Genomic DNA, 115343 nt, shown 5'->3' on the forward strand with positions numbered 1-115343 from the left:
CCCCCCAAACCACCCACCCCCTCAGAGGCGGCCCCGGCGCCGGATGTAGAGGCCCTACGGCGTGCCAGCCGTCTGCATTCACGCCCCCCTCTGGGGCTCATCCTGGCTCTGCTGGTGGGGGTTGGACTGGTGGCTTTCTGGTTCTGGCCGGGGAGCCCCCTGCCCGGCTGGGTGGCCGTGCTTTACCCCGCCGCCACGCCAACCCCGGAAGAACCCCCGGCACCTGAAACTGCCCTGCCCATCGCCACCACCGAGGTCGTGCTGACCGAGGAGGTTTTCCCAACCGAGACCCTCCCCGAGATCACCATTCCGGAGGAGGAGACGCCCACTCCACTGCCCGAAACGCCCATCCCCGAACCCACAGCCGGGCCGCCTCAGATTGCGCTGGGCATGCCAATTCTGGCCATGGATTGGTCCCAACGGGCTAATCTGATTGCGCTGGCCACACAAACCGGGGTCGGGCTGTACGATGCCACCGCGCTTGAGCGGGTACGCTACCTGGAAAACCCGGCCAGCCCACCCCGTCTGGCTTTCTCACCCGATGGGCGCTGGCTGGTTACCAACGGCGCCGCCACGCGCCTGTGGGAAGTCGCCAGTGGTGAGGTGGTGCGGACCTTGAGCAATGCACCGGTGACTGCACTGGCTTTTTCGCCCGATGGGCAGCAAATTGCCCTGGCCGAAGCCGGCGGCCAGGTGCGGGTGTTGGGGCGCGTGGAAGGCAGCCTACCCCCCATCCTCCTCTCCGCGGGCAGTGGCGTTTTTGACCTGGCCTTCTCGCCGGATGGCAACCGTCTGGCGGCAGGGTTGGAAGATGGCCGCACCCTGGTGTGGAACCTGAGCACCCGCACCGTGGTGCTGAGCCGCATCCCGGAAACCGGGCGCACCCTGCGCCTGGCGTTCTCACCTGGCGGCGACCTCCTGGCGGGCGGCAATGAGGACGGCGGTATCTGGCTATGGGATGGCGAGGGTAAAACCGTCCACATCCTACGGGGCCCCAGCGGCATGCTCTTCGCCCTGACTTTCGCCCCCGATGGCAAGCGCATTGCCGCCAGCGGCGAAGATCCGGCGCTCTACGTGTGGACGATTGGGGATGGGCAATTGCACCAGCGCCTGGAAGGGCCAACCCGCCCCGTGCACGGCCTGCGTTTCAGCCCCGACGGCAATCAACTGCTCAGCGCCGATGAAGAAGGCGTAGCGCGCTTCTGGACGCTCACCCCCTGATCAACCGATGGCCTGGCGCAATTGCCGGGCCAGATGGATGAATTCCATCGTGTAGCGTAGTTCCTCACTGCGCGGACGAGGTAACGGCACCGGCATATCCAGGCTGACCTGCCCCGGGCGCGGGGTGAAAACCAGCACCCGATCCGCCAGGAGCAGGGCCTCGGAAATGGAGTGGGTGACCATGAGCACGGTCTTGCGCTGAGCCTGCCACAGCGCGAGCAGTTCGGCCCCCATGCGCTCTCGCGTCAGGGCATCCAGAGCGCCAAAAGGCTCATCCAGGAGCAGAAGATCGGGGTCATGGATCAGCGCCCGTGCGATGGCAACGCGCTGTGCCATGCCCCCCGAAAGGTCGCGCGGCCATGCCGACTCAAACCCGTTCAGCCCCACCCGTTCCACCCAGGCCTGGGCTTGACGGCGCGCTTCATCCGGTGGCACACCCTGCAATTCCAACGGAAGCATGATGTTTTCAAGCACCGTCCGCCAGGGCATCAGATTGGCCTGCTGAAACACATAACCAATGCGCGGAGTCCGCCCGCCAGCAAAGCGAATTTCCCCCTGGGTAGGCGGCACCAGCCCCGCCAGGACGCGCAACAAGGTGCTTTTGCCACTCCCCGAAGGCCCCAACAGGCACACAAATTCCTGCGGCCAGACCCGAAACGTCACGTCCTCCAGGGCCTGCAATTCACCGCTGCCGTTTTCAAAATTTACGCTCAGGTGAATGACATCCAGCGCCGGCGTCGTTTCCACACTCATGGCTGTTCCCGCGGCAGGTAAGCATTGGTGTAGGCCTGGGTGACCTCCAAAGGCTGGTTGATCAGGCCCATCTCGCGCAGAACGCGCACCATGTTCTCCCAGGCTTGCGGATCACTATATCCCCAGGGATTTTGCTGCCAAAGCCCGATCGAAGTTTTAAGCACTTCCATTTGCACCGCACGATCGGCCTGATTCAAATTTTCAACATACTTTTCGCTAATGGCATACGCCGCCGCAGGGTCATTGACCACATCTTGCAAGCCGCGCAGCGTAGCGCGGATCATCCGCCGTACCAGGTCGGGGCTCTCACGCAGGGTGCGCTCATTGGTGATCAGGCCGTTCGACACCAGAGCCATGTAATCGGCCACGCGCAGCACATCCACGGCATACCCGCGGGCCTGCAACTGAATCGGCTCGTTCGTGATGTACACCACGGCTGCCTCCACCTGCCCGCTGATCAGCGCTTCTACCTGATTAAAGCCGATGGACTCCAAATGCACGGCCTCCTCGGGCACCCCGCCCGCCGAAAGCAAAGCCCGCAAGCCAATGTAACTGGCACCATACAGACCAGGAATGCCAATGCGCCGCCCACGCAAATCCGCCGGCGTGCGCAGTCCCAGACCGCTCGGCGCCGCTACTCCCACCGGGTAATCCCGGTACCAGGCCATCACGTAAACTACCGGCAGGCCCTGCGCCCGCCCTAACAGCACCTGCTCACCGGAGACAATTGCAAAGGGCAAGGTATTAGCCCCAACCAGGGCTACGTTGTCCGTCTCCATGCTGTAATCCAAGGTGATTTCCAGACCCTCATCTCGGTGGTAGCCCTTTTCAATCGCCACATACAGCGGGGCAAACTGAATATTAGGAATGTACCCCACCGGCAGGCGAATGGGAGTGAGCGTAGGGGTGGGCGAGACCGTCAGGGAAGAGCCACACCCGCCTGAGAGCATCCCTACCAGCGCGAGCGCCAGAACCCCACAGAACCAGGTGCGCAATCTTTTGGGCTTCCATGAAAAAACCATCGCCATTGCTCCATTGAAAGGAATTTTAGTGAAAATCGCGTGGACTGCCCTGCCAGCGCAGAAAGCGCCGTTCGGCCAGCATGACCAGTCCGTACAAAGCCAGTGCCAGGGTCATCAGGGTGAAGGTGGCCACAAAGACCAGCGCCGTATCGTACTGACCGCGTCCCACGTTGATCAGAAAACCCAGCCCGCGGTTAGAGCCAACCAGTTCGCCCACCACCGCCCCAATTACCGAAAGCGTCGCCCCAATACGTAGGCCGCCCAGAAAGAGCGGCAGGGCCGCCGGGATCTCCAGGTAGCGCAGGGTTTGCCAGCGGGTAGCATGCAACGTGTGCATGAGCGCGCGCAGATCGCGCGGCACTGCCCTTACCCCCACAACCGTGTTAACCAGCACCGGGAAGAACACGATGAGGGCGCAGATGAGCACCTTAGAGAGCATGCCCGGGCCAAACCAGATCACCAGCAGGGGTGCGATGGCCACCGTAGGGATGGCCTGGCTGGCAACCAGGTAAGGTCCGATCAGGCGCTCCAGTACCGGAGAGCGTGCCAGCAGGTACCCCAGAAACGTGGCCAATACCACTCCGAGCAGCAATCCGATGCCCACTTCCTGGAGGGTTGCCAGGGTGTGACGGGCAAGCGACCCATCGGCAATGGCCAGCCCCAGGCGCCGTCCGACCTGCCCTGGCGAGGGCAGAATGAACGGCGGCAAGTGCGTCAGACGCACAATGCCCTCCCACACCCCCACCGCCAGCAGTAGCGAGAATAACGTCCACACCCCCTGCGCCAGCCAGCGCGGGCGGAACATTTTCATCCAGGGGAAAGGTTTCGCCAGTGTTGCCATGGTCAAAGACTCCCGAAATCGGATAACGAAAAAGCCCCGAAGGCACAAACGTCTTCGGGGCATCTAAACACAACCCGGCTCAGGGGTTACCTTTACGCCTTCTCCCATCCGGACTATACCGTCGACTCCGGAATTCCACCGGATCCTGCGTCCTGAGACGCTCGTGGGTTGTCACCACCGATCGGGAATTGGGAGGCAAACCTCCCTCACCCTGCCCCGAAGGCGTGTTATGCACTTGTAACGCCCTTAGTTTACCCCGGCGAGGGGAGATTGTCAATCTTTTGTTCGACTTTGCACAAAGCGGCGCCGCCTCAGCCGCCGATTTCACTCATCACCCGGTTGGTGGCAACCTCGCCTTCTGCCAGGCCATGCCCCCAGGGCTTCTCCCAGATGCTCGTCACAATCAACTGACGCATCTCTTCCCAGGTGGCGCCGTTGCGCAGTGGGGTGAGCAAATCCACTTCCTTTTCCCGCAAGAGGCACAGCCGCAACCGCCCATCTGCGGTCAGGCGGGCACGGGTGCACGAAGCACAGAAGGGCAAGGTGACCGAGGCAATGAAACCCAGCGTGCCCCGCGCGCCCGGCAGGCGATACAGACGGGCCTCGCCATCCAGTTCGCCACCGTTGAGCGGCTCCACCGCCCCATAAACGGCCTCCAGGCGTGCCAGCATCTCAGCGGTGGAAACCACCTGAGAACGCTGAAAATCGGTGATCCCGCCCAGGGGCATCATCTCAATAAAGCGCACCTGCCAGTCATGCTCATAGGTCAGGCGGGCCAGGTCCACAATATCCACCTCGTTGTAACCTCGCACCACCACCGCATTGATCTTAATGGGGGTCAGGCCAGCTTCTTCCGCCGCCAGAATGCCTTCCCACACCTGCTGCAAATTGCCCCAGCGGGTGAGCTTGTGATAGCGTACCGGGTCCAGCGTATCCAGGCTGACGTTGACCCGCTGCAATCCGGCGGCCTTGAGCGGACGCGCCAGTTTATGCAACAACACACCGTTGGTGGTCATGCTCAGCGATTTCACCCCCGGTGTGGCGGCAATTTCCCGCACCAGGTCCACCACATGCGCGCGCACGGTTGGCTCCCCACCGGTGAGGCGTATCTTATCAAACCCCAGGCTGGCGAAGAGGCGCACCAGAAAGAGGATTTCGTCATCCTGCAGCATCTCCGCTGGTGGGCGGAAGGTCATATCTTCGGGCATGCAGTACACGCAGCGCAGGTTGCAGTGATCGGTCAGGCTGATCCGCAAATAGTGAATACGACGACCAAAACGGTCCAGAGCCATTTTGGGGTTCCCTCAACTCTACTATCTTGTTCTCATTATACAAAAAAGCCGCCTTGCAAACCACACTTTAGAGGGGTGATTCTTGCCCCTAATCCAGGATTTTTGCCCACCGCACCCTATACCCGACTAATTTAGTGGCAAATATCAGGATACTTGTAGTCTTTTCGGGTGACGCTTGACACTACCCAAAGCCCAGATAGGCGTTCCATAATCAAGATAGAACGCATCCCAGCCAGCCTTGTTGTATTTAACTTCCACACAAACCAGGAGGAACGGATGCCCCCCAAGGGACGAATTGTCGTTAATGATCTATACTGTAAGGGTTGTGAGTTGTGTGTCGCAGCTTGCCCGCAAGAGGTCATGGGGTTGGATATGAGCCGCATCACCACCAAAGGTTATCATCCAGCCACGTTGATCAAAGAGGGATGCACCGGGTGTGGGGTGTGTGCCGTGGTGTGTCCGGAAGCCGCCATCACGGTTTACCGCGAAGTCGTTCGTCCGCGCGTAGCGGCAGCGGCCTAGGAGGTGATCCATGGCACGTGAGTTGTGGAAGGGCAATATTGCCATTGCCGAGGCGGCGGTTCGGGCCGGGTTGGAGGCATACTTCGGCTACCCCATCACCCCTCAAACGGAATTACTGGAGTACCTTTCCATGCGCATGCCCGAACTGGGACGCGTCTTCGTGCAGGCAGAGAGCGAACTGGGGGCCATCAACATGGTTTACGGCGCTGCCTGCACCGGCGTGCGGGTGATGACTTCCTCCTCCAGCCCGGGTATCAGCCTGATGATGGAAGGGCTCTCCTACATTGCCGGCACGGAAGTCCCCGTGGTGCTGGTAGATGTGATGCGCGGCGGCCCCGGCCTGGGCAACATCGCTCCGGCCCAGGGCGATTACAATCAAATCGTCCACGGTGGTGGGCACGGCGATTACCGCCCCATCGTCCTGGCGCCTTCGAACATCCAGGAAGCCATTGACCTGACCATGCTGGCTTTCGATCTGGCCGAGGCGTATCGCGCCATCGCGGTAGTGCTCCTGGATGGCAGTTTGGGGCAAATGATGGAACCGGCAGAGATGCCTCCTCTGCGCCCCCTCAAAAGCACCTACCCCGACTGGGCCGTGCGCGGTGCCATTGGGCGCGAGCGGCGCGTGCTTTCTTCGATCTACCTCGACCCACCCCTGGAAGAAGAAGCCAACCTGCGCATCCTGCGCCGCTGGCAGCAGGTTGAAGCCAATGAGGTGCGCTACAAGGGCTACTACCTGGAAGATGCGCGCTTCGTGGTCGTGGGGTTCGGCACGGCCGGGCGAGTGGCGCTCTCCGCAGTGCGGGCCGCGCGCGCTGAGGGCATTCGAGTGGGCTTGCTTCGCCCCATCACCGTCAGCCCCTTCCCCAGCCGGGTGCTTCGCGAATTGGCCGACCAGGTCGAGGGCTTCCTGGTCGTTGAGATGAACACCGGCCAGATGCTTGAGGACGTCTTGCGGGCGGTGGAAGGACGCGCGCCGGTTGAATTTTTCGCCCGCCTCGGCGGGGTTATGCCCCTGCCCGAAGAAGTCCTGGACGAAATAAAGCGCATGGCCTCCACGCCGCTCAGCGTTGACGGCCATCCACGTGAACGCTGGTTACAACGCATGCTTCAGCCTGCTTAGGAGGAACCACGCATGACCCTAGCGGATATGGAAACGCTGGTTTACGCACGCCCGGCTTCACTGACCGAGATGCCCACCCACTACTGCCCCGGCTGCACCCATGGGGTGGCTCATCGCCTCATTGCCGAGGTCATTGACGAGATGAACCTGCGGGAGCGCACCATCGGTGTGGCTTCGGTGGGATGCTCGGTATTTGCCTACAACTACTTTGATTTCGACTGGGTGCAGGCGCCGCACGGGCGCGCCCCGGCCATGGCCACCGGGATCAAACGCGTCCTGCCGGACCGCCTGGTGATCACTTACCAGGGGGATGGCGACATGGCCTCCATCGGCATGGGGGAAGTCGTTCATGCGGCAGCGCGGGGCGAGAATATCACGGTCTTTTTCATCAACAACGCCAATTACGGCATGACCGGCGGACAAATGGCCCCCACCACCCTTCCCGGCCAGAAAACCACCACCTCCCCACACGGGCGGGATGTGGAAACCCAGGGCTACCCGGTCCGCGCCGCCGAACTGATTTCCACCCTGGAGGGCGCCAGTTACGTCGTGCGCCGCAGTTTGCACGACCCCAAAAACATCCGCCTGGCCAAGAAAGCCATCCGCCTGGCATTGGAAACCCAGGTGCGCGGACTGGGCTTTTCCATGGTCGAGTTGCTCTCCATCTGCCCGACTAACTGGGGCATGACGCCGGTGCAGTCGCTGAAATGGTTGGAAGAGCACATGATCCCCTACTTCCCACTCGGGGATTACAAGGTCCACCCCGCAGTGGCTGAGATTAAGGTCTAGGGAGGCAAGCCATGCAAACCGAAATCGTCATTGCCGGTTTTGGCGGTCAGGGGGTACTCTTTGCCGGTCAACTGTTGGCCTACGCCGCCATGGATAACGGTCTGGAAGTGACCTGGATTCCTTCTTACGGCCCAGAAATGCGCGGCGGCACGGCCAATTGTACCGTGATCATTTCCGACGAAGAAATCGGCTCCCCCATCGTGCGCAACCCCCAGGTGGCCTTGGTACTCAATCGCCCCTCCCTGGATAAGTACGAGCCACTGGTCAAGGTGGGAGGCTTGCTGGTAGTCAATGCCTCGCTGGTGGATCGCAGTGTGGGCCGCCGCGACATTCAGGTGGTGATGGTGCCTGCCAACGAAATTGCCGAGCAATTGGGAGATCGCCGCGTGGCCAACATGGTCATGTTGGGTGCAATGCTGGCCAACCATCCCGTCCTCAGCGTGGAAGCGGTTGTCAAAGCCATGGAAGCCCACATGCTCTCACGCCACCGCAACCTCTTACCGCTGAACGTGGCGGCGCTCCAAGAGGGTGCCAAGTTCCTGGCCGGGCAACTTCAATCGGCATGAGCACAAGGCGCGGGGGCTACCCGCGCCTTTTCATTTGAGATGCGCCAGGCTCAGGGACCGCCCATCGCTGGTGAGAATGAGGGTCCCGTGCAGGCCGGTTGCCGACCAGCCCGCCGGCAGGGTCTGAACGGGTGACCCCAACAGGATGCCCACCCCCGGCGCATTCAGAGCGGAAAACTCGGCCGCTGGGCCACGCAAGATCACCCCATCCAGCCCCTCCCCGCGCCGGGCCAGCGCGGCCAGCGTGGCTTGCGGCCAGGTTTCGCCAGCGATGAGCACGCGCAGATCCCCGTATCTCACCAGCAGTGGCGTCTGCCCCGCCTCCGAAGGCAAGATTTCCAGGCTCAAATCCGGCGCAAGGAGGATCACCTGCCCGGCAAGAAGGCGCGGTTGAGCCATACCCCGTCCGCGCGCCTGATCCGCCAGGCGTGTGTGGGTGCGGGTTGCGTCAGGAGCCACTCCCCAGAGGATCTGCTCCACCTCATAGCGCTGCAGCGTGAGGATTAATCCCTCTACCGGCGCGGCGCGCGGGCTGGTAATAAGAAGGGCATCCAGCCGCCGTGCCAGCGCCGGCTGGTAGCGCCCCAACGCAGCATCCAGAGCGTTGGCGGAAGGTGCCCCATCCACCAACAATGTTTGCCCGCCCGGCGCGCGAATGAGGATCGCCTGGCTCTGGGGCAGGTCGAAGAGCACCAGATGCAACTGCCCATCCGGCCGGAAAAGCGCCAGATTCCAGACCAACCCGGTCATCAACCCCAGCCCACCCAAAAGGACGCCCCCGCGCACATACGGGCGCAGGTTCATCCGCCGCCAGGCCAACGTCAGCCCCAGGAGCAGAGCATAGTAAAGCCCCACACTGCCCATCTCAAACGGCGGCACAGGCAATGAAGCCAGTCCACCCCGGCTAAGGGCCAGCACCAGGCGATTGGAGTAAGCCGCTAGCGGCCACGCCAGGCCGGCCAGCCCCTGCCCGAGCGCCGGCGCCAGCAAGCCCACCAGCACGCTCAGCCCTCCCAGCACCATCAATGCCGGTTGCGCCGGCAGGATGAGCGGATTGGCGATCAGCAGGCTGAGGGAAAGGCGTCGAAAGTGCGCCAGCAGCACCGGCAGGGTGGTCAGTTGGGCAGCCAAAGTGACCAGCAGGTACTCTCCCACCCAACCGGCCAGACGCTGGGCCAGCGGGGAGCGCCAGCGGCGGATCAGGGCACGGGTAAATCCAGCCTGCAGTGGCTCGGCGTAGAGAATCAAACCCAGGGTTGCCATGACCGAAAGTTGGAAGGAGACCTCCCAGGGCAAGGTGGGGTTAAACAAGCACAACCCGGCAGCACTGAGGGCCAGCGCATTCAAACCGGCAGAAGCACGTCCGACCATGCGCCCGCTTAGCGCCAGGCCGCTCATCAGAGCCGCCCGCAACACCGCCGGGTCGCCGCCCACGAGCAACGCATACAACCCCATCCCCAGTAGTGAGAGACCGCCAGCAATCTCCAACGGGAAAATTCGCCCCAGCAGGGCCAGCAAACTGCCGCTGAGCAGGGTCATGTTAAAGCCCGAGATCGCAATGATGTGCGCCGTACCGGTGGTCTGATAAGCCCGTTCCAGATCCGGCGGGAAATCCTCATCCAGGCCCAGCAGAATGCCGGCTACCAGAGCAGCCTCCGGTTGGGGGTAGCAGCGGTTGACCAGGTCGTAAGCGCGCTGACGCAGGGCTTCCAGCCCGGCCCGCACCGGGTTACCGCGCCAGCCGGGTAGGGCGCGTGCCAGCGGGTAAGCCATCTGGCTCAGAATGCCGCGTCGCTCCAGGTAGGCACGGTATGAGAACGCCTCACCCTCATCCGGCGCCTGCAGGGTTCCGTAGAGCCTCAGGCGCTGACCGTATTCCCAGGTCTGAAACGGCAGGAGCGTGACCAGCACCCGACCCCGCACCGTCTGCACCGTACCCGGTGGCGCCTCAACCTGCTCGGCGCACACCGTCAGCAGGGTCACCCGCTCACGCCGATCCGGGGGTGCGCACACCCACCCCTGCAAAGCCACCTTGCCCTGTTCGTGCCAGGCGGTCAGCGCAGCCGACCGTTCCAGAGCCGCGGTGTGAAGAGCGTAACGCGCTCCCCCCAGCCCCAGCGCCACCACCAGCGCCAGAGGCGGCAGGGGCAGCCAGCCGGGTCGAGGCCACCGGCGGGCTGGGCGCCAGAAAAGCACCACCGCTCCAACCCCTGCAATCATCACCCAGGCAGGCAGCGGCAGGAGCAGGCATGCCGCCAAACCGATCCCGCTCAGAAAAGCCAGCGCAAGCCAAAACAGCGGCACAGCGCCCTCACCAGCGCACCGAGGCGGGGGATGAACCCGGGCGTCTGACGGGCGTAAGCCGCATAGGCCGCGCCGAACTCGGCGTGGAGTTTGGCTTCTTCCAGCCGGGCGCCAAGGAGAAAGTAGAGCGTGGCAGCCATATTAAATGCCAGGAGATTGCAGGTCATCTGTGGCATCAGCCACAGTACGAGTAGGGAGCCGGTATAGAGCGGGTGGCGCATCCAGGCGTAGATGTCGTCGGTCACCAGGCGCGGCGGTGAAGTGGGATTCTGACCCAGAGCCTGGGGGATGCCCAGAAATGCCATGGCCCCAGTCGCTCGCAAGCCGCGCCAGACCACCCATACTCCCAGTCCCTGCCCGAGTAGCGCAAGGCCCAGCCAGGGCCAGGTCAGGCGATAAAGGACGTGATCGGGGAGCAGGACCACCAGCGCCAACACCGGAAGCAAAGTGAGCCCACCCACGACCGAATAAAGCAGGCGGTAGTAGCGCTGCACCCAGGCGGTGCCTAAAAAGCGCGCCAGAAAGCGCTTAAAAGCGTGAGTAGCGAGAGCGGAATGCAACCCACCGTAGAGCCCCATTGCCAAGAGAACCCAACCGAAACCGCTCTCGCCCATGGTTTCCTCGTTCAGGCCGGGAGGGGCAGGGCTTCCAGTTGCGCCACCAGGTCACTGAGCACGTCAAACCCACCCTGCCAGAACGCCGCCTGCGAGACATCCACCCCGGCTTCGTTCAGTATCTGAATGGGCGCTTTAGCACCACCCGCCTCAAGGATGCGCAGGTAGCGTGGGCGGAAGGCCGCCCCTTCACGGCGGTACTGCTGGTAAAGCGAGAGCACCAGCAACTGCCCAAACGCATAAGCATAGACGTAGAAGGGAGCTTCGTAGAAGTGCGGAATTGAAACCCACTCCCACTGGAATTCCTCGCTCAGGTCCACCGCATCGCCGAACTGCTCGCGCAGATTATCCATGTAAGCCGCGGCAATCGCTTCCAGCGAAGCATCCTGGCGAATCATCTCGTGGGCCTGACGCTCAAAGAGGGCAAAGAAGGCCTGCCGCTGAATGGTGCCGTAGGCATCGTCCATCTGGCGGAAGAGCAGGTCAGCACGCACGGCTTCGTCCTGCTCCTCATTGAGCAGGCGGTCCACCAGCAGCATCTCGCCAAAGGTCGAAGCCGTCTCGGCCAGGGGTAGGGTGGCATGGAAGGTGAGGACGCTGTGATGCTCGGCCAGCATGGAGTGGATGGCGTGTCCTAATTCATGCGCCAGGGTTGCCACATCGTGGGCCCGTCCGTTGTAGTTGGTCAGCACCCAGGGGGTCAGACCGGGGACGGCGCTCCAGCAAAACGCCCCCGCACGCTTACCGTGACGGATCTCGGAATCGAGGTGGCGCTGCTCGAAAACGCGTTGGGCCAGGCGGGCAATGCGGGGTTCAAAAGCCTCGAACGAATCCAATACCAGCCAGGCCGCCTGCTCAAAGGGGTAGATTTTATCCGCCTGCGTCACCGGCGCGTAGATATCATAACGACGCAGGTGCTCCACTCCCAACCAGCGCGCCTTGAGGCGGAAGAAACGGCGAAAGACCTCAGTGTTGGCCCGGCACACCTCGAGCAGTGTCTCCACCACCTCATCCGGCAAATCGTTCATGCGATTGCGGGCAGAAATGGGGCTGGAGTGTTTGCGTAAGGTGACCTGCTCGTTGTACCAATCGCGCACCAGTGCCTGGTAAATTTGCGCCAGGAGGGGCGCCTCCTCGCCGTAAACGCGGTAGAGTTCCTGGTAGGCGGCGGCGCGCAGGTCGGGATTGGCACCGCGCGCGTAGGCCATCAGAGCATCGCGGGTCAGTTCCTTCTCCTCCCCGTCCACGGTCAGCCTGAACACATAGCGGCTTGTGATGGATTCATAGAGACGCTGCAAGGCACTCTGGCCCGTCACGTTTTTAAGATTGATAATTTTCTCCTCTGGTTCACTAAGGGTGTGGGGGCGAAAACGACGCAGGGTCTCCAACCAGTAACGCCGATCCCCCGAAACCGCAAGCAGGCGCTCTGCGGCTGGATCGGGAAGCCCCTTCCACCACAGTTCAAAGAAGAGAGTGCGGTTGGCCAATTCGGCCAGGAATTGCTCCACCCGTGCCACCAGGGTTTGGGCCACCGGGTTGCGGGTGTCTTCGCTAAAAAGCAGGTTGGCATACCCGTACAGGCGGGAGGCCAGATCGTGCAATTGCTCAATCCGGGCCAGGATATCTTGGAAGGCGGACTCGGGCATATCCTCCCGCAGGGTTGGACGCAGTGCCTCCAGCGCAGCCGTTTGCGCCTCCAGTTGTTGGAAAGCGGCTTCCAGTTCAGGGCTCTGCGGGCCGGGGAACAGGTCCTCCAGCGACCAGCGAGTTTGAGTAAAGAGCGATTCCGTCATAGAAAAACAACCTCAGCCGAAGAGATCAATAACCACTGCCCTTGAAAGCAGTAGTCTTATTTTACTCCGGGAATGCGGAGAGGGCGAGAAAGGAAGTCTCTCCAAGATTATTCACCCTTGTCACCTCTCCAACCATTTGACTTTTCCCCCCATCGTGGCTATACTAGGCATAGACAACGGGGAGCCCGGTGAGGCCGGGCTGAGAGGAGGGCCGTCCAGCCCTCGACCCGCAGAACCTGATCCGGGTAATGCCGGCGGAGGGACGATAACCTCAGGTTAACCGCACCTCATCCCGCCCTCCGCCCTTGCTGGAGGGCGGTTGTGTTTATGGAGCCAATGCCATGTCTCGCGCCGTGATCTTTGCCAACGGTCAACTGGAACGCCCCACCGCCATCGCGGCCTGGCTGCAGCCAGAGGATTTTCTGGTCGCTGCCGATGGCGGCCTGGCCCATCTGTTGCGCCTTGGGCAACTCCCTCACCTCCTCATCGGTGACCTGGACTCGGTCTCTGCGGAGCAACTGGCGCAGATGCAGGCCCGGGGTGTGCGCATTGAGCGTTACCCCACCGCAAAGAATGAAACCGACCTCGAACTGGCCTTACAGTGGGTGGTGCGTGCAGGTTATACGGTGATCCGTGTGGTGGCTGCACTGGGTGGGCGCCTTGATCAGACCCTGGGCAACATCTTCCTGCTCATGCAGCCCGAACTGGCTACCTGCGATGTGCGCCTGGAAGACGGCGTCCAGGAGGTCTTCCTCATTCGCTCACAGGCCACGCTCGAAGGTCAACCCGGCGAAACGGTTTCGCTTCTGCCACTGGGTGGGCCGGCGCGAGGCATCCACACCCAGGGACTGCGCTACCCCCTGCACGGGGAAACGCTCTACCCGGAGCACACCCGCGGCATCAGCAACGAACTGGTGACCCCTCAGGCCCACATCCGGCTGGAAAGCGGCCTCCTTCTCTGCATCCACACCCACCGCCCCCCGCAAATCCTTACTGGAGGTGTGTAAGATGAAAAACCCCATGTTGCGTTTACTCGCCTTCTTTCTGGCACTCCTGGTGCTGGTGGCCTGCGCCCCTGCAACCACCTCCACACCCACCGCTTCACCCACCCCCGCCGCTCCCACAGAACTGCGCCTGATGACCCACGACTCTTTTGCCGCCAGCGAGGAGGTGATTGCCGAGTTCGAGCGCCAGCACAACGTTAAGTTGGTCATTCTGCCCAGCGGGGATACCGGCGCCATGCTCAGCCAGGCCATTCTAACCAAGAGCGCCCCCCTGGCGGATGTCCTTTACGGCGTGGATAATACCTTCCTATCCCGCGCGCTGCAAGAAGATCTCTTTGAGCCTTACACATCCCCACTGCTGGCCAACATCCCCGAGGAATTTGTCCTCGATCCGCAACACCGCGTCCTGCCGGTAGATTACGGGGATGTGTGCATCAACTACGATAAGCGCTACTTTGCCGAACACAATCTGCCCGTTCCTCAATCGCTGGAAGATCTGACCCGACCCGAGTACAAGGGCCTGCTGGTGGTCGAAAATCCAGCCACCTCTTCTCCGGGACTGGCCTTCCTGATGGCCACCGTGGCCCATTTTGGCGATCCGGGCTACCTGGATTTCTGGAAGCAATTGCGCGAAAACGGGGTGGTCGTGGTCAACGATTGGGAAACCGCCTACTACACCAACTTCAGCGGTTCCTCTGGCAAGGGGCCACAACCGATGGTGGTTTCCTACGGCTCCAGCCCCCCGGCCGAGGTGATCTTCGCCGAGCAGCCGCTGGAAGATGCCCCCACTGCCTCCATCGTCGCTCCCGACACCTGCTTCCGTCAGATCGAGTTTGTGGGCATCCTCAAAGGGACGCAGAAGCGAGCCCTGGCCGAAAAGTGGATTGACTACATGCTGGATCGGCGCTTCCAGGAAGACATGCCCCTGCAGATGTTCGTCTTCCCGGTCAACCCCCAGGCTCAATTGCCCGAGGCGTTTGTGAAATACGCCCAAATCCCCACAAAACCGGCCACGCTTGACCCGGCGCTGATCGCCGAGAAACGCGAAGCCTGGATCCAGGCCTGGACGGAAACGGTGCTGCGGTGAGCACAGGTGCGGCTGTCTTACCTGCACGACCCGCCCGAGGTTGGGCCGCCCTCGGGCTTTGGCTGCTGCCTTTGCTCTTCCTGCTCATCTTTTACTTCACCCCTCTCTTCAGCATTTTACGCCTGGCCGGAGAGGCCCTGCTCCGCGAGGGTCCCTCCCCCAGGCTGTGGGGGCACCTGGAACGCCCCCTGGTTTTCACCCTCTGGCAGGCCGGCCTTTCCACACTACTTACATTGCTGGTCGGCCTGCCGGGGGCCTATCTCTTCGGGCGTTTCACTTTCCCCGGTAAGGGCCTCTTGCGCGTGTTGACCACCCTACCTTTCATCCTGCCCACCGTGGTTGTCGCCGCCGGCTTCAATGCGCTCATCGGACCGCGCGGCTGGCTCAATATCTTGCTGATGCAAGGGCTGGGGCTGAGTGAGCCGCCCATCCGTCTGATGCATTCTCTGGGCGCCATTCTCCTGGCGCATGTTTTCTACAACACCACCATTGTCCTGCGCGTGGTCGGCAGTGCCTGGGCACAACTGGACCCGCGCTTGGAACAGGCGGCACGCGTGCTGGGCGCTTCGCCCTGGCGGGCGCTGTGGGAAATCACCCTGCCCCTGCTGCGCCCGTCCATCCTGGCTGCCGCTTTGCTGGTGTTTCTCTTCGATTTCACCAGTTTCGGCGTCATCCTGCTCCTGGGCGGCCCTCGCTTCGCCACCCTGGAAGTGGAGATCTACCTTCAGGCTTTGCAGATGCTCAATCTGCCCCTGGCAGGCCTGCTCTCAATACTGCAATTGGGCTGTACCTTGGTCTTCCTGGGGCTTTATCAGCGGATCGCCGCCCAGGTAAATGTGCCGATCTCCCCCCGCGTCCAGGGCGAGGGCCTTCACCCGCCCCGCACCCCGGCGGAACGCGCCTTTGTTGGGGTCATGCTCACCATGTTAATCGTGCTCCTGCTCCTGCCCATGGCCGCACTGCCTCTGCGCTCGGTCGTGCGCCTGGAGGCTGCCCGCGGCGAGCGCGGTGCGGTTACGCCGGGGCTTACCCTGGATTACTATCGCGAACTTTTCATTAACCGCCGCGGTTCCTACTTCTACGTACCCCCGATCCAGGCGGCGCGTAACTCCTTGCTCTACGCCGGCGCCACCATGAGCCTGGCGCTCAGCCTGGGCGGCTTAACCACCGCCGCCATGACACGCCTGCGCCGCCCGCCGCGCTGGTTGGACCTTTTGCTCATGCTCCCTCTGGGCACTTCTGCGGTAACGCTGGGGCTGGGCTTCATTGTGGTCTTCAACCGCCCGCCGCTCATCGCACGCGATTTTCCGCTCATGATCCCGATTGCCCACACGTTGGTGGCCCTGCCCTTTGTTGTGCGCACCCTGCAGCCGGCGCTGGCCACCATTCCCGCCAACCTGCGCCAGGCCGCTGCCGTCCTGGGAGCATCTCCCTGGCGCGTGTGGTGGGAAGTAGATTTTCCCATTGTCCTGCGCGCCGTCATTGTGGCAGCAGTCTTCGCCTTTACCACCTCGCTGGGGGAATTCGGCGCCACAATGTTCCTGGTGCGCCCAGAGTATCCCACCGTGCCGGTTGCCATCTACCGCTTCATCTCGCAACCCGGCGCGCTCAATTACGGCCAGGCGCTGGCCATGTCCACGATTCTCATGGGGTTGTGCGGGCTGGGGGTGGCTGTAATCGAACGCCTGCGCCTGCCGGGGCTGCCCCAAACCTGGTGAGGTTCATCCCTCTCGCACCAGCAGGCTGATGCTCTCAATGTGGTAAACCGTGATAAACCATAGACACAGAGGATTGAACCGGCACTACTCTGCCCCATTCCTTAGAAGGCTATAATAAAACAAACCTCATTGACCCCAAGGGACATGAAATTTACTAGGCTTTCAACCCCATCCATCTCCACTCTGACGAAAGCGCAAGCGACCCTACTGGTGATGCTAGCAACGCTGGTACTGACAGTATTATTTGCTAGCATCCCCTTGCCCGGTGGGGATGACTGGGAGGTCTTCCGGGCCGCAGTTCAGCGGACAATTCACAGACAGACCATTTACGGCGTTAAACTGGGGACTTTACAGACGAATTATTACTATCCACCCTGGGTTTTAGTACTTCTTCTTATCCCCGGGTTATTACCCTTCAACTGGGGCCTTGCCCTGACCCGTGCGCTGAGTTTAATCCTGGCCGTCGTGATCGCGTGGCGCTTTCGGACTAGCCTGATTAAACAAATTCTTGCCCTGCTCTCTCCACCCATGTTGTATATCATGCTGCATGGGCAGGTAGATGTCCTAATTTTAGCCATCATGATCTTTTTGCCCCCCTCCTGGTGGTTGATCGGTAGTATCACCAAACCCCAGGTCACACTGGCTTTTCTATTCGGCATCCCGCGAAAAGATTGGCTGCGCGCTGTGTTGATTGCTGCAATGGTTGGTCTTGTATCCTTTCTCATTTTCGGTCCCTGGCCATTGGCGTTGTTAAACCAACCGAGAGGGATCATTTACTTGGGTCATAACATCTGGGGAGGATTATGGCCTTACAACGTGCCCATTGGACTGGCATTGGTATTCTTCGCCACGCAAAAACAGGATCTCCGTTTCATTGTGGCGGCCTCACCCTTCTTCATGCCTTACGCTGCCATGTCAAGTCTGATTGGTCCATGGATCACCCTCAGTAACCTGTTGGAAGATTGGCAAGCCGCCGTGGTGCTGATAGCCTGGTGGGCAGCCAGTTTCTACCGTTTTCTCTTCTAAACCTGCCTCCTCTAAGGCAATATCTGCCTTATCCTCTACCTCACTGCCAACACTCTAGCCCACATCCACATGCAACTACAGCGTAGACAAGGTTAGAGCATTAGATGATCCGATAGCCTTGTACCCTGACCAGCCCTTAACCTTCTCTCCGGGCAAATCCACACACCGCGTCTTACGGCCTTGGAAAGAGGTTTTTATCGCACCAGCAGGCTGATGCTCTCAATGTGGTACGTCTGGGGAAACAGGTCAAACGGCGTCACGTGGCGCAAAGTATAACCCGCCTCCATCAGTCGGCGCAGATCGCGCGCCAGGGTCGCCGGATCGCAGGACACGTAAGCAATGCAGGTGGGCTCCAGGCGGATGAGTGCCTCCAGTGCTGCCGGCGCCATGCCGGCACGGGGCGGATCCACCACAACGACCTCCGGCCGCACATCCAACCAGGGCAGGACTTCTTCGGCCGCCCCCTGGTAGAGCGCCACATGGTCAAACTCATCCAGATTAACCGCAAAATCCTCGCAGGCACTGGGAGAAACCTCCACCCCCAGACAGCGCCCCACCCGTGGCGCCAGGAAAGCCGTGAACAACCCCACTCCGCAGTACACATCTAACAACGTCGTCTGTGGGGTCAGAGGCAGGTGCTCCAATAAATTCTGCACCATGGCGGCTGCCTGAGCGGTATTCACCTGAAAGAAGGAGGGCGCCGAAACCTTGAAGGGACGCCCCAACACCTCCATCACCAGGTAGTCCTCCCCCGCCAGCACAATTGTTCCCGCCGGGCTGAGGTGCACAGCCGAGAGGGGAAAATCCACGCTGAATTCCGGCGCTTGGGGATCCCGGCTCTCCAGGATCAGCAGCACCTCTTCCCCGCTGCCCACGCGCAGTTCCACCCGCTCCAGGCCGGGAATGGGCTCCAGATCCAGCTGTGGCCAGACCTGATTCAGCACCGGCTCCGGCAGGTGGCACTCGCGAATGGCCACCACCTCGTGCGAATCGGGGCGATGATAACCCAAACGGCCCTGCCCGTCTAAATGGAACTGCACCGTATTGCGGTAATTCCAGGCGTTGGGAGAAGGTACCAGGGGGCGCAGCGGCGGCTCGGGGATGCCCGCCAGGCGCTGGAGTTGCTCACGTAAAATTGCCTCCTTGAGAGCGCACTGCGTGGCGTAATCCATGTGCTGGTAATGGCAGCCTCCGCACTCGCCAAAATGCGGGCAACGCGGCGAAATGCGCTGAGCAGAGGGGCGCAGCACCTCCAACAACTCAGCACGGGCAAAAGTGCGCCTGGCTTCCACCAGGCGCACACGCACTCGCTCACCCGGCAGACCCAACGGTACAAAGACTGCCCGCCCATCCGGCAGACGCCCCAAGCAAGTGCCGCCATAGGCAGGCGAGAGCAGGTCAATCTCGTAAACCGCGTGCCTTAAATCATGTTGACCCAAATGTAATCTTCCAGGCTCTTGATTTCGGCGTCCTTCTCCACCAGTAAACGCTTGACCACATCCCCTATGGAGATAATCCCGATCAGTTGATCGTTTTCCAGCACCGGCAAATGGCGGAAACGGTGCTGGGTCATCAGCACCATGCAGTCTTCCACGGTTTGGTCGGGGGTGACGTAATAGACCGGCGAGACCATGATCTCGCGCACCGGGGTTTGCATGGTGATCTGCCCACCGATGGCCTTGCGGGCAAAATCGCGCTCGGAAAAGATGCCCACAATCTTGCCCCCCTCCACAACCACCACTGCCCCAATGCGCTTCTCGGCCATCAATTTCAGCGCTTCCAAGACGCTCGATGAGGGCGTCACATACCACACCTGACACGATTTGTCTTCAAGTAACTGACGGACAATGCCCATGACCTTTATCCCTAAATGGTGTGCGTTCGTCCGCGAATGTAATTCTCCAGGCTCTGGATGGTGATTTCTTTCTCTTCCAGCAACTGCTTGACCACATCGCCAATCGAGATGACTCCCACCAGTTGGTCCCCTTCCAGCACCGGCAGATGACGAATGTGCTTGGCGGTCATCAGCGCCATGCACTCCTCCACCGTCTGCTGAGGGCTGACGTAATAGACCGAACGGGTCATGAAATTTTTGACCGGCTCATCCAGCAAGAGGGACTCACGGCTGGCGGCATAGCGAGCGTAATCCCGCTCCGAAAAGATGCCGACGATCTTGCCCTCTTCCAGCACCAGCACGGCGCCGATGTTCTTCTCAGCCATGAGTTTCAGGGTGTTGCGTAGCGGCGTGTCGGGGGTCACCGACCAGACCTCTCGACCTTTCATATCAAGCAGATTCTTGACAATGGCCATCGCTGGGCTCCTCACGCAGACATTGGAGTGGGAGAAAGTGCTTTACATTGATTATCAACAAAAGCGAGGCTTTGTCAAGTTTTATGGCGAACCAACTCAAATTTGTCTTCTTTCTCTTATTCGAGCCCATCCAGCGCTTGCCGCAGGTCGGCGATCAGGTCATCCGCATCTTCCAGGCCCAACGAGAGACGCACCAGGTTATCGCGGATACCGAGGCGGCGGCGCTCTTCAGGCGGCACATCGTAGTACGACATCAGTGCGGGCTGAATGACCAAACTTTCGGTGCCCCCAAGCGAAGGGGAAATATAGGGGATTTGCAGACGATCAATAAAGCGGGCCGTGCGCCAGAGATCCCCCCGCACAGTGAACGAGACCACCCCACCGAAACCGCGCATCTGGGCCTGTGCGACGGCGTAGTCGGGGTGCGATGGCAGACCCGGATACCACACCTGCTCCACCTCCGGATGCTCGGCCAGGAACTCGGCCACGCGCTGGCCGTTCTGGTTGTGGCGCTCCACCCGCAGACTAAGCGTCTTCAGACCGCGCAGCAGCAGGTAGGCATTGTGCGGGTCGGGTGTGGCCCCGAGAATATTGTGCAGCTCCCGCACCGGAGTCACCCACTCAGCCCGACCAGCCACAAACCCCGCCAGCAGGTCATTGTGCCCTCCCAGGTACTTGGTGGCTGAGTGAATGACCAGGTCCACGCCCCATTCCAGCGGGCGCAGGTTAAAGGGGGTGGCAAAGGTGCTATCCACCACACTGATCAGGTGATGGCGGCGGGCAATCGTGGCAAAGCGCTCGACATCCAGGACGCGCAGATAAGGGTTGGTGGGCGTTTCAGAGAGCAGCAGGCGGGTAGTTGGGCGAATGGCGGTTTCCAGCGCCTCATAATCCCCCAGCGGTACCACTGTGGTCTCAATCCCAAAGCGGGGCAAGACCTCCAGGCAGAACTGGCGCGTGCGGCGATAACAATCATCCGTCATGATCACATGATCGCCTTGACGTAGCAGCGCCAGCAGCGTCGTCGTGACCGCTGCCATGCCCGAGGCAAACTGAATTGCCGCTTCGGCGCCCTCCAGAGCCGCCAGACGGGCCTCGCAGGCGGCCACCGTGGGATTGCCGTAGCGCCCGTATTCCAAGCGGTCGGTGGGCAGGCCGCGGGTGTGGGCTTCCTGATAGGCAACCACCTCCTCACTGTTGCGGAAGGTGTAGGTGGCCGTTTGCACCAGCGGCTCAATCAACGCGTGGTAGGGCTTACAGCGTTCGCTCCCGGCGTGGATGGCGCGGGTGGAGTCGCCCCATTCGGCAGCTTGGGCCGCCAGAGCCGGCAGGGTCGTGGTGGGAGTAGGGGTTTGGGTCATGGGATCACCTCCAGGGGTAGAGTAAGGATAAACAAAACGGGCTGCCCACTTTGGCAGGCAGCCCGCTGGTTGACTCCACTTGCGTTTCAGGGATAAGGATTCAGATCACTTTTCCCTCCGCAAGCGCTGCCTGCCGGGAAAAGCGGCGCATGACCATCGCCATCATCATGCCCATGGCGATAAGAAGAACGGCAGATGCAGCACTTGCGAATTGGATACTCATAGTCGTAATCGCGACCTCTTGCGCCTGATTATAGGCAGAATGTGGAAAAAGTCAATACTTTTGTGCCTAAAATCGGACACAATTTCAGATAAGAAGTCAAAAGCCGTCAGAGATCCCTGGGAAAAAGCAGATTGTTGTCTAAGCGCCCCTTCGAACCTCCGACGTCTTTTCTCAAATCTCAGTGTAGTTTCTCGACTCGGTTCAAAAGCGTCCCTTTCAGGTAAGCCTGCACGGCTTCATCAATACTGGCAATCTCTGTGATGATCGGCTGGATACCCTTTGAACGCAAATATTCATACGCACCCATACCCATTCCACGCGCCAGCAAGACCTGGCAGTCGGAGATAGCCTCGACCATGCGGGCATGTCGCGACTGCGCGGCGGGATCAAAACCATGGCCACGTGGGTCCTCACCTTCTGTGTGAGTTTCCCCACTAAATTGGGTGTGACCCATTTTGTCACGCTTTTCACGGGCAATTATGGCATCATTTTCAACCGTCACCACAACATAAAAAGGCGCCCGGCCAAAATGCTGACTGATGGTAACCCCATCTTCCGAAACCGCTGCAATTTTCATGGGTTGACCTCCTGACTCGGTTTGCTTTCGGCTACCGTTCGATTTTGACAACTTTTTCATATCCGGAACAGGGAATGCACACCGGCTGACCCTCCTTAATGCGCACGTAACGGTCGAACACGTACTCGCCACACACACTGCACTTGGTCTTGTTGAACGAGCCTTTGACCGGGGTATAAGTGAAATCGGGCTTTGATTCAACCTTGAAAATGGCCTCATCGGGCTGGTCATAGACCCACTGAAGCACTTCCCGGCGCACGTCCAACGGAATCTGAGAAGGCTCAATGCCCTTCTTGCGATAGACAAAGAATTCAAACCTGCCCATGGCATCAATAAACTCAGGTAGTAGCGAGTAACGAACAGCCCCCTTATTTGGATGATAGAATGTTGCTGCCAATTTGCCGTAGAAAGTCTTGGCCATCAACAACTTACCGTAGGTAGCCCCAGTAGCAATTTGCATCCCATCCATCATACACGTCTGAGGATGGCCTTCGCCTAGTTCAGGGAAGACAAAAAATCCATGATCGCGTTCCTTTTCAATCCCCAGGTATACAAGCGCAAGTTTACCCATGCGGTAGCCAATAGGCATAAATGGACACTCGTGGCCATGAAATTCAAAAGCCCATTCGGGGGGAATAAAAGGTGTTGTCATTATCTCTCCTTTTCGTGGTTAGAATATCAGCCAATCAAATCCAAAAACATCTTGATCGCAATACCCCATAAAAGCACTCCGATAATCTTCTTAAGATAGGCACTGGAAACCTTTGTTTTCATCAACTGAGAACCCAACACAGAACCAGCAACCGACATGATGGCCATGCCCCCCACAAACCACGGATCCAGACCGGTTATGGTAGCATGACCGAGGAATCCAGATAACGAGGAGAACACCACCACCAGAGATGTCGTCCCCGCAGCCACCTTGGCATCCAATCCCAGCCAGTTGAGCACCGGCAGAATGAAGTTACCTCCCCCCACACCCAGTAAGCCGCCGAGAAAGCCAGCCAAACCACCCACACCCGCTCCATAGGCCACCTCCAGTGGACGGCCCAAGGGCTTTTCCTGCTGCTTGGTTTTATAAAAAAGCATCATGAATCCCGCAAAAAACAGAAAAGCGGCAAACAATCCTAACAACAATGTTTTGTTGACCGTTGCAGACAATCTGGCTCCCAGGGGCGACAGGATGACCGCCGTGAGCAGCACCGGCAATCCCAGTCGCCAGTTAATCAGCCTGCCACGCCAATAGTTCATGGCTGCAAACAGTAAACTAACCACATTAAGCAGCAAGGCCGTGGAGGTGGCTTTAGCCAGGGGCACTCCCAAGTAATAAAAAAGAGGGACAAACAGAAAGGCAGCCCCCAAACCAGCCATACTCAACAGGCCCGAAAACGCAAAAACCAGGAGGGCACTAAGCAAATAGGTGGTAGCGGGCATCAAGGGTCCGTCCTTATTAGATATCCCAAGAAAATTCTCCTTAACCACATTTGAATTATTGAATGTTATTCTATTTCCTCGATAAATAGCCGTCAATAGTGACAATCGTCACCCATTTACCTGCTCATATTTGAAAGTTTAGACGGCAATGAGCCCACCTGAAATGCACCTCTTGAGCGGCAACCCGCCCATAACCCTGACGAGCAAGAGTCATGACCGGTCCTCTATGATCCAACGGTCGGTTTTCCGGGTGGAATTGGGTGATACATGACATTCTTTCCTTTCACATTATGACATATCTCACTTACAAATTGGGTGACTTCGATAAAAAATAATATTCAATAATTTGAATATAAAAACGAGATTTGCCTTTGTTTTCATGAATGATATACCCACCCGGCTTAACCCTTTACCCTCTTGTTGGTCAGCATAAAAACGAGGACTGACATGCGAAAATGTTGTCATCAGTGGAGATCACCACTTTGCCAGTGTATAAAAGGGCGTGGTTCCGGGGTTAAACGCCCGCCTCCAACATGTCGAACTCCGATTTCGTAATCGTGTCCTCAGTTTAACCAAAGAGTGAAGTTTCGGAGTTCACAAATCATCGGAGGTGCGAAATGGTAGTCAAGACAATATCTCGAGAGCGCAAACAAATCACTCGCGAACAAATCCCCATCCTCATCTTCTTACTCATTATCGCCGCGCTGGCAGTATGGGCAATCACAACAGGCACTGGTGCGGCACCAGGGGTGGCACCGATGGACCTGGCGGAAGGCACGATCCTCATTGTGGTCGGCTTTCTCGCAGGTTTACTGGGCGGCTTGATTGGAACGGGCGGTTGCAGTGTAATGCTGCCTATCATCCACTTTTGGATGGGCTATCCCGCCACAATCGCCGTCGGTACGACACTCTTTGCCGTGATCTTCACGGCGTTATCAGGCGGTTATGGACATCTTCTCCGTCGGAATGTGGACGTGCGCGCTTTTCTGCGGCTTGGTGGCGGCGGCATTGCTGGCGTGTTGCTCGGCTCGTGGCTGTTCACATTGCTCTCAAGTCAGGCAAAACTTCTGGGCCTGATCCTGGGACTGATCTTCCTTTGGCCGGCTTTTCGGATGATTTACGAAGGCGTGGTACAGCGCACGATGCCCAAACGTGAAGGCTCGGTGATCCAAGGATCGGGTTGGAGAATGGCTGTGTTCGGCTGCATCGTCGGCATAGCAACCGGTATTGCAGGCGTCGGCGGCGGCTATGCGCTGGTACCCGGGCTGATCTATCTGTTTGGCGCACCGGTGTACATCACCATGGGCACATCACTGGCAACAATGATCCCACTCGCGGCAGTGGGCGGCGTGATCAAGCTGATACAAGGGTTCGTTGACCTTCCGACAGGCCTGCTCCTCGCCGCGGGTACCATTGTCGGCGCACAGGTTGGCGCGGCAATCATCAAGAGGTTCAAGCCTGCGACATTGAAACTGATCTTTGGAGTGTATTTCCTCTACGTCTCGATCAAGTTTGTCACCGCGTTCTTTGGCATCCAAATCTGGTGATGAGAACGGCTCATCCGCGTCTCAGGCGCAGATGAGCCAATTCGTATTTTGATGGGTTCAGATATTATGCAACACAGAACCCCGTCCTCCCAACGGGGTTCTGTGTTGGCGTGCGAATTAGATAACACCCAGGCCATTTAACAGCACGATCAGGATGAGTACTGGGGCGATGTAGCGCACAATAAAGAGAAACAGACGCACAATACCTTCATTTTTCAATTTGCCTTCATTGGAAAGCGCCGCTTTCACCTGCTTACCGCCCCAGACCCAACCGACGAAGATGCAGATGAACAGCCCGCCTACCGGCAGCAAAATGTTAGAGGAAATGAAATCAAAAAGATCGAACATGGTCTTACCGAATAGTGTGAAGTTTGCCAGGGTGCTGTTGGAAAGCGCGGCGGTTGAACCGACAAGCGCCAGCAATCCCACGGTGAGTAGGGTGGCCTGGATGCGCGTCATGTTGAACTGCCCCTGTAGATATGCCACTGGCACTTCTAACAGCGAGAGCATGGCGCCGGTGGCGGCGATGCTGGTCAAGATGAAAAACAGCACCAGCATCAGGTGGCCCAGCGGCATGGATGCAAACACAGTAGGAATGGTAATGAACAACAGAGAGGGTCCTGCGTCGGGCTGGAAACCGTAGGCAAATACCGCCGGGAAGATAGCAATGCCCGCCAGGATGGAAACGCTGAGATCCGCCAGCATGACCCGCGTAGCGGTCATGGGAATATCTTGATCATCGCGGAAGTAACTGCCGTAAGTGATCATGGTGCCCATACCAATGGAGAGTTTGAAGAACGCCAGCCCCATGGCAATCAACAGGGCATCTTTGGTCAGTTTGGTGAAATCGGGTTTGAATAGAAATTCCAGGCCTTGCACGGCACCCGGCAGGGTTAAACTGCGAACGCAAACAATGATGAGCAGACCAAACAGAATCGGCATCAGGCGTTTGGTCGTGGCTTCAATGCCTTTTGAAACGCCGCGCACGATGATAAAGGCGACCCAGGCTAAAACAATCCACTGCCAAACCAGGGACCACAGTGGGCTGGTAATGAGTGAGGTGAATGCAGCCGTGGTCAGGGCAGAATTAGTGGTCAGGATGTTGCCACTAATGGCTTTGAGAATATAGGCAAACACCCAGCCGGCCACTTCGGTGTAGAACGCCATGATCAAGAACGATGCCAGGGCACCCGCCGCCCCGACCAGCCACCAGGGCCGTCCTTGGGGGGCCAATTTACGCAAAGTGGTGATGGCATCAGCCCGGGCTTTTCGCCCCAACATTTGCTCAGAGATCATTACCGGCAACCCCACCAGTACAGTGCTCAACAGGTACACAATCAAGAACGCTGCGCCACCGTTGGCGCCAGTTAGATAGGGGAACTTCCAAATGTTTCCCAACCCCACGGCGGAACCCAGGGTTGCAAACAGCACCCCCAGGCTGGTGGTGAATGCGTCGCGTTTGGCATTGCTTTCACCAGGCATAATAAGGCAATTCCCTCCCAAGAAGAATTTGTCCACTGTGCAACGGGTGACGGCGGCATAAAGAAACGCCAGGCAGAAAATCCCCGGCGTTTGAAAAGGCTGAACAACCTGCTTCTACAGCAAAACCGCCTTCAAACCCGCCGAATTATACCGCTGTGCCCGTCATGTTTCCAGGGCGCAGGCACCATGCAGAACAGGTTTTTTTAATTTTTTTTATGCTTGAGCCGTCCTGCGGCGCTGTATGGCTTTGTAAACCTCCACCACCCACAGCACAATCGAAGCCAGCACCCCCATGACCAGCCACTGCGTGAGGGGAATGGAAGATAACCGCAGCAGCGACTGCAACAAAGGCACCTCGGTTGCCACAACGTGCAGTCCCAGTGCCACCACCATGCCGATTGCCAGAACCGGGTTGCGTCGCCACGGCACCCGAAAAGCCGATTCCTCCTCGGAACGGCAATTGAGCACATGGTAAAACTGCATCAGCACCAGCAGAGTCAGCAACAGGGCGCGCTTGGTTTCAATATCCACATCCTGCCGGATGAGCCAGATCCAAGCAACAAAACATCCCAGGGCCATGGTCAGCCCACTGATCAATACCAATTCGATCATCTTGCGGTTGAAAATTCCCTCTTTGGGATCGCGCGGCTTCTGCTTCATCACCCCAGGCTCGCCCCCCTCAAAAGCCAGGGCCACATCCTGAATGCCGTTGGTTACCATGTTCAACCACAAAATCTGCACCGCCACCAGCGGCAGTGGCAGATTGAGCACAATCGCGGTCCCCAGAAGGACCAACTCTGCCAGGCCAGTGGAAATGAGCAGGAGCGTCACCTTCCGCACGTTGGCGTAGGCATAACGGCCCTCCTCGATGCCAGCCACAATGGAAGCGAAGTTATCGTCCGTGATGATAAGAGTGGCCGTGTCTTTGGCAATGTCTGTGCCCGAGCCCATGGCCACTCCAATATTGGCTTTTTTGAGCGCCGGTGCATCGTTCACTCCATCCCCGGTGACCGCCACAAATTCACCCAGGCGGATGAAGCCATCCACGATTTGTAATTTTTGCTCAGGCGTCACACGGGCAAATACCGTCTTATGACGAATCGTCTCATAAAATTCCGGTACTTCAGGCGTGCCGATCTCCGCTAACTCCTGGCCGGTAATGACCTCTTCCTGGGTTTCTGCAATGCCCAATTCCCGGGCAATGGCCAGCGCCGTTGCCGGGTGATCGCCGGTAATCATTACCACCTTGACACCTGCCCGATGCGCAGTCTCTACGGCCTCTTTGGCCTCGGGGCGAAGCGGATCAATGAAGCAAAGCAAAGCCTCGAATACCATGCCTTGTAAATCGGCTTCGCTCAGCGCGTGCGCATCGCCGGGGCCCAGATCCTTACCCGCCAAGGCCAGCACCCGGTAGCCCTCTCTGGCTTTACGCATGGCCATTTCTGCCAGAGCCTCTGCTGCCAGCGGTTGCTCACCCTCCAACGAACGGGCGCGCTCACAAAATCCCAACACCGTTTCTACCGCTCCTTTTACCACCAGGCGCCGCCCAGAGGGGGTGGCGTAAAGCACAGCCGAGTAGCGCTTTTCGGATTCAAAGGGAATTTCAGCCAGTTTGGGATGCTCTCGGCGCACATCCTGATTGGAAAGCCCCAGTTTTGCCGCCAGGGCCAGCAACGCCACATCCATGGAATCCCCTGAATATTTCCAATGCCCATCCTCACGCACAAAGGTGGCCTCATTGCACAAGATGGCGTCCACCGCCATGGCACGCAAACGCACCGCGTAAGCCTCGCTCAAAGGCTCACCCGTCCTCAGCCTTGCTTCACCTTCATCGTTGTACCCCTGACCACTGATGAGGATTTCGCTTCCCTCGGGAAGCACAATCTCCTTGACCGTTTGCTGATTCACGGTGAGCGTCCCCGTCTTGTCGCTGGCGATCAGCGTACAACTTCCCAGGCTTTCCACCGCCGCCAGTTTGCGCACAATGACATGACGCTTGGCCATCCGCCGCGTGGCCAGCGAGAGCGCCACCGTCATGGCAACCGGCAACCCCTCTGGAATGGCCGAGACCGCCATCGCCACCACCAGGATGAACACCTCATTCAGGGGTTCACCGCGAGAAAATGAGATTACCCCCAGCAAGCCGGCAAACCCCAGCACGATGAGGCTGATCTGACGCGCAAAGCGTTCCATGCGGATGACCAGTGGGGCTTTGGCGCCTTCTTCCTCCTTGATCACCCGCGCAATCTTACCTACTTCCGTGTACGCTCCGGTGGCCACCACCACCCCCAGTCCCCGCCCGGTGAGCACGGTGGAACCTGCATACGCCATGTTCACCCGCTCGCTAAGCGGCGTCTCTGCGGGGATGGGCTCAGCGCGCTTCACCACCCCCTGAGACTCGCCGGTCAGAAAGGCCTCATCCAGGGTCAGGTTATTGACCTGGAGCAGGCGCATATCCGCGGGCACACGATCGCCCGATTCGAGCACCAGTACATCTCCGGGCACCACCTCTTCACTATCTATCCACAACTGATGCCCGGCACGCCGCGCCCGCGCTCTGACTTTGATCATCGTTTGCAGGGCGTGTGCGCTCTGCTCAGCCTGCCACTCCTGCACCGTGCCGATTACGGCGTTAATCAAGACCACCGCGAAAATGAAAACCGCATCTTTGTAGTCCTGCATTAAGAGCGCAATCACCCCCGCGACAAGCAGAATGTAAATAAGAGGGCTGGCAAATTGATGCAGAAAGACCTGCAACAAAGTGGGGGGCTTGCGCTCGGGCAGTTCGTTGCGTCCAAACTCGCGCAGGCGCTCGGCCGCCTCCCCGGGGGTTAACCCATCCAGGCGGGTTTGCAACTTGCGTAAGAGCGTTTTTTCATCCAGCGCATGCCAGGGAATCACACGTCCGGAGGGTTCACGGAACTGTATGCCCGAAGTGACTGTGTCCTTGCTCATTTCATCCTCCTTTCCACAACCCTGCCCCCTGAGAGATATTATACAAAATACTCAAGGCCCTGGAAAAACCCCAGGGCCCTTCGTGTCCAATCATTCCGCAAACGACCTCGCTTATGTCAGGATTCCCGCCCGCTCCCCCACTGAGAACCCCGGCCACCGGGTTTATCACCCATTGAGCATGGCCAGTACGTCATCTGGCGTTTCAGCCGCAAGCAGGCGCGCAACTACCTCAGGTTGCCCCAGAAATTCGGCCAGGTGGCGCAGGGTTTCCAGGTGAGTACCCGCATCGGGCGCACAAAAAGCGATCACCACATGAACGGGGTCATTATCCGGGTTGCCAAATGCCACCGGCTGGGCCAGGGTGACCAGGGAAAAGCCCTCGCGCAGCGCGCCCTCTTCCGGTCGGGCATGGGGAATGGCCACTCCCGGCATGATGACGATATAGGGTCCCAATTCGCGCACCATGCGCAGCATACCCTCAATGTAACGCGGTTCGGCCGCCCCGGCTGCAACCAGTAATTGACCCGCCGCGCGCACGGCCTCTTCCCAATCCGCCGCCGGGACGCGCAGGGCAATTGTTTCACGGGTCAGCATAACCCACCCCCCTAGAAGGGTTTGCGCCGGCTGGGGAACTTTGCCAGCCACTGCTGATTGTAGCGATCCCCCTCAGGCAAGTTGGCCGACATCCACACTGGCGGGGGAGTGCCCTGCGTATGGTACCAGCGGGCTGCCACCTCAGCCACCAGCGCCTGTAAAATGGCCGCCCCCACCACGGTAGAAAGCGGAGCCACGCGAGGCAGCCCCGGTGCAATCTCCACCGCCGCATCGCCGGGGGGAATGTGGGTATCAATCACCAGATCGGCAATCTCAAACACCCGCTTGCCGCTGGAGTGGCGGCTGGCCTGGTTGCGCGATTGCGTCAGGGAGGTGATGGCAACCACGGTCAGCCCCTTCTCCTTACCGTACAGCGCCACCTCGACCGGCCCCGGGTTGATCCCAGATTGGGAAAACACAATCAGCACCTCACCCGGGCGCAGGTCATAACCTTCCATCAAGGTGCGGGCATAGCCCTCCAGGCGTTCCAGCGCCGTGGTGCGCGAAGGCGGATTGGCCATCAATGTATAACCAATATCCAGGATGGGGTTGACCGGCACCAGCCCGCCCGCGCGGTAACTGATCTCTTCGGCCAGCAAATGTGCATGACCAGCGCCAAAAATATGGAGCACCCCCCCCTGAGCCAGTGAGGTCGTGATCCGTTCAGCCACCTGGCTCATCGTGGTGGCCTCCGCCCGGCGCACAGTTTCCAGCGTTTGGAAGACGACCTCGAAATAGCGCTCCATTCCCGATGCTGCGTCCATGAGCAAGAACCCTCCTTGTGTGAACAGGATAGGCGGTCGGGGGGTTTCGCCCGACCGCCCATAAATGGACCTACCTGCTAGCCGCCGAAGAGCGGCAGGATCAGCGAGAGCAGTGGCTTGAAGACCCAGATGATGATGTACCAGTCGGGGTCGGCCAGCTGAGCCAGTTGCGGCGCGGTGGTGCTCAACATGGGCATGGTAATGGCCTGACCAATGGCCAGGAACAGACCATTGATCGCGCCACCCAGGATGGCCCCGCGCACACCACCGGTAGAATTACCAAACACACCGCAGGTACCGCCGGGGAAGAAGAGCATGATCATCGGCGGGACGATCACGGCCCACCCCAGTGCGCCGAAGATCACCATGAGGACGATGAAGACCACAAAGGCGGAGAGGAAGCCAAAGAGCACTGCCGTGGGAGCATAGTCGAACACAATGGGGCAGTCCAACGCCGGCTTGGCATTGGGAACAATACGCAGGGCAATACCGCGGAAAGCGGGGATGATCTCACCCAGCACCATGCGCACACCCACCAGCAGGACGGTGATACCCACCGCAAAGATCAACCCCTGCAGGATGGCGTAAACAATGTAGTTCAACGAACCTGCCTTGTCGGCCACCGCCGCCGGGCCGGCTACCAGTGCCGCAATGATCACCACCACGGCAATCACCACCCCGGTAGCCACCGTCACATCGCGGAAGAAGGTCAGCCACTTGGGCAGGCTCAACTTCTCGGTGCTGTCTTCCGGCCTGCCCACGTACTTGCCCAACACTGCAGAGAGGAAGGCACCACTGGACGAGGTGTGACCCAGCGCCAGATCATCGGTGCCGGTCACCTTGCGCATCCAGGGTTGGATATAAGCCGGCTGGAAGGTCCAGTACAGCGCAATGATGACTGAGCCAACCGCCACCATGGTGAACATGGAGATGTTGGGGTTGATCTCCAGCATAACCGCCACCAGCACCAACGCAATCCAGAACATCAAGTGGCCGGTCAGGTAGATGTATTTGAACTTGGTGAACCGCGCCAGCAAAACATGAATGATGAACCCGAACGCCATGATCAGGCTGGCCGCGCCACCGTAGGTGGCGATCAGGTTGTCCAGGCCCATGCCACCCAATTCCACCTGCGGTAAACCGAAGGCGCTTTGAAGAATGGGGGTGAAATTATTCAGCGCTTCAACCACAATGCCCGCCCCGCGCGACATGATCAGGAACCCCACTGCCGTCTTGATTGTCCCGGTGACCACATCGCTGAAGGGCTTCTTTTGCACCAGCAAGCCAACCATGGCGATCAAACCCACCAGGATAGCGGGCTGGCTAAAAATGTTATCGGCAATGAATTGAGCAATTTTGATCAGAGTATCCATAGGAAATCTTCCTCCCGAAGGGCATACGTATGAGATGATCGAATCTGCAAAGGCCGATTACTTTTATAAACCGACGAGCAAGCCGCAAGATGGGTCTCTCACCTTATGACAATAAAACCACCTCCTTTCTGTTCTTTGCGGGCTCCCCCCGTTCAGATCAGCCCCTTCTCCTTCAGGAACTCGGTCAGCACGGTGCGGATTTCCTCTTTATTGACGAACGACTTAATCGCCCGCACTGGTGCGTGCCCCCCCGAGCAAACCGGCACCAGCGCTGGCGAGGTGAGGATAAGATCCACCCGTGCCCCGCGTGCCTGCGTGGCATCCGAGGCCTGGACCTGGGCTTCAACGCCCAGTTCTTTGAGCACATCCTCGGTGTACATGCGTAAGAGCAGACTGCTTCCCATGCCGACGCCGCAGACGGTCAGAATTGTGAGCATGATAGGCCTCCTTAAGATCAGGGTTTATGCCCGAAGATGGGCGTAGAACTTATAGCGATCCCCACGATACACCGATTCCACATATTCAAGCACAACATCCTGAACATTGCGGGTGACCCGCTCCATACGCAGCACCGCCGCCGGGGGATGCAATTCCAGCAGACGAGCCTCTTCCACGTTGGCCAATGCCGCCTCCACCACCTGAAGGGCCGAGGTGGGAACCAGGCCGTACTCCTCCCGTAATACCGCATAAAGCGAGACCTGGGAGAAATCATGCTTCAGTAAATCGGGGCACAGATTTTGGGAGAGATAGGCTGTTTCAATGGCAATCGGCTTTTCGTTCGCCAGGCGCAGGCGCTTAAGTAAAATCACGCCGCTGTGAGGTGGAACTTCCAGTTTGCCCGCCACATAGGGTGCCGCCGGGATAACGGTGGCCTCCAACACACGGCTGGAAGCCCGCAGATTGGCGCGCTGCATCTGCTCGGAAAACCCGGTCAAGGCATGGTCCTGCTCAAAGAGCACCTCGCTCACGTAAGTGCCTTTACCGGCCGCGGTGTACAGCACCCCTTCCTTGACCAGCAGTTGCAGGGCCTGGCGAACCGTCATGCGGCTGATCCCGTACTGCTCGCTCAGTTCGCGCTCTGAAGGCAAGCGATCATGCGGGTGCAACTCCCCACGGCGGATCTGCCGCACGAGCAACTCTTTCAACTGAATATAGAGGGGGATGGGACTGTTGGCGTTAAGTTCCATACTGGTCAAGTCTGGTCTATACCACTATAGACTATACAAAAATTTTATTTCCGTGTCAAATTTTTTTAAGGTTAAGAAAGTTTCGGGGGCATTCACCCCAAAATCCCCCTTAGCCCCGGTTGCATTTGCCCCTTGGCTTGGGGTAACATTTATATATCAATCAAATACAGTCGCTTATCCAAACCGCGCTTTATTCTGGAGGTGTGCCATGAGTGTTACCCTCACCTGGTATGGACATGCTACATTGGGGCTAAAGATCGGAGACTACGACGTCCTGGTTGATCCGTTCTTCAGCGGGAACCCTGCCGCCAGCACCAGCGCCAACAAAGTACCGGCTCAGTTCATCCTGATCAGCCACGGCCATGGCGACCACATCGGCGATACAGTGAGCATCGCCAAACGCACCGGTGCGTTGGTCATCAGCAACTTCGAGATTTGCAACTGGTTGGCGACAAAGGGCGTCAAGACCCACGCCCAACACATCGGGGGCGGGCATCGTCATCCCTTCGGCTATGTGAAACTCACCCAGGCGCTCCACGGCTCTGCCCTGCCCGATGGCTCCTACGGTGGCAACCCAGCCGGCTTTCTGATCACCACCAACGAGGGCAAGAAGATCTACATCGCGGGCGACACCGGTCTATTCGGCGACATGCGCCTGATTGGCGAGGAGGGCATTGACCTGGCGGTCCTGCCTATTGGCGATAACTACACCATGGGGCCTGAGGACGCGCTACGCGCGGTTAAGTTGCTCCAGCCCAGGCATGTCATCCCCATTCACTATGACACCTTCAACCTGATCGCGCAGGATGCCCGCGCCTGGGCCGCACGGGTAGAGCAGGAAACCCCCGCCAAAGTCCATCTGCTGCGCCCCGGTGAGTCGTTCACCCTACCCTAGTGCCCGGTAAGATTGTAGAAGTTGTACACGGCCTGGCTCAGATTGGCGATGAGCAGGTTGGCCGGGTCAAACAGCAACTGGACCGGGTGATATAGAAAGATCACCAGCACGTAGTTGCCACCCGGCGTGTACACAATCCCGGCATCGCTAATGGTGTGAATCAGCCCATCGCGCGGGTCGGTCACCCACCCGTGCTTGTGGGCAATTTGCGTTCCTTCCGGCAGGCCAGCTTCGATAAGCACGGCAATGCGGTTGCGTGCCAGGTAGTTGATCATCAGACGGCATTCGCTTTGCGTGATGGCGCCCGGAAAGGCCACGGCAAAGGTGCCCCCGCCGGTCTGGGCGCATTGGTAGATATCGCCCAGCAGGGTGCCGGCATCCATGGCCGTGGTCTGGTTATAAGGATCCGGATCGGTAGAGACATCTGTGCGCTGGTTGGCGGGGGTTTGGAAGCGACGCAGCAAAGGCGCGCCGGGGTAGAAGAAACCGGCCAGGAAGGTGTTCTCCAGGCCCAACGTCCGGATATCTTCGGTGACCATGAGCGGCCCCAGGTTTTTATCCATCACCTGCTCCATCAGGCGATCGGCCGGGTCATTTTCCGAGAATTCAATCATGGCTTCCATCAGACTGGTGATCTCGGCCGGCAGGGGCTCTTCGAGGCGCCGGAACACCGAAACCATGATCGGAATTTTCATCGTGCTGGCGGCCGTGAATGCAATCCCCGGCGGTACTCTCTGCCCATACGCATAAGCCAGGTCCAGTTCTTGCCCGTTCTGCAGATCAAGCAGATAAATTTCGGCCACGCCGTCAAAATTGTTGGTGCTTAAGACCTGGCGCAGCATCACCTCCAGGTTCTGCAGGGAGGGGCGCGGCGGCGCGGTTTGGGCAAACACCACATTGACGGTGCGGCGAGTGGGACTGCGCAAGGCCGCATCCACCAGGGTTAACGTACGTTCCACGTCCATGACCGTCCCCGGCTTCCCCGGATTAAAGGTGGTGGTGCCGGGGATGGGTTCTGCCGGCGTAGGGGGCTGATCATAGCGCAGCGCCACCTCGCTTTCCAGGAAAGCGCGCAGACGTGCCTGTGAATAGGTGGCGCGTAACGGCACCTCCACCGCCCCGGGACGGCGATTCCACAAAAAGTCCCAGAACGCTTGCCAGAAGGACTGCTGCGTCAGGCGCTGTTGTTCGGCCGCCGCCAGCATCCCCTCCAGATCCAGGCGAAAATCTACCTGAGAGGGACGCAACTGAATGATGGCATCCCCGTAGCGCAGTTCAACCGGCAGGCCGTAGACCTGAGTGAGGCGCTGAGCGGCCTGCTGACGGTCTAACCCGCCCACCGGCACGCCGGCAATGCGCGTTCCCGCCGGGAACGTCTCCCGTAAGCGGCTAAAGCGCACCAGTTGAATGACCGTCAGGAGCACGGCCAGCAGGATCAGGATGACCGAAACCCAACGCAGGATGATGGGACTATTGCTTCTTCGCAATGCAGGCGCCTCCTAAATTACAGCCGCGGGTATTTTACCACCGGAGATTTCACGGCGTGATCCCGCGCTGATACAACAGCCACAGCCCGGCCAGATACACCACCCCAATCAGCAGCGCATCGGCCTCCAGCATTCCCCAACGACGCTCCAGCCGGATCAGATTACCCACCAGCGCCAATGTCGTCAGGATCAACCCCAGCAACCCAACCAGGACAAAGGCCGGGTCAATAACCACCAGAAAGCGCCCCGGCGTGTAGAAGAAATCCGCCAGCCCTAGCGCAAACATGTTAAACAGGTTACTACCAAAAAGATTGCCAATGGCCATGTCATCAGCACCTAATTGAGCCGCAGAGACGGTGGTCACCAATTCGGGCAGGGAGGTGACCAGGGCCACCAGTGTGGTCCCGATAAACGTAGTCCCCAACCCGGTAATTTCAGCGATTTCGGCACTGCTGCGCACCAGCCAGGGCGTCACATACATCAGCGCCGCGGTGGCCAATCCAAAGCCGAACAAGGCCACTCCCAGGCTGGGTGTGCCGGGAGGAATGATCTCCTCCTCCATGCTCACCCCGGCCATGTGCTGGTGGCGTTGCAGCAGGCGCACGGCCAGCAGGTAGGCTAGGATGATGAGCAGGCTATCGCCACCTACCCAGCCAATCTGCCAGGGAATGTCCGCCATGATGAAAAGGACCGCCATACCGATCATCAGCACGGCCAGACTGCCCGAAAGAGCATGTTTGAGCGCTGCCGTGCGCAGGATGCGCCGCCGGCGGAAGACCAGGTCCAGCACAGCCAGCAGGGCCATGTTAAACATATTGCTGCCCAGAAGATTGCCCGCCGCCAGGTTGGCCTGCCCCTGGGCAATGGCATTGACGGTGGTCAACACCTCAGGCAGGGAGGTGGCCGCCGCGATCAGGATGGCCCCCACAAAAAGCCGCCCCAATCCAGTGCGTAAGGCAATCACATCCCCATATTCGGCCAGGCGCACCGCTGCCAAAACGATCACGCCCGAACTGACCAGGAAAATCAGCCAGACCATGGCTAACCCTCATCCGCCAACCGTAAAGGGACCCCCTTAGCCAGAGCCAGAGGCCAGGCCGCGAAAACGCCGGTATCGGGCTGATCCAGGTCGCCAATCAGGGCCTCAGCCTCTTCGAGGCAGCGCCGGGCCATCACTTCATCCGGCACAATGGCCAGCAGAGTGTAATTGCCTAAAACCTCACGGCCCCCGCTCTGCCCATACAGGTAACGCAGGGCCAAAGGGCGCTTGCGACTACGGCGCGCCCAGCCCGTGCTTTCCACAATGGTGACCCCACTGACCCCGGCTTGCTCCCAGCGCGTCAACAAGGGATCTACAAAACGTTCGTCATCCACCACCATCAGCACCAGGTACATGCCTGCGCATCCTTTCGTAACAAAAAATATCGCATAGAACATCGCTCCCTGATTTTACCATTGCTGCATCCCCACACAGGTCTCTATGCTGAGCCCATTGGATAGAATGAAACAAGTGTTGCATATTTCCATGCCGGGTGTTATAATTCATGCAACATTTGTTTCAACGAGGGTATTCCGGTGCAGTGGTTGCTTTTCTTGCCCCAACTTCCGGCCACCCCTTCCAGCCTGCGGGTCATGGTCTGGCGTAAGATGCGCCAAATTGGCGCCCTGGGTTTGCAGAACGGCGTGTGGGTGCTGCCCGAGCGCGAGGATCTCTGGCAACAGCTGAATGATCTGCAGGGCTCCATTCGCCAGCAAGGCGGCGAGGCTTTTGTGTTCCGCGCCCAGGCCCATCCCCCTGAAGCGGAAGCACTCATCCGCGAGCGTTTTTGCGCCGACCGCGACGAGGAGTACCAAGAATTTTTGGGGCGCTGCCAGGATTTTCTGGCCGAAATCGCCAAAGAGACCCGGCAAGAAAAATTCACCTTTGCCGAGATGGAAGAAATCGAAGAAGACCTGCAAAAAATGGAGCATTGGCTGAACAAGATACGCGCGCGTGATTTCTTCGGCGCCACCCAAGCAGAGCCTGCCAGCCGCGCCCTGGAAGCCTGTCAACAGGCCTTTGCCACCTTTGTCAGTCAGGTTTATCGCCGCCAGGGGCTGGAACCCCCGGCGGTTTCCTCATCCCAATCCTTTGATACTGGAGATGCTGCCCCATGAAACCCACTTCATCTTCACCGATTGCTCAAAGTGAATCGCAACGCCAACGCCTCGCCTGGCAATTGATCCTCATTCTGGGCATTGTCAGCGCCTTAGGAGATGTGACCTATGAAACTGCGCGCGGTGTTGCCGGCCCTTATTTGCTCTTCCTGGGGGCCAGCGCCGCGGCAGTGGGCATGGTTTCCGGGCTGGGTGAATTCCTCGGTTATGCCCTGCGCCTGGTCAGCGGCTACCTGGCCGATCGTACCCGGGCCTATTGGGCCGCCACCTTCATCGGCTACGGCCTGATTTTGTGTATCCCTCTGCTGGCCTTTGTAAACCGCTGGGAATTGGCCGCGGCACTGCTCATTTTGGAGCGCATCGGCAAGGCCATTCGCTCCCCGGCGCGCGATACCATCCTTTCCCACGCTACTGCCCAAACCGGGCGCGGACGGGGCTTTGCCCTGCATGAGTTTATAGACCAGATTGGCGGCGTAGCCGGGCCACTGCTCTTCGGGTTGGTCTTTGCCGTGCGTCAATCCTACCGCGATGGGTTCAACCTGCTATGGATCCCGGCCATCTTGATGCTGATCACCCTGGCGCTGGCCCGCCTGCGGGTGCCCACCCCTGAACTCCTTGAAAAGGAAGGCCGCGCTGCCGATTTAACCAGCACGCGCCTGCCCCGTGCATTTACCTTCTACGCCCTGTTTACTCTGTTTAGTGTGGCAGGATTTGCCACTTTCGCCGTGCTGGCTTACCACTGGAATGCCATTGGCCTGTTTCCCCCCGACCGAATTGCCTTCCTTTACGCTCTGACCATGGGCGTAGATGCCGTTGCAGCGCTGGGAATCGGCCGCATCTACGACCGCATTGGCCTGAAGGGAATGCTGCTGATTCCACTGCTGACCCTGCCGATCCCCTTCCTGGGTTTTTCACACAGCATCTCGCTGGCGCTGATCAGTGTGGTGCTGTGGGGGGTGGTGATGTCGGCGCATGAGACGGTCATGCGGGCAGCCATCGCCGATATGATCGGTAAAGCCCGGCGTGCCTCGGCTTATGGCATTTTCAACACGCTTTACGGGGCCGCCTGGTTCATCAGCGGGACGGCCATGGGCCTGCTCTATGAACGGTCGTTGTCGGGACTCTTCATCTTTGTAGTCGGGGTCGAAGTCCTGGCTCTGGTGGCGTTCGGGGCGCTACAACGCTCCTACCCCTCGGCAGTTTCAACCGCCTGAGCGCAGGCGGCCAGCTCAACCCCCTCGGCCGAATCGCGCTGCGCAGGAATTTGAACCCCCGGCGCACCTTAAGGGCAGGGCAAGTCATGACTTGTCCTGCCCTTACCTAGCAGGATTGCCACTCAACGCCAAGCGCGCCGCGGGCAGGGAGGCTCCTTATTGTGCCACAGCAGGGACCTCCAACGTTTGCCCCTGCGTCTGCACCACATACACGGGGACCCATGCCAGCCCGCTAATCTCAAGGAAGATGTCCTTGCGCTGTGGGTTCAGCGTGATTTCAGTGATCTCCGCCGCCGCGCGCGCCCAGCGCTCCCGTGCCTCGCGAATCGCGGCTTCTTTCTGCCGGTTGAGGTCATCGTACTCATCCTTCAGAGCATCCAGCGCCTTCTCGGCGGCTTCCAGCTCGGCTTTGGCTTTTGCGGTCATGCGCCCTTTGGAGAGGGCGCTGGAGATGCTGCGCTTGCGCCCGCCGAACAGCCCCATCAGCAATTCTGCCCCCGTACCCAGTTCTTCCAGGCGGCGGCGCCCCACTTCATCCTCATATTTTTTGACAATGACTTGCTGGCGCTCCACCCGGCGTGCAAGTGCATCCAGTTTGGTTTCAAACTGGCGCTCAATTTTCGCCACTTCGTCTTTCAGCGCCTGCTGGGCTGCCTCCTCGCAGCGGGCACGGAAGGTGGTTTCCGTGTCTTCCGGTTTGCCGTACAGATTTAACGCCTTATTGACCAGCAAGCGCAGGCCGCTCCGCCGGTAGACCCAATCCAGGAAATCCTTCTGCGCCGCGGTAATGGTCCGGGCATTGGTAAATGCCGCCGGGAGGGGATAAAAGCGGGCCTCAGGCAACGGCTGGGGATCCAGTTTGCGAGGATCGAAGGGCTCGCGCTGGCACTCTTCCCAGGCAATGCGTGCGCTGTGCGGCTCATCCACCAGGCAGGTCACCCGCTGGGCAACATCAACGCCAGCGCGCCGATCCAGGTAGCGCACCTCGGCCTGAAAGAGTAGCGCCGGGCGGTAGATCAACCCTTCCGGTTTTTCCGATCCGCTCAAGGTCGCCCCCAGGCTGGCAAGCGCCTGACTCAGGCTTAACTCGGGAGGCAGGAAAAATGCCGCCACCCCCGCAGGTGGGGCCGGAGGCGTGCGCGTCAGCGGTGGCGGCGCGGTGGGACTGGCCGAAGGGGCTGCCGGTGCCACAGTGGAGACCGCAGCCCCCGCTCCAACCGGGACACGCGATGCTTCCGGCGGAGCGGTGGTCGTGATCGGCAGCGCGGGTCCTTCGGGCGCCGCGCCCAGCGCTTTCAACCCGCTCAGTTGGGCCCGGGTAAGCGGGCCCGCCAGGTAGTTCAAACACCAGCGGGTGGAGAAGATTTGGACCCCTCCGCGCTGGTGCACATTGTGGAGCAAGAAAGTACGCGGCTTGAGGGCCGAGATCATGCGCCCGTACTCCGCGCGATTCACCCCGCCCTCAATGGATTGCAAACCGTCTAGCAGGCGTTCTTTGTCCTGCTCGGTTTGCAGTCGTCCGATGAACCACGTCCCGGCATTGGACAGGCCCTTGTAATCCACATCTACCGGGTTCTGCGTGGCCAGCAGAAGCCCCAGGCCAAAAGCGCGTGCCTGCTTGAGCAGCCGTAAAAGCACCGGGCGTGAGGGCGGGTTGGCGACGGGCGGTAAATACCCGTAAATTTCGTCGAACGCCAGCAGGGCACGCAAGCCACTGCTTCCCCGCTGGGTACGCATCCACGATTCGACGTTCGCCAACAGCAGGGTGACGAAGAACATGCGCTCGGCTTCGCTGAGGTGTGCCAGGTAGAAAATGCTCATCCGCGGACGCCCTTCGGGGGTGTAGAGAAAGGCCTGCGGGTCCATGGATTGCCCGCGCACCCATGCCTGGAAGGAGGGCGAAGCCAAAAAGTTGTTTAGCAAAACCGCCAGTTCAAAGCGATCTTTCGGCGGGAAGAAGCGATCTACCGGGAACGCCCCCAACCGCTCAAAAGGCGGGGTCTGCACTTGGAAGATCAGTTCACTCAGGTCCAGCGCAGCCCCCTTGCTCCAGGCCGTTTCGATCAGGTTGGCAAGCAAAATATGCTCGCGCGAGCGCAGCGGATCGAGATCCTTCAAGCCCACCAGCCCCAACAGGGCGGTCACCGTTGCCGAAATGCGCTCGCGCAGTATTTCCCCGTGCTCTTCCCAATTCAAACCGGCCGGCGGGGCGAAGGACGAGAGCAGGTTGACCGGTTCGGCGGCGGTTGAGCCGGGTGAATAGAGCACGTAATCCACAGCCTGCTGAAGCGCCAGCAAATGATCGCGCCCCAGCCCCCAACTGCTCAGGCCGTTCCGCCATTTTTCCGCTGTTTTGGCGGCCATGTCGGCCGCGCTCATGTTCTCGCGGCGCGCGCTTTCGGGGTCAATCCACGGCTCAAAATCCTCCGGCTTGAGGTCGGGAAAGTGCAGAAACAAATTGGTTAAATCGCCCTTGGGGTCAATCACGATGGAAGGAATGCCGTGCAGGGCTGCCTCTTCCAGAATACCGATCAGCAAGCCGGTCTTGCCCGAGCCGGTCATGCCGACAATCACCCCGTGGGTGGTCAAATCATCAGGATCATACAGCACTGGCTGGGCCTGGGCGGGGTCCTCCACCACCGTGCGCCCGAGGAAAAACGGAGATGATTTCATGGGCTCTCCTAACCAAACAGGTTCTGGAATGATGATAAAGCATCTCCGGCTTTCACGCAATCGCTTGCCAACAGGAAATATGGAGATGGTCCCCCAAAATGCCCTCCGACCGCAGACATCTACCAGGGTGAGGACAATCTACTCCACACCGACCCGCCCCACTTTTCGACCTGCTACGCCCCCCAGAGCCCCCAGCGGCACGATACCCCCTCGCGATAAGGGGGCAGCCCCTGAAGGCCCCCTCACAAACGGACCACGGCAACAGGCCCTTTACCCCGCCAGTTGGCGGGTTGCTCAGAAAGGCCAGCGCCGTGCGCCGCGGCTGTGCTCCTCAATGCGCGGGCGCGCGCCGGCGAACCCAGGCACGTCCACCGAGCCGGCAACCTAGAGTCCGCCCTGGCCGCCCTCTTTGAGGCGGTCTTCCAGCGTGCTGATGATCCGGCGCTGGCGGCTGATGATATCTTTGACCACATCTCCGATGGAGATGATGCCCAGCAGGCGCTCTCCCTCCATGACCGGCAGATAGCGCGTGCGTTTATAGGTCATCAATTCCATGCATTCTTCCACCGTCTGATCGGGATGCACCGGGTAGAGCTCGGTGGTCATGATCTCACGCACCAGCGTGTCTTTGGAGGCTTTGCCATGCAGAATCACCTTGCGCGCGTAATCACGCTCAGAAATGATGCCGACCAGGCGATCACCCTCCATGACGGCCAGAGCGCCCACATCCTTGTTTGCCATCATGCGCAGGGCCTCATAGACGGTTGCATCCGGGCCGATGGACCACACGTAATCCCCTTTGACTTGAAGAATATGCCGCACTGTGTTCATCAAGGTAGCCTCCTGGAATTGAGTGGGATGGTGAGAGACGAACGCACAAGAGGATATTTTTGAACCCAATACCCGCCGCTTTGGGCCGATTAACTCTGCGGCGGACCCGAACGCCATTAGGGTGTTGGCGCAGATTCCTGCGCTACTCTCATCATATCACAAAGCCGCCGTGACCGCATTGGCGATGGGTCCTGGGTTGCACCGCTTTGCAGGTTATTTCTTTTGTAGATAAATCCTATCAAATTTACCCGTTCAAGTCAACCCCCAGACCCCAGGCAGCCCCTGCCGCTTGCGGCCCTGGAAGCAAAGAGCCCCCACCAGCGGCAGGGGCTCAAAAGGGCGTTATCCCAGAGGGGTTAGCGCCGGACTTCCACGCGCCGCGCCGCGCTCTGAGTGAGCAGACCCAGACCCAGCAGGGCCATTCCGAGGAAGGTCAGGAAAGACGCAATCGGCGGTGTGGATTGGGTTTGGTCGGCGCCGGTCACCGGGATGAGCAGGCCGGGTTGCCCGCTCGAAGGCGCAGGAGGCGGCGGTAAGGTGGGAGCGACGGAGGGTTGTGGAGTAGCCGTGGGATCCTGGCCCGTGGGCGGGACGATGGCCGTCTCGGTGCTTACAGGGGGTTCCTCGGTGATCACCGGCGTCTCAGTGGTAGGCACCACCGTCTCTGAAGGGGCGGGGGTGGAGGTATCTCCCGGTGGCAACACAGTGGCTTCGGTGGGGGTCGTCGGAACAGGTGTCTCGGTTGTCGGCTCGGGCGCCTCGGTCGTGGGTGAGGGCGTCACCGTCGTCGGCTCGGGCGTCTCGGTCGTGGGTGGGGGCGTCACCGTCGTCGGCTCGGGCGTCACCGTTGTGGGTGAGGGCGATGCCTGGGTCGGAGGGGTGCAGTAGGTGCCGGCATAACTCCCCGGATTGTGCAGAGTCACGGTCTGGCCGTTGACGCTGACCGAGGCCGCTGTCACATTGTAATAACCGGGCGCCCGATAACTGTAATAATGCCACACATTACCGTTTCGAGACCCCGGCGACACGGTGACCGTATGAGTGGACGTGCCATCGTTGTACGTAAAGGTCAAATTGCCAGGAGTTACCCCCTTCGGAACGTTTAACAACACAAAGTGGATCTCCACCCGTCCGTCCACGCATTTGATGTGGGAAAGGTTGAGTTGAAGATCCTGATCTTTTTGTGGCCCCTGGGCACCGACGGGGGTTGCCAGCAGGCTGAGCCCCAGCCCGGCCAACAGGGCCACCACTCCGAAGAAATAAAGGATACGGGAGAGGAGACGATAAGGTAAAACTGGTTGTTGGTTCATAGCGAAACCCTTTCTAAGGCAGTAGATAAAGCCGTTGCCGTGGAACTCCCCACACCCGGCACAACATGCTCCACGCCGCTTGGCGCAGAGGCCCCGCCGGGGTAACAACTGGCCGGTTTCGCTATTGGCTCGGCGCAGGCCCTCTCGGCAACAAACCGATAAGCGACCAAAAAACAGACCTGCGCGTCATCGCCGCCAATTGAAGATCATCTCCTTGCACGGCGGAAAAAACACAAACCGGCCTTGGATGGTAAGGCCGGTTTCGTCACTGGCTCCCCGGGGGGGTGGCCCAGACCTTTCGGGGTCTGGGCGGGCGACCATCACGCACCGCACCCGGCTCAACGCCGCCTGCAAGGAAGAACATCCACAACAGTGATTAGACTTTTGTAATTTCATTATAACGGCAAGCCACGAAAAGTCAAGAGGGCCGGTTAGATTCTTGGTATTTTATAAGTTTTTTAGAAAAAGGAGTAACTCACGGCCCCCCTACATTAACGACGCCTAAAGACTGCTTCTTCCCCTCTTGCACGTTTATTATCAAAGGAGGCGAATTAACTTCCGGAGATTGCAGCGCCACCAGCCAATCATAATAAGCCTCTACTACCAGAATGTAATTTCCTGGGGGCAAATTATTGATGGAAAACCGTCCTTCTTCATCAGAACGCGAGACGATATCTCCCTTTTCTGGTTCAGGTCCGACGAATATGCGGGGAAAATCCCCACCAGTAATAGGTTTTAAATAAAAGAGGGTGTCCTTTAATACCATGTGGCTGGTAAAAGAAACCAGAACCCCGCTAATTGACCCTTTTCCGGGAAGTGGGTCTGGCGCAGTACCCGATAGAGCCGGGCTAACCGTCTCGGTGGTTATTGAGGCGTTGCCCGGAACCGGATAGGTTGTTAAATTACCCAATTTTTCTGGTACAGGATAGTCCCCCAAGACCTCTGTAGGAACGCTGGTGGTAACCGGAGAAGATACCGAATTGCATGAATTGAAAAACAAAAGAATCAGCAATGCAAGCAAAACCCGAAACTCTTTTTTCATAACAGCCCACTTTCTTTTTTACAACCCTCTCAACCCAATGCCTTATTTAAGGTATCTGGGTTGATATTACTCAACCCAGATACTCTATCCCACAAAGAGCTCTAAGGAAAACGCGTCATTTAGGGTAACGTAAAGGCATCATGAGCCATAAGTTTATCTCCAATAGGTGGATCTTGATAGTTGGTTAGCTGGACAAAACCAACAATTGGGCGGCCAGGTTGCCCATCATCTGGCTCAACCACCAAAGTACCATACCACCCATCTGGGATCTCCGACACTTCGCTAAAACGAAGGTTTTGTATCAAATTTCCCCCTGCAGGAATCGTTCTACGGAGCACAATGGGCGTTTGGCTGCCCGGGTAGGTAGGTGAGGGAGTATAGGTCAACTTCACCCTTGCCTCATTGAGGGGATCAAGATTCTGAATGGTGGCCACCGTGGAGAATCCATTAGGCTGACGCTTGGACATAAGGGGAATGACCACCTTGGTATCCCTGCTGTCCGTTCGGAACGCCTCATAAGCTGCTACCCCTTCGGTGATATTAGGGCGACGCATCTGGGCAATAACCACTACATTCTTGGGAGAAATTACCCGACAAGCCCCCGACCAATTACCCGGAATATTCAGGTCTTGAACCGGATTGAAGTAATAAGCAGCTCCATCGGTAACCTGTTCTGAATTTGAAATCGAAAAACTTGCTGGGGTTGAAATCGAAGATTTGCAATCCATTCTAATCTCCCCCACCCCTATAGTTGAGCCGCTCACGTTTTGAATAGATACCGTCACACTAAGCCCATTAGCGAGGCGGGAGGCGAACAATGGAACAGCCCACTCCGTGTAGGCCAACTCCTGAGGGAAGGCGCTGAAAGTTAAAAGCCCATTCGCTCCAGCAAACCGATTAGAAACCGCTACTGCTTTTTTACCATCACGCACATTAATAACGGCGGTACCAGTCCATCCATTGGGAAGTCCACTCTCTTCTGTGGCATCCCAGTAATAACTGCTACCCTGCTTAATAATAATCCCTGACTTAGTGTAGTCCGAGTAGCCACTCTGAGCAACAAACTGAATATCAACCATGATATCCCCAGTTTGCTCTATGTTCTGTATCACAATTTGAGAATTAACCGTCCCGCTGGCAGTGGCCCGGTTTTTAGACACTAACGGGACAAAAAGCCTAGAGCTCCCGCTCACAAAGCCACTATATGCTCCTGAAGTTGCGGTTTGATTTCGTGCTAATATCTGCACCACAGCCCCTAAAGGTTGGCTCGATTGAATAACGGCTGCCCCCCTTCCAGGGCTCATTGTAGTATCGAAGTATTGGGCAACAATTCTCTGGCCAAAGTTACCCGGAATAGTAAAACTGGTGCTATCGGGACTGGCCTGCCAGGTAGTACCGTCATCCTTGTAGTATTGTACATTCACAACAGCATTGTCTTTCCCCATATTTACCAAGGTATAGTTTGTAGAAAGGCTCTTAGGAGTAGCGGCGGATCGGGGAGCAGCAAGGACAACCACTGAACTTATTAGCACTAAAATTAAAGCAACTGTCACGGCTCGTGCAAATAGACGTTTCATTCTGTTTTCCTCCAAATCGAAAGATCTATTCATAAGTCTATATTTGTTCCCGAGTAAAATCAATAATACTTTCGGATTACCGGGTACAGGTAAAATAGATCTTCAAGAATCTTCGTAAGAAAAAACATTTAGCCTCCCGAAACCTACAGGAATATGCTAAATGCGGCTCTTAAAAGCATCCTCTTAGGTGAATCTTGACGCACTTTTTTTCTAAGGAGTATACTATCTTGCGCTTGCATCTTAAACCAACCTTTTTAGGAGACCATAATATGTACGTAGATCCGGGGACGGGAAGCGTTCTTTTGCAAATCATCCTGGGCGCCATTTTGGGCGGTGGGGTGGCTATTAAGTTGCTGTGGAAGAGAATCTCGGCTCTGTTTGGTAAAAAAGAACCTCATGACCCTCAGCCCTGAGCCTGGATCCGGCCAGGTACAACACACGGCTTCTTTTCGTGACCCGAGCGGATATATTTTTCGTCGCAGGGGGCAATTGTTTCGCCAGATCAATGCCGTTTATCGCCGCGACTACGATCTCTTGATGGCTTCCGGGTTATATCAGCGGTTAGTAGAAAGAGGTTGGCTAATCCCCCATCAAGAAGTGCAAGAGGATCCTTTAGAGCCCTCTAGTTGTTATCGGGTGATTCAGCCGGAAGAAATTCCTTTCATTTCCTATCCTTATGAATGGTGTTTCTCACAACTTAAAGATGCTGCCCTGCTTACCCTCTCCATTCAACGGGAGGCCTTGCAGGCAGGTATGATGCTCAAGGATGCCAGCGCCTATAATATTCAGTTCCACAAAGGCAAGCCCATTCTTATCGACACGTTGAGTTTCACCGCTTATGAAGAGGGTATGCCGTGGGTAGCATATCGGCAATTCTGCCAGCACTTTCTTGCCCCTCTGGCGTTGATGAGTCGGGTGGATTTGCGTTTGGGACGGCTTCTGATGGTCCATATGGATGGTCTTCCCCTCGATCTGGCGAGTCGGCTTTTGCCAGGCTCCACCCGTTTCAATTTTGGTCTGCTAACCCACGTTCACCTGCACGCCCGCGCTCAGCAGGTGGCGTTTACCGCGACTCCGGCTCCCAACAACCCCCGTTATCCTGGCAAGCGTTTAAGCAAGGCAGGGTTAATAGGGTTGATCGAGAGCCTGGGGGCAACGGTGCGTGGCTTGAACGCACCCATTCGAAAAACAGGCTGGGTGGAGTATTATCACCATACCAATTACACGAACACGACCTTTGAAAGCAAAAAGCGTTACGTTCAGGAAACAGTACAACGCCTGGCTCCCCGCCTCGTATGGGATCTGGGGGCCAATACGGGGGTCTTTAGCCGGGTGGCAGCGGGTTCCAGCAATGCATTGGTGATTTCAGCAGATTATGATCCCGAAGCGGTCGAAGTGAATTATCAGCAGGTCAAGCGAGAACACGATTCCTCTTTGCTTCCGTTAGTGATTGACCTCACCAATCCCTCACCTGCTATCGGATGGGACAATACCGAGCGCGAATCTTTTTACCAACGCGGCCCCGCTGATTTGGTGTTGGCTCTAGCCCTGGTGCACCATCTTGCGATTGGGAACAATGTACCATTGGAGCGCCTTGCGGCCACTTTTGCCCGATTAGGCAGGTATTTGCTGGTGGAATTCGTTCCCAAAGAGGATTCGCAAGTTCAGAAATTGCTTCAGTCTCGGGAAGATATTTTCCCCGATTACCATCTAGAGGGGTTTAAAAGAGCGTTTGCCCGTCATTTTCAGTTAGAAAAAGAGATGCCCATTGAAGGTAGCGCCCGTACGTTATTGCTTTATCGCAAGGTGTGAGAATCTATGCTCAGAAAACTCTCCCCATTTTCATCTGAAGAGCCAGCATGGTCTGGCTTATTCCTGCTCACATTTACCGCTTCAATTGTGTACACCTTTTCGGAGTGGTTGTTTATCATCACGAAACCCTCTTCGATCGCCATTTTGCCGCTTTTGCAAAAAGTGCGCATTTTTTTGTTGAGTCTTGGGGTCGTTAGTACGATTGGGTTTGCACTTCTGGCATTCATAGGGCTGCTCTGGCTTATTCTTAAGTGGAGATGGTTAAAACCCATCGCTACGCTTCTCCCCGCAGGAATTCTAAGTGGCACCACACTCCTGTTGGTGGATAACTTCACTTACACCCTCTTTCATTGGGGAATTGCCACCTCAAGCGGCTGGACCCGTGCGATGTATATGTTGGCTTTTCTGGGGATGCTGTACGGGTGGACGCGTAAGGTAAATGCCTGGTTGATTTCGGAAGAAAAACGCCGGCATAATCATTACTTCCGATTCGCACCCATTGCGCTGACGGGTTTGGTGATTCTTTTGCTGGCGCTGACATATGTGCCGCCCCATGCGGTACGTCCTCTCAACGCCAACCCGGATGCGCCGACAACCAAAAAGTTGCCCCATATTCTCCTCATCACAGCGGACGGTTTGAACGCCAATCATCTCTCAGTATACGGCTACCAGCGCGATACCACCCCAAATCTGCGTCAACTGGCCGAGCGATCTCTGGTAGCCGAGAATGCTTACTCAAACTGTGCTTATACGGCGGGGAGTGTTGTCTCCATATTGACCGGCAAGTATCCGACGACAACGCGGGTGATTTACCGTCCCGATAAACTTAGGGATAAAGATGCTTTCGAACACCTGCCGTATATCCTGAAGAGTTATGGTTATTTCGGTGTTCAATACTCCTGGCCACACCACGTCGATGCATATGCGCTCAATTTCCAATCCGGATTTGACATTGCCAATGGAGTGATCTTTGCGCAAAGCCCTGTGTTAACCAATCTTCAGAAATACTTGGATGAAGATAGCGCAGACTATATGTATGAGATCCTCAACCGCATCGTTGATCGCCTGCGCCATATTTTCTTTCTCAAGGATATGACGGATTATCGCCTTCTTGTACCTACCAACCCAGAAGTTTTTAGTCTGGAAGATCGAGACAAGCTAGAAAAGGCGATCGAAATATTGATTACCTCCGATAAACCAGTCTTTGCCCATATTCATTGGATGGGTACGCATGGGCCTAAATTTCATCCTGGGACCCAGATCTTTTCACAAGGGAAAAACATAAACGATCAAGAGGCATGGGATCCCGATTTCTACGATGACGCAATTCTGGAATTCGACCAAGCGATGGGACGCCTACTTGATACTCTCGAAACCCATGGTTTGGCAGATCAAACTGTTTTGATAGTTGCTAGCGATCACGGTCAGCAATGGAAAGCCACAACACGCCTACCGTGGATCATCCATTTTCCTCAAGACGCTTACCGGCGACGCATCCAGGACGAGGTACAAAGTCTGGACATTGCTCCTACTTTACTGGATTACCTGGGTATTCCTCAACCCATGTGGATGGAGGGTGCCTCCGTCTTGCGTGTCGATCCCGGTCCTCGGCCTATTTTTAGCACTGGCATAGGTGATGAAGTGAAGGTGGACAGCAAGACTCGTCAACTGATACCCGAAACCATCAAGCCACCATTTTACAATATTGATTATATCTCAGTCGTCTCCTGCAATTGGTGGTACCGACTGAAGTTGAATTCTCGCGTTTGGGAGAGCGGTCAAATCGAGGACAGCACAGCAACCTGTACCCCCCTACCTCCTGAACAGGTATTTACTCTTATTGTTGAACACTTAAAAGAACGGGGTTTTGATACCTCTGGTCTTGGAAGTTTTGACGATATTCAACACCCCTGAGTAGGGCATGCCTTCGAGGACTCTGAAGAATTGGGTGATATAACTGATTGACTGTCGGTCCGGGGTAGGTAAGACGGATTAGAAAGAGACCCCTTCCAAGAACCTTCGCCCTACAAACACTGGACTTAAAACCCTCGGAATTTCACTGTTATGAAAAGAGAGAAAAAATGAAAATCTCCCAGCGGAATTTCTATGAACGGCTCTACAATCAAAAGGAACCACCTAACCCTGCGCGCGATATATACAACCAGCTTCGTATTCAAACTATCAAAGATCTTCTCAGTAATTCCCAGGGGCCTTTTTTGATTGTGGGTTGCGGAAGCGGAAAAGATCTAGAAGTCGTTGCACCTGACCAAAAAGTTTTCGCCTTTGATCTTGCATATAATGCGATAAAACAAATCGAAGCAGAGCGAGGAAATTTATTTGTTGCAGATCTTCTCCACATTCCTTTCCCAAGCGATTTCTTCCCGACCGTGGTATGCTCAGAAGTCTTAGAACACGTTCCGAACGTACGCCTTGCAGTTCGCGAAATTTACCGTGTAATGAAAAAGAATGGCGTGCTCATAGTAAGCTCTCCCAACTGGTTGAGTTGGTTTGGCCTAGCTCGATGGATTGGAGAGAGGTTACTCAATCGTCCCTTCCACTCTTCGGGCCAACCATATGATGACTGGAAAACCACATGGAAATACAAGAAAGAGTTATCTCCGGAGTTCAAGGCCGAGATGGTAAGGGGAGTTTGGTTTTTACCACCGATGCATTATCGGGGAAAAGGACTCCCAGCGCATCTTACTCGTTATCTTTACAAATTAGTTTCCCCAATTGAGAAAATACTGAGCCGAGTGCTACCCCATTTCGCCCATCTTATAATACTGAAAGCGCGCCCTCAGAAGTGAACTATTCTGTTATTCGCAAGCCACCGGTAATCATCCCTCCAATAGCCCACACCAATTCAGAAAACATCATCGTTAGCCGGATTATAACAGCCATTAAGTTTGCTTGTGCTTGAGTTACGCTAAAGATTGTGCTAATACCTTTGGACAACAATAAATCTCTTGGACCAAGACCTGCAGGAAAGATCCATACCATAAACCCCCCCAACCAAGAAAGACTAAAAATTGTAGAGGTTTCCAGGATTGAGCGCATACCAAGAGGATACGAACCATAAAAATTCAAATATAAAATTGTGATCATTCCGTAAATAAGCCAATTACTCCATAATGCAGTTGTGGCCATTAACCATCCTTTCATACTAATAGTGAGTCCATAAAAAGGGTTTTTAAATACACCCATGAAAGGAATCCGAGATATTTTCTTAAGAATAAACCAGGACCCTAGTAGCACAAATAGCAAGATACTTGCAGGTGTCCACCACAATCTAAGCGGAAGAAGTGAGAATAAGTAAACTGAAAGCATAACCATACATGACTCTATCCCGATAACGACTTCAATTATCGAACCCCAGTGAGTTAATTGATATTCGACACCAAAACTCTTGTTAAGCCAAGTAGCCCGGCTTAGGTACCCCCAAACAGTACCGGGTATGTATCGAGGCAGAAAGTTTAATACATACCCTTTTATTGCGTCCTTCAGGGTAATGTTGACCCCTATTCCTCTCATAATGATTAACCATGCAAATATTTGACAAAAAATAGCCCACGTACTTAATCCTACAGAAGCAATCAACAATTTAGGCTGCAGAAGAATGTCCATGCCAGACACAGTGTTAATGCCATCATACATCTGGTAGAGAAGCACACTTAGCCCTATAAACAGCCCTAAGATTCTTAAGCGGTCTCGTAGTCTGCCCATGGGTTTGTAAAGCTTTCCTTATCAGCGAAAATGGCTTGCGCGGTAAACATGGAGTATCTTCATGGCCACTTTATTCCAATCATAGTGCTCCAGCGCCTTTCTTCTTGCGTTCTCTCCAATTTTCTTTAAGTCTTGTTCTAACAACTGGCAAATCGCTCTCACTAATCCGTCAACATCCCCCGGTTCAAATAATAGGCCTACATCAGGTGTAATAACTTCAGGTATTCCTCCCTCCCTTGAAGCCACACATGGCGTGCCTGAAGCCAATGCTTCGAGTAAAACTACACCCAAACCCTCAGATCGCGAAGGTAAAACAAAGATTTTGGCTCTTCTCATCCGTTTTGCAACTTCCTCACGGCTCAATGGGCCAAGAAACTCAACCTTTCTCTCCAATCCAAGGGTATGTACGAGAGTCTCTAACTCATGCCGGTAAGTTCCCTCTCCTGCAATTACAAGTCTATAATCCCATTTTGCCTCTAAATTGGCAAAAGCACGTATTAAGATGTCCACGCCCTTTAGGTAGGTAAGAGATCCCACATACAGAATCTCATTTTCCCTAAAATCACTTTCAGGGGGATGAAAGAACGAAACATCCACCCCATCGGGGATAACATAAATTTTCTCGCCGGGCAGATTCATCCTTTTCATATGATTTGCTAAGGCATCGCTAACCGCAATGATGTTCCTTGTTTTCGGACTAGAGAGAACAATTCTGGTCATTTCTCGGATTAATTTCGATTTTGTGGCCTGAAAAACATCACTACCATGAACGGTTACAACAAAAGGTTTACGATGCCACCAATAAGTGAGCCATGTTATCATGCCCGAGAGTGTCCAGTTAGCATGAACAATATCGGCATCGGCAGCATATCGCATAACAGCTAAAGCATGGGTAACCAAGAAGGGAATAATGGCTAATCTAGTCCATGGGTTTGTTCGCCACGCCTGAGGCAATCCGGCACTTTCTCTAGCCAAGATCTCCCATGGCTCAGGCAAGTAGCGAGGGCGAATTACCTCAATACCATCCATCCACTCATGTGTACTTGCTCCAGGGGTGTGCATGGCGATTACTCTCACATCCCACCCTTGCCCCTTGATTGCCTTGGCGGCTTCAAACACAAAATTCCCTCTGCCATCTCCAAGCCATCGAGGAAAGGCTGTTGTAACAATCAGAACCTTCACAACAACTCTCCTTAAGACATTCCCCTCACTTCTCGGCCAGGAGGCCGAAGGCGCGGGGGGCAGGGGTAAGGCGCTGGAAGCCGGCCTGGCGCAGGCGTTCGCGCACCCGCGCCGTGACCGCACGGCCGCTCTTGCTCTCCGGATCACCGATGTAGTGAAACATCCGCCCGCGCGGACGCAGCACCCGCATCACCTCGCGGTAAAACTCCAGCGTGTAAAGTTCGCCCGCCAGCGCAAAGGTGGGCGGGTCGTGAATCACGCACGAGAACACTCCACTCGCCAGCGCCGGCAGTAACTCAGCGCCATCGCCGATCAGCACCTGAATGCGCGGGTCGGTAAACAGCGGCTGCGACCAGGGGTTTTGACGCGCCAGCGCCACCACCGCCGGGTCCAGTTCAATCGTCAGCACACGCTCGGCCGTGCGCGCCGCCGCAATGGCCGTGTAGCCCAGCCCCATGCACGTATCCAGCACCCACCCGCGCGGGTTCGCCACGCGCACCTTGCTCAGCGTATCCTGCCAGGGATCCGTGCCCTTGATGCGGTGCATCGGGATGCCCGAAATAAGCAGGGTGGGTGCCGTGGGCGTGGGGTAAAGGCTGTAAGCCCGCCCGGTACGGGATGAGAACGCCTGAATGCGCACCAGGTCCTTCCCCTCCAGGCGGTAGCACCCGCTCAAATCCTCCGCCACCCGTGCCACCGCCGCCCAGTCCAGGTGCTCGCCGGTGGGCAGTTCCACCCCCTCCGCGCCCAAACGCACCTCTGCCTCGGTACGCCCCAGGTCCAGCGAGGTGCGTAGAACCGCCACTTGCCCGCGCGCCGCCAGCCACGCCGCCGCCTGATAGTGCGAGAGAACCACCGAACCGCTCATGCTTACGGCGCCACCGTGATCAGCCAGGAATTGAGGGCCACCGTCCCCGGAATGCGCGTGTCGCTCTCCTGCCGCAGGGTCAGGCGCACCTCGGTCGGCCCGCTCACCGTGTACGGCACATAGGCCTCAAAGGGCACATGACTCAAATCGCCGTAGGGCATGCCGGGGGTCACCTCGGCGGAGCCCACCACCTGCCCATCCGGCGCGATCAATTCGATCAGGACCGGCTTACCGGTCAGGGGACGCACCACCCCACGCACCACCAGCACACCGCCGCGCACCGTCTCGCCCTCGCGCGGCGAACGCACCAGGAAAGGCTCCACATCCACGCGCACCGGCTCCAACACGTTGCGCCCCAGTTGCTGCAGCACCACCTCGCTTGAGCACAAGTAGATCGTGCGTCCGAAGCGGTCCAGCGTGTAGATCACCAACCGTGCCACCTCTGCCGGCGTCGCGATCTCAAAGGGAATCTCCGGGGCAATGTAGAAGCGCCGATCGCGGTAGGCACGAAAATCCAACGCCTGGCGCACCAGGTAGCGCCCGTCCTCTCCAATCAGGTCCACGTAGACATACCCATCCTCGCCGGGGCTGATGAGCGCTTCCACCTGAATGGGCGAGACCAGTTTCGAATAGGGACCCGGGCGGTTAATGCGCATCGCCGGTGGGGGTGGCGTAGGGGTCGGGGTGATGGTCGGCGTGCGCGTCACATAACGCCAGCGCGTGGGCGAAGGGCGCCAGCCCGGCGGGTAAGTGGGGCTGGGGGTGAACGTGGGCTCGGGGGTGTCAGTAGGTGGCAGTGGAGTCGCCGTGAGGCTGGGGGTAGCGCTGGGCAGCGCGGCAAAGGGCAGGGTCACCGCCGTCTCCGGCCCGGCGGTTGTTGTCTCCCCCGCCATGGGGGTTGCGGGGGGCGAAGAGGGCGTAGGCAGCAAGCCAGAAGATGGAGAAACTGCCTGGCAGGCCAGCAGGCCCCCCAGGCCCCAGCCCAGCAGCAATGCCCATACCCCATGATGCCGTTTGAGCATGTCCGTCGTCCCTCTTTTTACGCTCCCGATCCCCGCAGGGCCGGCATCACCTCTTGGGCAAATCGGCGCAGGGCGCGTTCGCGCTCGGCCTGGGTCTCCGCCTGGAAGGTGATCACCACACCCGTCGCACCGGCTTCCCGGAAGGCGCGCAGTTGCCCGATGATTGCCTCTGCATCGCCACCTAGGTAGCCCTCTGCCGCCGGCGGCTGATCGAACATCAGGCGCGTGCGCACCACCACATCAAACGGACGACCTCCCAACAGAGGACGCACCTGCTCCAGCGCCGTAGCCAACGCCTGCGGTGAGAGCGCATTGGGGTGCCAGCCATCTCCCAACAGCACAGCGCGGCGCAGCGCGCGCGGCGAATCGCCAGCCACCCACAAGCGCGGCCCCCCGCTTTGCACCGGCGGGGGCGAGAAAACCACCTGCTCAAAGCGATAAAACGGCCCCTGGTAAGAAATCACCCGTCCACCCCGCCACAGAGTGCGCAGCACCTTGATGGCATCGTCCATGCGTGTGCCGCGGTTGTGAAACTCATACCCCAGATTAGCATACTCGCCCGCCGACCAGCCCACCGCCACGGCCAGGTTCACCCGCCCCCCCGAGAGCACATCCAACGTGGCAATTTGCTTAGCCACCTCCAGGGGATTGCGCTGAGGCAACACCAGGGCCGAAACTCCCAGCCCAATGCGGCGGGTACTGCCCGCAAGGTAGGCCAGCGTGGTAATCGCCTCAAAAATGTGCCCAAAACGCTCGGCATCGGCCTTGGGCAGAGCCAGGTGATCGGGCACCCATACGTGATCAAAACCCAGTCCTTCGGCGGCCAGAGCCGTATCCAGGATGCTCAGGCGCGTGGCTTGCGCGCCGTAAGAGGGTAAAGCCACCCCAAATTCCACGCCCTACCTCCTTGCCCCAAAGATTCACGACCATGCCGTATCTGGCTCGATTATAGCACGGCCTCACCCCCCTCTGCATCACCCCCTGATGCGGTTCTCTCAAAGCCATTCCCCCTGCGATTATGATGATATAATGAGATCAACTTCACAGGTGCGGAGGGTGAACCCCGGCATTCCTCTTGCACCGCACTGCGCTACATCCACACTGCTTGACCTCCCACCACACCACCCCGCAGGTTTGACGCTAACCCGGTGAGCTCCTGGCATTTTTCTCCGCTTTCCCTCTTCCTCCTGCTCGCAACAGGCGCAGCACTACTATTAGGGTGGCTGGCCTGGTCGCGGCGCCCCGCCCGGGGTGCCGCCGCCCTGAGTGCCCTCTTTATGGGGCTGGCGCTGTGGATGGGTCTCTACAGCCTAGAACTGGCCAGCCCGTCGGAGTCCCTCGCCGTTGCCCTGAACCACCTGGGCTTCATCGGTGTCGGCGTGGTCCCCGCAGGGTGGTTGCTTTTTGCACTGGCCTACACCGAACGCCTGCCCCGCCGCCCGGGGCGCCTGCTGGCGGCCCTGGCCATCGAACCTTTGCTGGTCCAACTGGCCCTGTGGACAAATGCTTCGCACCATGCTTTTTACATCCGCCTGGAATGGACGCTGTGGAACGGCCTGCCCATCCTCCAGCGCGCCTACGGCCCCCTGTTTTGGCTGCACACAGTCTATTCTTACGGGTTGCTCTTGGTCGGCACGGTTTGGCTCCTTTTCACCCTCATTCACCACTCCGCCTTCTACCGCGCCCAAGCCCCCTTCTTCCTGATCGCCATCGGCCTGCCCTGGCTGGTCAACCTCCTGCGCCTCAGTAATCTTCTGCTTCCCGTCTTACCCCTCGACCCAACCCCCATTGCCCTGCTCTTCTGCGGTGCCATCTTGCTCTTTGGACTTTACCGCACCTCTCCAAGCGCCCTCACCCCCCTGGCGCGCGAGAAGGTGATCGAGGTCATGGATGAGGGCTTGCTGGTGCTGGACTCCACCGGACGCATCCTGGATCTCAACCCTGCCGCCTGCCGCATGCTCCAAGTAGAAGCCCAAGCGGTCGTTGGGCAGTCGGTTGGCGAGGCGCTGCACCCCTGGCCGCAATTGGTCATGTGGATGCAATCCGTCTCCTCAGAATCCGCCAGTCTGGAGATTCAACCCCGTCCGGGCTGCTGGGCCGAAATCCACCACATCCCCATTCGCACCCCGGGTGGACACCGGGTTGGGGCGCTACTGCGCCTGCACAACATCACCCAACGCAAGGCAATCGAACAGGCCTTGCAGGAGAGCGAAGCGCGCTACCGCCGCTTGATCGAAGCCTCTCCTGAGACCATCTTCCTGCTCAATCCCGAGGGATGCTTCACCTGGGTCAACCGTCAAGCCGTGCATCTTTTCAGCGTGGGAGACGAGCAGGCACTCCTGGGCCGCCACTGGTCCGAATTTGCCGCGCCAGAAGAGGCCCCCTACCTGACAGCCGTCCTTGATGCCGTCACCCGGGAAGGAGATGTCAAAAATCTGGAATACACCGGTCAAGATGCCGAGGGGCGGCGCTTTTTTGCGCAGGCTACCCTCACGGCTTTGCGCTTTGGCCGTAACGGCGAAGAACGCCTGGAAATTCTGGGGCTGGTGCGCGACATCACCGCGTTTAAAACAGCGCAAGAGGAACTGGCATTCGTAGCGCAGGAGGAGCGCCGCCAGCGCGAACTGGCCCAGGCCCTGCGCCAGGCTGCGCTCACCGTCACCGCCAGCCTGGACTTCAGCGAGGTCCTCGACCGGCTTTTGGAACAGGTCGCCCAGGTCATCCCCTACGATTCGGGGAGTGTCATCCTCTTTCGCGAAGACGGCAAAGCCTACGTGGCGAACATGCGCGGCTACGAGCAGTTCGGCCCGGAGGTCGCCCAGGCAGTGCGCAATTTCGTCTTCAACCTGGAATGGGGGCAAAACTTCGTCTGGATGAGCCTGAACAAACAACCCCTGATCATTCCCGACGCAAGCCGTGACCCCAATTGGATTGTACTGAAGGAGACCAGCTACATCCGCTCGTGGGTGGGAGCACCCATCATCGCCCATGGCGAGGTGATCGGCTTTTTCTCGCTGGAAAAAACCCAGCCCGACTTTTACCGGCCCGAACACGCTGAGATGCTGATGATCTTCGCCAGCCACGCCGGGATTGCGTTGCAGAACGCACGCCTGTTTGCCGAAGCCCAGCGCCGCGCGTTGGAAGCCGAAACCCTGCGCGAGGCCACGGCAGCCGTCACAGCCGCCCTTGATCTGGACCAAGTACTGGATCTGATCATTGCCAATCTGCGCCGGGTCATCCCTTACGACAGTTGCGCCGTCTTCCTGCTGGAAAAGGGTTACGTCCGCCTGGTTCGCGGCTCGGGCTTCGCCCATCCTGAAAAGTTAATCGGCCACCGCTTCCCGGCCGGCAACCCCCTGGTGGAAGAAGCCTTCCGCACCGGTCGGCCAGTGGTGCTCTACGATGCTCAACAAGACCCGCGCTTTCAACGCTGGGGTGAGGTAGAAAAGATCCGCGGCTGGATCGGGTTGCCCATGCTGGCGCACGGTCAGCCCATTGGCTACCTGACCATAGATAGTTACACCCCCGGCGCCTACACCGAGGAGCACGCCCGCCTGGCTCAGGCGTTTGCCAACCAGGCAGCCATTGCCCTCGAAAACGCGCGCCTCTTCGAGCAGGTGCAGCAAGCCGCCACCACCGATGCCCTGACCGGGCTGGCCAACCGGCGCCACTTCTTCGACCTGGCCCAGCGCGAATTTGCCCGCGCTCGCCGCTACGGCTCCACCCTCTCCCTCTTCATCCTAGATGTGGATAATCTCAAAGAGGTTAACGACAGCGGAGGACACCTGATGGGCGACCGTCTGCTCCAGATGGTGGGACAGAAAATGCGCCAGCAGTTGCGCCAGCCCGATATTGCTGCGCGCTACGGCGGGGATGAATTCATCGTCCTGCTACCCGAAACGCCTCTGGATAAAGCCATCCGGGTGGCCGAACGCCTGCGCCAGAGCCTGGCTGAGGAAATAATCCGCAACGGCGAACAGGCCTTCCCCATTGCCACGAGCATCGGTGTGGCCGAGATGGATGCCACCTGTCTTTCCCTGGATGATCTGATTGAACGGGCTGACCGCGCCCTGTACTGGGCCAAAACCCAGGGCAAGGGACGCATAGCCCTCTGGCTGAACGGCGCCCCCGCCCTGCCCCCCTGGATCAGAACCCACGGGGCTGCCACCTAATCCAGGGGAATTTCCGCCACTGAGTTGAAAATCCGGTGGGGGCGGTAAGGGAACTTCTCCACATCTTCTAACCGCGTCACACCGCTCAGCACCAGAATGGTCTGCAGGCCGGTTTGGGTGCCGGCCAGAATATCCGTGTCCATGCGGTCGCCGATCATAACCGTATCTTCCGAATGCACCCCCAGGTAATTCAACGCCGAGCGCATCATGAAGGGATTGGGCTTACCAATAAAGAATGGAGAACGCCTGGTAGCGCGCTCGATCAGCGCCGCCATTGCCCCGCAGGCCGGCACAATGCCGCCCTCCCCCGGCCCGGTGGGATCGGGATTGGTAGCAATAAAGCGCGCCCCAGCCAGTACCAGGCGCACTGCTTTGGTAATGTGTTCTAAGTGGTAAGAATGGGTTTCCCCCAAAATGACGTAATCGGGATCAATATCCGTCTGAATATAGCCCACTTCATGCAGAGCAACTTGTAGACCGCTTTCCCCAATCACAAAGGCTTTGCCCTGAGGCTTCTGCGAAGCCACAAAGCGGGCGGTGGCCATCGCAGAAGTAAAAATCTGGTCTTTGGTGATTTCCAAACCTAGGTGCTGCAGGCGATGGGCCAGATCTGCCGGGGTGTACATGGAATTATTGGTCAGGACCAAAAACGGGAGACCTTTTTTGCGCAGGCGCGCAATAAATTGATCTGCACCGGGAATCATGGCTGATCCACTGATGAGCACACCATCCATATCAATCAAAAATGCCTTAGCGGTTGGCATAATGTCCCTCCCAAAACAAGAATGTAATAAAGCCAGATATAAAAATTATAGCCGAAAGTCCGTTCTTCACCTTTCCCCTCAAAGTAGCAGGTACAAGCCCCTCATACCACCAACTGAAAGGCAGATGTAAACTCCACAGCAGTTGAAAGCGCCTATACTGCTAATGGGTCATTGATCTGGCGGAGAGCGCATGCGAATTTCGCACCGGCATTCTCAATCCCTGGAAACATATTGGCTTGCCCTGGTGGGAGGGCTAATGCTCCTGGGGCTGGCCCTGTTCTGGGCATTCCCGCCTTGGCGCTTTGAACCGCCCACCCGGATTCTCCCGCTCGCCCTACGGGCCGATTTACGGGCAGATTACAGCGCCGAACGGCGGGTGGCGGCCGTGCCCGCCGTCTCGCTCAGCCTGATCCGCCAGGCCATCCAGGATCGCCAGTCTGATGGTTCACCGGAGGCCGCACTGCGCCTACTGGAGACCCCGATTCCCACCCCTACCCCCACCGGACCTAACCGCCTGGTCACACCTACATCCCCCATCACCCCACCTGCCCAGGTCCCCGCCCGCTCCTCGCCCACTCCAACTCTGACGAACACCCCCACGGCCACCCCAACGCTGGTGCTCACGACCACGCCCACCGCCTCAGCCACCTCGGAGGATCGCCCAACCCACACCCCTAAACCCACCCATACCCCTAAAGCAACGATTACCCAAACCCCAGCGCCCACCCAGACACCACTGCCAACGGCCACTGCCGCTCCGCCCACCCCCACGACACGCCCACCCACCGCCACCCAACCCGCTTACCCCCCTCCGGCCACACCCACACCGCCTTCCCCCGGGCCAACTTCGCCCCCTTACCCTGCCCCCTGACCCCCGCTCACGTGCGGCGGCAAAGCAACACGCCCCGATCCAGCGGCAGTACCAGCGCGTCCACCCGCGGATCAGCCAGGGCATGCTCCACAAAAGGACGGAGTACCTCGCGATGGCTGATCACATTATCGGCAATCAGCCAACCCCCACGCACCATTCGCGGGACCACCGCCTCGTAACACGCCCGATAAATCTCCTTTTCCGCATCCAGAAAACAGAACGCGATCTCCTCCAGGTGAGGGAGATACGCCAGCGCATCCCCCTCAACCAGGCTCACGACCTCCTCCACCCCGCTGACCCGAAAGGTCTCGCGAGCCAGAAGCACCTTCTCCGGCGCCACCTCAAACGTGATCACCCGTTGCCGGGTCACCTCGGCGGCCAGCGCAATCCACAGCGTGGAATACCCCCCGCCGGTACCAATTTCGACCCAGGTGCCTGCCGGTGCTGACGCAGCCATTAGCGCCAGCAGGCGCCCGGTCTGCGGAGCCACCTGGCGCAGGCGCTGAGATGCGGGCAAACCAGCCGCGCGTTCGCGGGCATCCCGCGCTTCCAATTCCTGCATTCGAGCCAGCATTTCGGGGCGAATAGCATAAAACACGACCAATCACCTCCAGTTAGGCTTCATTTTAGCCCACCCTGCGCAAACTCGCAAACTCTATCGTCCTCCCCCGCTCACCCGCAGGGGCGGGGGTATAATCGAGGCGATTATCGCCTTTTCATCCCATCCCGTTCTCCTCGAGGCTTGCAATGCGCATTCTTCGTCAAGGTTGGCTTTTCATCGGCTTACTTCTGCTGGCAGCGTGTCAGGCCGCTCCCATGGCAGACCCCGTCGCAGCCCCAACTGCCACCTTCACCCCCTTTCTTCCCCTCCCCTCGGCCTCACCCAGCCCCTCACCGCGCCCGGCGCTCACCCTCTGGCTGGATCCGGCTCTCCCCGCTGCCCTGCGTGCCCAGGTCAGCCTTCCGCCGGCGTGGGAATTTGCTTCCCATCCCGAATCGGCCACCCTGCGCCTGATGCTAGCGCAAAGCGAAGCGCCACTGGGGTATTGGGTCTATGCGTTGGTAGGACGTTTCCCCACCCTGCGCGATGCCCTCAGCGCCGCCGAATTACGTCAGTTATGGCAGGGAGATGCCAACGAGGGTGGCCCCCTGTGGATGGATGAAGACACATTGAACACTCTGAGCGCTGCCTGGGGAGCCCCTGCACCCAAAGCCGTGCAGGTGGTCAACCCCGAGCAGTTAACGGAAACGCTGTGGGCCCACCCCGAAGCCCTGGGCATTGTGCCCTTTGAGCGTCTGGAGCCGCGCCTTAAGGTGTTGGCCGTAGAAGAGCAGTCCCCCATCCACAAAGATTTTGACCCGGCCCGCTACCCCCTGGCCGTGCCCTACGCCTTGCTGGGGGAAGCGGAGGCTCAGACCGCCTTCCGGCAAGCGGCTCAACACGCCGACCTGACTGCCCCCATCCCCACCGGCAACCGCGACCCCAACTGCCTGACCGCGGTGGCTGTAACCGGGGTGACCGCCATTGTACGCGCCACCGCCTGGACGCTGGACCTGCGCGGTACCGATTACGCCATCGAAGAAATTGCTCCCTGGCTGCGCGAAGCCGACATCACCCACATCAACAACGAAGTGGCTTTTCGTGAAGACTGTCCCCATACCAACGACGGCCTGAACGCTCAAGGGGTGATCGTTTTCCCCTGCAGTCACAGCCGCTACCTGGCTGTTCTGGACGCCCTGGGGACGGATGTCGTAGAAATGACCGGGGATCACTTCATTGATGCCCGCCCCGAGGACGTCCTCTACACCCTGGAGCAGTACCACCAGCGCGGCTGGCAGACCTACGGCGGCGGCGCTACCCTGGAAGAGGGTCGCCAACCCGCCCTGTTCGAACACAACGGCAACCGCATTGCTTTCATTGGATGCAACGCCAAAGGTCCCGGCTACGCCCAGGCCTCTGCTACCCAACCCGGCGCCGTCTTGTGCGATTTTGACCGCCTGACCGCCGATATCGCCGCCCTGCGCGCACAAGGTTACCTGCCCATCGTCACCTTCTCCCACATCGAATACGAAACCTTCACCGCCAATCCCCTGGCCGTGCAGGATTTCCAGCGCGTTGCTCAGGCCGGGGCGGTTATCGTCTCGGGCAGCCAGGGACATTTGCCCCAGGCCATGGAGTTTTACGGCGGCTCTTTCTTGCATTACGGTCTGGGCAACCTGCTTTTCGACCAATGGAGCCTGGGAGCGCCCTTCGACCAGGCTTTCATTGATCGGCACATCTTTTACGCCGGACACTACGTGAGCACCGAACTGCTGACCCTGCGCTTTGTGGATTTTGCCCGCTCGCGCCCGATGACCCCCGCAGAGCGCCGTGATCTGCTTCAAACCGTGTTCAGCGCCAGCGGCTGGTGACGAGGGTCACCCTCTCTATTCTCCCACTTCCTTGCGCAGAATGTCTGCAGTCAGGTTCATCAGGCGAATCACCTCACGCAGGACGGCCTCTTTCTGCTCCACCTGCAGGCGCAGATGGCGGACCTCTTGTTCCAGGGCCTGTAAGCGCCGTGCTTGCTCACAATGCTCCCGCCAGTAGGTAAGGCCTATCCCGCGCCACAGGACCGGTTCGTCAGCCGCCGTGGGCAGGGCATCCAGATCCAGCGCCCAACCCTCGCGCCGACCCAAATCGGCCAGGTCCGCGCGCAGTTCGTCCCAATCGGCGGGGGCCGAGAAACGCATTTGCGGGAAGATCAAACGCAGGCGCTCTATCAGATCATCTACCGTGGTATCCTGCCAATCTGCGTAACGCGCCATTAAACGGTGGAGAAAGAAATAAGTGCCCTCCATGCCGAGCAAGGCCGTTTTCAGCATGGCCGATGACGCCAGGCTGATGTAAGCCCGGGGCGGGCTTCCCGCGGCCTCGGGGGTTATTTGCCCCAGCAGTAACAACGCCTCCCAGGGCCGATCAGCCCCGGCAAAGTTGTTCCCGACCTCGCTGAGGCGCGGATTGACCCAGGCCGGATGATTCTTGATCGCCAGGCGTACCGGCCGGAAGGCCGCGCACACGGCCCCATCCAGCCAGGCATCCACTTCCGGCGGGAGCACCTCCAGCAGTGGAAAGTACTGGCGAAAGAGAACGGCCTCAGCCTTCAGCGCCATCGCCGGCGAAAGATTGAAGAGGCGCCGAAACCGCTCTGCCAGTCCGGCCTCGGTACGGCAGGCAGCCACAAAGGCCCCCAGATCTATCTTGCGCACCGGGCAGCCGGGGGGTTCAAGCAAAAGCGCAGGTTCCAGCAACCAGATTTCGCTAACCGCCTCGAAGGCGAAATCCCGTGCCAGGAAGGCACCATCGTGCTTCCGGGCCACCCAATCGGCAAAACGGCGCCGTGGACTGTAGGTGAGCAGCCCCTCATCGGTCAGGATGACCGGCACGCCCACCGCATGCCCGCGCGCCATTAGCGTGTTGAAATGCGGAAACCCCCAAGTGAAAGTGTGCAGAACGTCGGCACGCCCGAGATGCTCGGCGAAGAGCGCTTCGTAAGCCTCCGCAGGCGCCGCAGACTCAATCAGGATGACCTCATCCCACACCCCCAATGCACGGGCGCGCTCCAGGTAGGGCCGGGTGCGTGGCGTGTCATAAAGCAAAAGGGTCTTTGGGCGCCCGGCATAAGCGGTCGTGGATAGTATCAGCGTCATCAAAAGGTGATATTCGGTACCGCAGGCAAAAAGGACGGAGCGCATCAGGAACCTCCCGCACATGAGTTGCCTTAACTCTAACCCAAAGGCAGCCAGATGGCAATCATCCCCGCCGGAAGATCGTCTCCTTTTTCAAAGGGGCATTTGCATCCTGGCGACCCTTGTTCTACAATTAGGGCAAATGCAACCGATGGCAATTAGGGAATCAACGCTCGTTACTCCTCCTTCCTGGCTGAAACCCCGCGAATGGACAGGTGGTGGGGCAATTTTGCTGCTTTTGCACCTAGCCTGGCTGATTTGGGGACGCGAGGATGCCTGGGAGCGCCTGTGGTTGGCCAGCCTGGTCACGCTCATCCCTACCTTGTTGGTGATTTGGCTGGTCTGGCAGGACGCCCCTAACCGACCGGCGGCCTGGCGCTGGCTGGCCCTGGGGCTGGCCATACGCCTGGCAGGGGATGGAGGACGCTGGGTCCTGGCGATTTTGCACCCTGCGCCCACCTTTCTCATCCCAACCCTCGGGGTCTGCTACGCACTGGCAGCCCTGCTCACGGCCTGGGGATTATGGCAATACACCCACCCGCTCCGTGCAACCACCTCGCGCATGCGCCTGGGGGTAGATCTCTTTCTCACCTCCGCCGCCGTGCTCACCCTGCTCTGGCTGCTGGTCCTGCGCCCCGGCTTGAATGCCACCCGCGGTCAGGCCTCCTTTCCGCTGTGGATGGGCTTGCAGATGGCCTGGCTGCCCGTGCTGATCGCGCTCAACCGCTTTTTGATCGCTGAGGTGGATCATTTCCCCTCGGCCCTGGGAGGGTGGGGGCTGGGCTGGCTGATCCTGGTCCTGAGCGATCAGGCATTTTTCAGCCTGTGGAGTCAGGATGCCTACCTCCTGGGCAGCCCCCTGGATGTGGGTTGGAACCTGGGGGCGGTCATCCTGGGAGCGGCGGCCTTGCTTGCCGGACCACCCATCTCTCCGGTACGCTCCCTTTCGCGCTGGCAGCGCGGGTGGCGCTACGCTAGCACCCGTCTGCAGAACCTGCTGCCTTTGCTCTTCACGCTGATCCTCGGTTGGATTGTGCTGATCGGGTACCAAATCCAGGGGCATGTGGACCTGCTCGGCGTGTGGGTAATGCTCTGGCTCACGGTGGGACTGATCGCTCGTCAGGGTCTGCTGATCGGTGAAACCGAGTTTCGCCAGTATGCAGGGCTGGTTTACAGCATTGCCGAGCCGGCTTTCATCTGCGACCGCCGCGGCGCACTTCGGCTGGTCAACCCTGCCTTCTGCCAGGCCGCCGGGGTGGAGCACGAACAAGACCTGCTGGGTTCACCCCTTTTGGAGTGGTTTGCCCCTGCTGAAAACCTGGCCGCCTGGGTCCGTACGACCCTGGATAAAGATACCGACACCGAGAAGACCTGGGCGGGAGAAACGTACCTGCTGGCTCGCGATGGGCGCCGCATCCCGGTGTTCCTCTCCCTGCGGCGCATTCTTCCTACCGAACGTGAACGCCTGGTGTTGGCAGGCACCGCACACGATCTAACCCTGCAGAAAACCCAGCAGGCGGCATTGCAGGCGGCGCTGGAGCAGATTGAAGCCGACCGCGCCCAATTAGAACGTCTCAACGCCGACCTGGAGCGCCGGGTGGCCGAGAAAACCGCCGACCTCAGCGCGGCTTATGCCCGCCTGGAAGCGCAAAACCGGGCCTTACGTGAACTGGATCGCCTCAAATCCGAGTTTGTTTCCCTGGTCTCCCACGAACTGCGCGCCCCCCTCACCAACATCAAGGGTGGGCTGGAACTGGTGCTCAGCAAACCTGCCCGCCTGCCCTCTGCCACCCGCGAACACCTTCTGCTGGTGCAAGCCGAGATTGAGCGTCTGGGTCGCTTCGTGGAGACCATCCTGGATCTTTCGGCTCTCGAGGCCGGACGGCTCCCGCTCTATCCTGCCCCCCTCGACCTGGAAGGCGTGGTGCATCGCCTGCAACGTCAAATGGCGCATCACCCGCAGGTAAAGCGCCTGGTCTGGCAGATTGCCCCGAATCTGCCCCCGGTGCTGGCCGACGAGCAGGCCCTTAGCAGCATCCTCTTCCACCTGATTGACAACGCGCTGAAATACGCCCCGCAGGGGGAAGTGCGGGTCGAGGCCCGGGTGCAGGAAGGTCAGTTGCACCTGCAGGTACTGGACGAAGGCCCCGGCCTCCCTGAAGAGGCCCTCCCACTGCTTTTCCAACCCTTCTACCGCGCCAGCGCCAACGATGCACAAGAGACCTACGGGCACGGCCTGGGGCTCTACATCGTGCGCCGCCTGGTCGAGGCCATGGGCGGTCAGGTGCAGGCCAGCAACCGCCCCCAGGGAGGCGCTTGTTTTCAGTGTACCCTCCCGCTGGCCGAGATCGAACCCCTCCCCGGGGAGCCCATCCCACTGGAGGACACCGAGCATGAAGCCTAAACTCCTGGTGGTGGATGACGATCCAACGCTGCTGCGCTTTTTGCGCGATTATCTGCAAGATGAAGGCTACACCGTCTTCACCGCAACGGGTGGGGCAGAGGCGCTGCGCGTGGCCTACCGCGAACACCCCCACCTGGTGCTACTGGATGTAATGATGCCCGGCATGGATGGCTGGCAGGTGACCACCCGCCTGCGCGAACTTTCGGACGTACCGATCATCCTGTTGACTGCCAAAAACACCGAAGCCGATAAATTGCGCGGCTTCCGCCTCGGGGTGGACGACTACATTACCAAGCCGTTCAGTTTCGCTGAATTAAAAGCGCGCATTCAGGCGGTGCTCAACCGCGCCCGGCGCACCCAGACCCCCGAAACCCAACGCCTGCGCCTGGGCGAATTGGAGATTGACTTTGACCGGCACGAAGTCCGAAGGCAGCAGCAGATCATCCCCCTCACGCCTACCGAGTTCCGCCTCCTGGAAGTCCTGGTGCGGGCTCAGGGGCGTGTGGTCGCCGAGGAGGAACTTCTGCGCGAGATCTGGGGCACCAACCGTACCGAAGATACGGCGCTGATTCGCCGTTACATCTGGCTGCTGCGCAAAAAAATTGAACCCAAGCCGGCAACCCCGCGCTACATCTTGACCGTGCGCGGCTACGGCTACCGCCTGGGAGAAGGAGAAACGACCTGACCCCCCATGCTGACCTACTACTGCCCCCATTGCTGGCACACGCTCGATGCCGGGGTCACGGTTTGCCCCGTCTGCGGCTACGACCTGACCGAATTTGAGCGCCTGCCGTATTCGCAGAAACTGATCCACGCCCTTCATCACCCCATCCCCGAGCGGCGCGTCATTGCTGCCCAGGTGCTGGGAGACCTGGGCGCGCGCGAAGCCCTGCCCGCCTTCGAAGCCCTTCTGGACGAGTTGCAGGGCGAGGCCTACGATTATTACCTGCTACGCGCGGTGTTGGAAGCCATCGCTCGCATCCCCGATCCGCGCCGCGTGACCCTGCTCCGCCGCGCCACGCACCACCCGGCCGACCTGATCGCGCGCCTGGCGCACGACCTGCTGGCCCGGATCGAGGCTTCAGAACGGCTCGATACGCCGCACCAGGCGCTCGGGGGAATAACCGGTGAAGAAAACCAGCACACGTAGCCAGGCCACGCGCTCTTCTTCGGTCATGGCCTCCTCGCGGTAGGCCCAGTTCTGCTTGCGGATGTATTCGCGCATGCGCGCGGCGAGCACATCCAGGCGGCTGAGCGTCTCCTCACGCAGGAAGCGCGTCGCTTCGGGGTACCGCTGAGCATACTGGTGCAGTGCCTGGCGCAGGTGGGGCAGGCACAACCCGTCCGCCTGGTGGTAAAGCGGGCGTGCGTGTTCTGCGTGCAGGGTCAGGTCTTCCAGCAGGGTAATGAGGGCGTTGGCCTGCACCTCTTCCACAATCCGACACAAGGGACAGGTCGGCGCTGGGGGAGGTGCGGCAGGGCGTCGCCGCAGGCGTTCCAGCCACCCCCACATCCCTTTGGGGGCAGGCTGCAGGCTGCCCCCTTTCTGCAGATCACGCATGGCTTGCCGGGCCAGCGATTCGTAAATCATATTCACGCCCAGCAAAACCCCACTGCTCTCCATCTCGGTAGCCACCAGCAGACGCGTATGCTCCGGGCAGAAGCCGTAAGCCTCTTGCAGAGGGCGACGCGATTCGGGGTCGTTGACATTCTCCCACAGAAAGGAATCCACGCTACGTCGCGCCGCCTCATCGCCCAGGCGGCAGATGGGACAGCCCGGCTTTTTCAGTGCCTCCTCCAAATGTACCAGGGTCAGAGCAAAAGGCATACTTGCCTCCCTTTCCAGGCGCGCAGTACTGCCTGCGGCAGCGCTCTTCCGACCGGGGGCGCTCCGCCCACCCCGCTCAGCCATTGTCTTTCACGCATGTCCCCCTCCATTGTCACCTAAAGCGTCAGCGGATGAGGATGCCGCCAGGGGCGCCGTCTCCCCTTCCCCCAACAGCCGGCTCAAACGCAGCGCATAGGCCGCCATGCGTTCAAGCGCTGCCCCCGCTTCTGCAACGACCTGCGCGCTCACCTCGCCGTATCCCTGCAGGCGCGCCGGATGGGCATCCACCAGTTCCGCCCAGCACACGCTAAACTGCCCGCTCAGCAGACGATTGATGCTCTCCTCGCGGGGCGCCAGCCCCAATTGCTCGCTCACCGCCGCCAGTTCTCGCAGGGCCGTCTGCAGCAATTGACGCACCTCCACCTCGCGTTCGGGAGAAAGGTGCAGTTGACTGCGATAGAGATAACCGCGCTCGGTCCGCTCACGCAACCAGCGCTCTGTCTGGCGCAGAGTCACCTCAAAAGTGTGCAAACTGGCCCACAAGAAATTTCGTTGTGCCGTATTTAACCCTTCCATACCCAACCTCTTATAACACAAAAGCCCCTGTCCGTGGAAACGACAGAGGCTATCAGCCCTGATGGGCGGTTTGGGTCTCCGGTGAGCCTCATCACCGCAAGCTGCTGGGGCGGGCCTGTACCCTGCTCCGGCTCTGGCTCGATTATACCCTCATTTGTCGTAAGGTTGTAGCCGGGCGCGTTAGTCCACACAAAATGTTACCGAGGCCGACGATGTCCGAAACCGATCCGATGTATGTGAACGAACGACGCAAATATCTCCAAAAAATGTGGGGACGCTACCGAAAAGCCGACGAAAGCGAAAAAAAACACGCTTGCCAGACGAGATCACCTACTTCTCTCGCGCAGCCGCCCTTACCACAAGAACGACAACCGTTTTGTCGAGGAAAACAACCCCTCCCTGCTCCGTGCCTATCTCGGTCACGGCCGCTTTGACACCCTGGCGCACTTACAGGTTCTCCGCCCGCTGTATGATCAACTGTGGCTCCATCACAACCTCTTCCAACCGGTGATGCGCTTACACTCCAAAGACGCCGTCGCTCCTTTACGCTACCGGCGTCAATTCGATCCTACTCAACCACCGCTTGATCGCCTAATCGAACTGCAGTGCCTGGATGACGCGGCCCGCCACCGGCTGGAGAAGTTACGGCAAACCACTAACCCGCTGATCCTGAGCGCTCAAATCAATGACCTCATCGGTCAATGGATGTCCTTGCCAACCCTCAAGAATCCCCAAACCGTAAATGGGTTTGATACCTTGATCAAGGAGGCGGACTTATCCCTACGGTAACATTTTCTTTTGAACCAACGATCTACTTTCGGTAACATTAATCTTTTGACTTAACAGGCCGGGTTATAATGGAAACATATCGAAAAGCCGTCCATTAACCTGAACCTGGGGGTCGCATGGCAGAAGTTATTGGCTACTTACGCGAAGATGCCACCTACGGCGAAAAAGAGACGCTCAAATGGCTGCGCAACAGCCTGCCCAAAGAATATATCGTCTTTGTCGAACCGCCCATCCGCAAAAAGCGCGAGATCCGCTACCCCGATTTCATCCTCTTGACCAATTACGGTTATGTGGTGTTCGAGGTCAAGGATTGGGTAAGCCTTGTGAAGGCCACGGCGCATGAGGCCGTCATCCGCGCCAGTGATGGCAAAGAGCGTTACGAGCGCAATCCGGTGACCCAGGCACGTGAGTACGCCCTGGCCCTGCACCAGTGCATCAGCGAGACGGCCGGCGCAGCGGGGTCCCCCAACATTCCTTATTCTTGGGTTGCCGTGCTGATCAACCTCCCCGCCTCCACCCTCTTGCGCTGCCGCCAGGCCTGGGGCGAAGATTTTATTCTGGGGCGGGAGGATTTGAAAAACCCCGACATCCTGCTCAATCGCCTGAAAAACCTGTTCCCCGCCGAGCGCCTGCGCCCGCTGACCCGCGAGGAGATTGACCTTGTGCGCAGGGTGGTTGACCCCGTGGTGGAATTTGAAACCCCCGATCGCGGCACGATTATCCTGGACGAGCAGCAGGAACGCATTGTCACCGAAGCGCCACGCGAGGTACCAACCCGACCCCGGCCTGAGCCCACCGAGCGGGCCGTCCAGACGTCCTTCCTGACGCCTACAGAGCCTGCCGAGGAGCTCCCCGCCGAAGGGCGCCGCCTCAGCCAGAATTTTGCCATTCGCCTGGTGCGCGGTTATGCCGGCAGCGGCAAAACCCTGGTGTTGATTCAGCGTGCCCGCTACCTGCGCGCCATGCACCCCGACTGGAAAATTGCCGTCCTAACTTTTAACAAACCCCTGCAAGAGCGCCTGCAAAGCGAACTGCGAGGGCAACAAATTGATGTGTACACCTTCCACAGCCTGTGCTACCGCCTGCTCGGTTACCCCAGTGAGCCGAAAGATGAGTGGCTCGAAAAATGGCTGGAAGCCCAACGCACCCAAAACCCGGCGATCCTTAAACTGGGTGAGGGTTTTCTGCGCACCGAGATCAACTGGCTGCGCGATATGGGCATCACCCGCCTGGAAGACTACCTGAGCATTGAGCGCCACGGCGTGGGTGCTACACAGCGCTTGCTCCAGGATCAGCGCCGCGAGGTCTTTGAAATCTACCGGGCTTACCGCGCGTACCTGCGCCAGCAGGGGCAACTGGATTTCGGGGAAATGGCCCTGCAGTTGCTGGAAGGCCTGGAAAACGGCAGTTTCAACGATCCTCCGCGCTATCATGCCCTCCTGGTGGACGAGGCGCAAGACTGGGCCCCCGCCTGGGTGCGCCTGATCACCCACCTGCTCGATCCCGAGGAGGGCTCACTATTCCTCACCGACGACCCCTCGCAAAGCATCTACCGATATTTCTCCTGGAAGGAGAAGGGGATCCACGTCGTCGGGCGCACGCGTTGGTTGCGCATCCCCTACCGCAACACCTGGGAGATTTACCAGGCGGCGTACCAGTTGATTGCCGACGTGCCCGAGATCCAACAGCAACTGACCGAGCAAGGCGAAGCAGTGCTGCCCGAGGTCTCCGCCGCTCAGATGCGCCACGGGCCGCGCCCGCTCCTGCGCCAATTTTCCAATTCCAGGGCCGAGATGGACTTCTTGCGCGAGCAAATCGAAGTATTGCGGCACGAAGGCCTGCGCGATGAGCAAATAGCGGTGCTGGTGCGCAACCGCCATGATGTTGATCCCGTCAGGAAGGCATTGCGCAATTTCAACGGGCTGGTGGATACCTTGCATCGCCTCAAGGGGTTGGAGATGGAAGCCGTCTTCATCCCCTACTTGGATAAAACCTTCCCCAAAGGGGAAGATGATCCGGCAGAGCGGCGCCTGATCTACATGGGGATGACGCGAGCGCGCACGCGGCTTTACCTGAGCGGCAGTGGGCGCCTGCCCCGCATCTACGAGCGCCTGAGCCAGGCCGGCTGGCTGGAGGCCATCTGACCCTCGCTCCCACCCATCCTAACCTCGATAGCGCCGGGCACGGGCGGCCTCGCGCACCGCGTTGAGGTTGAGGATTTCAGCCACCTCATAGCGCGGGGGAACGGTATTGAGCGGGCGCAGGCGGATGATTGGCGGAAAGTAGCCCATGCGTCCGTGCAGTTCGGCCAGGAGCAAGGCGGTGATGAAATTAAGGGAGGGGGGATTGACCAGGATGGAAGCCGTCTGCCAGGTTTCGGCATCCAGCGGGATCTGCGCCATCAGCGCCTCCAACTGGGGCAAGAAGGGCTGGGCGTTGTCAAAATGCACCCCCACCGTGATCACCTGGTCAACCGGTTCTCCCGTCAGGGCTTCAATTTGGGCACGCTGCTCAGCGGTCAGAGGATGGGCAAAGTTAAGGATAATCATAGTTATGGAAAGAAAGCCTCCGTATAAGTCAGGGAATGCTCAGCAGGCGTTTGAATTCCCGTACCACGTTGTTCAAGTCATACCCAGGGATGAGGGCGATTTCGTCGAGCTGAGCGCGACGGACGATGCCGGGGCGGGGGGTGGCATCGCGGTAGATTAGTGCCTTACGTGCGTAAATGCCGGCCACTTCGCGCCTCGAAAGGGCGCTGAGTTCATAAAGGTGTGTGGGTAGAATTTTACCCGTTTTGCACGAGCCGACCACCAGCATTCCGTTGTAGGTGGCCACAATGTCAAGTTCATTATCCACAAATTGACCGCGGGCATCCCCTTTGCGGATGTACACATTACGCTGCACATCATCAAAGCACTGGCTCTCGTACAACGCCTCAAAGACATCTTTCTCCAGCGCATGCCCCGGCGTGGGCTGGGGGGAGCGCGCGGCGCCCTGCGCCTCAATGGGCTTCCCCAGGCTCACCTCAAGCCCATGCGCCCGCAGGTAGATCTCCACCCCCACCCGCACGCGAATGGGCTCACGGCGGGTTTCCTCGCCCTCCGCGGTGTAGTGAATGATCTGCCGGAGTTCGGTGCTGACATAAAACCAGGGCACCTCCAGCATCTGCGCTGCCCGGAGCGCGGCCAGGCTCATTATCTTGGTACCTCCAGTGAGATTGAGGCAAACCGCTCGGCCGGCCTGCCGGGATTGCTCCAGAGCCCCGGCAAGCACCTGGCGGGTCTTGACCAGGTCATACGCCTCCACCTCCAGGGGTGGCAGCACGCGTATCCCCTTTAACGCCGGGTCATGCCGAATGACCACCTGCAACGCCTCGGCCTGAGGCCGGGTGCGCGCCGAGACAACAAACCCCACCTCCGAATACATCTGGGGCGCCTGCCACAGCGGGATCAGGTTGGGGATGGGCTGTTCACCGAGGAGGGTGTAGAGACGCATGCGGAGGACGCCTCCGAAGGAAACGAAATCAACCGCCAATTCTCGAGAAGGGTTTGCAAGCCTTTTATAATCTTCTCAGCCTTGGGTTTGATTTTTTGCAATTTCATGGATTCAACCTGATGTTGGGCATGGTTCAACTGATTACGCACCTGGCTAATTTCGTCGTATAACTCCGCGATGTTTTCCCATTCCTCCGGCCACTCATCGTAGATTCGACGACCGTACCGGTTCAGATCGTCTGGGGACGAAACCCGGTTAGTCGAGGCTTCCTCCGGATCACTATGGGCTTGAGCCTCTTTCTTTCCCGCCTTATGTCTTGCAATCCGTAACTGGGATAACCCAGAGAGAGCACGCTCCATAGTTTGGCGCTTGTCTTTTTCCAGATCGATGCGCTGTTCTAACCGATAGTTAACCACATCGATGAGAAATTCACGCGTCAACGTCAGCGCCTGGATTAACTGCCCATGATCATGGTACCAGCAAATAAGTTGCCATTCTCGCTCCAAAAACTCCCCGTAGTTATTCAGGGGGTTTTTCAGGCCAAAAGCCTCGAACGTCTCTAATATTCGTTCGCTCAACACACTAAAGGGTTGTGAGGTGATCTTAAAGGACTGTGCCGCCGCCTCAAGATTTGGACGTAACTCCGCCGCTTTTTCCATTAAAGTGATGGGCTGGCATAGAAAGGCTGCTTCGGAGATTTGTTCCAGTGTTTCAGCCGCCTTTCTTTGTTTGAGCAAATTGGCTAATCGGCTGGCATTCCCGGTTTGCACGAATTGGTCAGCGGCGTTAATCCATCTCAGCATCGTAGCAAAACTTGAAAGATCAACCACGGGGGCACGCTTTCGCTTTGTTTCTTCACTTATGACCCCAATCTCTAAAGCCCCATAGAGAATCGCCCGGATCTGGACCTGCTTGGCCGATTGCAGATAGGCTGCGAAAAGGAAAACCAAAAATGGGATGGAACGCAGCCCATGGGTAATATCAAAGGTCACCTCTTCAGATTCCGGCACGTGCCGAATAACCGCATCAAAAATCTCCCACATTTCGGCTTCGGTCTTGCCTGTGGGGATGGGCACCTCTTGAATTCGCGAATCCCCGTATTTTTGAAGAAGGGGAAAGGTTTTCTCTTTCGCCTCTGGGGTTGTCAGCACCAACATGCGATCAAACTTAAGGCACTGCACCAGCGCCTCGGCAAACACCTTGCCCGTATAGGTTTTTCCCTGGTACTCGTAGTCCACTTCCTGGGGGTTAACCCCTAGAAATGTAATCACCGTGTGCCCCATAAAAAGCGCCTCCCTTCTACTTGATCGCCTCCATCTCCACCAATACCCAACCCAAGGGCAACCAACCCAAGGGCAAAGCAGGGCGCTCACCTATGGTATTTCCATTTGCATCTTTCTGGGACTGCATGATCACACGACGGCTCTTGGGAAACGGATCTCCCGGCTTGCGTCGGCCGATTGCCAGTTTGTACTTCCGGATCACCTCTTCCATAAAACTAGCGGGGTTGCTCAGGCGTGTACCAAGCGTCTTACCCTCCCAACCGGTGCCCCAGCCCATTTGCATCAAAAAAGCATTTTCCGGCGGTTGACTTCTTTCCAACCGTTCGTAAAACTGGTGCACATGGAGCGCCTTAGGCTCCTTTTCAAACCAGGCTTTTTCTTCAAACCAGGCTTTTTCCCGCCGAATGCGTTCCTGACTGTGCTGGCGCACCACCCGGACCAGGTCTTGCAACCATTGCCCCCCCACCAGGTTCAGATTATGACGGCGCGCCCACTCCGAAAACAGGGCCCGGTCTATTTTCAGGGTGGTCTCAAAGGTCGTATCCGCACGAACTGCCTCTACCTCAATAGGAGACCCCAAACTGCCATCGCGATTGAGTACACGCACATTGATCAACTGCAAATGCTCATTGACAGGCAAGGGGTATGAATCGGCCACGATTAACGCCCGCAGTAAATCGTGGTTGGGATCCTGGCCCAAAAGGATGCGCTCGTAATTCTGCGCAGCGAAACGGGAATCGTCCTTCATCCGCCTCAGATCGGGTTGGAGGTTACGCTGCCCCCAGGCATACCAGAGCAACGCCGTACGCAGCGCCCCCTTAAGCGACGTGCCAGGTAGGTAGAGACGGTCGAAAGGATCTTTGAGCTGTTCGCGCACAATTGCCCCTTCCGCTGGCGAACGCGGCACTCCACGAATCACATAACGGAAGAATCGTGACTGGGGGGTAAAATCGCTCTCTTTGAGCAGGTGCGCGGGTGGGGTTTGAGCCAGCATATTAGCCGCCTGGGGATCATCCAGGGGCTGGGCTTCCAGGACCACCGCTTCGTTCAGTCGCCAGGTGCGCCCCTTGTAGAGTGCATAGTCATACTCGTGCATTAATTCCCGCCCGCTGCCAATGTGCAAAGGGGTGAGCAACGAGATTTTAAGGCGGTAGAGCTCATAACTGGTCATGCACACCTCCTAGTGGTCAGGACCCTGCGGCCAGGCGGTTGCCACCGCCAGCCCATAACGATAGACCGGGTGACGGAAAGTCACACCATTGTATTCCGGGCGCACGTCGGGCACATTTCCGATCAGCCCACCTTCTTTCCATCCCACCAAACTCCCTTCGTTCACCAGCCAGAGGCGCTTGCGACGCTGGGCTTTCTCATCGGGGCTATGCAACCAACCCCCCACTGCCACCAATGTGTAGGCGGTGCCCTCTTTCTGCAATGCTGCCGCCACTTCATCCTCTCGAGGGTGGTAGCGGCTGAGCAGAAGCGCCCGCCGATCGGGTTGAGGTTCGGGCAGGTCAATCTCCTCCGATGCTTTCAGCGAAAACGCGCCATAACCACTGCTGCGCTCTCCACCCACACCCTGTGCCTCCAGGGCCTTTAAGATTTGTGCCAAGACCGCATGGTAGGTGAGGCCAGGAGCGACTTCCTGCTCTGGATACCGCCATGCCACCCCGAACCACAGCCCACATTCCTGGGCAAAAACCACTCGGGCAGAGTGATAAATCACGGCGCCCTGCGACACACGATCTACCGTGACACGCGGCACCCTTTGCTCCCGCCAAACGTTTACATGGCGCAACGCGCGCAAAGGACGATCTTGATGCAGGGCCTTAGGTAGTAGACCGACCTCCTCCTTCAACAGCCATAGGGCACCCCCCTGCAGAGCCACACCCCGCTCGGGCTCGGCCTCTTCATCGGCAGGAAAGAGATAGGCATCCAGAGGCTCCCCCGCCTGGGCTTTGCGCATCAGTCCTTCGGAAAAGTAGCGGATGCGTTTAAGCATTTTGCCATAGGCAACATCCCGACGCCTTTGGGATGAGAAAACCACACCCCAATCTACCGGGAAGGGGTAAAAACGCACCCTACCAGCGTATGGAAAAGCCGAGGTGAGCAAGAAAGGCGGTTGCGGGGGGTCGCTAACAAACGGGTGGACCAAAGCGGTCGCATCGCCACCCAGGTGCCGCCAGGCACTCACCATGGCAGCAAAAAGGGTATCCGCGGGCAGGTAGGGGAGAGTTTCTTGAAGACTTTCTGCTCCCTGGCCCACATGCAACCCACTTTTAAAATCAAGAAAATACGCCGTAAAGCGCGGCATGTTACCCTCCCTGGACCTAGCCCAAACGCTGGCGAATCTGGCTCTGCAATGTGCCTAAACCCTTCACCAGATCCTGAAGACTGCCAAAGGCCCCCAGTTCCAGCGGTGCTTCAGCGTAAGTTTCGCCCACCCGCAGCATCACCTTAATGTCCTTCAAACATATCTTGCCCGAACCACGCGAGCCCAGTCCCCCGAGGTAATCGTCTTCCAGTAACTGCAACCCCTCAACCAGGGTGCGCAAGCGTTCGATGTCTTTGTGAACGCGGCAACCATCGCCATCATAGAGACTATAGACCAATTCTGCCGGGCCGAAAACCGTGCCCGCCGGCACGCGCTCCATCTGGCGTGGGTTCGCCTTCGAGGTCACGCGATCAATGGAGACCTCCGCCTTGACCTCGGTGTAGGGCAGATCCGTGCGTCCGCTCTCTTCCAGTGCCTTGGCACTTGCCTCGGTCATTTTCACATCCCGCACCACCAAACGGGTGGGAGTGGCAAAATCCCGTTCTCCGGGCACCCCAAAAACCTGACAAACATCGCAATTAGAATATTCATCTTTCTGATCGCAGGAATGAATGTATCCCTGCCCGATGCGCTGGTTTTGAGGCAACCCCTTATATTTCTCCAACAGGCTGCGCACCTTGCCTTTAAGCGAAGAGCCAGGAATATACGGACGATTGGTTAAAGGATCACGGATGACCGTCTTATCCACACCACCGATCTCAATCCCACTTTCAGTGCCTCCAATATGCAGTCCCGTTACCGCTTCAATGTTGAAGGTGATAAAAACCCGCCCTTTGAGTTGGATTTGTTTCCCGTTGGCCATGACATCCTCCTCATTCTGAAAATTACTTGCCGCCATAGGCCTGGTGGTAGGCCAGGATGGCTTCGAAGAATTGAACAAAGTGGTTGAAACGCTGTTCTTGGATCTTTTCGTCTTTTGCCTCAATGACCCGGTCCAGTGCTGGCTCCAGTACGCTCACCAACTCTTTCACTGCCTTGCCCCGCTCTTTGCGTGCGCGGTAACGCATTTTGGGCTTGAGCAAGATCAGACGACGGCGGGCGAGTTGACGCTGGTCTCCGCCCAGGCTCCATTGAGCCTGAATCTGACGCACCTCCCCAAAGAGCGCACGAATCTGGCTGGTGGTGAGTTCAGCCTCCTGCAACTGCCTGCCCAGATCATCCGCCACCTTGACCAGCGTTTCTGCCCCATTGGGATCGGTAATAATGGTTTCAATCTCTTTTGAACTAACGGGCATGGTTAACCTCCTTTTGACTTGATCTCACTTCCTCGTCTTTAACTCTGCCCAGCGTGCAGCCAGGCCCACCCACTCAATCCGTTGATGAAACGTAGCCCGCATTTCACTGCGCAAAGTGCGCAGATTTTGCAACAGCTGCTCCTTCTGGTACATCCGCTCCATGCGCGCCAGGTAGTACTCAAACAACCAATTCCAGGGTCCCCAAAATGCTTGAGGACGGCGGTCGGCCCCCAGATCCTTTCCAGCGCGGCGGCGTTTCTCGATCTCTTCCTGGTAGCGCTCATCCAAACGGATTAACAGGCGCACAAAGGCACGGTTGGCGCTTTTATCTTTCAATAACCCCTCCAGAAACACCCGCGTATCATAAGCCGTTTCAAACGAAACAGATTCTTGCAGCAGGTAGCCAAAGCGCGACCAGGGTAGCGCCCGTCCCAGGAAGCAGATGGCATCTTTTTTATGGGCCTTTCCTCCTTTATCCCACCATTTAAGGCTCTTAGCGCGTTCCTCGGCCTGGCCGGCATCACGGGCTCCCTGTGCCAGCGGGTATTTACCGCTGATCAGCACCACCCCAGCACTGGCATGTACGCCAGGATGTCCGGCCGCATAAGGGATCAGGTCACGCCGAATGTCCATAGCCAGTTCCACCACCTGATCCCATGCGCCCACAAAGAAGAGATCGTCTCCGCCGGAATAAATGGCGTACACACAATCTCCGTGCTTGCGGTTACGCTGTTGCGCCAGCACCCCCACCCAGCCCTCGAAGTAAAGACCAATTGCAAAACTGAGCGCAGCCACCCGGGAGAGGGTTGCCTTCTGCCCTAGCCCCTGGGAGAAAAGATGGCCCAGGTTGTCCACATCCATACGCAATACTCCCAGGCGCTTAATCCCCTCCGCTTGCATTTCCATCAATGCAAAAGGCTTGATCGAACCCTCTTGCAGATCCTGGCCGGTTTGCTTCTTATAGGCCTCACCAAACCCTTGAACGTCCTCCCTCTTAACAATCGGGCTGACGTTGACCAGGAAACGCCGCCCTACGGCCACGTTGGAGGCTGGACGCACGCTTTTTAGGCTGGCTTCGTCCAGCGCCAGCACCAACCGTCGGCCTTTGGGCGGATGCAAGCCGTTCAGGGCTTGCTCAATATGCACATGCAGTCCCATACTGCGCAACACCTCGCTCCACGGGCTGGAACGATCTCTGAGTGCTAATGAGGTAGGCGGTGTGGGTAGGGTTGGTTCAAAATCCCACACCAGATAACAGGCCTTACGTAAGGGATCGCCCACCTCTTTTTCAAATGCCAGGCAAGCCTTGCACTTACGCACCCCTGGCTCATATACCTCGACGTCTTCATACTCACGACCACATACCTGGCATTCCGTTGCTTCATTACCTCCATGCCCCTGAGGCGCAAAGAGGGAGAGCAGATCCTTCGGCGCCAACTCAGAAAAACGGCGCTGCTTGGCTGCCTGAAGGTGCTCCCCCAGTTCCTGCCAGCGGGCGCTGATACGGCCGGCGAAGAAATCACGTGCTGGCAAGGCCAGGCAAGCCACTGCCATATACAGGTCGCCCCGGTGATGTGTGTAGAGGATATGACTGAGATCCCGGCGGATCTCTTCCAGTGCTGTCTTGTCGCTAGCGCGTGCTAGGAGGTAAAAATTTCCCCCACCCACGTAGACAAGATTTGTGATGGGCAGGTCCAGACGGCGCAGGATATAACGCGCCGTCGCCTCGGTGAGCAATTGCAGGTAGAACGAACGCCCGCGCAGGGCGCTGGTGGCGCCCCGGCTGGTAATGGTGTAGATAAAGTCCTGCACTCCCGAAAGATCACCCCCCACCAGCAAAGCCACCTCGGTATCTTGGGATTCGGGGGCCTGCGCCAGAGCCATCAACTGCCCATCCGAAAGATCCGTCCCCGCCAGCACCGCAGCCAACGCTGCCGTCATACGACTGTGGTCGTACAGGCTAATATCCGGCAGACTACGGTAATACGCCGAGGGAACACTCCAAAAATAGCGCTGCATGAGCAAGAGCAAAGTTTCCAGATAAGTTTCTAAATCCCCCCCATTGGAATGAGCCTGCTTCAAAGTGAGTGCCTGATTTTTGAAATCCCCCCACAATTTGCCATAGGCTTGCGCAACCCTTTTGGAGTCCCATTCAGCCGCTGGGAACCATTGTCCAGCCGTCGCCCCATCGTTCAGATCAAGCGGGCGCAACGGCCAGTACAACGAATGGGGATTATCTTCTCCGTCCGCCTGAATGACACTAAAGATGGAGAGCAATTGCTTGGGTTGGGTCGCGGGCTCATCCTCTTTTTCGGTTTCGGTGCGCTCCCCGGAAGAGAGGCGATCCGCCAGGCGTACAATGTAATGCTCGCGTTGGTAAGGACGGTGGTGTTGGCCGGCCCAGTGCTTAATCTCCTCGCCCCCTAGTGTGGGCGGCACAAGCGTTGCCACCACATCATGGCTCAATAGTGCATGCAGGCGTCCGTAATCTTGCTTAGCCTCTGCATCCCAGGTGCGCGAGGCACCGGTATCCCCCGCACGCAGAGCCACCTTCCCAATATCATGGAGCAGGCCGGCCAGGGCCAGTTTCAGGGCACGTTCGCGGCGATCCTCACTCATGCAGCCTCCTTTCGACCCTCAAAAATGGTACGATGCCCGCCGGTAAGTCCTGCACCCCGTGTGGTTCTCCCCCTCGCAGCAACCCCCGTACGGGCATCCTTAAATTTAGTCACTTCCTTTCCATTCGTCATGCGGATTTTCCCGTATTTTCGGAATTTTGATACTGGAAATACAATCCCAGCAGCGCCACTAACTGCGCCCGGTTGACATTCTCCAGGCCCCAGTGCACCGCCGCCTTGGCATACGCCGAGCGCAGATGCTGCTCCACCGTGCGCCGCGAGAGATGCAGCGCCCGCGCCAGCGCTTCATCGCTCAGCCCCTCGCGCACCAGCCGTGCCACCACCCGCCGCTCTCCCTGGGTGAGATCCCTCTCCACAAACGTCTGCGCTTCACGCACGCGTTTTTCCAGGTCCAGCCGCGCCAGGCGCTCCAGTGCCTCATAGGGATCTTCCACCGCGCGTAGATGGGTCAGCGCGGGCGAAAGCGCCTCACGCAGCGGCACCGGAATGGGGATCAGGTGCACGTCGTCCCCACGCTGTGGGTGCAGACGACGGCTGGTGAGGAAATCTCCCCCCGAGTAGAGATGCCACAGGTGATCCCCCTCATCAAACAGCAACTGTGCCGTCACCAGCGCAAACACGCTCAGCGTCTTGCGCCCGCCTGCCAGCAATAAATGCAGGCGCTCCCCCTGCCGCTTGGCTTGCCAGACACTGCGGTAAAGCGCCCGAAACGCCCATTGAATGGCCGTAGGCGTCTCCACATCTTCTACGACCTGCCCACGCTCATCGCAAATCGGCGTCAGGTGCAGAGCGATGCGCCCGCGGTAAGGCGGAGCGGCAAATGCCTCGCGCAGAGCGTTTACGGCCTGCTCGATGGCCGCGTTCCCTCCGGTATGGACCACCTCCACCCGCCGCACCGCTTCATTCTGCGCCAGCAGCAGGTCCAGTCCGGCGGTTACAACCTGGGGCTCCGTACCAAGGGTGGCGATCAAGGTGCAATTGGGCGGCAAGGACATCCCCCTCCAATGACATTCCACAATAATCCAGCAGCAATGTTATTATAGCAAATCCCGCCCCGAAGCAACTTAACAATCCCCCTTCAAACCATGCCCTACCGATCCTGAAACAGATTCTGAAGCCCCAATGCGCACCGTGCCCTTTAGATGGTCCCGGGTCGCCCACTCCAACGTGCAGGGCGCATCCGCACTTCCTCACCATACTCCCTCCAGGCGCAAAAGGGGGTAAAATCATCCTGCCATGGACGAGAAGTCGCTCCACACCCTGGAATTTCCCAAAATACTGGATCGCCTGGCAGGTTACGCCGCCTTCAGCGCCTCGGCGGAACTGGCGCGCGCCCTGCGTCCCAGTGCCGATTTTGACGAAGTCAGCCGGCGGCAGACCCGCACCCGCGAAACCCGCCACCTGCTCAACCACTACGCCGAAGTCAGCATCGGCGAAGCCCGGGATGTGCGCCCGCTGGTGGAACGCGCCGCCCGCGCCGGGGTGCTGCTCGGCAGCGAGTTGCTGGACATCAAAACCACGCTGGAAGCCGCACGCGATCTGGCGCGCTTCTTCGAGCGCCACGCGGCCGAATTTCCCTACCTGGCGAGCCTGGCCGCCCGCATGCCCCCACCCCCCGGCCTGATCGAGGCCATCTCCCGCGCCATCTCCGAACGCGGCGAGGTGCTGGATAGCGCCTCTCCGCGCCTGGCCGCCCTGCGCGCCGAGATCAAAGTGGCTCACGAGCGCCTGCTGGCGCGCCTCAACGCCCTCCTCAACGACCCCAAAATTGCCCCCTGGCTGCAAGAGAATCTGATCACCCTGCGCAACGACCGCTACGTCCTTCCGCTGAAAGCCGAAGCCAAGGGCCATCTGCGCGGCATCATTCACGACCAATCTGCCTCCGGCGCTACCCTCTTCGTCGAGCCTCTCGCCGTGGTGGATCTGAACAACGCCTGGCACGAACTGCAACTGGCCGCACGCGATGAAGAGCGCCGCATCCTGGCCGCGCTCTCGGCCCAGGTTGGCGAACACGCCGAGGCCCTCATCACCCTCGTAGAGGCTCTCGCCGAATTTGACCTGGCGCTGATGTGCGCCAAATACGCCGAAGACCTGCGCGCCGCAGAGCCGGTGCTGGTACCTTTCCAAACCACCCGCCCCACTCACCCCGGCAGCACCCTGCGTCTCTACCGCGCCCGCCACCCCCTGCTCGATCCCAACCGGGTGGTGCCGATTGACGTGGTGCTGGATGACCAAACCTTTGCTGTGGTCATCACCGGGCCTAACACCGGCGGCAAGACCGTCTCCCTCAAGACGGTCGGCCTGCTGGCCCTGATGGCCCAGGCCGGGTTGCAGATCCCGGCCCAATCCGGCTCCACCTTGAGCCTCTTCGAAGACGTTTTCGCCGACATCGGCGATGAGCAATCCATTGAGCAGTCGCTCTCCACCTTTTCCGGGCACGTGACCAACATCGTGCGCATCCTTCAACGCACCACGCCGCGCGCCCTGGTCCTTCTGGATGAACTGGGCGCCGGCACAGATCCCCAGGAGGGCTCTGCTCTGGCCCGCGCCATCCTGGCCCACCTGGTGGCGCTACCGGTCACCTGCCTGGTTGCCACCCACTACCCCGAACTGAAAGCCTTCGCCCACGCCACACCCGGCGTGGTCAACGCCAGCGTGGAATTTGACCTGCAAACCCTGCAGCCCACTTACCACCTGACCCTCGGCCTGCCCGGGCGCAGCAACGCCCTGGCCATCGCCGAGCGGCTGGGACTGCCCCCGGAGATCATCGCCGCTGCCCGCGAGATGCTCAACCCCGCCGACCTGCGTGCCGAGGACCTGCTGGAAGAGATCCACCGCCAGCGCGATCTGGCCCGCCAGGCCCGCGCCGAGGCTGAACAGGCCCGCGCGGAAGCCGAAGCCCTACGTCAGGAACTGGCACGCCGCCTGGAACAAATTGAGGAGGAGCGCCGCGCCATCCTGCGCCGGGCCACCGAACAGGCCGAGGCCGAACTGGAAGCCCTGCGTCAGGAGATCGAGCGCCTACGCCGCGAACTGGCGCGCGCCCGCCTGCCCCTGGACGAGGTCAAACGCGCCGCCGAAGCCACCACCGCCCTGCAGGAACGTGCCGAAAAAGCCTTCAGCCCCGCCATCGCCCCCATCACCCCGCCCGAGCGCCCCGCCATCGGCGAACGCGTGCGCATTCGCTCGCTGGGATTGGAGGGCACAGTGGTGGCCCAAGATGACGACGAAATCGAAGTGCAGTTGGGTAACCTGCGCCTGCGGGCTGCCTTGCAGGATATTCAGCGCCCCGGCCAGGTTGAGCCGCCGCCTCCGGCCTCCCCCACCCCACGTCGCCGCAAACTCGCCCCCGCACCGGCCTCGCCCGGCCCAAGCCTCATCGCCCCCTCACCGGGCCTGGAACTCGATCTGCGGGGGCAGCGTGCCGAAGATGCACTGGTGGCCCTGGAGCGCCACCTTGAAGCCGCGTACCTGGCCGGCCTGCCGTTCGTGCGCATCATCCACGGGAAGGGCACGGGCCGTCTGCGCCAGGCCATCCGCCAGGCCCTGGGACAGAACCCCTACGTGGCTACCTGGGAACGCGGCCTGGAGGGTGAGGGCGGCGACGGTGTGACCATCGCCCGCCTGCGCAGCGAAGCGGCTTAAACCAAAGGGCTGAAAGTGCTCCGCTTGTCTTCACTTTCAGCCCTTCTCGCAGAGGGTCCCTCATGCCTCTGCCTGGGTGGCAATGCTCTTGCTTGAATTGAGTATACAAGGTCGGCGTTGCCAAAACGTGGACAAAAAGCGCTATAAGGCATGATTAAGCCACCGCTGGAGGCGTTCTTCAAAACGCGTGCGCAAGGATTCGGCAGCCACGTTTTGGAGCAAATGCTGGCGCAGGGCGTCCGCTTGCTGCCGATACATCTGCGCTGCGCCGTCATCCGCCCCCACCCGCAACGCCAACCCCAGCCCGAGAAATTCATATAGCGGAGATTGAAGATTCTTTGCGTGCTCGATCAACAAACGCGTATGGCGTACCATCAGATCGGTGGCCTGCTGAGCACCGGCGATATGGGCCTGTAAAAGATGGTAGCGCAGCACCAACGTCCAAATCTTCCGTTGCGCCGCCTCATCCGCCGCCCGCTGGGCCACGCGGCGCGCCTCCTCCAGTTCGCTCCGCACAAAATGCGCCTCGGCCAGCGCCATTTCTGCTGCCAGCGCCACATGCATCATCTCAGCGTTGCGCGAGAGTTCCAGCGCGCGGTTCAGGAAGTTCAGCCCACCTTGAGATTGGCCGCCCAGCACCAGTGCCCAACCCAGGCGGTAAAGGGCTTCCATCGAAGAATGCAGGTCCTGCGCCACCTCCAACGCCGCGCGGTATTCAGTTTGCGCCGCCGCATAATCCCCTAATGCCAGCCACAGGTCTCCTTGCGTGGTGTACACCTCCGCGAGCACCGGGTTGCGCCCCAACGAGGCCGCTGCCGCCCGTGCACGCTCCAGGGCTTCCCAGGCTGGCTGAACCTCCCCCAGATTCAACAGCACCTGAGCCCGGCACAGCCACAACCGGCCCGCCAGAGCCGCATTGCCCCAGCGTTCGGCCTCCCCCAACCCCCTCTGGCAAACCTCCAGCGCCGTCGCAAACTCACCCATCTCCAGGCGAGAAAGCGCCAACGCCAGCATTGCCCGCCCGCGGAAGCCCATCGTATCCAGGGCGCGGTTCTGCGAGAGGGCCTGCTCGGCAAAGATGCACGCCCGCTCCAGCCAACCCAGGATGTAGTACGTTTTGGCCAGCTGGTAGCGCGCATTGCCCAGCGCCCGCTGACCACTCAGCGTCTCCACCGCCTGCCCCATTTCCAGCACGCGCTGGTAGATCAGCACAGCGTCATAAAAGCGGTTGAGCAAAAGCAGTGCGGCCGCTTTGCGATTGAGCGCTTCCATCTGCTCTTCCAAATGACCACTTTTTTCCAGGTACGGGAGCGCCTGTTCTAGAAAGTTCATCGCCTGGCGTGCCTGCATGCGCACGGTGGCCACCCGTCCCAAACCGCTTAGCCCGCTCCCGATCAGTAGCGCCTCGTAGCGCCGTTCGCCGTGGCCCAGCAACGCCGCGTAACAGCGCTCACTGGTCTCCAGGTCATAGCGATTGAATGCCACCTCCGCCCACCCGGTGTACAGACGATGAATCAACTCGGGGGGTAGCGGGCGCTCCAGGTGCAGCAGTAACGCCTCCGCCCGCTCAAAAGCCCCCATGGCTTCATCACCCTGCCCCATCAGAGCCGCCTGGTAAGCGGCCTCAACCCAATAGTGGACTGCCTGGGCTTCTTCACCCCCGGCCTCAAAATGCCTCGCGATGGTCGCCGCCTCTGCGGGTGCGTACCCGGATTGCTCCAGCGCCCGGGCCGCGCGCAGGTGCAGGTACTGCAAGCGCGCCCCGCTCAGTTCCAGCAGCAGCACCTCACGAAGAAGTGGATGCTGGAAAAGATACTCACCCCGGATGTGCTCACTCGGGCGAACCAGGTAAGTGCGCTCCATCTCCTCCAGCGCCTCAATGATGACCTCAGCGGGTTCCTGCAACATGGTTTGGAGAATGCTCGTGTGGAAGGTCTCGCCCAGCACAGCCGCTGCGAGCAGGATCTGACGCGTCTGCGGGCGCAGCAAACGCAGACGTTCGTTGGCCAAAGCGCGCACACTTTGCGCTACCGGGAACGTGCCCGGCGGGTTTTCCGGATCAAGATCCGGGTGCGTTTCCATTAATGCGCGCATGGTCTCCAGAATGAAAAGGGGATTACCGCCAGTCACGCGTGCCAGCGCCTTCACCCATGCCGCAGGCGCGGGCTGACCCAGCGCATAACGGGTTATCTGCGCCACCGCCTCAGTGGAAAGCGGACCTAATGAGATCACCTTCACCAGCCAGGAGACCGGCGAGGTGGTCAGAAAGTTTTGCAGAGCCGCATTGGGCTCTTCGGGACGAGCGGCTATGACCAGCAAATTGCCGTGGGTGAAAAAGCGCTGATGAGTCAGATAGGCTAGCACATTCAAAGTCGCCACATCGCACCACTGCGCATCATCCAGGAAGAAAAGCACGTGCCCCCCGTGGCCCAGGCGGCGCAGTACCTGCTCAACTGCCGCCGCAAGGTGCACCTCACGGGTCTCCGACAGGGACGTCGCACCGGGGGGAACGTAGATGGCCAATTCAGGCAGAAGCGGGAGCAAAATTTGCAACCAGTGCGGCGACAGAGTTTGCCACTCCTCGGTGAGAACCGCCTCTTGCAAAGCCCGCCCCAGCGGGTGGTAGAGGATCTCCTTCTCATGCGCCAGCGCACTTGCCAGCACCAGACGTGGCGCCGGCTGCAAAGACTGGTAGAGTTCAAACATCAGGCGACTTTTACCGCTGCCTGCCTCCCCCACAACATCGCCACCCCACCCTGGAGCGCCAGCGTGCGGAGTGCATCCAGCACCTCATCTCGACCCACAAAGGGCACATGAAGGGTGCGCAGGCTGAACCAGGGAGCGGGTTCGGGCGGGCGAGGCTGTCGTAGCGCCAGATGCAACCGCTGACACAGCGATTGAAACTCCTCCGGCACCTCATTGATCCCCTCGGCCGCCAGATCGTTTTGCACCCGCTCACATTCTTCCTGCGCCGCTGCATACTGCCCCAAATCGCACAGCCAGCCGATCATGCGGGCGCGCAGGCGCCAGTGCGATTCGTCCATCTGCAGTGCCCGCCGCGCCCAGTGAATGGCCTCATCCAGGTCACCGCTTAGCGCAGCGTGCTCGGCCAGCACCTCCAGCGCCGTCATCAGAGCACTTTCCAGTGCGGCCGAGGTGTACGTCAGCCACTCATCAAACGCCTCGGTGGAAGGCAGTTCCACCCCGGCCAGAAAACGCTGCCCGCGCCAGAGATTGACTGCCTTACACAGACGCTGGTACACCGCCTCAGGCAGAGGGGCCGCAAGGGGCAATTTAAGGTAAATGCGCGCCTGGTGCATCAGGGTCTGGAACTCCCGCACGTCCACATATACCTGAGCGCGGTCCAGCCAGACCAGGTCTTGCGTGGTGTGAATCAGGGTCGGCAGGGGCAGTGCCGTGCGCAGTTTGCTCAGTACCTCGCGCAGGTGGCGGCGACCATCTTCTTGGTCCTCGTCCGGCCAGAAGAGATCGAGCAGGGTTTGCCGCCCCACCGGATCGGCCTGCGTCGCCAGGTAAAAAAGCAGCGTGCGTAGCAAGCGGCGCTGAATCCTCAGCGGATGCCCCCCATATTCAATTTGGGGTGGACCCAAGAGCAAAATACGTAGCGGCGGGAGAATTTCAGGTTCCATTCGAGACCCTGGCTTTCACCATTCCACTCCCACCACGCCCTGAGTCGGACTCACCAGCAAAGCCCTGGCTCGCTGTTGTGCTCGTTCCAGCGTCTCACGGGCCGCGCTCAAATGGGCAGCACTCTGCCCACCCAGCATGTGAGCCAGTTCCAGAATGCGCGGCTCACCTTCCAGCACCTGCACGCGGGTCGTGGTGCGCCCACCTTCCACCTGCTTGCGCACCCCGTAATGATGATCGCCGTAAGCCGCCAGTTGCGGCAGATGCGTCACACAAAGCACCTGATGCTGACGCGCCAGCAACCACAATTTCTCGCCCACCACACTGCCCACTCGCCCCCCAATGCCCTGATCAATCTCATCAAAAATAAGCGTCGGGATGGCATCTGCCTGAGTGAGAACGCGCTTCAGCGCCAGCATCAGGCGCGAGGTTTCCCCACCCGAAGCAATCTTAACCAGGGGTTTGAGCCCTTCGCCCGGGTTGGGGGCAATCAAAAACTCCACCTGATCCAAACCCCGTTCATCAAAGCGCACGGCGCGCCCGTCCTCCAGAGGTAGTCCCTCTGGATCGTCCACCTGATGAATGGCCACCTCAAAACGCGCACCCCGCATGCTCAAATCGGCCAGTTCGGCTTCCACCGCCCGGCTCAGGCCCACCGCCGCCTGCTGGCGCCGTGCCGAAAGCGCCAACCCCCGCTCGCGCAACTGGCGCTGAAGCACCTCGCGCTGGGCTTCCAGTTCGGCAATGCGCTCGGTGGCATGGGTGATCGTATCCAGTTCCTGGCGCGCCTTCTCCGCATATGCCAGAATGGCTTCAATGGTACCGCCGTACTTACGTTTGAGGCGCTGGATGAGATCCAGGCGTTCTTCCACCTTTTCCAAGCGGCGCGGGTTGTACTCAATTTGCTCCTGATAACGGCGCAGATCTCGCGCCATCTCCTCCACGCTCGCCAGCACCCCTTCGGCTTGCTCGCTCAACCCCTGCTGGCTTGGATCCAACCGCGCAATGACATGCAGGGCCTGAGCCACCCGCCCCAGCAAATCGGTCAGCGCAGGCGTCTCGCCCGCGCCTTCATCCAGTAGGGCCAGCGCCTGCTGAACCTGGCTGGCCAGATTCTCGGCATTCGCCAGACGATTGCGCTCCTGGCGCAGTTCTTCTTCCTCACCGGGCTGCAACGCCGCCGCTTCTATCTCGCGGATCTGAAAGGTCAGCAAATCCACGCGCTGGGCGGCATCTCGCTCGGCCTCCCGCAGGCGCTGCAGTTCGCGCTCCAGTTGGCGCCATTCGCGATAGGTCTGGCGGTAGGCCTCCACCCAGGGGGCGTTCCCGGCATAGCGATCCAGCAGGGCCAGATGCTGGCGCACATCCAGCAACGAAAGGTGCTCCGATTGACCGTGAATATCCACCAGCAGGCGACCGACTTCCCGCAGCAGGCTGAGGCTGACACTGCGCCCATTGATGCGAGCCACACTGCGCCCACCCTGGCGCAACTCCCGCGCCAAAACCACCCGCTCCCGCTCTTCATCCAGCAGATCCTCGGCTTCGAGCAAAGCCACCAGTGGCTCACGCACCGAGTCCACCATCTCGAAGGTGGCCTCGATGAGCGCTCGCTCTGCCCCACTGCGAATCAGGGTCATATCGGCGGGGCCGCCCAACACTGCCGCCAGCGCATCCAGCAAGATGGATTTGCCCGCGCCGGTTTCCCCGGTAAATACGGTCAGGCCCGGCTCCAGGGTGAGTTCCAGGTGCTCAATGATGGCAAAATTTTCAATGCGCAGTTCGCGTAGCATCCAGACCCGTCGGTTAAATCTTAATTCCGGTCAAACGATAGAAAACCGTGCTGCCAACCAGAGCCACATAAGCGCCTTGCCACACCAGCGGCCATAACGGGAACCCGTTCAGGCCGAAAAGAAAGCCCGCCACCCGCGCCAGAATCAGCACCGCCCCGCCGATCACCGCCGCCAGCGTCGCCGCGCGATACAACCAGCGCGAACGGCGCCGCCGGGTTGCCTCTCGCACGGCCTCGGCAATGATGACCCCCGCCACCGGAGCCACAAAGAGCGTGAAGAAGCCCAATAGATTAGCGATCAGACTGCCCAGGAAACTCAGCACGCCGGCAATGATGACGGCCAGCGGGTAGTCAAACCACTGGGCAGTGTCGAACACCTTCTGCTGGTTGCGGACGCAGTCCTTACAACGGTAGCCGGTTGGGGTGAGCACGGCACATTCGGGGCAAATCGGGCGTTCGCAACGATTGCAGCGCAGCAGTGTTTCACGGTCAGGGTGATTGACGCAGTAAAGAATCGTGGGGGCGTTCTGGCTCATGACTCGTTATCCATCGCGGCGGGATTGAGTTCCATATAGGCATTCAGGTTGCGGTAGAAGTAACCACGGTCTTGAAAACGCACAAACTTTACCGTGTTGTGGTTGGCTTCCACCCGCACCACATCGTCGTTCTCCAACGCCACCGGCGGCTGACCATCCACGCTCATCACCGCCTGGTGGCTGGATTGCACGGTCACGGTGACCACGGCTTCCTCCGGCAGGATCACCGCCCGATCCATGGAAAGGTGCGGCGCCACAGCCACAATGAGGATGCTGCGTAACTCCGGCGGCATGATCGGCCCGCCCACGGCCAGCGCATAGGCGGTGGAGCCGGTCGGGGTGGCCACGATCAGCCCATCGGCGATGTAGGTGCTCAGTGGGTAGCCATCCACCGCCGCCCTCAGGCGCACCGGCCGCACAATCTGCCCACGGCACACCACCACCTCGTTGAGCACGCTCCATTCGCCCAGTTTCTGCTCCCCGCGCAGGTGGGTGGCCCACAGCATCATGCGCTCTTCCAGCCAGTACTGACCGCTCAGTAACAACGGCAAACGACGCTGCCACTCTTCCTGACGCACCTCCATTAGGAAGCCAAAGCGCCCCAGGTTGATGCCCAGCACCGGGATCTGCAGGGGGGCGCACAGGTGACCCGCGCGCAGCATCGTCCCATCTCCGCCCAGGGCAATTAACACATCCACCTGCCCCGGCTGGAGGATCTGACGCAGGCTGGGTAGCGGCGCGCTGAGCACCTCTGGGTAGCCCTGGTGTTCCAGAAACTGGCGGATGGCATCAGCCACCAGCGGGGCTTCGGCCATGGTCGGATGATAACCAATCGCAAAACGCTGTGGAAGAGGGCGCGTGGTGGACATCTGTTCTTATTATACCAGTCCGGCCCCTTCCTTCTATGGCTTACTACGGCCTATAGACGCTGGTCGCAATGGAGACGGTATCCGCAGCGGGCACAGCGTGCCGTCTCTGCGTGTGAACGCGCAGGGGCTCGCCCCGGCGCAATCGCCTGCATCTCGGCAATGAGGGCGCGCAGGGTTTGCTCGGCCTGTGGGGTGTAATCAATGGCGAAAGTGCGGTTGCGGTAGCGCAAGATGCCGTAAGGTGGTCGGCGGCCGGTCTGACTTTCAATGAGCAGGCAGTATGCCAGCACCTGATAAACGTGGCCCAGGTAGGGCTGAAGCGGGGCTTCGCGGGCTTTCACCTCCACCGGGATGAGCACCTCGCCCTGCTGTACCACGTAATCCGGCTTACCGGTCAGGCCGGTGTGGGGGTCAAAGAAAGCCCGCTCAGTGGGCTGTAGCGGGTGCAGGTCGGTGTAGAGCAGGCGTCCCAGGGGCAGGCCGGCCCGGCGCTGCTCCCGTTGCCCCTGCCAGAGCAACACCAGCGCCAGCACAAACAAAAAAAGTGTCAGACCCAGCAGCACGCTCATCCAAGCCAGTAAACAACCGCCAGGGCAACCAGGGCCAGCAGAGCCACCAGGAGCAGCCCCCAGCCCAGCATTTGAAGCAGGCGCGCCCGAAAGACGCGCCATCCATGGGCCGTGTGAAAAACTTCGCCTGCCTGCATGGGGCCCACGTTGGAGGATTCATACCCTTGCAGGCGGTACCACCAGGCACGGTGGCAGTAAACATATGTGACCAGGTCAGAGGCGCGTATCGGGCGCGGGCTCATCCGTCGTCTCGGGCAGGCGCTGCGCCAGGCGTTCAAGGGCCTGCTGCAAGCGCTCCTCGCGCAGGCTCAGGGTCAAATCGCCTCGGGTGCGCTCCACAATGCCGCGCACCAGGTCGGTCTGACGGCGCAGGTTGTTGGTCAGAGCGTCCGGGTAATCCAGGGTGACCAGCAGGTTGTAAATCTCATCCATCCACCCCAGCAGGCGCTCGGCTTCTGCCGAATAGCCCTGGCGCAAAATATCCAGGCAGCGCCGGCGCAGTTCGCCCACCACCTCGGCCAGCCCGTTGAGGTAGATGGCGTAATCCAGGTGCATGGCCTCCGGGGTAGGCAGCGGGCGATTTTCAATGATCGCACAGGTGAGAGTGGCCTCGGCGTATTCTTTGAGCGCATCCTGGGTATAACCGGCGTAGAAAATCTGGGGATAAGTCTGAGCCAGACCCTGCAACTGCTCAGCCAGGGCGCGTGCCTGCTCCAGAAAAGCATCCGCCTGATCGGATTCTCCGCGGTGAATGGCGCGAATGGCATAGGCCGAAGCGCGCGTCAACTGGCGCGCCTGGGTGAGGGCGGCCTCGCGGGCCTGGTTTAATGCATCCAAAGCTGCGTGCACCTGACGGGCAAACTCGCCGAAATCTTCCAGATTCATGAATGCCGCCATTTAGAAGGGAATTCCTTCCTCGTCACTCAGCCCCTCGGCTGTCTCAATGTCGGGGATCACACCCTCTGCCGTCTCTCCCTTGCGATCCAGAAAACGCACCGTGGTTGCGCGCACCTCAAACGAGGCGCCCGCCGTGCCATCGCGGCGCTGGAAGATGCGCGGACTACCGGTGGCCGTATCCGGAATCAACGTCCCTTCCACCAGGACGCGCCGCCCTTTGCTCAGAAACTGGTTGCACAATTCTGCCTGTTTTCCCCACACATTGATCCGAAACCAAATGGTCTCATCCACCACCTGTCCATCCCCGGCCGTATAGCGGCGGCTGGATGCCACCGAGAAACTGGTCACAGGTTGTCCGTTGGGAGCATAGCGCATCTCGGGGTCGCGCCCCAGATAGCCCACAATAATGATTTTATGATACATGCCGGCCTCCTCTTTAGCCTTTTCCTCCTGCCCATGTCACCGCGGCATGCCCTTCGCCCCATCTCCTGGCATGCACTGAGGCAGGTGGTATGTGTTTATTATACTCCACGCCTGCCCCGCAGAATGGAATCGGCAGGTCCTACTCTCCCCCTACTGCCACCAGTAGCAAAAAATTCCGCCGATTACCCCGCCAGCGGCGCCCGCCTGGTTCTGACCGTCCGCCGCTGCTTGATGAAGTAATCCAGCATGACGGCCAGGATGAATACCAGGCCCTTGATCACCTGCTGATTGTACGAGGGGACTTCCAACAGATTGAGCCCGTTGGAGAGAACGCCGATGATAAAAGCCCCGGCCAGCGTGCCCGGAATACCCCCCACGCCGCCGGCCAAACTGCTCCCGCCCAGCACCGCCGCCGCAATGGCATCCAGTTCCAGCCCCACGCCGATATTGGGCTGGGCCGACCACAGCCGCGCCGTCAGGATCAGCCCGCTCAGGGCCGCCGTGGCACCGCTGATGACGTACACACAAACCTTGACCACCCCCACGTTCACCCCGGCCAGACGGGTGGTCTCCTCGCCGCCGCCAATGGCGTAAATGTGCAGCCCCAGGGCAGTTTGCGAGAGCAGGAGGTGCACCAAAACGGCAACGACCAACAGCACCCACACCGGCATCGGCACGCCCAGCAGACTCTCACTGCCCCAAAAGGTAAAGGCGCGGTCCAGCCCTGCAATTGGGCGCCCCTGGGTGTAGACCAGGGTCAGGCCGCGCGCGATGGCCATGCTCGCCAGGGTAGCCACAAAAGGCGGGATGCGCCCCCAAACGATCATCACCGCGTTGAGCAGCCCCATGCCCGCCCCGGCCATCAGCCCAATCAGCAGCCCCGGATAAGTGCCCAACCCACCTCGTGTGGCCAGCCCCGCGGCCAGAGCACCGCTCAGCGCCGCCACCGATCCCACCGAGAGATCAATGCCGCCGGTGATGATGGCCAGCGTCATCCCGATGGCCGCCAGCGCAACCAGGGTGGATTGCAGCGCCACGGTGAGCAGATTGTTCACCGTCAGAAATTCCGGCGCGAGCACGGCAAAGCCCAGCACAATCGCCAGCAAGATCACGTAGGTACTGTTACGGCGCAGGAACTCGCTCAGTTGAGGCGCATGATTGGATGATGAATTCATGCTGCTACCCTCCGTTCCAGTTGGCCCGTCGCCGCCTGCATGATCAGGTCCTGCGTGGCCTCCTCGCGGCTGAATTCGGCCACAATGCGCCCCTCCCGCATTACCAGGATGCGATCGCTGACGCCCAGAATTTCCGGCAATTCCGAAGAGATCATCAGGATTGCCATGCCCTGCGCCGCCAGTTCGCTCATCAGTGCGTGAATCTCAGCCTTGGCGCCCACATCCACCCCCCGCGTGGGTTCATCCAGAATGAGGACCTTGGGGTTGAGGGCCAGCCAGCGCGAGATGACCACCTTCTGCTGATTGCCTCCCGAAAGATTACGCACGCGCTGGTTCAGACTGGGTGTACGCACCCGCAATCGCTCAATGATCGCCTTGATGGTCTGATTGATGCGCCGAAAGTCAATAAATCCCAGCCGCGAAAGACGCTCCAACAGCCCCGCACCGGCGTTGAAGCGCACGCTTTGCCCCAGGAAAAGCCCCTGCGATTTACGATCTTCCGGCACCAGCCCGATGCCCAGGCGAATGGCATCGCGCGGTGAGCGGATCTCCACCCGCCGCCCGTCCATCCAAATCTCGCCCGCCTCAAGCCGATCGGCCCCGAAAAGCAGACGGGCCAGATTGGTGCGCCCGGCTCCCACCAGGCCCGCCAGCCCCACAATCTCGCCGCGGTAAAGTTCCAGGCTGACCCCCTGCACCTCGCGGCCGGCGCGCAGGTTGATCGCGCGCAGGACCGGTTCCCCCCGTTGCGTGGGGACTTTGGGGAAGAACTCGGTCAATTCGCGCCCCACCATCAGGCGTACCACCTCGGCCGGTGTGAAAGCCTGCACCGGCCCTACCGCCACCAACTGCCCATCCCGCATCACCGCAATGCGGTCGGCCAGTTCAAACACCTCCTCCAACCGGTGCGAAATGTAAATGAGGGCCACCCCCTGATCACGTAAGGCCCGCACCAAACGGAAGAGGGTCTCCGTCTCGCGCTCGGTCAGTGCGCTGGTCGGTTCATCCAGCGCAATCAGACGTGCATTGTACGAAAGCGCCTTGGCAATCTCCACCAACTGACGCTGCGCAATGCTCAAATCCGCCACCCGCGCCTGCACGGGCACATCAATCCCCAGCCGATCTAATTCGGCCTGCGCCTGGGCATACAGGCGCTTCCAGTCAATCCAGAAGCGCCACCGCCGCGGCTCCCGCCCCAGGAAGATGTTCTGACCCACGGTCAATTGGGGAATGAGCGCCAGTTCCTGGTGGATCATGGTGATGCCCAGTTCCAGCGCCCGCCGCGGTGAATCCATCGTTACCGGCTGCCCGTCCAGGTAGATTTTGCCGGAGTCCAGCGGCACCACACCGTTGATGAGGTTCATCAGGGTGGATTTGCCCGCCCCATTCTCCCCCACCAGGGCCAGAATCTCTCCGCCCCACACCTCCAGGCTGACATCGTTCACCGCCTGGACGCCCGGAAAGGCCTTGGAGACATGCTCTAAACGCAAGCGCGGGATGTTTTCGGTCATAAGCCCTCAGTAAAAGGAGGGTCTGGGTGGCGGAAAGAACCGCCCCCAGACCCTTTAGATGCGTGGTTATTTCACAGTCTCCTTGGTCACCAGCGAGAGCGGGACGGGGATGTAGGCTTCAACCTTCTCGCCCTTGAGGTACTTGACGGCCGTCTCAACCGCCAGTTGCCCCATCAGCGCAGGCTGCTGCGCTACCGTCGCCGCTAACTTGCCCTCCTTCACCGCCTGCACCGCATCGTCAATCGCGTCAAAGCCCACAAACACAATCCCGGTCCGCCCGGCCGCTTCTGCCGCCTGAATCGCTCCCAGCACCATCTCATCATTGTGCGCAAACACCCCCGCTATCTCCGGCTGGGCCTGCAGAATGTTCTCAAACACCTTCAACCCTTTGTCCCGGTTGAAGTCCGCCGTCTGCTGGGCTACGATCTTCGCCTCCTTGCAGTTCTGGCTCATGTACTCGTTGAACCCTTGCCCTCGATCGCGCGCCGCCGACGTCCCGGCGATCCCTTGCAACTCTACCACGTTCCCCTTGCCCCCAATCGCTTTGCACAGGAACTCCGCCGCCATCCGACCACCCGCTACGTTGTCCGAGGCAATGTGGCTCACTACCTCACCACCGTTCGCCCCACGGTCTACCGTGAACACCGGAATCCCGGCCGCATTCGCTTTCTGAATCGCCGGCACCACCGCATCCGAGTCGGTCGGGTTGATCAGCAGCGCCGAGACCTTCTTGTTGATCAGGTCTTCTATCCCCGCCGTCATCTTCGCCGAGTCGTCCTGCGCATCTACCACGATCAACTTCACCCCCGCAGCATCCGCCGCCTTCTGCGCTCCATCCCGTAGCGTCACAAAGAACGGGTTGTTCAGCGTCGAAAGCACCAACCCCAGCGTGATCTCACCGGCGGGCTTGGGCGGGGTCACACCCAACGATTCGGCGGTCACCAGGTTGAGCGGGACCGGCACGTAGGCTTCAACCTTCTCGCCCTTGAGGTACTTGACGGCCGTCTCAACCGCCAGTTGCCCCATCAGCGCAGGCTGCTGCGCTACCGTCGCCGCTAACTTGCCCTCCTTCACCGCCTGCACCGCATCGTCAATCGCGTCAAAGCCCACAAACACAATCCCGGTCCGCCCGGCCGCTTCTGCCGCCTGAATCGCTCCCAGCACCATCTCATCATTGTGCGCAAACACCCCCGCTATCTCCGGCTGGGCCTGCAGAATGTTCTCAAACACCTTCAACCCTTTGTCCCGGTTGAAGTCCGCCGTCTGCTGGGCTACGATCTTCGCCTCCTTGCAGTTCTGGCTCATGTACTCGTTGAACCCTTGCCCTCGATCGCGCGCCGCCGACGTCCCGGCGATCCCTTGCAACTCTACCACGTTCCCCTTGCCCCCAATCGCTTTGCACAGGAACTCCGCCGCCATCCGACCACCCGCTACGTTGTCCGAGGCAATGTGGCTCACTACCTCACCACCGTTCGCCCCACGGTCTACCGTGAACACCGGAATCCCGGCCGCATTCGCTTTCTGAATCGCCGGCACCACCGCATCCGAGTCGGTCGGGTTGATCAACAGCGCCGAGACCTTCTTGTTGATCAGGTCCTCTATCCCCGCCGTCATCTTCGCCGAATCATCCTGCGCATCCACCACGATCAACTTCACCCCCGCAGCATCCGCCGCCTTCTGCGCCCCATCCCGTAGCGTCACAAAGAACGGGTTGTTCAGCGTCGAAAGCACCAACCCCAGCGTGATCTCACCGCTCGGAGCCGCCGTGGGGGTTGCCGCCGGAGTCGCCGGCGCACAGGCGGCCAGCACCAGCGCCGCCAGGACCAGCAAATTGAGCAACCAGGTTAATCGTTTCATAGTTCTCCTCCTTTAGGTTCAGAATTTAGGTTAAGTGACCGAACCAGAAACATGTTACTGCCGATAGTTAAGGGATGCATCGTCTCTCTCTTTACCAACCTCCTTTCCAGGCCCTCCTCATCGCGAGGGTGGGCTGAACGCCTTGTACAGCAAAAGGGCCAGAGCAATCACCACCCCCTTGACCACCTGCTCCCACAGGGGCGAAACGTTGAGCAGGTTGAGGCCGTTGTTGAGCGTCTCGATCAACAACGCCCCCAGCAGAGTCCCACCCAAGCCCCCCTCACCGCCGGCAAAACTTGTCCCACCCACCACCACCGCCGCGATGGCATTGAACTCGTATCCCTGGCCGATGATGGGCTGGGCCGAATCCAAACGCGCCACCAGAATCAGGCCGGCCAGAGCCGCGCAGAATCCTGAAATGGCATAAACCAGAACGGTGATGCGTTCGGTGGGCACCCCCGCCAGCCGTGCCGCGGTGGGGTTATCGCCCAGCAGGTAGATATAGGCGCCGTAGCGCGTGCGGGTGAGAAAGAGCCACCCGACCAGGAAAACCAGCGCGGTTACCAGGATGGGCACCGGAATCCCGGCCACCACCCCCGTCCCGATCCAGCGGAAGGTAGCCGGCAGACCCGTGATGGGCTGCCCCTGGGTGTACATTAGAGTCAGGCCGCGCGCCACCGTCAGCATGCCCAGCGTGGCGATAAAAGGCGGGATGCGCACTTTTGTGATCATCAGTCCGTTGATCACCCCCAGGAAGGCTCCCAGACCCAGAGCCGCCAGCACCGCTACCCCCACGGGTTGCCCCTGCTTCATCAACGAAGCCCCTACCGTGACCGCCAGCGCCAGCACCGACCCCACCGAGAGGTCAATGCCGCCGGTCAGGATGACCATGGTCATCCCCACACTGACAATGCCGTTAATGGTCGCCTGACGCAAGATGTTGATGAGATTCGCAGCGGTGAGAAAGCGATCCGAAAGCAGCGTCAGCGCCAGCATCAGGAGCAGGAACGAAAAGGCCAGGCCAAAGCGCTGGACAAAAGCGCGGCGATCCATGGGGAGAGCGGCAGGCTGAGATTGCGTCATAACATGCTCCGCGCCGTGCTTCAGAACACCACACCTGCCACCAGAATCACGTTCGCATAGGGGGTAAATTCCCCCGTCCGCACCACCGCCCGCGCCCGACCGCACAGGTCTTTCAGCAGTTCATGGCTGACCCGTTCAAAAGGCACTCCGGGTAGCAAGGCCTCCAACTCCTGCAACACATGGGGGCTGACCCGCGCGGTTTCCTCCGCCACAATGACGCGCTCCACCTGCATCTCACTGAGCACCGTGCGCACGGTTTCAATGAAACCGGGCACCCCGCGTGTCAACGCCAGATCAATGCGGTAGGTCTCAGCCGGAATGGGCAGCCCGGCATCGCCGATGACCAGCATATCGCCATGCCCCAGGCTGGCGATCAATTCTGAGAGTGCCACATTCAGTAAAGGTGTTTTCTTCATGCCTGACCCCTTTCGGCAAGGAATTGCAAGAGTTCATCCCGCCGGGGCATGGAGGGCTGTGCCCCCGGGCGGGTAACGGCAATCGCACCCGCGGCGTTGCCCCAGATGGCCGCTTCGCGCACCGATTTTCCCTCGGCCAGGGCCAGAGCAAACGCGCCCGCAAAGGCATCCCCGGCGGCCACCGTGTCCACCACGGTCACCTTGTAGGCGGGCAAGTGCTCACGCTGGCCGTTCAGCGCCAGCAAAGCCCCCTCCTCGCCCAGCGTGACCACCAAGTGTCGCGCGCCCATCGCCTGCACCGCGCGGATGGCGGCCTCACGGTCGGTTTCGCCGCCGGCGAGCAAGGTCAGTTCGTGCTGGTTAGGTAGCAGGTAGTCCACACGTGCCAGCAGGGTCGCCGGCAGTTCCCGCGCCGGCGCCGGATTGAGCACCACGCGCAACCCGTAGCGGTGCGCCAGATCGGTCGCGGCTTCCACAGCGTCTAACGGGCATTCCAATTGCATCAACAAGACATCCGCCCCCTCAAAGGCGGCCTCCGCCGCCTGCACATCCTGTGCCGAGACACGCCAGTTAGCCCCCGACGCCACCACAATGGTGTTCTGCCCCGCGGCATCCAAGGTGATCAGCGCCACGCCGGTGGGGGCCTCGGGGTCACGGCGGATAAAGGTGGTATCCACCCCATCCCGGGCCACCGTGGCCAGGAGTGCCTCACCAAAGGCATCCTGGCCCACCCGTCCAATCATGCGCACCCTGCCCCCCAGGCGCGCCACGGCCACGGCCTGGTTGGCGCCCTTGCCCCCCGGGAAGGTCTGAAAATCACTGCCAATGATGGTTTCACCGGGTTGGGGGTGACGCGGCGCCCGCACCACCAGGTCCATATTCAAACTGCCCACAATCACAACCGTTCCGCTCATGCTACCCTCCGCGTTGTCTCCCGTTCGATCAAAGTCGTCGGAATGACCTGCCGCCGCGCCGGCAAGCGGCGATCGGCAATGCGTTCGAGCAGTAATTGCACCGCCGCCCGACCCAGCGCCACCTTATCCTGGCGGACCGTGGTCAGAGGCGGCGTGGTGTAGGAGGCCAGTTCGATGTCGTCAAACCCGACCACGGCCACTTCCTCGGGGACGCGCCGTCCCAATTCGGCCAGGGCGCGCAAGGCACCAATGGCCATCATGTCGTTGCAGGCAAAAATTGCCGTGGGGGGGTGCGCAAGGGTGAAGAGCCGCCGCGTCGCCAGGTATCCCGAACGGGGGGAGAAATCGCCCCGTACGATCAGGTCCTCATCAACCGGCAGCCCCGCCTCCACCAGCGCCTGCCGGTAGCCGATCACCCGCTGGGCGCTGGGGGTGAGGTGAGAAGGACCGGTGATGCACCCAAGCCGGCGATGCCCCAGACGGATCAGGTGGCGGGTGGCCAGCAGACCGCCCTGCAGGTTATCGGCAAGCACCGTATCCACCTCCAGGGCGATGAGCTGCCGGTCCACAACCACCACGGGCACGCCGCGGCCCACCAGGTCTTCCAGGGACTGGCTACGGTCGCCTGCGGCCACAAAAATCAGCCCATCCACCTGCTTGGTGATCAGCACGTCCACATATAGGCGCTCTTTTTCCAGTTCGTTCTCGCTGTTGCCAAGGATCACATTGTAGCCCTCGTGAAAAGCCGCATCCTCGATGGCACGAGCGATCTCGGCGAAGAAGGGGTTTGCGCTGTCGGGCAGGATGAGCCCCAAAGTGCGCGTTTCGCCGCGGCGCAGCGAGCGCGCCAGGACATTGGGCCGGTAACCCAATTCCTCCATGGCTTGCAGAACACGCTCACGCGCTTCGGGCGAGACGAAGCGGGTGTTGTTGATCACGTGAGAAACGGTGGTCGGGGAAACGCCGGCACGCGCGGCCACTTCACGAATGGTGGGCATAAGGCACGGCTCCGAAAAGGATTGCGCAAACCTTTGCGCAAACGTTTGCTAAAGACAGTATAGCAAATTGATCGGCCAAAGTCAATCGGGAAAACGCTTTTTTAAGGTATGATCATCTTAACTCAGGGGGTCCCGGAGATGCCGAATGAGCATCTTGCACCGGCCTCACCCCTTCATCTTCCAGATCGGCGCCCCGGCGAACCCCCCATCCCTGTGTGGCAGGACAGGACGCAGAAAAAACGGCTCGCGCTACGCTGTTTACCCTCGCTTGGTGCACCGTCCCCGCCCAATTCCCCCTGAGGCGGTTCCCTTTTTCTCATCCTCCCATGCCACGCCATCTGCCCAGCCAACCGCGAGGATCCCAAAATGAAAACTCGTCCACCTCTATTTTGGTTTTTTGGTCTGGCTTATGCCCTCTCATGGGGGTTCTGGATTCCCGAAGCCGTGGCCGCCTGGGGCGTGCCCCTGCCCCCTGCTCTCCTCCAATTCCTCTCCGGCCCGTTCAACCCCGCCGCGTTCGGCCCCCTAATCGCCGCTCTTGCGCTGAGGCTGACCTTTGGCGGCCGGAAAGAAACTCTCAGGTGGTTGCGCGACTCCCTTCACCTGCGCTTTAATGCCATCTGGCTCCTGCCCACGCTTTTGCTCCCCCTGCTAATCTTTGGGGGTGGGGTTCTGGGCAGCATCCTGATGGGGGCTACGCCTCTTGATCGCTCCATCCTTTCCAATCCGCCTTACGCTCTGATCGGTTTCCTGGTCATCCTCTTCACCGCCGGCCCCTTCCAGGAGGAATTGGGCTGGCGCGGCTACGCCCTGCCACGCTTGCAAAGGCGGTTTTCTCCCCTCGGCGCCAGCCTGGTGGTCGGAGTGCTGTGGTGGCTGTGGCACTTACCTCTGGTCTTCATCCCGGGAAAATTTATGACCCAAGACCCCCTGCTTTTTCTCGCCCTCTCCCTGGAGTTCATCCTGGTCTCCATATTATTCACTTGGATTTACAACCGCACCCAGGGATCTGTGCTGGCAACGATGCTCTTTCACGCCGCGATGAACGCCTCCATTTGGGTTTTTCTGCCCTCAATGACCATCAACGCCACCCTGCTCGCCTGCACCGTTCTCTTGCTGGCAATTGGGGTCGGGGTGGTGCTGGCAGGCGATAAAACCGCGCACCTGAACTCACTCCGGCGCCTTGAGAAGGAATAAGCGTTCCCACCCCATAAACAGGGTGGGAACGCCCCCTCCGAGATTTTGCGGATTGCCCAAGTGGATGGGCATGCGCCCGTCTAATGCGCGATCACGAAATCCAGCCCCAGGCTGTGCAGTTTTTCGGGTGTCGGCAGACCGGTCTGCAAATCCCAGCCCATCGCCTCAAAGTAGCTATCCAGCGCCTTCTTGAGATCCACCACCTGCCCGGCGCCGCGGCCATCTGGCGCGGGTTCGCTCAGGAAACGCTTGGGCAGGGTATCGTCCTTACGGTCGAAGCCCAGGCGGGCGTTGATCATCCGCTCCAGGTTGATCACACGTTCGGCCGCCAGCAGCAAATCCGATTTGCTCACCTCCTTGCCCCAGGCCAGGGAAAGCAACTTCGCCCATGTCGAGGCCTTAATCGCCAGCGTGATGGAGGCAAACAAGCACACCCCCAGCATGTTGGTGGCCATGGAAAGTTCCTGGAATGGCTTGATCCACCACTTATTACCATCTTCCAGGTAATCAATTTCTCCCACAATGCCCAGGTCCTCATCACGGTACCCAAATGCGTCAATAGCCGAGGCATATGGGCGCAGGTGATCTGCACCGCGTGCAGCGGTTGCGTGCACCACGGCCTCGCCCTTGCTGGCATGCACACCATCTGACGGCATTTCCAGCCCCTTGACATGCATGGCGGCTTCCGCCGCTTCGCCGCCCAATTGCTCGGCAGCCCGTTTGACGCCCTGGGCCAGCAGATCGCCGATGCCCTGGCGGTAGGCAATGCGCTTGACCATCTCCACTACAGCCTCGCCGTTGCCCCACTCCAGTTTCACCCCCTCGGTCATAGCAGGGGTCAGGATGCCCTTCTCGTACCATTCCATGGCGGTGGCCAGCACCTGCCCGGTGGAAATGACATCCAGGCCAAAATCGTTGCTCAGGTGGTTGGCCGCAACGATGGCATTCAGATCGGTAACCAGCAATTTGCTGCCAAATGCCGCCAGCGTCTCATATTCAGGGCCGCCTCCCTCCATCCCGGCAAAGGGACCTTCCTTGATGCGCGTGTAGCGGCCACAAGCAATCGCGCAGTTGAAGCAAGCTTTGGATTTGACCTCCAATTGCTCATGGTAGGCCTGGTAGGTTAATTTGCCCACCGAATCGGGGAAGGTAGTGTACTGCCAGTTCTTGGTCGGCAGAATGCCCAGTGCGTTGATGGCATCATAGAACGAAGGTGTGCCGTAGGGATGCAGTTCATCGCGAACGAACGCCTCGCTAAACAGTTCCTCGCGGGCGGCCAGGGCAGCCTGCTTAAATGCTTCGGGGTCAGCCACGGGGATCTTGTGAGTGCCGTGAATTACGATTGCTTTCAGGTTCTTGGCCCCCATGACTGCCCCGGCTCCGCCGCGTCCAAACGCACGGTACTTGTCGGTCATAATGCTGGCAAACATCACCCCATGCTCACCCGCCGGCCCGATGGAGGCAATTTCCACCCCGTTCAGGCCCAGGCGTTCTTTGAGAAGGTCCTCGGTCTGGCTGACGGTCTTCCCCCACAGATCGCCAGCGTCTCGAATCTCGACCCGGTCATCATCAATGAACAAATATACCGGATGATCGGCCTTGCCCACAATGGTGATGAGATCCCAGCCGGCGCGACGCATGGCCATGGAGAAATCACCCCCTGCATTGCTCACGCCGATTGTCCGGGTTGCCGGCGAGCGGAAGACCACACACGTGCGGCCACTGCACGGCGCCAGGGTACCGCTCAGCGGACCCGCGGCAAAGATCATGGGCTGGCGCGGGTCGGTGCCCTCGGCCTCCGGCACCATCAAGTCCCAGAACAAACGCGCCGCCACGCCTTCCCCACCCACGTAATCATTGACCCATTCGATGGGGATCGGCCGGCTCTGAATCTCCTGCTTTGAAAGGTCCACCCACAGCATGCTCTGGTTCATAGCACTCCCCTCCCTGGAAAAATATTAAGATTATCTATCATTTTACATAAATCAAATTAATGAGCAACCCGCGCAAGGCGAGAATCTACGCCTGCGTGATCTCCCGCCACCGAAAAACCCGGCCCGAAGTTCAGGACGCCGGCTCGCCCTCTTCCGGCAGAAGATCAATCCGCCCGGTCGAGCCGTTGAGCCGCACCCGCTGGCCGGTGCGCAGGCGTTGGGTGGCCCGATCCACACCCACCACCGCCGGCAGGCCGTACTCCCGCGCCACTACCGCCCCGTGGGTCATCATGCCGCCCACTTCCATGATCAGCCCACCTGCCGAAAGGAAGAGCGGCGTCCAACTCGGATCGGTACCCGGGCACACCAAAATTTCGCCCGGCTGCAAGCCCGCTGTGCGGGGGTCCAGCACCACCCGCACTCGGCCCTCAGCCATCCCCGGCGAGACCGGACTGCCCCACAGGGTGGGTGTGCCCTCTTCTGCTTGATCCATGCCCGCGTAGAAGGCGCGCCCATCGCTGAGCAAGAGGCGCGGCACCTGACGGCGACGCCGCTCACGCTCAAAGGCCTCCCGACGCTGGCGAATCCGTTCCCCCCAGGTTGGATCTTCTGGCCGCCGGGCGAACTCGCGCAATTCCTCCAGGGTGAGGAACACCCCATCATCCGCCTGCTCCAGATACCCCTGAGCGCAAAGCGCCTGACCCACGGCAAGGAAGACCTCACGGAAGGCCCCCATCGCCCGCACCATAAAGAACTTGGGGTACTCGCGCATGCCCATCAGGGCACGCACGCGGCGCGCCAGGAAGCGCACAAGATGCACCTTCAGCCATCCCCCTGGGGTGAGGCGTATTCCGGCTTCCAGACGCGCGAGGGCCTGCTGAGCCAGCACCTCGCCCTGTGCAAAGGTTTGGGCAGGCGAGAGCGCTCCTTCCGGCAGGCTCAAATAGGTTTTAAGCACCTCAAACACGTAAGTGGGATCCTCATTCCAGCGCGGCCGCCCCAGGTCAAACTCAGCCCAACCACGCCGCCCGTAGCGCGCCAGAAACTCCCCAACCCGTTGCCGGGTCTCGGCATGCAGGTGGCTGGCCTGGTATGCCGCCACCAGCGCCGCGGGAGTCTGGCGCTCAATCTCTGCACGCGCCGCCGGATTTTGGCGCAGTGCCTGGGCCACCTCCCACAGACTCAGGTCCATGAGGGTGGTGGGGTTATGCGGCAGCGCGCGGGTCAGCATGAGCACGTCCTCATCCCAGGCCGAGCGGGGGCGTCCCAATGTTCCCTCGGGAATGCACGCAACCAGCCCGCGCAGCAGGTTCAAACTGCCGATTCCGGTTGCCACCACCGCAACAAGCCGGCGCGCCTCCCCCGGCAGCCGGCGGAAAACGCGCAGAAACCCCTCCACCAGCGCCGCCAAGCGCGCCAGAGGCGGTTGGGGCAGGCGCGCCAGTTCGGCTTCCAGCCCGGCAAGCAGCCCTTCAAAGCGCGCCAGGACGGCCTCCCGGCGTCGTTCCGGCGCGATCAGATTCAGCAAGATGTGCCCCAATAACGGCAGGGCCAAGCGCACCAGGCGCAGGCGGGTGGAAAAGCGCAGCGGCGCATTCCACCCAATGCGCGCATCTTCCAGCAGATCCAGCACCACCCGCCGGGCGGAGGGCTCTACCAGCCCCAGCATTACCGGCACCACGCGCCTGCCGATCCGTGTGTGCAGAAGCGGGGTCAGGTTGGGCCACAGGCGCTCTCCGGCCACCCACACCGCGCGCTGGGTGGCCGGTGTGAGTCGGTAACCCAGCAAGCGCCCCCCGGCGATCAGCAATTGCAGGATGAACTCGCGCCCCAGCGGCGTGATGGGGTCCAACATCCCCTGCACCGCCCCCAGCGAAAAGAGCACCTGCAACGGCTGTTCCGGCAGTCCTTCCGGCAGGGGGTACAGGGCTGTGATCGGGCGCGACTGGAGGATGTAGAACGTGCCCTCAACCCAGGCCCACTCGATGTCCTGAGGGAAGCGGTAGAGTGCCTCAATCTGCTTGCCGAGTTGCGCCAGGGCCAGGATATCTGCATCCGGCAGGGCCTGCACCGGAGCACCCGGCACCGCGCTCTCCGTCTTATCGGCGGTCAGGGGCGCCTTCCGTCCTAACTGCCGGCCCACCACCTGCGGGGGCGCCATGCGCACGCGATATTCATCCGGCTCCACCCGCCCCGAGACCAGCGCCTCGCCCAGCCCAAACGCCGCATTGATCACCACCTCCCGGCGCTCTCCTGTGAGCGGGTTGGCCGTGAACATTACCCCCGCCACCTGGCTAGGGACCATTTCTTGCAGGACCACGGCCAGCGCCAGATCATGCTGAGGAATGCCGTGGTAGAGACGATAACCCATCGCACGGGCCGTCCACAGACTGGCCCAGCATCCCACCACGGCCTTGAGCAGGGCCTCTTCCCCCACTACGTTGAGAAAGGTATCCTGCTGACCGGCAAACGAAAGCCCCGGCAGGTCCTCCGTGGTCGCCGAAGAGCGCACTGCCAGGGTGGGCTGCCCGGCCTGCCGATACCAGGCCAGGATGGCCTCAGCCACTGCCGGCGGAAGCAGAGCCGCCTGGAAGGCCTGACGAATCGTCGCCGAGAGCGCCTCCAGGGCTTCGGGAGGCGTAGCAGCTTCGGCCTGCAGGGCCGGCTTCAGCACCTCCTCCAGGCGGTTGAGGCGCACGAATTCGCGGTATGCCCCGGTGCTCAGGATGACCCCCGGCGGAACGGGCAAACCCGCCTGGCTCAGGCGGGCCAGATTCGCGCCTTTGCCACCGCTGAGTTCCAGGCGCAGAGCCTCGGGGGAAGAGAAAGGCAGTAGATAGAGCACAGGCACCTCGCATCGTGATCTTCATTCCATTTTACAAGAATAAAGCAAAGCCCTTTTCCACCCCCCAACCTTATCCCTCACCGGGAACGCTCACCTCCACCCTGGTAAAATAGCGACATCATGAACGCCATTTATCTTCTGACCGCACTGACCCCCATTTTAGCCATTCTGATTCTGCTGGTGGTCTTGCGCCTGCCGGCACAGCGCGCTCTGCCGCTGAGTCTGGGGCTCACCGCACTCACCGCCTTCGCCATCTGGCGCATGCCCGCACTTTACATCGCCGCCTCTGCCCTCGAAGGCCTGATCATCTCCATCTCAATCTTATGGATCCTCTTCGGCGCCGTACTCCTGCTGAACACGCTGACCGCTGCCGGAGCCGTGGAACGCATCCGGGCAATGTTCTTTGCCATCTCCCCCGATCAGCGCGTGCAGGCCATCATCGTCGCCTGGCTGTTCGGCGCTTTCATCGAGGGGGCCGCCGGTTTCGGCACCCCGGCCGCCATCACGGCACCGCTGATGGTGGCCCTGGGCTTTCCGCCCCTGGCGGCGGTCGTGCTGGCCCTCACCGCCAACAGCAGCCCGGTCACCTTCGGCGCTCTGGGAACCCCCCTGCTCATCGGCATGGGGCGCGGCCTGCAGGTGGGGGAACAACTGGCGCCCGTGGTGGCCCAAGCGCTGCCCAACGCCTCATCAGCCGAGATCATCCAGCGAGTGGGCGAATACGCAATCCAGATGGACCTCGGCGTGGGTTTGTTCATCCCTCTCATCCAGGTGCTGCTGCTGACACGCTTTTTCGGCCCCAACCGCTCCTGGAAGGAGGGGCTGGCCATGTGGCGATTTGCCCTCTTTGCCGGGGCCAGTTTTCTGCTCCCCGCCTTCCTGGTGGCCCACTGGCTGGGCCCGGAATTTCCTTCCCTGCTCGGCGGGCTGTTCGGGATGCTCATCGTCATTCCCGCCGCACAGCGCGGCTTCCTGCTCCCCAAAACCACCTGGCAGTTTCCCAAGCACGTCTCCCCTCCGACCACCTTGCCCTCCTCTCACTCACTGCTCAAGGCCTGGCTGCCCTACCTCTTCTTGACCCTGCTCCTGGTTCTCACCCGTTTGCCTGCCTTGCCGTTCAAGTCCTTCCTTCAGAGCCAGGCCCTGCACTTCAACAATCTACTGGGCACCCCCATCAGCACCTCTCTCGAACTCCTGTACCTGCCGGGCACCATGTTTGTGGCCACGGCGGTGCTCTCATTCGCGCTCTTTCGCCTGCCCGCGGCAACTTGGGGCCAGTTGTTCGGCGCTGCCGCCCGGCGCCTGGTCGGCAGTGCAATTGCCCTGGGAGCCGCGCTGCCCATGGTGCGCATCTTCATCAATTCCGGCGTCAATGCGCTGGGGCTGGAAAGCATGCCGGTCGAACTGGCCTACCAGGCGGCCCGGCTGATGGGGACTGCCTGGCCGCTGGCCGCCCCTGCCATTGGCAGTTTGGGCTCCTTTCTGGCAGGCAGCGCCACCTTCAGCAACATGATGTTCTCGCTCTTCCAGGTGAGCGTGGCCGCTGAAGTCAATGTGCCGGCGCTGATCATCCTGGCCCTGCAGGCTCTCGGCGCCAACGCCGGTAACATGGTCTGTGTGCTGAACGTGGTGGCGGCAGCCTCACTGGTGGGGCTGAGCGGCAAAGAAGGCGCCATCATCCGCCTGACCCTGATCCCCATGCTTTATTACATTCTTTGGGCCGGCATCCTGGGCTGGAGCGTGACCCGCTTGCTGTTCTGAACCCCGGCCGTTTTCCGTTTTTTAAACTGGACGATTTGCAAAAACCTGTGTTATACTTGGACGGCTATCCGCCCAGGGTAGCCATCCATCTCTCACGCGGTCGGACCGTCCCTGGCGTGCCCCAGCGGGGTTGGGGGACGGGAAGAAGCCGCGGAGGAAATAACGCCAAACGAAAGGAGTTTCTGTAAATGGCTAGTGTCATCTCCATGAAAGCCCTCCTCGAAAGCGGTGTCCATTTCGGCCATCGCACCAACAAGTGGCACCCGGCAATGCGCCCGTACATCTTCACCGAGCGCAACGGCATCCACATCATTGACCTCCAGCAAACCGTCAAGGCCCTCAACGAAGCCTACAAGGTCGTGGTGGAAACGGTCGCCAAGGGCGGCATCGTCCTCTTCGTCGGCACCAAGCGCCAGGCCCAAGATACCATCCGCGAAGAGGCCCAGCGCTGCGGCATGCCTTACGTCACCGAGCGCTGGCTGGGCGGCACCCTGACCAACTGGATCACCATCTACCAGCGCATCCTCGAACTGGACCGCCTGGAAAAGATGCGCGATAGCGGCGAACTGCAGGCCCGCACCAAGAAAGAGCGCCTGCTCATCGAGCGCGAAATCGTGCGTTTGGAAAAACGCCTCAGCGGTCTGCGCACCCTCAAGCGCCTTCCCGACCTGCTTTTCGTGGTGGATGTCTGCCGTGAGGCCACTGCGGTGCACGAGGCCAACCTCAAGAACATCCCGGTGATCGCGCTGGTGGATACCAACTGCGATCCGCGCGGCGTGGACTACGTCATCCCCTCCAACGACGATGCCATCCGCGCCATCAAACTGCTGGTCGGTAAGATCGCCGATGCCGTGCTCGAGGGCAAAGCCCTGCGCAAGGAAGAGGCGGTTGAAGAAGAGGCACAGCCCGAAATTCTGCTCACCCCCGCCGCGCGCTACTCGGTAATTGAGGAAGAAGAGGTCACCGATGAGGACCTGCTCGGCGAGGCCACCCTGGCCAAACTGAGCCGCCCCGTCCGCAAGGTCATCGAGGACGAGGACCTTGAGGAAGAACTCGAAGAGATTGAGGAGATCGAGGCCGAGGATGAAGAAGAGGCCTGATCCTGACCCTGGCAATCAAGCGTAAATTTCTGGCTGAGAGGACAAGAACGTATGGCAACCATTACCACCGAGATGATTAAGCAACTCCGCGAGGCGACCAACGCCGGCATCCTGGATTGCCGCAAGGCCCTGGAGCAGGCCGATGGCGACTTCAAAAAAGCGGTGGACATCCTGCGCGAGAAGGGGCTTGCTTCGGCGGCCAAGCGCGCCGATCGCAAAGCCTCTGAGGGCGTGATTGAACTGTACTCCCACGGCAACGGGCGCGTGGGCGTGATGGTGGAAGTCAACTGCGAGACCGACTTCGTCGGCAAGAGCGAGAAATTCCGCCACTTCGCCCATGAACTGGCGCTCCAAATCGCCGCCAGCGCCCCCCTCTACATCCGCGAGGAGGATATTCCCCAGGAAGTGCTCGATCACGAGGCCCAAATTGCCGCCGCCAAGGCGCGCGAAGAAGGCAAGCCCGAGCACATCATCCCCCGCATTGTCGAGGGTGCGCTGACCAAATTCAAAGACGAGACCGTACTGCTGCGCCAGCGCTACATCCGTGACGAGAGCCTGACCATTCAGGACCTGCTCAACGACGTGCGCGTGGCCCTGGGTGAAAACATTGTCATCCGGCGCTTCGTACGTTGGGCACTCGGAGAAACGACCGAAACGGCGTAACCCGCCATTTGAAAGAGGCCAACCTGAACGGGTTGGCCTCTTTCTCTAACGTGTGGAGGTGATTGAAACAATGAGCGAACTCAAGTACCGCCGTATTCTGCTCAAACTGAGCGGCGAGGCCCTGGCCGGGCCGCAGGAATATGGCATTGACCCCAAAGCCGCCGATGATATTGCCCAGCGCATCCGCGAGGTGCGCGAGATGGGCGTGGATGTGGCCATCGTCATCGGGGCGGGCAACCTGTGGCGCGGGCGCGTGGGCCTGGAAGCCGGCATGGATCGCGCCACCGCCGATTACATGGGCATGCTGGCCACGGTGATGAACGCCCTGGCCCTGATGGATGCGCTGGAGCGCCTGGGGGTGGTGGTGCGCGTGCAGTCGGCCATCGAAATGCACGCCGTCGCCGAACCCTACATCCGCCGCCGCGCCATCCGCCACCTCGAAAAAGGGCGCGTGGTCATCTTCGGCGGGGGCACCGGCAACCCCTACTTCTCCACCGATACCGCCGCCGCCCTGCGCGCCATGGAAATCAACGCCGATGTGCTGATCAAAGCCACCAAGGTGGACGGCGTCTACGACAGCGACCCCAAACGCAACCCCAACGCGGTCAAGTTCGACCGCCTGACCTACATCGAAACGCTCAACCGCCGCCTGGAAGTGATGGACAGCACCGCCATCAGCCTGTGCATGGAAAACAAACTGCCCATCCTGGTGCTCAACCTGTGGGACCCGGAGGCCCTGCGCCTCTCCCTGCTGGGCGAGATCCGCGGCACCCTGGTGCACGCCGGCTAGACCGCCCGCGGCGGCCCCGGCGGGGCGCCACCCCACCCCAGCCCCCAAGTCGTTCACTTCTTACCTCTGTCCTCAAAAAACGACCCACCGCCCTGGCAAAGAGGGCGGTGGGGGTCGCTGTGGGGGAGAGAAGGAGGCTCAGGCCTCGCGGAATTCGCCTTCGACAACATCCCCTTCAGGGGTGGTTTGCCGCGTCTGACCATCGCCGCTGGTTGCCGTCTGCGGCGTCACCTGCAGCAGGCGCCCGTAAATCTGGTTGACCTGCTCGGTCAGGTTGCGGATGCGCTGGATGTCATCGCCGTTCATGGCCTGGCGCAGGTCGTTGACGCGCTCTTCGGCCTCACGGCGCAGGTCGGCCGGAATGGCTTCACCTCGCTCGCGCAGGGTCTTCTCGACCTGGTACACGGCATTGTCGGCAATGTTGCGCGCCTCCGCCAGTTCGCGGCGACGCCGGTCTTCGGCTTCGTGCTTGCGCGCCTCTTCGATCAGGCGGTTGATCTCCTCCTTGGAGAGGTTGGTCGTCGCGGTGATGGTCACCTTCTGCTCGCGCCCGGTCGCCTTATCGCGCGCCGAGACGTTGAGGATGCCGTTGGCATCAATGTCGAAGGTCACCTCAATCTGCGGCACACCGCGCGGTGCAGGTGGGATGCCATCCAGGCGGAAGCGGCCCAGGCTGATGTTATCCGCCGCCATGGGGCGCTCACCCTGCAGGACGTGGATGTCCACCGCGGTCTGGTTGTCTTCTGCCGTGGAGAAGATCTGCGAGCGGCGCACCGGGATGGTGGTGTTGCGCTCGATGATCACCGTCATCACACCGCCCAGCGTCTCCACACCCAGCGAGAGCGGCGTCACATCCAGCAGCAGGATGTCCTTGACCTGGCCGGAGAGCACGCCGGCCTGAATGGCCGCCCCGATGGCCACCACCTCATCCGGGTTAACGCTCTTGTTGGGTTCTTTGCCGGTCAGGCGGCGCACCAGGTCCTGCACCATCGGCATGCGGGTGGCGCCACCCACCAAGATGACCTCATCCAACTGGTCGGGGCGCAGGTTGGCATCCCGCAGGGCGTTCTCAAACGGCCCGATGCAGCGCTCGAGCAGGTCTTTGGTCATCTGCTCAAAGCGGGCGCGGGTCAGGCGCAGTTGCAGGTGCTTGGGCCCGCTGGCATCGGCGGTGATGAAGGGCAGGTTGATCTCCGTCTCCATCATGCTGGAAAGTTCGATCTTGGCCTTCTCCGCTGCCTCGCGCAGGCGCTGCAGGGCCTGGCGGTCCTGGCGCAGGTCAATCCCGTGCTCCTTCATGAACTCTTCCACCGCCCAGTTGACGATGCGCTGGTCCCAGTCGTCGCCGCCCAGGTGCGTATCGCCACTGGTGGATTTGACCTCAAAGACGCCTTCACCCACCTCCAGGATGGAGACATCAAACGTGCCGCCACCCAGGTCCCAGACCAGGATTTTCTCGTTTTTCTTCTTATCCAGACCGTAGGCCAGCGCGGCCGCGGTCGGCTCGTTGATGATGCGCAGGACCTCCAGCCCGGCGATCTTCCCCGCATCTTTGGTCGCCTGGCGCTGGCTGTCGTTGAAGTAGGCCGGGACGGTGATAACTGCCTGCGTCACCGGCTCGCCCAAGTACGCCTCGGCATCCGCCTTCAGTTTGGCCAGGATCATGGCCGAGATTTCCTGCGGTGTGTACTCGCGCCCGGTGACGGGAATGCGCACGCGCGCATCGCCGGCCGGCCCGCGCACCACCTGATACGGCACCATCTTGCGCTCCTGCTCCACCTCTTCAAAGCGGCGGCCCATGAAGCGCTTGATGGAGTAAACGGTGTTTTCGGGGTTGATGATGGCCTGGCGCTTGGCCGGAATGCCGACCAGGCGTTCGCCCGTCTTGGTGAACGCCACCACCGAAGGACACAGGCGCGACCCTTCGGCCGTGGTGATCACCACCGGCTCGCCTCCCTCCATCACAGCGACCACGCTGTTGGTGGTACCCAGATCAATACCAATAACCTTTCCCATAGGTGATTCTCCTTTCTTGTGGTTTAGGATCCATGTGGCATAAGTGCTTCGTCCTATACCATACCCCAAGATTGCAAGAATTTTATTAACGTCAGATTGATATTTTGTTGGAAACCGCCCACCACCTTGCCCCGCCCGGTATTTAAAGCAACTGACCCGCCGGGGGCTTCCCGACGGGCCAGCCACTGCCGTTCACGCCGCAGTTGTCAGATCAGGGCGTTGCCGCCAGAGCCGCATCGGCCGTCGCCAGGCCGGCACCGGTGGCATACTCATCCCAGCACACCTCCTCAGTGGTGCCGTAGGGGGTATAAATATTGCGGCAGCCGGGAGCGAGGTAAATCGCCGTACTCTCCAGGATGCTTTCCGTCTGGGCAGGGGTCAGATTATTGTACTTCTGCGCCATCAGCGCCACAATGCCGGCCACGTGCGGGCTGGCCATGCTCGTGCCGCCGAGGAAGTAGTACGAGGTCTTGCCGCTCTGCAGTTGGTACGGCCCCACCACCCACGAGCCGGGCGCGGCCACATCCAGGTCCTGGCCCGGCAGTTCGCGGCTGGAGAAATCGGTGATGTAGAAATCAGCCGGGTTGGTCGGATCGGGGACGTTCCGGTTATACCACCAAGCGCGGTTGCCCAGCGGTGTCCATTCCCCAACCCAGCCGGAGGCCGCCACCGAGATGACCGGTTCATAGGCGCCGGGGTAGCCCATGCCCGCCGCGCCGGAATTGCCCGCCGAAGCCACGAGGATCACCCCCTGGGAGATGGCGTAATCAATGGCCGCCTTTTCCACCGCATCCAGTTCCGGGCCGCCCAGCGACATGTTGATCACCACCGGGTAGTCCTTGAGCGGGCCGGCCTTCAAATCCGCCACGTAAACGATGCCGCGCGCCACCACCGAGGACCACCCCGAGCCGTTCTGATTGAGCACCTTGACCGGGATGATGGTGGCCTTGGGAGCCACCCCGTTGATGGGCGTGCCGCGCAGGCTGTAGCCGATGATGGTCGAGGTCACGTGGGTACCGTGCGAATTTTGGTCGTGCTCCCACTTGTTGGGCTGGCTGGAGACGTACCCCTGCTCACCCCCACCCCCACCGAAGGAAATGGCGTACTGGGTGGCGATGCGCTCCTGCGGGAAGTACTGCCGCCACGAATCCAGCAGGCCGGTATCCAGCACGGCCACGTACACGCCCGTGCCGTCATAAGCCACCTGGCGATTGTTGAAGCCAATGTCGGTCACATTGATGGCATCCAGGTTCCAGGTGCTCAGGCCATCGGTAAAATCCTCCACGGCCACGGTATCAATCGGCGCGCCGGTGCG

General features: G+C 59.7%; 98 protein-coding genes, 3 pseudogenes and 3 riboswitches (1 of these 104 running past the window's edge). Of the genes and pseudogenes, 31 read left to right on the top strand and 70 right to left on the bottom strand.

All coding sequences use genetic code 11. From position 1 onward, the window contains the following. Positions 1–1221 (top strand): WD40 repeat domain-containing protein (locus SE15_RS06645; protein WP_160316680.1); only part of this gene is annotated, 1221 nt, incomplete at its 5' end. On the opposite strand, the gene SE15_RS06650 is transcribed toward SE15_RS06645, so the two are convergent. The 4 genes from SE15_RS06650 to moaA form a co-directional block, all read right to left on the bottom strand. Beyond that, positions 1222–1974: an ABC transporter ATP-binding protein gene (locus SE15_RS06650; protein ID WP_054521345.1), complete on the bottom strand. Its 753-nt coding sequence runs from the start codon at positions 1972–1974 to the stop codon at positions 1222–1224. Continuing rightward, positions 1971–2996 (bottom strand): ABC transporter substrate-binding protein, encoded by a 1026-nt coding sequence (locus SE15_RS06655; RefSeq protein ID WP_054521346.1) that lies wholly within the window; start codon positions 2994–2996, stop codon positions 1971–1973. Before SE15_RS06655 ends, SE15_RS06650 begins: the two co-directional genes overlap by 4 nt. A 25-nt stretch (positions 2997–3021) precedes the next feature. Further along, complete coding sequence (locus tag SE15_RS06660) at positions 3022–3837, bottom strand: ABC transporter permease (RefSeq protein ID WP_054521347.1); 816 nt, start codon at positions 3835–3837, stop codon at positions 3022–3024. A gap of 92 nt (positions 3838–3929) precedes the next feature. Then, positions 3930–4065, bottom strand: a riboswitch (FMN riboswitch). Between the two features lie 83 nt (positions 4066–4148). Further along, positions 4149–5129, bottom strand: a complete 981-nt coding sequence (moaA, locus tag SE15_RS06665; protein ID WP_054521348.1) for a GTP 3',8-cyclase MoaA — start codon at positions 5127–5129, stop codon at positions 4149–4151. A gap of 276 nt (positions 5130–5405) precedes the next feature. Here moaA and SE15_RS06670 point away from each other — a divergent pair, with 276 nt between their 5' ends. From SE15_RS06670 to SE15_RS06685, 4 genes are read left to right on the top strand one after another with little or no spacing between them, the layout of a single operon-like run. After that, positions 5406–5651: a 4Fe-4S dicluster domain-containing protein gene (locus SE15_RS06670; RefSeq protein WP_054521349.1), complete on the top strand. Its 246-nt coding sequence runs from the start codon at positions 5406–5408 to the stop codon at positions 5649–5651. A 10-nt stretch (positions 5652–5661) separates the two neighbouring features. Continuing rightward, complete coding sequence (gene vorB, locus SE15_RS06675; protein ID WP_054521350.1) at positions 5662–6774, top strand: 3-methyl-2-oxobutanoate dehydrogenase subunit VorB; 1113 nt, start codon at positions 5662–5664, stop codon at positions 6772–6774. 27 nt (positions 6775–6801) lie between these two features. Further along, positions 6802–7563, top strand: coding sequence for a thiamine pyrophosphate-dependent enzyme (locus SE15_RS06680; RefSeq protein ID WP_054521433.1), 762 nt, complete (start codon positions 6802–6804; stop codon positions 7561–7563). 11 nt (positions 7564–7574) lie between these two features. Then, the gene (locus tag SE15_RS06685; RefSeq protein ID WP_054521351.1) at positions 7575–8129 is read left to right on the top strand and encodes a 2-oxoacid:acceptor oxidoreductase family protein; all 555 of its coding nucleotides are present in this window, start codon (positions 7575–7577) and stop codon (positions 8127–8129) included. A 30-nt stretch (positions 8130–8159) separates the two neighbouring features. Here SE15_RS06685 and SE15_RS06690 read toward each other — a convergent pair whose 3' ends face one another. Genes SE15_RS06690 through SE15_RS06700 form a run of 3 tightly spaced genes read right to left on the bottom strand, consistent with a single transcriptional unit; the run spans position 8160 to position 12840 of the window. Next, complete coding sequence (locus SE15_RS06690; protein ID WP_054521352.1) at positions 8160–10433, bottom strand: ComEC/Rec2 family competence protein; 2274 nt, start codon at positions 10431–10433, stop codon at positions 8160–8162. After that, entirely contained in the window at positions 10400–11047 is a 648-nt protein-coding gene (locus SE15_RS06695) for a methyltransferase family protein (protein ID WP_054521353.1), read from the bottom strand. The genes SE15_RS06690 and SE15_RS06695 overlap by 34 nt, the downstream gene beginning before the upstream one ends. 11 nt (positions 11048–11058) lie before the next feature. After that, positions 11059–12840 (bottom strand): M3 family oligoendopeptidase, encoded by a 1782-nt coding sequence (locus SE15_RS06700; protein ID WP_054521354.1) that lies wholly within the window; start codon positions 12838–12840, stop codon positions 11059–11061. A gap of 167 nt (positions 12841–13007) precedes the next feature. Beyond that, a riboswitch (TPP riboswitch) is annotated at positions 13008–13120 on the top strand. 61 nt (positions 13121–13181) lie between these two features. Between SE15_RS06700 and SE15_RS06705 the strand changes: the two genes are divergently transcribed. The 4 genes from SE15_RS06705 (at position 13182) to SE15_RS06720 (ending at position 17675) form a co-directional block, all read left to right on the top strand. Next, on the top strand, positions 13182–13847 hold the full coding sequence (locus SE15_RS06705; protein WP_054521355.1) for a thiamine diphosphokinase: 666 nt from the start codon (positions 13182–13184) through the stop codon (positions 13845–13847). Position 13848: 1 nt separating this feature from the next. Then, complete coding sequence (locus SE15_RS06710) at positions 13849–14931, top strand: thiamine ABC transporter substrate-binding protein (protein ID WP_236690000.1); 1083 nt, start codon at positions 13849–13851, stop codon at positions 14929–14931. Then, a complete protein-coding gene (locus tag SE15_RS06715) occupies positions 14928–16649 on the top strand; it encodes an ABC transporter permease (RefSeq protein WP_054521356.1) in 1722 nt (573 codons plus the stop codon). The genes SE15_RS06710 and SE15_RS06715 overlap by 4 nt, the downstream gene beginning before the upstream one ends. Positions 16650–16793: 144 nt before the next feature. Continuing rightward, positions 16794–17675 (top strand): hypothetical protein, encoded by an 882-nt coding sequence (locus SE15_RS06720; protein WP_152965564.1) that lies wholly within the window; start codon positions 16794–16796, stop codon positions 17673–17675. A gap of 194 nt (positions 17676–17869) precedes the next feature. Here the strand turns inward: SE15_RS06720 and SE15_RS06725 are convergent, their stop codons facing one another. The 8 genes from SE15_RS06725 to SE15_RS06755 form a co-directional block, all read right to left on the bottom strand. Then, positions 17870–19114, bottom strand: a complete 1245-nt coding sequence (locus tag SE15_RS06725) for a class I SAM-dependent RNA methyltransferase (protein WP_054521358.1) — start codon at positions 19112–19114, stop codon at positions 17870–17872. After that, positions 19096–19530 carry a CBS domain-containing protein gene (locus SE15_RS06730; RefSeq protein WP_054521359.1) on the bottom strand — a complete coding sequence of 145 codons (435 nt, stop codon included), beginning with the start codon at positions 19528–19530 and terminating at the stop codon, positions 19096–19098. The genes SE15_RS06725 and SE15_RS06730 overlap by 19 nt, the downstream gene beginning before the upstream one ends. Before the next feature lie 11 nt (positions 19531–19541). Next, positions 19542–19985 (bottom strand): CBS domain-containing protein, encoded by a 444-nt coding sequence (locus SE15_RS06735; protein WP_054521360.1) that lies wholly within the window; start codon positions 19983–19985, stop codon positions 19542–19544. A 116-nt stretch (positions 19986–20101) separates the two neighbouring features. Beyond that, the gene (locus SE15_RS06740; protein WP_083461776.1) at positions 20102–21346 is read right to left on the bottom strand and encodes a trans-sulfuration enzyme family protein; all 1245 of its coding nucleotides are present in this window, start codon (positions 21344–21346) and stop codon (positions 20102–20104) included. A gap of 100 nt (positions 21347–21446) precedes the next feature. Beyond that, on the bottom strand, positions 21447–21569 hold the full coding sequence (locus tag SE15_RS14805) for a hypothetical protein (RefSeq protein ID WP_269082266.1): 123 nt from the start codon (positions 21567–21569) through the stop codon (positions 21447–21449). Between the two features lie 178 nt (positions 21570–21747). Continuing rightward, positions 21748–22146: a NifB/NifX family molybdenum-iron cluster-binding protein gene (locus SE15_RS06745; protein ID WP_054521361.1), complete on the bottom strand. Its 399-nt coding sequence runs from the start codon at positions 22144–22146 to the stop codon at positions 21748–21750. A 31-nt stretch (positions 22147–22177) separates the two neighbouring features. Then, positions 22178–22798: an FmdE family protein gene (locus SE15_RS06750; protein WP_083461778.1), complete on the bottom strand. Its 621-nt coding sequence runs from the start codon at positions 22796–22798 to the stop codon at positions 22178–22180. Positions 22799–22824: 26 nt separating this feature from the next. Beyond that, entirely contained in the window at positions 22825–23580 is a 756-nt protein-coding gene (locus SE15_RS06755) for a sulfite exporter TauE/SafE family protein (RefSeq protein ID WP_054521362.1), read from the bottom strand. A 617-nt stretch (positions 23581–24197) separates the two neighbouring features. Here SE15_RS06755 and SE15_RS06760 point away from each other — a divergent pair. Beyond that, a complete protein-coding gene (locus SE15_RS06760) occupies positions 24198–25127 on the top strand; it encodes a sulfite exporter TauE/SafE family protein (RefSeq protein ID WP_054521363.1) in 930 nt (309 codons plus the stop codon). A 117-nt stretch (positions 25128–25244) separates the two neighbouring features. Here the strand turns inward: SE15_RS06760 and SE15_RS06765 are convergent, their stop codons facing one another. From SE15_RS06765 to SE15_RS06795, 7 genes are all read right to left on the bottom strand, one after another. Next, complete coding sequence (locus SE15_RS06765; RefSeq protein ID WP_054521364.1) at positions 25245–26609, bottom strand: sodium-dependent transporter; 1365 nt, start codon at positions 26607–26609, stop codon at positions 25245–25247. A 213-nt stretch (positions 26610–26822) separates the two neighbouring features. Further along, positions 26823–29564, bottom strand: a complete 2742-nt coding sequence (locus tag SE15_RS06770; protein ID WP_054521365.1) for a cation-translocating P-type ATPase — start codon at positions 29562–29564, stop codon at positions 26823–26825. A gap of 165 nt (positions 29565–29729) precedes the next feature. Next, positions 29730–30158 carry a PTS sugar transporter subunit IIA gene (locus tag SE15_RS06775; protein ID WP_054521366.1) on the bottom strand — a complete coding sequence of 143 codons (429 nt, stop codon included), beginning with the start codon at positions 30156–30158 and terminating at the stop codon, positions 29730–29732. An 11-nt stretch (positions 30159–30169) separates the two neighbouring features. After that, positions 30170–30922, bottom strand: a complete 753-nt coding sequence (locus SE15_RS06780; RefSeq protein WP_054521367.1) for a sugar isomerase domain-containing protein — start codon at positions 30920–30922, stop codon at positions 30170–30172. 77 nt (positions 30923–30999) lie between these two features. After that, positions 31000–32295 (bottom strand): PTS ascorbate transporter subunit IIC, encoded by a 1296-nt coding sequence (locus tag SE15_RS06785; protein ID WP_201778068.1) that lies wholly within the window; start codon positions 32293–32295, stop codon positions 31000–31002. Between the two features lie 152 nt (positions 32296–32447). Further along, positions 32448–32732, bottom strand: coding sequence for a PTS sugar transporter subunit IIB (locus SE15_RS06790; RefSeq protein ID WP_054521368.1), 285 nt, complete (start codon positions 32730–32732; stop codon positions 32448–32450). Positions 32733–32756: 24 nt separating this feature from the next. Beyond that, a complete protein-coding gene (locus SE15_RS06795; protein WP_054521369.1) occupies positions 32757–33482 on the bottom strand; it encodes a GntR family transcriptional regulator in 726 nt (241 codons plus the stop codon). 208 nt (positions 33483–33690) lie between these two features. On the opposite strand from SE15_RS06795, the gene SE15_RS06800 reads away from it, so the two are divergent. Next, positions 33691–34377, top strand: coding sequence for a metal-dependent hydrolase (locus tag SE15_RS06800; RefSeq protein WP_054521370.1), 687 nt, complete (start codon positions 33691–33693; stop codon positions 34375–34377). Here the strand turns inward: SE15_RS06800 and SE15_RS06805 are convergent. Genes SE15_RS06805 through SE15_RS06815 form a run of 3 tightly spaced genes read right to left on the bottom strand, consistent with a single transcriptional unit; the run spans position 34374 to position 37259 of the window. After that, a complete protein-coding gene (locus SE15_RS06805) occupies positions 34374–35864 on the bottom strand; it encodes a serine hydrolase (protein ID WP_054521371.1) in 1491 nt (496 codons plus the stop codon). The genes SE15_RS06800 and SE15_RS06805 overlap by 4 nt on opposite strands. 49 nt (positions 35865–35913) lie before the next feature. After that, positions 35914–36903 (bottom strand): sodium:calcium antiporter, encoded by a 990-nt coding sequence (locus SE15_RS06810; protein WP_054521372.1) that lies wholly within the window; start codon positions 36901–36903, stop codon positions 35914–35916. Positions 36904–36905: 2 nt separating this feature from the next. Further along, a complete protein-coding gene (locus SE15_RS06815) occupies positions 36906–37259 on the bottom strand; it encodes a hypothetical protein (protein ID WP_054521373.1) in 354 nt (117 codons plus the stop codon). 180 nt (positions 37260–37439) lie between these two features. On the opposite strand from SE15_RS06815, the gene SE15_RS06820 reads away from it, so the two are divergent. After that, positions 37440–38021 (top strand): Chromate resistance protein ChrB, encoded by a 582-nt coding sequence (locus tag SE15_RS06820; protein WP_054521374.1) that lies wholly within the window; start codon positions 37440–37442, stop codon positions 38019–38021. Then, positions 38018–39235, top strand: coding sequence for an MFS transporter (locus SE15_RS06825; RefSeq protein ID WP_054521375.1), 1218 nt, complete (start codon positions 38018–38020; stop codon positions 39233–39235). Before SE15_RS06820 ends, SE15_RS06825 begins: the two co-directional genes overlap by 4 nt. A gap of 156 nt (positions 39236–39391) precedes the next feature. Here SE15_RS06825 and SE15_RS06830 read toward each other — a convergent pair whose 3' ends face one another. The 5 genes from SE15_RS06830 to SE15_RS06850 form a co-directional block, all read right to left on the bottom strand. Further along, entirely contained in the window at positions 39392–41908 is a 2517-nt protein-coding gene (locus tag SE15_RS06830) for an ATP-binding protein (protein WP_054521376.1), read from the bottom strand. 384 nt (positions 41909–42292) lie between these two features. Continuing rightward, positions 42293–42739: a CBS domain-containing protein gene (locus tag SE15_RS06835; RefSeq protein ID WP_054521377.1), complete on the bottom strand. Its 447-nt coding sequence runs from the start codon at positions 42737–42739 to the stop codon at positions 42293–42295. A gap of 356 nt (positions 42740–43095) precedes the next feature. After that, the gene (locus SE15_RS14605) at positions 43096–44049 is read right to left on the bottom strand and encodes a hypothetical protein (protein ID WP_054521378.1); all 954 of its coding nucleotides are present in this window, start codon (positions 44047–44049) and stop codon (positions 43096–43098) included. A gap of 475 nt (positions 44050–44524) precedes the next feature. Then, positions 44525–45091 (bottom strand): carboxypeptidase-like regulatory domain-containing protein, encoded by a 567-nt coding sequence (locus tag SE15_RS06845; protein ID WP_054521379.1) that lies wholly within the window; start codon positions 45089–45091, stop codon positions 44525–44527. A gap of 119 nt (positions 45092–45210) precedes the next feature. Then, a complete protein-coding gene (locus SE15_RS06850) occupies positions 45211–46668 on the bottom strand; it encodes a hypothetical protein (RefSeq protein ID WP_152965565.1) in 1458 nt (485 codons plus the stop codon). 269 nt (positions 46669–46937) lie between these two features. Between SE15_RS06850 and SE15_RS14475 the strand changes: the two genes are divergently transcribed. The 4 genes from SE15_RS14475 (at position 46938) to SE15_RS06865 (ending at position 51287) form a co-directional block, all read left to right on the top strand. After that, positions 46938–47081, top strand: a complete 144-nt coding sequence (locus tag SE15_RS14475; protein ID WP_160316681.1) for a hypothetical protein — start codon at positions 46938–46940, stop codon at positions 47079–47081. Beyond that, a complete protein-coding gene (locus SE15_RS06855; protein ID WP_054521381.1) occupies positions 47065–48480 on the top strand; it encodes a class I SAM-dependent methyltransferase in 1416 nt (471 codons plus the stop codon). Before SE15_RS14475 ends, SE15_RS06855 begins: the two co-directional genes overlap by 17 nt. A 6-nt stretch (positions 48481–48486) precedes the next feature. Continuing rightward, positions 48487–50394, top strand: coding sequence for a sulfatase-like hydrolase/transferase (locus SE15_RS06860; RefSeq protein ID WP_054521382.1), 1908 nt, complete (start codon positions 48487–48489; stop codon positions 50392–50394). Between the two features lie 167 nt (positions 50395–50561). Continuing rightward, complete coding sequence (locus SE15_RS06865; protein WP_054521383.1) at positions 50562–51287, top strand: class I SAM-dependent methyltransferase; 726 nt, start codon at positions 50562–50564, stop codon at positions 51285–51287. A gap of 1 nt (position 51288) precedes the next feature. Here the strand turns inward: SE15_RS06865 and SE15_RS06870 are convergent, their stop codons facing one another. From SE15_RS06870 to SE15_RS06890, 5 genes are all read right to left on the bottom strand, one after another. Continuing rightward, on the bottom strand, positions 51289–52104 hold the full coding sequence (locus tag SE15_RS06870; protein WP_152965566.1) for a hypothetical protein: 816 nt from the start codon (positions 52102–52104) through the stop codon (positions 51289–51291). A 120-nt stretch (positions 52105–52224) separates the two neighbouring features. After that, complete coding sequence (locus SE15_RS06875) at positions 52225–53385, bottom strand: glycosyltransferase (RefSeq protein ID WP_054521385.1); 1161 nt, start codon at positions 53383–53385, stop codon at positions 52225–52227. Positions 53386–53410: 25 nt separating this feature from the next. Continuing rightward, on the bottom strand, positions 53411–54253 hold the full coding sequence (locus SE15_RS06880) for a class I SAM-dependent methyltransferase (RefSeq protein ID WP_054521386.1): 843 nt from the start codon (positions 54251–54253) through the stop codon (positions 53411–53413). Positions 54254–54255: 2 nt separating this feature from the next. Next, entirely contained in the window at positions 54256–55275 is a 1020-nt protein-coding gene (locus SE15_RS06885; protein ID WP_054521387.1) for a hypothetical protein, read from the bottom strand. 17 nt (positions 55276–55292) lie between these two features. Further along, the gene (locus SE15_RS06890) at positions 55293–56171 is read right to left on the bottom strand and encodes a TIGR03619 family F420-dependent LLM class oxidoreductase (protein ID WP_054521388.1); all 879 of its coding nucleotides are present in this window, start codon (positions 56169–56171) and stop codon (positions 55293–55295) included. A gap of 252 nt (positions 56172–56423) precedes the next feature. Here SE15_RS06890 and SE15_RS06895 point away from each other — a divergent pair, with 252 nt between their 5' ends. After that, positions 56424–59447, top strand: a complete 3024-nt coding sequence (locus SE15_RS06895) for a diguanylate cyclase (RefSeq protein WP_083461780.1) — start codon at positions 56424–56426, stop codon at positions 59445–59447. Here SE15_RS06895 and SE15_RS06900 read toward each other — a convergent pair. Continuing rightward, on the bottom strand, positions 59444–60211 hold the full coding sequence (locus tag SE15_RS06900; protein WP_054521390.1) for an HAD-IIA family hydrolase: 768 nt from the start codon (positions 60209–60211) through the stop codon (positions 59444–59446). The genes SE15_RS06895 and SE15_RS06900 overlap by 4 nt on opposite strands. Before the next feature lie 190 nt (positions 60212–60401). On the opposite strand from SE15_RS06900, the gene SE15_RS06905 reads away from it, so the two are divergent. After that, on the top strand, positions 60402–61082 hold the full coding sequence (locus tag SE15_RS06905) for a hypothetical protein (protein ID WP_054521391.1): 681 nt from the start codon (positions 60402–60404) through the stop codon (positions 61080–61082). 7 nt (positions 61083–61089) lie between these two features. Here the strand turns inward: SE15_RS06905 and SE15_RS06910 are convergent, their stop codons facing one another. Next, positions 61090–61680 carry an O-methyltransferase gene (locus SE15_RS06910; protein WP_054521392.1) on the bottom strand — a complete coding sequence of 197 codons (591 nt, stop codon included), beginning with the start codon at positions 61678–61680 and terminating at the stop codon, positions 61090–61092. A 149-nt stretch (positions 61681–61829) separates the two neighbouring features. On the opposite strand from SE15_RS06910, the gene SE15_RS06915 reads away from it, so the two are divergent. After that, positions 61830–63494, top strand: coding sequence for a CapA family protein (locus SE15_RS06915; RefSeq protein ID WP_054521393.1), 1665 nt, complete (start codon positions 61830–61832; stop codon positions 63492–63494). Between the two features lie 15 nt (positions 63495–63509). Here the strand turns inward: SE15_RS06915 and SE15_RS06920 are convergent, their stop codons facing one another. Further along, positions 63510–64817, bottom strand: a complete 1308-nt coding sequence (locus SE15_RS06920) for a hypothetical protein (protein ID WP_054521394.1) — start codon at positions 64815–64817, stop codon at positions 63510–63512. Between the two features lie 145 nt (positions 64818–64962). Here SE15_RS06920 and SE15_RS06925 point away from each other — a divergent pair, with 145 nt between their 5' ends. Genes SE15_RS06925 through SE15_RS06935 form a run of 3 tightly spaced genes read left to right on the top strand, consistent with a single transcriptional unit; the run spans position 64963 to position 68365 of the window. Further along, positions 64963–67215 carry a sensor histidine kinase gene (locus SE15_RS06925; protein ID WP_160316682.1) on the top strand — a complete coding sequence of 751 codons (2253 nt, stop codon included), beginning with the start codon at positions 64963–64965 and terminating at the stop codon, positions 67213–67215. Continuing rightward, positions 67205–67900, top strand: a complete 696-nt coding sequence (locus tag SE15_RS06930; protein ID WP_054521396.1) for a response regulator transcription factor — start codon at positions 67205–67207, stop codon at positions 67898–67900. Before SE15_RS06925 ends, SE15_RS06930 begins: the two co-directional genes overlap by 11 nt. A gap of 6 nt (positions 67901–67906) precedes the next feature. After that, positions 67907–68365 (top strand): HEAT repeat domain-containing protein, encoded by a 459-nt coding sequence (locus SE15_RS06935; RefSeq protein WP_054521397.1) that lies wholly within the window; start codon positions 67907–67909, stop codon positions 68363–68365. Here SE15_RS06935 and SE15_RS06940 read toward each other — a convergent pair. Together SE15_RS06940 and SE15_RS06945 are read right to left on the bottom strand one after the other, a co-directional pair. Further along, positions 68297–69043, bottom strand: a complete 747-nt coding sequence (locus SE15_RS06940) for a DUF6062 family protein (RefSeq protein ID WP_054521398.1) — start codon at positions 69041–69043, stop codon at positions 68297–68299. The genes SE15_RS06935 and SE15_RS06940 overlap by 69 nt on opposite strands. A 90-nt stretch (positions 69044–69133) precedes the next feature. Then, positions 69134–69619 carry a hypothetical protein gene (locus SE15_RS06945; protein ID WP_054521399.1) on the bottom strand — a complete coding sequence of 162 codons (486 nt, stop codon included), beginning with the start codon at positions 69617–69619 and terminating at the stop codon, positions 69134–69136. Between the two features lie 36 nt (positions 69620–69655). Continuing rightward, positions 69656–69724, bottom strand: a riboswitch (Fluoride riboswitch). Positions 69725–70129: 405 nt separating this feature from the next. On the opposite strand from SE15_RS06945, the gene SE15_RS06950 reads away from it, so the two are divergent. Further along, positions 70130–70408, top strand: coding sequence for a hypothetical protein (locus SE15_RS06950; RefSeq protein WP_054521400.1), 279 nt, complete (start codon positions 70130–70132; stop codon positions 70406–70408). A gap of 116 nt (positions 70409–70524) precedes the next feature. Beyond that, positions 70525–72552 carry a nuclease-related domain-containing DEAD/DEAH box helicase gene (locus SE15_RS06955; protein ID WP_054521401.1) on the top strand — a complete coding sequence of 676 codons (2028 nt, stop codon included), beginning with the start codon at positions 70525–70527 and terminating at the stop codon, positions 72550–72552. Positions 72553–72570: 18 nt separating this feature from the next. On the opposite strand, the gene csx15 is transcribed toward SE15_RS06955, so the two are convergent. The 9 genes from csx15 to SE15_RS07000 all read right to left on the bottom strand — a co-directional run bounded on the left by csx15 (position 72571) and on the right by SE15_RS07000 (position 82387). Next, positions 72571–72957: a CRISPR-associated protein Csx15 gene (gene csx15, locus SE15_RS06960; protein ID WP_054521402.1), complete on the bottom strand. Its 387-nt coding sequence runs from the start codon at positions 72955–72957 to the stop codon at positions 72571–72573. Positions 72958–72985: 28 nt separating this feature from the next. Continuing rightward, positions 72986–73903 carry a Card1-like endonuclease domain-containing protein gene (locus SE15_RS06965; protein WP_054521403.1) on the bottom strand — a complete coding sequence of 306 codons (918 nt, stop codon included), beginning with the start codon at positions 73901–73903 and terminating at the stop codon, positions 72986–72988. Then, positions 73858–75186, bottom strand: coding sequence for a TIGR02221 family CRISPR-associated protein (gene csx2 / locus SE15_RS06970; RefSeq protein WP_054521404.1), 1329 nt, complete (start codon positions 75184–75186; stop codon positions 73858–73860). Before csx2 ends, SE15_RS06965 begins: the two co-directional genes overlap by 46 nt. A gap of 16 nt (positions 75187–75202) precedes the next feature. Further along, positions 75203–76357, bottom strand: coding sequence for a type III-A CRISPR-associated RAMP protein Csm5 (gene csm5, locus SE15_RS06975; protein ID WP_054521405.1), 1155 nt, complete (start codon positions 76355–76357; stop codon positions 75203–75205). Positions 76358–76366: 9 nt separating this feature from the next. Then, positions 76367–77497 carry a type III-A CRISPR-associated RAMP protein Csm4 gene (gene csm4, locus SE15_RS06980; RefSeq protein WP_054521406.1) on the bottom strand — a complete coding sequence of 377 codons (1131 nt, stop codon included), beginning with the start codon at positions 77495–77497 and terminating at the stop codon, positions 76367–76369. A gap of 16 nt (positions 77498–77513) precedes the next feature. Further along, positions 77514–78320 (bottom strand): type III-A CRISPR-associated RAMP protein Csm3, encoded by an 807-nt coding sequence (csm3, locus tag SE15_RS06985; protein WP_054521407.1) that lies wholly within the window; start codon positions 78318–78320, stop codon positions 77514–77516. A gap of 22 nt (positions 78321–78342) precedes the next feature. Then, the gene (gene csm2 / locus SE15_RS06990; protein ID WP_054521408.1) at positions 78343–78753 is read right to left on the bottom strand and encodes a type III-A CRISPR-associated protein Csm2; all 411 of its coding nucleotides are present in this window, start codon (positions 78751–78753) and stop codon (positions 78343–78345) included. 24 nt (positions 78754–78777) lie between these two features. Then, positions 78778–81372 carry a type III-A CRISPR-associated protein Cas10/Csm1 gene (gene cas10 / locus SE15_RS06995; protein WP_054521409.1) on the bottom strand — a complete coding sequence of 865 codons (2595 nt, stop codon included), beginning with the start codon at positions 81370–81372 and terminating at the stop codon, positions 78778–78780. Positions 81373–81499: 127 nt separating this feature from the next. Continuing rightward, complete coding sequence (locus SE15_RS07000) at positions 81500–82387, bottom strand: CRISPR-associated ring nuclease (protein ID WP_054521410.1); 888 nt, start codon at positions 82385–82387, stop codon at positions 81500–81502. A 241-nt stretch (positions 82388–82628) separates the two neighbouring features. Between SE15_RS07000 and SE15_RS07005 the strand changes: the two genes are divergently transcribed. After that, positions 82629–85037 carry an endonuclease MutS2 gene (locus SE15_RS07005; RefSeq protein WP_054521411.1) on the top strand — a complete coding sequence of 803 codons (2409 nt, stop codon included), beginning with the start codon at positions 82629–82631 and terminating at the stop codon, positions 85035–85037. A gap of 141 nt (positions 85038–85178) precedes the next feature. On the opposite strand, the gene SE15_RS07010 is transcribed toward SE15_RS07005, so the two are convergent. From SE15_RS07010 to SE15_RS07085, 17 genes and pseudogenes are all read right to left on the bottom strand, one after another. Beyond that, complete coding sequence (locus tag SE15_RS07010) at positions 85179–87743, bottom strand: ATP-binding protein (protein ID WP_054521412.1); 2565 nt, start codon at positions 87741–87743, stop codon at positions 85179–85181. Further along, on the bottom strand, positions 87743–88687 hold the full coding sequence (locus tag SE15_RS07015) for an AfsR/SARP family transcriptional regulator (RefSeq protein ID WP_054521413.1): 945 nt from the start codon (positions 88685–88687) through the stop codon (positions 87743–87745). The genes SE15_RS07010 and SE15_RS07015 overlap by 1 nt, the downstream gene beginning before the upstream one ends. 15 nt (positions 88688–88702) lie before the next feature. Further along, on the bottom strand, positions 88703–90475 hold the full coding sequence (gene recN / locus SE15_RS07020) for a DNA repair protein RecN (RefSeq protein WP_054521414.1): 1773 nt from the start codon (positions 90473–90475) through the stop codon (positions 88703–88705). A 13-nt stretch (positions 90476–90488) separates the two neighbouring features. After that, a complete protein-coding gene (locus tag SE15_RS07025) occupies positions 90489–91010 on the bottom strand; it encodes a B-box zinc finger protein (protein ID WP_054521415.1) in 522 nt (173 codons plus the stop codon). Then, positions 91007–91879: an NAD(+)/NADH kinase gene (locus SE15_RS07030; protein ID WP_054521416.1), complete on the bottom strand. Its 873-nt coding sequence runs from the start codon at positions 91877–91879 to the stop codon at positions 91007–91009. Before SE15_RS07030 ends, SE15_RS07025 begins: the two co-directional genes overlap by 4 nt. A gap of 50 nt (positions 91880–91929) precedes the next feature. Then, positions 91930–92448: a CRISPR-associated protein Cas4 gene (locus tag SE15_RS07035; RefSeq protein WP_054521417.1), complete on the bottom strand. Its 519-nt coding sequence runs from the start codon at positions 92446–92448 to the stop codon at positions 91930–91932. Beyond that, positions 92445–92690, bottom strand: a complete 246-nt coding sequence (locus SE15_RS14480; protein ID WP_054521418.1) for a hypothetical protein — start codon at positions 92688–92690, stop codon at positions 92445–92447. Before SE15_RS14480 ends, SE15_RS07035 begins: the two co-directional genes overlap by 4 nt. Then, positions 92662–93345, bottom strand: a complete 684-nt coding sequence (locus SE15_RS07045) for a translin family protein (RefSeq protein ID WP_236690001.1) — start codon at positions 93343–93345, stop codon at positions 92662–92664. Before SE15_RS07045 ends, SE15_RS14480 begins: the two co-directional genes overlap by 29 nt. After that, on the bottom strand, positions 93346–93768 hold the full coding sequence (locus SE15_RS07050; protein ID WP_054521419.1) for a single-stranded DNA-binding protein: 423 nt from the start codon (positions 93766–93768) through the stop codon (positions 93346–93348). A 182-nt stretch (positions 93769–93950) separates the two neighbouring features. Then, on the bottom strand, positions 93951–94943 hold the full coding sequence (locus SE15_RS07055) for an ABC transporter permease (RefSeq protein WP_083461783.1): 993 nt from the start codon (positions 94941–94943) through the stop codon (positions 93951–93953). Then, positions 94940–96454, bottom strand: coding sequence for a sugar ABC transporter ATP-binding protein (locus SE15_RS07060; protein ID WP_054521420.1), 1515 nt, complete (start codon positions 96452–96454; stop codon positions 94940–94942). Before SE15_RS07060 ends, SE15_RS07055 begins: the two co-directional genes overlap by 4 nt. Before the next feature lie 66 nt (positions 96455–96520). Continuing rightward, positions 96521–97354, bottom strand: a pseudogene (gene rbsB, locus SE15_RS14905) (ribose ABC transporter substrate-binding protein RbsB); the annotation flags it as partial. A 36-nt stretch (positions 97355–97390) separates the two neighbouring features. Continuing rightward, a pseudogene (rbsB, locus tag SE15_RS14910) lies at positions 97391–98311 on the bottom strand (ribose ABC transporter substrate-binding protein RbsB); the annotation flags it as partial. A gap of 117 nt (positions 98312–98428) precedes the next feature. Continuing rightward, positions 98429–99394, bottom strand: a complete 966-nt coding sequence (locus tag SE15_RS07070; protein ID WP_083461784.1) for an ABC transporter permease — start codon at positions 99392–99394, stop codon at positions 98429–98431. Between the two features lie 20 nt (positions 99395–99414). Next, positions 99415–99810: a D-ribose pyranase gene (gene rbsD, locus SE15_RS07075; protein ID WP_054521421.1), complete on the bottom strand. Its 396-nt coding sequence runs from the start codon at positions 99808–99810 to the stop codon at positions 99415–99417. Then, positions 99807–100724, bottom strand: a complete 918-nt coding sequence (gene rbsK, locus SE15_RS07080) for a ribokinase (protein WP_054521422.1) — start codon at positions 100722–100724, stop codon at positions 99807–99809. Before rbsK ends, rbsD begins: the two co-directional genes overlap by 4 nt. Further along, a complete protein-coding gene (locus SE15_RS07085) occupies positions 100721–101722 on the bottom strand; it encodes a LacI family DNA-binding transcriptional regulator (protein ID WP_054521423.1) in 1002 nt (333 codons plus the stop codon). The genes rbsK and SE15_RS07085 overlap by 4 nt, the downstream gene beginning before the upstream one ends. Positions 101723–102088: 366 nt before the next feature. Between SE15_RS07085 and SE15_RS07090 the strand changes: the two genes are divergently transcribed. Then, complete coding sequence (locus SE15_RS07090) at positions 102089–102919, top strand: type II CAAX endopeptidase family protein (RefSeq protein ID WP_054521424.1); 831 nt, start codon at positions 102089–102091, stop codon at positions 102917–102919. 80 nt (positions 102920–102999) lie between these two features. On the opposite strand, the gene SE15_RS07095 is transcribed toward SE15_RS07090, so the two are convergent. Both SE15_RS07095 and SE15_RS07100 read right to left on the bottom strand, forming a co-directional pair. Beyond that, positions 103000–104853 carry an aldehyde ferredoxin oxidoreductase family protein gene (locus tag SE15_RS07095; RefSeq protein WP_054521425.1) on the bottom strand — a complete coding sequence of 618 codons (1854 nt, stop codon included), beginning with the start codon at positions 104851–104853 and terminating at the stop codon, positions 103000–103002. 130 nt (positions 104854–104983) lie between these two features. Then, positions 104984–107698, bottom strand: a complete 2715-nt coding sequence (locus SE15_RS07100; RefSeq protein WP_054521426.1) for a PEP/pyruvate-binding domain-containing protein — start codon at positions 107696–107698, stop codon at positions 104984–104986. Positions 107699–107818: 120 nt separating this feature from the next. On the opposite strand from SE15_RS07100, the gene SE15_RS07105 reads away from it, so the two are divergent. From SE15_RS07105 to pyrH, 4 genes and pseudogenes are all read left to right on the top strand, one after another. Further along, the gene (locus SE15_RS07105; RefSeq protein WP_054521427.1) at positions 107819–109459 is read left to right on the top strand and encodes an L-lactate permease; all 1641 of its coding nucleotides are present in this window, start codon (positions 107819–107821) and stop codon (positions 109457–109459) included. A gap of 188 nt (positions 109460–109647) precedes the next feature. Continuing rightward, a pseudogene (rpsB, locus tag SE15_RS07110) lies at positions 109648–110388 on the top strand (30S ribosomal protein S2); the annotation flags it as partial. 222 nt (positions 110389–110610) lie between these two features. Then, positions 110611–111222, top strand: coding sequence for a translation elongation factor Ts (gene tsf, locus SE15_RS07115; protein WP_054521429.1), 612 nt, complete (start codon positions 110611–110613; stop codon positions 111220–111222). 70 nt (positions 111223–111292) lie between these two features. Continuing rightward, complete coding sequence (pyrH, locus tag SE15_RS07120; protein WP_054521430.1) at positions 111293–112012, top strand: UMP kinase; 720 nt, start codon at positions 111293–111295, stop codon at positions 112010–112012. Positions 112013–112150: 138 nt separating this feature from the next. On the opposite strand, the gene dnaK is transcribed toward pyrH, so the two are convergent. Together dnaK and SE15_RS07130 are read right to left on the bottom strand one after the other, a co-directional pair. Next, the gene (dnaK, locus tag SE15_RS07125; protein WP_054521431.1) at positions 112151–114028 is read right to left on the bottom strand and encodes a molecular chaperone DnaK; all 1878 of its coding nucleotides are present in this window, start codon (positions 114026–114028) and stop codon (positions 112151–112153) included. A 211-nt stretch (positions 114029–114239) separates the two neighbouring features. Next, a protein-coding gene (locus tag SE15_RS07130) for a S8 family peptidase (RefSeq protein ID WP_083461786.1) crosses the window boundary here: on the bottom strand, positions 114240–115343 show its 3' portion. It continues 270 nt past the right edge of the window; 1104 of the gene's 1374 nt are visible here — the last part of the coding sequence; its start codon lies off the right edge, out of view — the gene reads right to left on this strand; its stop codon occupies positions 114240–114242.

This window comes from Thermanaerothrix daxensis, assembly GCF_001306145.1.
Taxonomy (GTDB): Bacteria; Chloroflexota; Anaerolineae; order Anaerolineales; family Anaerolineaceae; genus Thermanaerothrix; species Thermanaerothrix daxensis.

Coding starts and splice junctions, on each gene's coding strand:
- SE15_RS06650 (WP_054521345.1), bottom strand. CDS start 1,974: ATGAGTGTGGAAACGACGCCGGCGCTGGATGTCATTCACCTGAGCGTA.
- SE15_RS06655 (WP_054521346.1), bottom strand. CDS start 2,996: ATGGTTTTTTCATGGAAGCCCAAAAGATTGCGCACCTGGTTCTGTGGG.
- SE15_RS06660 (WP_054521347.1), bottom strand. CDS start 3,837: ATGGCAACACTGGCGAAACCTTTCCCCTGGATGAAAATGTTCCGCCCG.
- moaA (WP_054521348.1), bottom strand. CDS start 5,129: ATGGCTCTGGACCGTTTTGGTCGTCGTATTCACTATTTGCGGATCAGC.
- SE15_RS06670 (WP_054521349.1), top strand. CDS start 5,406: ATGCCCCCCAAGGGACGAATTGTCGTTAATGATCTATACTGTAAGGGT.
- vorB (WP_054521350.1), top strand. CDS start 5,662: ATGGCACGTGAGTTGTGGAAGGGCAATATTGCCATTGCCGAGGCGGCG.
- SE15_RS06680 (WP_054521433.1), top strand. CDS start 6,802: ATGGAAACGCTGGTTTACGCACGCCCGGCTTCACTGACCGAGATGCCC.
- SE15_RS06685 (WP_054521351.1), top strand. CDS start 7,575: ATGCAAACCGAAATCGTCATTGCCGGTTTTGGCGGTCAGGGGGTACTC.
- SE15_RS06695 (WP_054521353.1), bottom strand. CDS start 11,047: ATGGGCGAGAGCGGTTTCGGTTGGGTTCTCTTGGCAATGGGGCTCTAC.
- SE15_RS06700 (WP_054521354.1), bottom strand. CDS start 12,840: ATGACGGAATCGCTCTTTACTCAAACTCGCTGGTCGCTGGAGGACCTG.
- SE15_RS06705 (WP_054521355.1), top strand. CDS start 13,182: ATGTCTCGCGCCGTGATCTTTGCCAACGGTCAACTGGAACGCCCCACC.
- SE15_RS06710 (WP_236690000.1), top strand. CDS start 13,849: ATGAAAAACCCCATGTTGCGTTTACTCGCCTTCTTTCTGGCACTCCTG.
- SE15_RS06720 (WP_152965564.1), top strand. CDS start 16,794: ATGAAATTTACTAGGCTTTCAACCCCATCCATCTCCACTCTGACGAAA.
- SE15_RS06730 (WP_054521359.1), bottom strand. CDS start 19,530: ATGGGCATTGTCCGTCAGTTACTTGAAGACAAATCGTGTCAGGTGTGG.
- SE15_RS06735 (WP_054521360.1), bottom strand. CDS start 19,985: ATGGCCATTGTCAAGAATCTGCTTGATATGAAAGGTCGAGAGGTCTGG.
- SE15_RS06740 (WP_083461776.1), bottom strand. CDS start 21,346: ATGACCCAAACCCCTACTCCCACCACGACCCTGCCGGCTCTGGCGGCC.
- SE15_RS14805 (WP_269082266.1), bottom strand. CDS start 21,569: ATGAGTATCCAATTCGCAAGTGCTGCATCTGCCGTTCTTCTTATCGCC.
- SE15_RS06745 (WP_054521361.1), bottom strand. CDS start 22,146: ATGAAAATTGCAGCGGTTTCGGAAGATGGGGTTACCATCAGTCAGCAT.
- SE15_RS06750 (WP_083461778.1), bottom strand. CDS start 22,798: ATGACAACACCTTTTATTCCCCCCGAATGGGCTTTTGAATTTCATGGC.
- SE15_RS06755 (WP_054521362.1), bottom strand. CDS start 23,580: ATGCCCGCTACCACCTATTTGCTTAGTGCCCTCCTGGTTTTTGCGTTT.
- SE15_RS06760 (WP_054521363.1), top strand. CDS start 24,198: ATGGTAGTCAAGACAATATCTCGAGAGCGCAAACAAATCACTCGCGAA.
- SE15_RS06765 (WP_054521364.1), bottom strand. CDS start 26,609: ATGCCTGGTGAAAGCAATGCCAAACGCGACGCATTCACCACCAGCCTG.
- SE15_RS06770 (WP_054521365.1), bottom strand. CDS start 29,564: ATGAGCAAGGACACAGTCACTTCGGGCATACAGTTCCGTGAACCCTCC.
- SE15_RS06775 (WP_054521366.1), bottom strand. CDS start 30,158: ATGCTGACCCGTGAAACAATTGCCCTGCGCGTCCCGGCGGCGGATTGG.
- SE15_RS06780 (WP_054521367.1), bottom strand. CDS start 30,922: ATGGACGCAGCATCGGGAATGGAGCGCTATTTCGAGGTCGTCTTCCAA.
- SE15_RS06785 (WP_201778068.1), bottom strand. CDS start 32,295: ATGGATACTCTGATCAAAATTGCTCAATTCATTGCCGATAACATTTTT.
- SE15_RS06790 (WP_054521368.1), bottom strand. CDS start 32,732: ATGCTCACAATTCTGACCGTCTGCGGCGTCGGCATGGGAAGCAGTCTG.
- SE15_RS06795 (WP_054521369.1), bottom strand. CDS start 33,482: ATGGAACTTAACGCCAACAGTCCCATCCCCCTCTATATTCAGTTGAAA.
- SE15_RS06800 (WP_054521370.1), top strand. CDS start 33,691: ATGAGTGTTACCCTCACCTGGTATGGACATGCTACATTGGGGCTAAAG.
- SE15_RS06810 (WP_054521372.1), bottom strand. CDS start 36,903: ATGGTCTGGCTGATTTTCCTGGTCAGTTCGGGCGTGATCGTTTTGGCA.
- SE15_RS06815 (WP_054521373.1), bottom strand. CDS start 37,259: ATGTACCTGGTGCTGATGGTGGTGGATGACGAACGTTTTGTAGATCCC.
- SE15_RS06825 (WP_054521375.1), top strand. CDS start 38,018: ATGAAACCCACTTCATCTTCACCGATTGCTCAAAGTGAATCGCAACGC.
- SE15_RS06830 (WP_054521376.1), bottom strand. CDS start 41,908: ATGAAATCATCTCCGTTTTTCCTCGGGCGCACGGTGGTGGAGGACCCC.
- SE15_RS06835 (WP_054521377.1), bottom strand. CDS start 42,739: ATGAACACAGTGCGGCATATTCTTCAAGTCAAAGGGGATTACGTGTGG.
- SE15_RS14605 (WP_054521378.1), bottom strand. CDS start 44,049: ATGAACCAACAACCAGTTTTACCTTATCGTCTCCTCTCCCGTATCCTT.
- SE15_RS06845 (WP_054521379.1), bottom strand. CDS start 45,091: ATGAAAAAAGAGTTTCGGGTTTTGCTTGCATTGCTGATTCTTTTGTTT.
- SE15_RS06850 (WP_152965565.1), bottom strand. CDS start 46,668: ATGAAACGTCTATTTGCACGAGCCGTGACAGTTGCTTTAATTTTAGTG.
- SE15_RS14475 (WP_160316681.1), top strand. CDS start 46,938: ATGTACGTAGATCCGGGGACGGGAAGCGTTCTTTTGCAAATCATCCTG.
- SE15_RS06855 (WP_054521381.1), top strand. CDS start 47,065: ATGACCCTCAGCCCTGAGCCTGGATCCGGCCAGGTACAACACACGGCT.
- SE15_RS06860 (WP_054521382.1), top strand. CDS start 48,487: ATGCTCAGAAAACTCTCCCCATTTTCATCTGAAGAGCCAGCATGGTCT.
- SE15_RS06865 (WP_054521383.1), top strand. CDS start 50,562: ATGAAAATCTCCCAGCGGAATTTCTATGAACGGCTCTACAATCAAAAG.
- SE15_RS06870 (WP_152965566.1), bottom strand. CDS start 52,104: ATGGACATTCTTCTGCAGCCTAAATTGTTGATTGCTTCTGTAGGATTA.
- SE15_RS06880 (WP_054521386.1), bottom strand. CDS start 54,253: ATGAGCGGTTCGGTGGTTCTCTCGCACTATCAGGCGGCGGCGTGGCTG.
- SE15_RS06885 (WP_054521387.1), bottom strand. CDS start 55,275: ATGCTCAAACGGCATCATGGGGTATGGGCATTGCTGCTGGGCTGGGGC.
- SE15_RS06900 (WP_054521390.1), bottom strand. CDS start 60,211: ATGCCAACCGCTAAGGCATTTTTGATTGATATGGATGGTGTGCTCATC.
- SE15_RS06905 (WP_054521391.1), top strand. CDS start 60,402: ATGCGAATTTCGCACCGGCATTCTCAATCCCTGGAAACATATTGGCTT.
- SE15_RS06915 (WP_054521393.1), top strand. CDS start 61,830: ATGCGCATTCTTCGTCAAGGTTGGCTTTTCATCGGCTTACTTCTGCTG.
- SE15_RS06920 (WP_054521394.1), bottom strand. CDS start 64,817: ATGCGCTCCGTCCTTTTTGCCTGCGGTACCGAATATCACCTTTTGATG.
- SE15_RS06925 (WP_160316682.1), top strand. CDS start 64,963: ATGGCAATTAGGGAATCAACGCTCGTTACTCCTCCTTCCTGGCTGAAA.
- SE15_RS06930 (WP_054521396.1), top strand. CDS start 67,205: ATGAAGCCTAAACTCCTGGTGGTGGATGACGATCCAACGCTGCTGCGC.
- SE15_RS06935 (WP_054521397.1), top strand. CDS start 67,907: ATGCTGACCTACTACTGCCCCCATTGCTGGCACACGCTCGATGCCGGG.
- SE15_RS06940 (WP_054521398.1), bottom strand. CDS start 69,043: ATGCCTTTTGCTCTGACCCTGGTACATTTGGAGGAGGCACTGAAAAAG.
- SE15_RS06945 (WP_054521399.1), bottom strand. CDS start 69,619: ATGGAAGGGTTAAATACGGCACAACGAAATTTCTTGTGGGCCAGTTTG.
- SE15_RS06950 (WP_054521400.1), top strand. CDS start 70,130: ATGCGCTTACACTCCAAAGACGCCGTCGCTCCTTTACGCTACCGGCGT.
- SE15_RS06955 (WP_054521401.1), top strand. CDS start 70,525: ATGGCAGAAGTTATTGGCTACTTACGCGAAGATGCCACCTACGGCGAA.
- csx15 (WP_054521402.1), bottom strand. CDS start 72,957: ATGATTATCCTTAACTTTGCCCATCCTCTGACCGCTGAGCAGCGTGCC.
- SE15_RS06965 (WP_054521403.1), bottom strand. CDS start 73,903: ATGCGTCTCTACACCCTCCTCGGTGAACAGCCCATCCCCAACCTGATC.
- csx2 (WP_054521404.1), bottom strand. CDS start 75,186: ATGGGGCACACGGTGATTACATTTCTAGGGGTTAACCCCCAGGAAGTG.
- csm5 (WP_054521405.1), bottom strand. CDS start 76,357: ATGACCAGTTATGAGCTCTACCGCCTTAAAATCTCGTTGCTCACCCCT.
- csm4 (WP_054521406.1), bottom strand. CDS start 77,497: ATGCCGCGCTTTACGGCGTATTTTCTTGATTTTAAAAGTGGGTTGCAT.
- csm3 (WP_054521407.1), bottom strand. CDS start 78,320: ATGGCCAACGGGAAACAAATCCAACTCAAAGGGCGGGTTTTTATCACC.
- csm2 (WP_054521408.1), bottom strand. CDS start 78,753: ATGCCCGTTAGTTCAAAAGAGATTGAAACCATTATTACCGATCCCAAT.
- cas10 (WP_054521409.1), bottom strand. CDS start 81,372: ATGAGTGAGGATCGCCGCGAACGTGCCCTGAAACTGGCCCTGGCCGGC.
- SE15_RS07000 (WP_054521410.1), bottom strand. CDS start 82,387: ATGTCCTTGCCGCCCAATTGCACCTTGATCGCCACCCTTGGTACGGAG.
- SE15_RS07005 (WP_054521411.1), top strand. CDS start 82,629: ATGGACGAGAAGTCGCTCCACACCCTGGAATTTCCCAAAATACTGGAT.
- SE15_RS07010 (WP_054521412.1), bottom strand. CDS start 87,743: ATGTTTGAACTCTACCAGTCTTTGCAGCCGGCGCCACGTCTGGTGCTG.
- SE15_RS07015 (WP_054521413.1), bottom strand. CDS start 88,687: ATGGAACCTGAAATTCTCCCGCCGCTACGTATTTTGCTCTTGGGTCCA.
- recN (WP_054521414.1), bottom strand. CDS start 90,475: ATGCTACGCGAACTGCGCATTGAAAATTTTGCCATCATTGAGCACCTG.
- SE15_RS07025 (WP_054521415.1), bottom strand. CDS start 91,010: ATGAGCCAGAACGCCCCCACGATTCTTTACTGCGTCAATCACCCTGAC.
- SE15_RS07030 (WP_054521416.1), bottom strand. CDS start 91,879: ATGTCCACCACGCGCCCTCTTCCACAGCGTTTTGCGATTGGTTATCAT.
- SE15_RS07035 (WP_054521417.1), bottom strand. CDS start 92,448: ATGAGCGTGCTGCTGGGTCTGACACTTTTTTTGTTTGTGCTGGCGCTG.
- SE15_RS14480 (WP_054521418.1), bottom strand. CDS start 92,690: ATGAGCCCGCGCCCGATACGCGCCTCTGACCTGGTCACATATGTTTAC.
- SE15_RS07045 (WP_236690001.1), bottom strand. CDS start 93,345: ATGGCGGCATTCATGAATCTGGAAGATTTCGGCGAGTTTGCCCGTCAG.
- SE15_RS07050 (WP_054521419.1), bottom strand. CDS start 93,768: ATGTATCATAAAATCATTATTGTGGGCTATCTGGGGCGCGACCCCGAG.
- SE15_RS07055 (WP_083461783.1), bottom strand. CDS start 94,943: ATGAATTCATCATCCAATCATGCGCCTCAACTGAGCGAGTTCCTGCGC.
- SE15_RS07060 (WP_054521420.1), bottom strand. CDS start 96,454: ATGACCGAAAACATCCCGCGCTTGCGTTTAGAGCATGTCTCCAAGGCC.
- SE15_RS07070 (WP_083461784.1), bottom strand. CDS start 99,394: ATGACGCAATCTCAGCCTGCCGCTCTCCCCATGGATCGCCGCGCTTTT.
- rbsD (WP_054521421.1), bottom strand. CDS start 99,810: ATGAAGAAAACACCTTTACTGAATGTGGCACTCTCAGAATTGATCGCC.
- rbsK (WP_054521422.1), bottom strand. CDS start 100,724: ATGAGCGGAACGGTTGTGATTGTGGGCAGTTTGAATATGGACCTGGTG.
- SE15_RS07085 (WP_054521423.1), bottom strand. CDS start 101,722: ATGCCCACCATTCGTGAAGTGGCCGCGCGTGCCGGCGTTTCCCCGACC.
- SE15_RS07090 (WP_054521424.1), top strand. CDS start 102,089: ATGAAAACTCGTCCACCTCTATTTTGGTTTTTTGGTCTGGCTTATGCC.
- SE15_RS07095 (WP_054521425.1), bottom strand. CDS start 104,853: ATGAACCAGAGCATGCTGTGGGTGGACCTTTCAAAGCAGGAGATTCAG.
- SE15_RS07105 (WP_054521427.1), top strand. CDS start 107,819: ATGAACGCCATTTATCTTCTGACCGCACTGACCCCCATTTTAGCCATT.
- tsf (WP_054521429.1), top strand. CDS start 110,611: ATGGCAACCATTACCACCGAGATGATTAAGCAACTCCGCGAGGCGACC.
- pyrH (WP_054521430.1), top strand. CDS start 111,293: ATGAGCGAACTCAAGTACCGCCGTATTCTGCTCAAACTGAGCGGCGAG.
- dnaK (WP_054521431.1), bottom strand. CDS start 114,028: ATGGGAAAGGTTATTGGTATTGATCTGGGTACCACCAACAGCGTGGTC.